General features: G+C 62.1%; 76 protein-coding genes, 2 tRNA genes and 1 pseudogene. 28 read left to right on the top strand and 51 right to left on the bottom strand.

Translation table 11 applies throughout. The annotated features are described in order from the left end of the window. The 9 genes from N7333_RS08305 to N7333_RS08265 all read right to left on the bottom strand — a co-directional run. A partial coding sequence (locus tag N7333_RS08305) for a TraC family protein (RefSeq protein WP_279858677.1) occupies positions 1 to 620 on the bottom strand: 620 nt, incomplete at its 3' end. Beyond that, entirely contained in the window at positions 620 to 1,039 is a 420-nt protein-coding gene (locus N7333_RS08300) for a TIGR03751 family conjugal transfer lipoprotein (protein ID WP_279858676.1), read from the bottom strand. The genes N7333_RS08305 and N7333_RS08300, both read right to left, overlap by 1 nt. Beyond that, positions 1,020 to 2,444, bottom strand: coding sequence for a TIGR03752 family integrating conjugative element protein (locus tag N7333_RS08295; RefSeq protein WP_279858674.1), 1,425 nt, complete (start codon positions 2,442 to 2,444; stop codon positions 1,020 to 1,022). The genes N7333_RS08300 and N7333_RS08295 overlap by 20 nt, the downstream gene beginning before the upstream one ends. Further along, positions 2,434 to 3,294, bottom strand: coding sequence for a TIGR03749 family integrating conjugative element protein (locus N7333_RS08290; protein WP_279858673.1), 861 nt, complete (start codon positions 3,292 to 3,294; stop codon positions 2,434 to 2,436). Before N7333_RS08290 ends, N7333_RS08295 begins: the two co-directional genes overlap by 11 nt. Continuing rightward, a complete protein-coding gene (locus N7333_RS08285) occupies positions 3,291 to 3,965 on the bottom strand; it encodes a PFL_4703 family integrating conjugative element protein (RefSeq protein WP_279858672.1) in 675 nt (224 codons plus the stop codon). Before N7333_RS08285 ends, N7333_RS08290 begins: the two co-directional genes overlap by 4 nt. Further along, positions 3,962 to 4,357: a TIGR03750 family conjugal transfer protein gene (locus tag N7333_RS08280; RefSeq protein WP_279858671.1), complete on the bottom strand. Its 396-nt coding sequence runs from the start codon at positions 4,355 to 4,357 to the stop codon at positions 3,962 to 3,964. Before N7333_RS08280 ends, N7333_RS08285 begins: the two co-directional genes overlap by 4 nt. A 16-nt stretch (positions 4,358 to 4,373) precedes the next feature. Beyond that, positions 4,374 to 4,736 carry a TIGR03745 family integrating conjugative element membrane protein gene (locus N7333_RS08275; RefSeq protein ID WP_279858670.1) on the bottom strand — a complete coding sequence of 121 codons (363 nt, stop codon included), beginning with the start codon at positions 4,734 to 4,736 and terminating at the stop codon, positions 4,374 to 4,376. A gap of 12 nt (positions 4,737 to 4,748) precedes the next feature. After that, positions 4,749 to 4,982 carry a TIGR03758 family integrating conjugative element protein gene (locus N7333_RS08270; RefSeq protein WP_279858669.1) on the bottom strand — a complete coding sequence of 78 codons (234 nt, stop codon included), beginning with the start codon at positions 4,980 to 4,982 and terminating at the stop codon, positions 4,749 to 4,751. After that, positions 4,979 to 5,347, bottom strand: coding sequence for an RAQPRD family integrative conjugative element protein (locus tag N7333_RS08265; protein ID WP_279858668.1), 369 nt, complete (start codon positions 5,345 to 5,347; stop codon positions 4,979 to 4,981). Before N7333_RS08265 ends, N7333_RS08270 begins: the two co-directional genes overlap by 4 nt. Before the next feature lie 32 nt (positions 5,348 to 5,379). Here N7333_RS08265 and N7333_RS08260 point away from each other — a divergent pair, with 32 nt between their 5' ends. Together N7333_RS08260 and N7333_RS08255 are read left to right on the top strand one after the other, a co-directional pair. Then, positions 5,380 to 5,688: a hypothetical protein gene (locus N7333_RS08260; RefSeq protein ID WP_279858667.1), complete on the top strand. Its 309-nt coding sequence runs from the start codon at positions 5,380 to 5,382 to the stop codon at positions 5,686 to 5,688. A 266-nt stretch (positions 5,689 to 5,954) separates the two neighbouring features. Then, complete coding sequence (locus N7333_RS08255) at positions 5,955 to 7,406, top strand: hypothetical protein (protein WP_279858666.1); 1,452 nt, start codon at positions 5,955 to 5,957, stop codon at positions 7,404 to 7,406. A 10-nt stretch (positions 7,407 to 7,416) separates the two neighbouring features. Here the strand turns inward: N7333_RS08255 and N7333_RS08250 are convergent, their stop codons facing one another. From N7333_RS08250 to N7333_RS08220, 7 genes are read right to left on the bottom strand one after another with little or no spacing between them, the layout of a single operon-like run. Next, the gene (locus N7333_RS08250; protein ID WP_279858665.1) at positions 7,417 to 8,166 is read right to left on the bottom strand and encodes a TIGR03747 family integrating conjugative element membrane protein; all 750 of its coding nucleotides are present in this window, start codon (positions 8,164 to 8,166) and stop codon (positions 7,417 to 7,419) included. Beyond that, positions 8,163 to 10,337, bottom strand: a complete 2,175-nt coding sequence (gene traD, locus N7333_RS08245; protein WP_279858664.1) for a type IV conjugative transfer system coupling protein TraD — start codon at positions 10,335 to 10,337, stop codon at positions 8,163 to 8,165. Before traD ends, N7333_RS08250 begins: the two co-directional genes overlap by 4 nt. A gap of 10 nt (positions 10,338 to 10,347) precedes the next feature. Next, a complete protein-coding gene (locus tag N7333_RS08240; protein ID WP_279858663.1) occupies positions 10,348 to 10,875 on the bottom strand; it encodes an integrating conjugative element protein in 528 nt (175 codons plus the stop codon). After that, a complete protein-coding gene (locus N7333_RS08235; RefSeq protein ID WP_279858662.1) occupies positions 10,872 to 11,435 on the bottom strand; it encodes a transglycosylase SLT domain-containing protein in 564 nt (187 codons plus the stop codon). The genes N7333_RS08240 and N7333_RS08235 overlap by 4 nt, the downstream gene beginning before the upstream one ends. After that, complete coding sequence (locus tag N7333_RS08230) at positions 11,435 to 12,160, bottom strand: TIGR03759 family integrating conjugative element protein (RefSeq protein WP_279858661.1); 726 nt, start codon at positions 12,158 to 12,160, stop codon at positions 11,435 to 11,437. Before N7333_RS08230 ends, N7333_RS08235 begins: the two co-directional genes overlap by 1 nt. Before the next feature lie 9 nt (positions 12,161 to 12,169). Next, positions 12,170 to 12,778: a hypothetical protein gene (locus N7333_RS08225; RefSeq protein ID WP_279858660.1), complete on the bottom strand. Its 609-nt coding sequence runs from the start codon at positions 12,776 to 12,778 to the stop codon at positions 12,170 to 12,172. 41 nt (positions 12,779 to 12,819) lie between these two features. Beyond that, complete coding sequence (locus tag N7333_RS08220; protein ID WP_279858659.1) at positions 12,820 to 13,353, bottom strand: PilL N-terminal domain-containing protein; 534 nt, start codon at positions 13,351 to 13,353, stop codon at positions 12,820 to 12,822. Between the two features lie 418 nt (positions 13,354 to 13,771). Between N7333_RS08220 and N7333_RS08215 the strand changes: the two genes are divergently transcribed. Beyond that, positions 13,772 to 16,708: a DEAD/DEAH box helicase family protein gene (locus tag N7333_RS08215; RefSeq protein WP_279858658.1), complete on the top strand. Its 2,937-nt coding sequence runs from the start codon at positions 13,772 to 13,774 to the stop codon at positions 16,706 to 16,708. A 135-nt stretch (positions 16,709 to 16,843) separates the two neighbouring features. Here the strand turns inward: N7333_RS08215 and N7333_RS08210 are convergent, their stop codons facing one another. From N7333_RS08210 to N7333_RS08175, 8 genes are all read right to left on the bottom strand, one after another. After that, positions 16,844 to 19,117, bottom strand: a complete 2,274-nt coding sequence (locus N7333_RS08210) for a helicase-related protein (protein WP_279858657.1) — start codon at positions 19,115 to 19,117, stop codon at positions 16,844 to 16,846. A gap of 86 nt (positions 19,118 to 19,203) precedes the next feature. Beyond that, entirely contained in the window at positions 19,204 to 19,494 is a 291-nt protein-coding gene (locus tag N7333_RS08205; RefSeq protein ID WP_279858656.1) for a hypothetical protein, read from the bottom strand. A gap of 226 nt (positions 19,495 to 19,720) precedes the next feature. Further along, positions 19,721 to 20,854, bottom strand: a complete 1,134-nt coding sequence (locus tag N7333_RS08200) for a DUF6094 domain-containing protein (protein WP_279858678.1) — start codon at positions 20,852 to 20,854, stop codon at positions 19,721 to 19,723. Positions 20,855 to 20,894: 40 nt separating this feature from the next. Continuing rightward, the gene (locus tag N7333_RS08195) at positions 20,895 to 21,551 is read right to left on the bottom strand and encodes a hypothetical protein (RefSeq protein WP_279858655.1); all 657 of its coding nucleotides are present in this window, start codon (positions 21,549 to 21,551) and stop codon (positions 20,895 to 20,897) included. Between the two features lie 142 nt (positions 21,552 to 21,693). Continuing rightward, on the bottom strand, positions 21,694 to 22,038 hold the full coding sequence (locus tag N7333_RS08190; RefSeq protein ID WP_279858654.1) for a hypothetical protein: 345 nt from the start codon (positions 22,036 to 22,038) through the stop codon (positions 21,694 to 21,696). Positions 22,039 to 22,128: 90 nt separating this feature from the next. Then, complete coding sequence (locus tag N7333_RS08185) at positions 22,129 to 22,800, bottom strand: DUF3275 family protein (RefSeq protein WP_279858653.1); 672 nt, start codon at positions 22,798 to 22,800, stop codon at positions 22,129 to 22,131. 92 nt (positions 22,801 to 22,892) lie between these two features. Beyond that, positions 22,893 to 23,720, bottom strand: a complete 828-nt coding sequence (locus N7333_RS08180) for a DUF932 domain-containing protein (RefSeq protein WP_279858651.1) — start codon at positions 23,718 to 23,720, stop codon at positions 22,893 to 22,895. 184 nt (positions 23,721 to 23,904) lie between these two features. After that, on the bottom strand, positions 23,905 to 24,789 hold the full coding sequence (locus N7333_RS08175; RefSeq protein WP_279858649.1) for a DUF3577 domain-containing protein: 885 nt from the start codon (positions 24,787 to 24,789) through the stop codon (positions 23,905 to 23,907). A 782-nt stretch (positions 24,790 to 25,571) separates the two neighbouring features. Between N7333_RS08175 and N7333_RS08170 the strand changes: the two genes are divergently transcribed. From N7333_RS08170 to N7333_RS08140, 6 genes are all read left to right on the top strand, one after another. Beyond that, a complete protein-coding gene (locus N7333_RS08170; RefSeq protein ID WP_279858648.1) occupies positions 25,572 to 26,627 on the top strand; it encodes an MBL fold metallo-hydrolase in 1,056 nt (351 codons plus the stop codon). After that, positions 26,605 to 27,918, top strand: a complete 1,314-nt coding sequence (locus N7333_RS08165) for an ABC-three component system protein (protein ID WP_279858647.1) — start codon at positions 26,605 to 26,607, stop codon at positions 27,916 to 27,918. Before N7333_RS08170 ends, N7333_RS08165 begins: the two co-directional genes overlap by 23 nt. After that, a complete protein-coding gene (locus tag N7333_RS08160; RefSeq protein ID WP_279858646.1) occupies positions 27,902 to 28,450 on the top strand; it encodes an ABC-three component system middle component 1 in 549 nt (182 codons plus the stop codon). Before N7333_RS08165 ends, N7333_RS08160 begins: the two co-directional genes overlap by 17 nt. After that, positions 28,431 to 31,559 carry an SMC family ATPase gene (locus N7333_RS08155; RefSeq protein WP_279858645.1) on the top strand — a complete coding sequence of 1,043 codons (3,129 nt, stop codon included), beginning with the start codon at positions 28,431 to 28,433 and terminating at the stop codon, positions 31,557 to 31,559. Before N7333_RS08160 ends, N7333_RS08155 begins: the two co-directional genes overlap by 20 nt. A 646-nt stretch (positions 31,560 to 32,205) precedes the next feature. Further along, the gene (locus N7333_RS08145; RefSeq protein WP_279858644.1) at positions 32,206 to 32,568 is read left to right on the top strand and encodes a histone-like nucleoid-structuring protein, MvaT/MvaU family; all 363 of its coding nucleotides are present in this window, start codon (positions 32,206 to 32,208) and stop codon (positions 32,566 to 32,568) included. A gap of 78 nt (positions 32,569 to 32,646) precedes the next feature. Further along, the gene (locus N7333_RS08140) at positions 32,647 to 33,765 is read left to right on the top strand and encodes a hypothetical protein (protein ID WP_279858643.1); all 1,119 of its coding nucleotides are present in this window, start codon (positions 32,647 to 32,649) and stop codon (positions 33,763 to 33,765) included. A gap of 131 nt (positions 33,766 to 33,896) precedes the next feature. Here N7333_RS08140 and N7333_RS08135 read toward each other — a convergent pair whose 3' ends face one another. The 13 genes from N7333_RS08135 to N7333_RS08075 all read right to left on the bottom strand — a co-directional run bounded on the left by N7333_RS08135 (position 33,897) and on the right by N7333_RS08075 (position 45,625). Further along, complete coding sequence (locus N7333_RS08135) at positions 33,897 to 34,289, bottom strand: hypothetical protein (RefSeq protein ID WP_279858641.1); 393 nt, start codon at positions 34,287 to 34,289, stop codon at positions 33,897 to 33,899. A gap of 23 nt (positions 34,290 to 34,312) precedes the next feature. Beyond that, positions 34,313 to 34,561, bottom strand: coding sequence for a hypothetical protein (locus tag N7333_RS08130; protein WP_058171503.1), 249 nt, complete (start codon positions 34,559 to 34,561; stop codon positions 34,313 to 34,315). Between the two features lie 806 nt (positions 34,562 to 35,367). Further along, positions 35,368 to 37,386, bottom strand: coding sequence for a DNA topoisomerase III (locus N7333_RS08125; protein ID WP_279858639.1), 2,019 nt, complete (start codon positions 37,384 to 37,386; stop codon positions 35,368 to 35,370). Positions 37,387 to 37,626: 240 nt separating this feature from the next. After that, complete coding sequence (locus N7333_RS08120; protein ID WP_273253215.1) at positions 37,627 to 38,022, bottom strand: single-stranded DNA-binding protein; 396 nt, start codon at positions 38,020 to 38,022, stop codon at positions 37,627 to 37,629. Beyond that, on the bottom strand, positions 38,019 to 38,570 hold the full coding sequence (locus tag N7333_RS08115; protein ID WP_058171506.1) for a DUF3158 family protein: 552 nt from the start codon (positions 38,568 to 38,570) through the stop codon (positions 38,019 to 38,021). Before N7333_RS08115 ends, N7333_RS08120 begins: the two co-directional genes overlap by 4 nt. After that, positions 38,567 to 39,367, bottom strand: a complete 801-nt coding sequence (locus N7333_RS08110; RefSeq protein ID WP_112209949.1) for a PFL_4669 family integrating conjugative element protein — start codon at positions 39,365 to 39,367, stop codon at positions 38,567 to 38,569. Before N7333_RS08110 ends, N7333_RS08115 begins: the two co-directional genes overlap by 4 nt. A 193-nt stretch (positions 39,368 to 39,560) precedes the next feature. Then, entirely contained in the window at positions 39,561 to 40,709 is a 1,149-nt protein-coding gene (locus N7333_RS08105; RefSeq protein WP_112209952.1) for an STY4528 family pathogenicity island replication protein, read from the bottom strand. 4 nt (positions 40,710 to 40,713) lie between these two features. Further along, on the bottom strand, positions 40,714 to 41,274 hold the full coding sequence (locus N7333_RS08100) for a DUF2857 domain-containing protein (RefSeq protein ID WP_112209954.1): 561 nt from the start codon (positions 41,272 to 41,274) through the stop codon (positions 40,714 to 40,716). A gap of 18 nt (positions 41,275 to 41,292) precedes the next feature. After that, positions 41,293 to 42,963 (bottom strand): ParB family protein, encoded by a 1,671-nt coding sequence (locus N7333_RS08095; RefSeq protein ID WP_112209956.1) that lies wholly within the window; start codon positions 42,961 to 42,963, stop codon positions 41,293 to 41,295. 10 nt (positions 42,964 to 42,973) lie between these two features. Further along, on the bottom strand, positions 42,974 to 43,159 hold the full coding sequence (locus N7333_RS08090; RefSeq protein WP_112209958.1) for a type II toxin-antitoxin system HicA family toxin: 186 nt from the start codon (positions 43,157 to 43,159) through the stop codon (positions 42,974 to 42,976). Next, on the bottom strand, positions 43,143 to 44,006 hold the full coding sequence (locus tag N7333_RS08085) for a ParA family protein (RefSeq protein WP_279858636.1): 864 nt from the start codon (positions 44,004 to 44,006) through the stop codon (positions 43,143 to 43,145). Before N7333_RS08085 ends, N7333_RS08090 begins: the two co-directional genes overlap by 17 nt. Before the next feature lie 30 nt (positions 44,007 to 44,036). Next, positions 44,037 to 44,246 carry an AlpA family transcriptional regulator gene (locus tag N7333_RS08080; RefSeq protein WP_273253210.1) on the bottom strand — a complete coding sequence of 70 codons (210 nt, stop codon included), beginning with the start codon at positions 44,244 to 44,246 and terminating at the stop codon, positions 44,037 to 44,039. Between the two features lie 479 nt (positions 44,247 to 44,725). Then, entirely contained in the window at positions 44,726 to 45,625 is a 900-nt protein-coding gene (locus N7333_RS08075; RefSeq protein ID WP_058171530.1) for a LysR family transcriptional regulator, read from the bottom strand. Between the two features lie 488 nt (positions 45,626 to 46,113). Between N7333_RS08075 and N7333_RS08070 the strand changes: the two genes are divergently transcribed. Both N7333_RS08070 and N7333_RS08065 read left to right on the top strand, forming a co-directional pair. Next, positions 46,114 to 46,187 (top strand) — tRNA-Cys (locus N7333_RS08070). 120 nt (positions 46,188 to 46,307) lie between these two features. After that, a tRNA-Leu gene (locus tag N7333_RS08065) sits at positions 46,308 to 46,394 on the top strand. Positions 46,395 to 46,420: 26 nt separating this feature from the next. Here the strand turns inward: N7333_RS08065 and N7333_RS08060 are convergent. After that, a complete protein-coding gene (locus N7333_RS08060; protein WP_129482617.1) occupies positions 46,421 to 47,038 on the bottom strand; it encodes a hypothetical protein in 618 nt (205 codons plus the stop codon). A 50-nt stretch (positions 47,039 to 47,088) separates the two neighbouring features. Between N7333_RS08060 and N7333_RS08055 the strand changes: the two genes are divergently transcribed. Then, on the top strand, positions 47,089 to 47,616 hold the full coding sequence (locus tag N7333_RS08055; RefSeq protein ID WP_347815286.1) for a site-specific integrase: 528 nt from the start codon (positions 47,089 to 47,091) through the stop codon (positions 47,614 to 47,616). A gap of 89 nt (positions 47,617 to 47,705) precedes the next feature. Here the strand turns inward: N7333_RS08055 and N7333_RS08050 are convergent, their stop codons facing one another. Next, the gene (locus tag N7333_RS08050; protein ID WP_129482619.1) at positions 47,706 to 48,566 is read right to left on the bottom strand and encodes a hypothetical protein; all 861 of its coding nucleotides are present in this window, start codon (positions 48,564 to 48,566) and stop codon (positions 47,706 to 47,708) included. 941 nt (positions 48,567 to 49,507) lie between these two features. Between N7333_RS08050 and N7333_RS08045 the strand changes: the two genes are divergently transcribed. From N7333_RS08045 to N7333_RS08020, 6 genes and pseudogenes are all read left to right on the top strand, one after another. Then, positions 49,508 to 51,604, top strand: coding sequence for a hypothetical protein (locus tag N7333_RS08045; protein ID WP_129482620.1), 2,097 nt, complete (start codon positions 49,508 to 49,510; stop codon positions 51,602 to 51,604). Between the two features lie 540 nt (positions 51,605 to 52,144). Further along, a pseudogene (locus tag N7333_RS08040) lies at positions 52,145 to 52,478 on the top strand (Hsp20 family protein); the annotation flags it as partial. Between the two features lie 105 nt (positions 52,479 to 52,583). Beyond that, positions 52,584 to 55,427, top strand: coding sequence for a heat shock survival AAA family ATPase ClpK (gene clpK / locus N7333_RS08035; RefSeq protein ID WP_129482621.1), 2,844 nt, complete (start codon positions 52,584 to 52,586; stop codon positions 55,425 to 55,427). Positions 55,428 to 55,663: 236 nt separating this feature from the next. After that, positions 55,664 to 56,134 carry a phosphate-starvation-inducible PsiE family protein gene (locus N7333_RS08030; protein ID WP_125853478.1) on the top strand — a complete coding sequence of 157 codons (471 nt, stop codon included), beginning with the start codon at positions 55,664 to 55,666 and terminating at the stop codon, positions 56,132 to 56,134. 323 nt (positions 56,135 to 56,457) lie between these two features. Beyond that, the gene (locus N7333_RS08025) at positions 56,458 to 58,239 is read left to right on the top strand and encodes a monovalent cation:proton antiporter-2 (CPA2) family protein (protein WP_129482622.1); all 1,782 of its coding nucleotides are present in this window, start codon (positions 56,458 to 56,460) and stop codon (positions 58,237 to 58,239) included. Positions 58,240 to 58,457: 218 nt separating this feature from the next. Beyond that, positions 58,458 to 59,426 carry an LLM class oxidoreductase gene (locus N7333_RS08020; RefSeq protein WP_129482623.1) on the top strand — a complete coding sequence of 323 codons (969 nt, stop codon included), beginning with the start codon at positions 58,458 to 58,460 and terminating at the stop codon, positions 59,424 to 59,426. A gap of 218 nt (positions 59,427 to 59,644) precedes the next feature. On the opposite strand, the gene N7333_RS08015 is transcribed toward N7333_RS08020, so the two are convergent. The 8 genes from N7333_RS08015 to N7333_RS07980 form a co-directional block, all read right to left on the bottom strand. Continuing rightward, a complete protein-coding gene (locus tag N7333_RS08015; protein WP_003244916.1) occupies positions 59,645 to 60,298 on the bottom strand; it encodes a methionine ABC transporter permease in 654 nt (217 codons plus the stop codon). Beyond that, the gene (locus N7333_RS08010) at positions 60,282 to 61,379 is read right to left on the bottom strand and encodes an ATP-binding cassette domain-containing protein (RefSeq protein WP_129482624.1); all 1,098 of its coding nucleotides are present in this window, start codon (positions 61,377 to 61,379) and stop codon (positions 60,282 to 60,284) included. Before N7333_RS08010 ends, N7333_RS08015 begins: the two co-directional genes overlap by 17 nt. A gap of 1 nt (position 61,380) precedes the next feature. Then, a complete protein-coding gene (locus N7333_RS08005; protein ID WP_129482625.1) occupies positions 61,381 to 62,175 on the bottom strand; it encodes a MetQ/NlpA family ABC transporter substrate-binding protein in 795 nt (264 codons plus the stop codon). Between the two features lie 54 nt (positions 62,176 to 62,229). Next, positions 62,230 to 63,624, bottom strand: a complete 1,395-nt coding sequence (locus tag N7333_RS08000) for an LLM class flavin-dependent oxidoreductase (protein WP_279858634.1) — start codon at positions 63,622 to 63,624, stop codon at positions 62,230 to 62,232. Beyond that, positions 63,624 to 64,823 (bottom strand): SfnB family sulfur acquisition oxidoreductase, encoded by a 1,200-nt coding sequence (locus tag N7333_RS07995; protein WP_129482627.1) that lies wholly within the window; start codon positions 64,821 to 64,823, stop codon positions 63,624 to 63,626. The genes N7333_RS08000 and N7333_RS07995 overlap by 1 nt, the downstream gene beginning before the upstream one ends. A 3-nt stretch (positions 64,824 to 64,826) precedes the next feature. Next, complete coding sequence (locus N7333_RS07990) at positions 64,827 to 66,065, bottom strand: SfnB family sulfur acquisition oxidoreductase (RefSeq protein WP_129482628.1); 1,239 nt, start codon at positions 66,063 to 66,065, stop codon at positions 64,827 to 64,829. Between the two features lie 242 nt (positions 66,066 to 66,307). Beyond that, on the bottom strand, positions 66,308 to 67,291 hold the full coding sequence (locus tag N7333_RS07985; RefSeq protein WP_096826524.1) for an SDR family oxidoreductase: 984 nt from the start codon (positions 67,289 to 67,291) through the stop codon (positions 66,308 to 66,310). Positions 67,292 to 67,437: 146 nt separating this feature from the next. Next, positions 67,438 to 67,614 carry a general stress protein gene (locus N7333_RS07980; protein WP_003244929.1) on the bottom strand — a complete coding sequence of 59 codons (177 nt, stop codon included), beginning with the start codon at positions 67,612 to 67,614 and terminating at the stop codon, positions 67,438 to 67,440. A gap of 293 nt (positions 67,615 to 67,907) precedes the next feature. On the opposite strand from N7333_RS07980, the gene N7333_RS07975 reads away from it, so the two are divergent. Further along, positions 67,908 to 68,237 (top strand): four-helix bundle copper-binding protein, encoded by a 330-nt coding sequence (locus N7333_RS07975; protein WP_129482629.1) that lies wholly within the window; start codon positions 67,908 to 67,910, stop codon positions 68,235 to 68,237. Positions 68,238 to 68,330: 93 nt separating this feature from the next. Here N7333_RS07975 and N7333_RS07970 read toward each other — a convergent pair whose 3' ends face one another. Beyond that, positions 68,331 to 69,308 (bottom strand): SDR family oxidoreductase, encoded by a 978-nt coding sequence (locus N7333_RS07970; protein WP_012018690.1) that lies wholly within the window; start codon positions 69,306 to 69,308, stop codon positions 68,331 to 68,333. 266 nt (positions 69,309 to 69,574) lie between these two features. Between N7333_RS07970 and N7333_RS07965 the strand changes: the two genes are divergently transcribed. Continuing rightward, the gene (locus N7333_RS07965) at positions 69,575 to 70,807 is read left to right on the top strand and encodes a cation:proton antiporter (RefSeq protein ID WP_003244934.1); all 1,233 of its coding nucleotides are present in this window, start codon (positions 69,575 to 69,577) and stop codon (positions 70,805 to 70,807) included. Between the two features lie 2 nt (positions 70,808 to 70,809). On the opposite strand, the gene N7333_RS07960 is transcribed toward N7333_RS07965, so the two are convergent. After that, on the bottom strand, positions 70,810 to 72,606 hold the full coding sequence (locus tag N7333_RS07960) for a thiamine pyrophosphate-requiring protein (RefSeq protein WP_129482630.1): 1,797 nt from the start codon (positions 72,604 to 72,606) through the stop codon (positions 70,810 to 70,812). Between the two features lie 290 nt (positions 72,607 to 72,896). Here N7333_RS07960 and N7333_RS07955 point away from each other — a divergent pair, with 290 nt between their 5' ends. Both N7333_RS07955 and galU read left to right on the top strand, forming a co-directional pair. Further along, the gene (locus N7333_RS07955) at positions 72,897 to 74,258 is read left to right on the top strand and encodes a UDP-glucose/GDP-mannose dehydrogenase family protein (RefSeq protein WP_129482631.1); all 1,362 of its coding nucleotides are present in this window, start codon (positions 72,897 to 72,899) and stop codon (positions 74,256 to 74,258) included. Positions 74,259 to 74,301: 43 nt separating this feature from the next. Next, complete coding sequence (gene galU, locus N7333_RS07950) at positions 74,302 to 75,141, top strand: UTP--glucose-1-phosphate uridylyltransferase GalU (protein ID WP_003244954.1); 840 nt, start codon at positions 74,302 to 74,304, stop codon at positions 75,139 to 75,141. Between the two features lie 84 nt (positions 75,142 to 75,225). Here galU and N7333_RS07945 read toward each other — a convergent pair whose 3' ends face one another. Then, positions 75,226 to 75,648 (bottom strand): VOC family protein, encoded by a 423-nt coding sequence (locus N7333_RS07945; RefSeq protein ID WP_096826518.1) that lies wholly within the window; start codon positions 75,646 to 75,648, stop codon positions 75,226 to 75,228. 73 nt (positions 75,649 to 75,721) lie between these two features. Between N7333_RS07945 and gorA the strand changes: the two genes are divergently transcribed. The 3 genes from gorA to N7333_RS07930 are packed head-to-tail and all read left to right on the top strand — an operon-like array spanning position 75,722 to position 78,091. Next, a complete protein-coding gene (gene gorA, locus N7333_RS07940; RefSeq protein WP_279858631.1) occupies positions 75,722 to 77,080 on the top strand; it encodes a glutathione-disulfide reductase in 1,359 nt (452 codons plus the stop codon). 7 nt (positions 77,081 to 77,087) lie between these two features. Continuing rightward, a complete protein-coding gene (locus N7333_RS07935; protein ID WP_003244959.1) occupies positions 77,088 to 77,711 on the top strand; it encodes a trimeric intracellular cation channel family protein in 624 nt (207 codons plus the stop codon). Positions 77,712 to 77,713: 2 nt separating this feature from the next. Beyond that, complete coding sequence (locus tag N7333_RS07930; RefSeq protein WP_003244961.1) at positions 77,714 to 78,091, top strand: VOC family protein; 378 nt, start codon at positions 77,714 to 77,716, stop codon at positions 78,089 to 78,091. A gap of 18 nt (positions 78,092 to 78,109) precedes the next feature. Here N7333_RS07930 and N7333_RS07925 read toward each other — a convergent pair whose 3' ends face one another. Then, positions 78,110 to 78,997 carry a DUF72 domain-containing protein gene (locus tag N7333_RS07925; protein ID WP_279858630.1) on the bottom strand — a complete coding sequence of 296 codons (888 nt, stop codon included), beginning with the start codon at positions 78,995 to 78,997 and terminating at the stop codon, positions 78,110 to 78,112. Between the two features lie 170 nt (positions 78,998 to 79,167). Here N7333_RS07925 and N7333_RS07920 point away from each other — a divergent pair, with 170 nt between their 5' ends. Genes N7333_RS07920 through N7333_RS07910 form a run of 3 tightly spaced genes read left to right on the top strand, consistent with a single transcriptional unit; the run spans position 79,168 to position 82,864 of the window. Further along, positions 79,168 to 79,677, top strand: a complete 510-nt coding sequence (locus N7333_RS07920; RefSeq protein ID WP_012018683.1) for a (2Fe-2S)-binding protein — start codon at positions 79,168 to 79,170, stop codon at positions 79,675 to 79,677. Next, positions 79,674 to 80,663 carry a xanthine dehydrogenase family protein subunit M gene (locus N7333_RS07915; protein ID WP_279858629.1) on the top strand — a complete coding sequence of 330 codons (990 nt, stop codon included), beginning with the start codon at positions 79,674 to 79,676 and terminating at the stop codon, positions 80,661 to 80,663. The genes N7333_RS07920 and N7333_RS07915 overlap by 4 nt, the downstream gene beginning before the upstream one ends. Beyond that, positions 80,660 to 82,864: a xanthine dehydrogenase family protein molybdopterin-binding subunit gene (locus tag N7333_RS07910; protein ID WP_279858628.1), complete on the top strand. Its 2,205-nt coding sequence runs from the start codon at positions 80,660 to 80,662 to the stop codon at positions 82,862 to 82,864. Before N7333_RS07915 ends, N7333_RS07910 begins: the two co-directional genes overlap by 4 nt. Positions 82,865 to 82,880 lie beyond the last annotated feature (16 nt).

The following is an 82,880-nucleotide window of genomic DNA, read 5'->3' as shown; positions in this document are numbered from 1 at the left end:
ACCCGGCGGTAGACGACCAGCCGCGTGCGCCGGGTTTGCCCGCGCCAGGGCAGGCGGGTGACGGTGTGGTCCTCGAACAGGCCGCCCGGTTTGGCGATGGCCTGCAGGTGATGGCCGAAGAAACGCAGGTAGAACGCGGTGAAGGCGCTGCCTTGGGCGCGGGGCTGGATGTAGGCGCGCAGCGCGTCGAGGTAGCTGTCCCAACTGGGGTCATCCTGGGCGTAGAACTGCACGACCCAGGGGTTGTCCTCCAGCTCGTCGAACGCGTCCTGCAGCACGTTTTCCAGGGTGTCGCGCACCTGCAATAGCCAGGCGGGTTCGCGCCCCTCTGTGCCGACCGGCATCAGTTCGTAGAAGGCGGCGACCGAGATGCCGTCATCCAGCAGCATGCACTGCGACTCGGGCAGGTACTCGGCCCACGGCAGCCGATCGGCGAAGGAGGGCGCCACGCTGTAGAGCGCCTGCTCATCGGCATGCGTGGCTGGCCTATGCGCGCTCTGTGCAGTGCCGGGCTCGGCGAGGCCGTGGGCGTGCAGCTCGGCGACGTGGCGCGCCCAAGCGTCTGCAGGAGGCGCCGGGTCCTCGGTCTGGGCGCGGCGCATAAACCACGGCCAGGCCATCAGTAGTCCTCCAGCCGTTCCCCTGGCAGGGCGTACTGTACCCGCTGGTACAGGGGAAACAGCGTGGTGTAGCCGGGCACCGGCACCGGGTCGCTGCCGGCCAGGTGGGGGAACACGTACATCAGCAGATCAGGATTGGGCAGGCGATGGAACTGCCGGTAGATCTCGTTGGCCGCCGTGCGCGTATAGCGGGCCTGCATCGCCGGCGCAGCTTGCACATCAGCCTCGCTCAGCGGCCGGCGCAGGGCCTGGCGCGCATCGAGCAGCTGCCGGGCGCTGCCGCTGCCGGTCTCCATATTCCAGATATCGAGCATCGTGGTGTCGTCGTGCGGCAGCAGTGCTTCCTTGCTGGTGGCGCAGCCACCGAGCACCAGCGCCATGGCCAGCAGGGCCAGGCTTTCAGTCCAGGTCTTGTGCATGGGGCAGCCCTCCAAGGCGGTGATCGACGCGGCGACCGGCGGGGTCATAGTCGACGGTCAGGGGTTGTTCGAGGTGCACGGCCACCTGGGCGCCGGGCTTGACGTAGACCGCCGCGAACGCCTGGCCGTAGAGCTGGTTGACCCAGGCGGACATGTCCTGAACGCCCCCAGCGAGGATGCGGCCCATGGCCTCGTTGGCGCCGATGCCCAGGGTGCCGACCGAGCCGTCGCTACTCATGTAGGAGACCTGGCCGCTGCCTTCGTCGATCAGCGAGGCGACGCCGGCACCGGCTGCGGTGATCAGGGCCTGCGAGCCCAGGTATTGTTGGGCGTTGCTGCGCCGCTCGCCGGAGACGCAGGGGATGCCATACGGGTCGCTGATCCAGCCCAGGCCGTCTTGGGTGTCAGTGTCGTTGTTGGTCTGGCGGTTGCCGCCGCGCGCGTCGTCGTCGTTGGGCAGAGTACGGATGGTGCCGTCCTCGAAGACGAAGGTGACCGAGCGGATCTGCCCGCGCACGCAGGACAGCGTCCAATCTCCTGAGGCCGTGCCGCTGACCACGGCACCGGCCACATCCGGAATGTCGATACCGTTGGCGGTGAGGTTGTCCCGCCCGATCAGCACTTTGAAGGGGTAGGGGTCGTTAACGGTGCCATCGATGGGCACGCGGCCGACCAGCGCCGTCATGGCGATCGAACCCATCAGCGTCGAGTTGGTCGGCACGGTGTACACCGCAGTGGTCTCCGGCGCCCCCGCGGCGCGGCGGCCGGCGTCGACGGCGGCGCTGGCGGTGCTTTCCAGCGTCTTCTGCGCCGGCCCGAAGCTTGTCGGAAAACTGAAACTACCGGCCGTGTCGCTGCTGCGCGACTGACCATCGTCACGGCGATCCTCCGGCTCGATCCAGCGCAGGGTGTCGCCGGGCAGGCCGTCGCTTGGCTCGAGCCCCAGACCGACCGGTAGATCGGCGTGCTCCTCCTTGCCGATGGCATCGAGCCGCTGCTGCAGTTGCTGCAGCAGGCCCTGGGTCTGCTGACGTTCGTGGCTGAGTTGCTGGCGGTCCTGGTGCAGCTGGTTGCGTTCGCTGTCGAGCGCGCTCTGGATGCGCTGGTCGATGGCCCCTTCGCGTTGGCGCAGGCGCTGGTTCTCGTCGCGCTGGACCTTGTTGTCGCTCAGTGCGGTCTGCAACTCGCTGCGCAGTTGGCGAACCTGGGCGACCAGCGTCGCTACGGTGTCGCGCGGGGTGTCGCCCTCGATGCCGAGCGCCTTGGCTTCCTCGGGCGTCAGGCGGCTGGCCTCGTCTGCGGCACCGGGCGCGTCGCTACCAGTGGAGAACAGCTTGACGGCGCCGAACACCAGCAACAGCAGCAGGGGAATCATCAACCACTTGAGCAGGCCATTACTGTGCATCGTGGCCTCCTATGGGTGCGGGCAGGCTGAGCGCCGCGTCGATAGGCGCAATGGTCGGCAGCAGGGCTTGCGCCAGGCTGTGTCCCCGGGTGACGAGGTAGACGACGGTGGTGTCCTCTGGCGTGCCGCGCGGGCCCAGCGTCGAATGCTGGAACGTCGCGGCGAGGAAATGCCCCTGCAGCGCACGCGGGTCCAGCTCCAGCCAATGCGTGCTGTGGTTGCGCAGGTGCACGGCGCTGACCCACAGGTTGTCTAGGCGCCAGGCGGCCAGCGCGTGCGCCTGGACCGGCAGGGTGGGCAGCAGGGTGTCGAGCGGCAGGTCGCGGCGCAGGGTGACGCGCACAACGCCCGGCACGGGTTCGACGGTGCGCAGCGGGGCGTAGAGGTTCTGCGCCGCAAAGCGGGTCAGGATCACGGGCTGCGGTGTGGCCCGCACGGGAGCCGAGGCGGCACTGCCGTCATCGGCCGCGGAGGCAGCCGCGGTTGATGTAGCCTCAATGATGCGCACCGGCTCCAGGGGCAGCTGGCCGTCCTGGGCCGGCTCGGCGGCGATGTCGAGCAGCATCACCGTGCCGGTGTCGGCGTCCTGCAGTTGCAGCCGGGTTGGTTCGATCGGCTCGCTGGCCAGCAGGTAGATCGCACCGGCGGCGCTCTGCACGCGCAGGCGATTGCCAAGCGAGGCCGGCACGCCGACGCGGACATTGCGCTCGACGAAGACGACGCGTTCCTGATCGACCACCAGTGGCAAGGCCAGGGGCAAGCGCTCCCAGCGCAGGAGCTCGGTGGCCTGGGCGGCGCTGAACGGAGCCAGCGCGAATGCCGCGAGGGCCAGGGGCATAAAGCGGTTCATGGCGTGTTTTCCAGGGCAGGGACAGGCGTGGCCGCCGGATCGACCGGGCTGGCAATGCGCTGCGGCGCGCCTTCGTAGCAGTCGATGACCAGCCCGAACGGGTTGCGCTGCGGGTCGACGTCGCTGCGCAGGACCTTCAGCGGGTAGCGCACCAGAGCGCGTTTGACCTGCTCCGAGGCGTAGTACTCGTCGGCCGTGACATCCAGGTTCACCACCCATTCGCGGGTGGAGACGCTGCGCACGCGCAGCGTGGGGTTGTCGCCGTAACCGCGGCCGGGAATCTCGTAGATGCCACGCACACGCTGGCGCAGCTCGCCGCTGTTGCGGCGGTACTCGTAGTCCTGCTGCAGGAACGCCTGGCAGGCGGGCGTGAGGTAGGGCGACAGCACATGCAGGTTGCGCGGGTAGTCGTCGTCGCCATTGGTCGGCCAGCGCTGCAGCTGCTGCCAGACATAGAAGGTGAAGGCGTATACGCTCTCGGGCGGTACGTCCCACCAGGGGCGCGTACTGCCCGAGCGCAGGTCTGGCGGCACATGGATGGTCAGATCGCGCGGCGCGCTCCACCAGCCGATGCCCATGACCAGTGCCAGCATCACCAGCAGGCTGGCCCCAATGCGCAGGGTCCTGATGTGGGCGTCGAGCCGCAGCACTTCGTTCTTGAACCGGCTCACGGTGCCGTACTCCTGCGTGTGCTCCAGTAACCGGAACGGGTCACCAGCCGCTGGCCGTCGGTGAGGGTGGCGAGCGCCGGTAGACACAGCGCGATCCACCACTGCAACTGCCGGTACAGCCAGGTCTCGGGGCGGCCGCGCTTGAGTCGGCGCAGTGCACCGCCGCCGATGAAGATGCCTGCGCTGACTGCCAGCAGGATGGCCGTGGGGACGATGGCGATTGTGGCCAGCAGGATGGCCAGCGCTATGCCGCTTGCCAGGCCAAGCAGACCCGACAGGCCGGCACAGACCCACAGCTCATTTGCCGTCAGCCCGCGCACCACTACCGGATGACGGTTGAGGCGGTGGGGCAGAAACAGCACCGTCCCGTCCGGGCGGATGTCTTCGGTCATCTCGGCAGGCCTCGGTTCAGAGCACGCCGATGGCTTCGGTCAGCAGCCAGATGCCCACCACCAGCAACATCGCACCGACCGCCACGGTCAGGCCGAACTGGCCCCAGGTCGAGCGACCAATATGAATCTCCGCGTAGCGGGTGTAGGCGTGGTAGCAGACGCCGACGAACATCGAGGCGACCACCAGCAGGGCGATCAGCATCACGATGTCGTAGCCGTAGTTCTGCAGCGTTTGCAGGATGCCCGTGCCGACGCCGCGCGACGGGTTCTCCAGGGTGGGCAAAGCAGCCTGGGCACAGGGCGACAGCACGCCGAACAGCGGCAGCGTCGCCAGGCCAGCGAAGGGGCGGGGGAGGAAGGTGCGGGCGAGCGGCTTCATCAGGACGACCTCTTACGAGAGCAGGAAAAATGCCAGCACCAGGTACAGCACGACGAAGCGCACCACGACGACCAGAAACTGACGATGGGAAAGCTGTTCTTCGGCCCAGCCGACGTAGGCGCTGCGGATCGCCCAGACGCCCCACAGGAGCAGCGCGGCGAACACTGCACCGAGCAGCACGGTTGCCATCTCGGTCGGGGTGAGGCCGCTATTGGCCTGAAACGCGGCGATCTGGGCGGCGCTCATGGCACCTCCTGCGCGTCGAGCGCGGCGGCAGGCTGGCGGTACTCGCCGAGCAGCTCGGCAGGGTCGCGCGGCTGGGCACGCGAGGGCGTCAGGTAGTCACGAATACCACCGCGCACACGCTCCAGGTCGGCGGCGAGGCGGCCGTAGTCGAAGTGGTAGCGGGCACGCTCGTCGGGTGGTTGCGCGGCCTGCTGCGCGACGAGGCGCTCGATGCTGTCGAGTTGGCGCAGCGCGGCGGCGAGGCGGGCGTGTTCGGGCGTGGCATCGTCGGCGCCGGCGTGAGCGGCCAGGCACAAACCGAGCAGCGCCGGGATCGGGCTGATGGTGTGATGCCTGTTAGCTGGAGAGAGCAGTCGCTTGGACATGGGGCAATCCACGATGTGCGAGGAATGGCGAAATGCTCTCTGTATGGCTGGGGAGATGTCTTAAACAAAGGGAACTTGAGGCTATCCCTATTGGGTGGGTGGCGATGGCCAGGACACCGGCTATTCGCTTTCCGGTAGCGGTGCCAAACGGGCGCTGTTGCAAGCTGAAATCGAGCCAGGTAGTGCGCGAGGCGCGCTCGGTGATTGTCGAAGGCGCGGCATTCACGCACCGTAACCGGGCCGGCGAAGACAGGCGGGTGGTGCTGGAACACTACGAGCGCAGGCCCCTTGTCGATGATCTGGAGCGTGTCACGCAATTATCGATATACGGAAAGGATTGAAACCGTTTCGTTGCACCGATCAAAGGTGCTGCTTTCCCATACCCCGTTCTTGGCCTATATACGAATCACAGCGCCTAATCATGCTGTATGGAACCGATAATAAATTTGAGGGAAGCGATATGGGCAGGTTGGGTCTGCTGTGGTGCTTGGGGAGTATCGTTTTTACCGCTGGCTGCCAGACACACCTTGATGTAAAGCCCGATGGGAACGGGGACTACATCAATAAGGGAGGTAAGGCACGGATAGGCGTGGAGTACGGCCTGCCCATGGTCCAGTTCAACCTTTCCGTCACCCGCACGCTGGTGAGGTGTCAGGATGAGAACAATCGGACCGATATCCGATTTGCAACGCAGGTAGCTGCTGAACCCCACTACGTGGTGGGCGAGCGCTTTGTGGTTGATTACGAGTCCTTGTCCAACTGGAGCAAGATCACTGGGCTCGACTTGCAGACCTACGACAACGGTACGCTCAAGAGCATCAATGCGTCGGCGGAAGATCAATCGGCTGCCATCATCGGCGATGTGGTGAAGGTGGGGATAGGCGTGGCCAGTCTGGTATCGGGCGTGCCAGTTAGCCCGATGGGGATGCTACCCACACCGGGTGAATGGCGCTGTTCCGAACAGACCATACGTAAGCTGGATGCAATCACCATCGCCAAGGATGCCTTGGAAGAAACCACTAAAGAGTTGGTTCAGGTAACAGATACCATCACGCGACTTGAGAGCCTGGCAATACTGAATGCGTTGTCGGAGAGCGATAAGACGATGCTGGTGCAGGCTAAGGCGAAGCAAAGCAAGCTGACCAAGCAAGTCTCCGCCGTAGACAAGGCATTGGCCCGCCTGCTGGCGTATGTGTCGGTGAAAGAGGAGCGGGTTTGGCCCGAGAGCGTCGGTAGTGAGCTGCTCAATGCCGACCCACTGCCTGAGAATGCCAAGTTCTTGAGGGATCTCTTCGAGAAGACGCCCTCGAATACCACAAGCCAGGTCGCAGGAGCGGGCACGACAACGACGCAAGCGTCGCCAAACAACAAATCCGGTCAGCCTGAACAGGGTGGAAGTAAGAAGGATGTGTTTCTGGAGAAGTTGATGGCGTCGTTTCAGCTTCGTGGCGAGTTGATACCGTTGCTCAAGCCTAGTGAGCAGAGTCCAGGGTCAACGTCTTACCCTGATCCTAAAAATGACAAGAGAACAGGCCTCTACTATCGAACCCCGATTCCCGCTCAATTGCTGATCTGTCGGGTAGTTTCGAGCCAGGGCTGCATTGTGGATGACGATTCGCCAAAGGCTTTCCGTGTGAACGTGATGGCCCCCCAATTGGCTCCGCTACGTGTGTTGCCGTTGACCAATGGCATGTTCCAGAACAACGCCCTCAGCGCTACGTTCCGCGAGAATGGCAGCCTGGCGACCTTCAAGTATGAGGACAAGGCGGCGCGTGGGAAGGTACTTTCGGAGACGGTAGCGGCCAACATGGACAACCTGCTGGCCTACAGGGATGCGCGGCAGGCCCACAAGTCCAGCGAGAAGGCCGCGAAGCAGCAGGCGGGACTCGACGAATTGGATGCAGACATCGCTCGGCTGGAGAAGCAGAAGAAGATCGCTGCGCTCAACTCGGAGCTTGAAGGATCCGCTCAGGATACCGCTGTCGAGACCGCTCGCTTGAATGCTCGAATCGCCTTGCTGGAGGCTCAGCGGAAATTGCGCGAGCTGGAGGGTGAGTAGTGGCCGGCGATCACAAGTATTTCTTGAAGCTGCCCGCAGTGATGTTCACCGCCAGGCCGAGTAGCGCCGCGCTCGGCAGCAGCACCAGCAACGGATGCACGCTGATGGGCAGGGTGAGGTAGAGGATCCACGGCAGGACGGCCAGCGGCATCAGGCTGGCTTTGGCGCGGTGGTAGATGAAGCCTGACTCGCGGCCGGCGCCGAACTTGCGAATGTCGCGGCGCACCAGGCCATCGACCAGGCCGACGAAGGCGGCCAGCAGAAACAGCGGCAGCGTCAGCCCCAGAACCAGCAGCCGCACCATGAAGGTCAATATCGTGAACGCCGCGGCGATCAGGTAACGCTCGCTCCAGACGTAGACCTGGCTGATGTAGTAGCGGGCGTCTCGCGCATCGCCATGGCTGGGCGCGCGCGAGCGGGCCGATGCCTGGCTCATCCAGTCGAGCAGGCCGGTTTTCACGAAGAGCCACTGGTAGGCGCCCTCGACCAGCTGGTGCGCAGTACGCCCCGGCTCCTGCACCACCGCGCTGCGGGTGAAGTGGGTGGAAAGATGGTTCAGTTCGTAGTCGAGCATGCCCTGGGCATGACGCCAGCCCTGCTCGGGCCAGAACAGGTGCATGCCGGCGCACTCGATGAGGATCGACAGCAGCAACGAGCCGAGCAGCACGCCGAGCATGCGCAGTGGCAGGGTGACGAGGCTGGCGAACACGCCTTGCTGGCGGGCCTGCTCGCGCTGAGTGGTGGCGGCTGGGTCCTTCATGGACGTGCCTCGGTATCTTCGGAAGCGTCCGGATCGGCAAGGTGGCGAAAGCCGTCGAGCAGGTCGTCGGGCAGCGGCTGATCCTGCAGGCCTGGCAGGCCCTGGCTTTCCCACCAGTCGCCGGCCTCGGCATAGTGCTGGCGCATGTAGCCGGCGAGTTGCTGGAGATCCTCGGGCAGGGCTTCATCCGGATCGGGGGCCGGCAGCGGCATGCGGATCTTCCACAGCTGGCCGCCTTGCAGAAGGGCAAAGGCCTGGCCTTTGGGCAGGCCGACCACGTGGGCGGGTTCGATCATCGGCACGCTGGCGGTGCTGATACGGTCCTGTGCGTTGGAGGTGAAGTCGGTCGGCCCGCGCACATCCGAGCTATCGGTGGCGCCGCTGACCAGTGTCGTCGTGTAGACATCCACTTTGGGCAACTGGCGGGTGAGCAGTTCGGCGGTCGCAGTCTCGCGCACCCTCAGCATGAACAGGTTGTTGAAGTTGCCGATCACCTGGCCCGCTTTCGCCCGGTTGCCGACCCGCGCCTCGATGTCGCTGAGCGTCTGGGTGTAGGCGGTGACCTGCAGCCCGGCACCACCTCCTTTGTTGACCAGCGGCACGAACTCATCGCCCATCAGCTCATTGAACTCGTCCGCATGCACGTTGATTGGCACCCGGGTACCCGCCAGGGCCTCGGGCAGCCCATCATCGATACCGAACTTGTAGATATGCCCGGCGACCGAAACCAGATCGGCAAACATCGAGTTGCCGACGGCGGCGGCGACCTCCGCATCCGACAGCGCATCGAGGCCGACATAGACCACCGCGCGTTTGCGCACGATCTGCATCCAGTCGAAGATCGGCCGCGGATCGGCCAGGTCCGCATAGTTCGGCGCGAGCAGTTGCGCGGTCTTGCCCGTGGTGAGCTTTTCCAGCAGCGGCAACAGGCTGGCGACGATCTTGTCGAAATAGGTGCGGTCATAGCGCACGGCACTGCGCAGGCCGTCGAGCACCGGGTCGTAGACGCGGACTTGTGACAGGTACTGCTCCAGCGCGACCACGCGCTTTTCCCGGCCGATCATGTTGCGCGGGGTGTTCTTGTCGTTCAGCCGTCCCTCGAGCTGCACGATGATGTCCCAGGCCTTGGGCTCGTGCCGGGCGAAGTAATGTTGCGCGTACTCGATGAACAGCGCGTCGATATTCACCACGTGGCGCTGGATCAGCAGGTAGTCCGGGCGCTGGCCCAGCTCGACCAGGGCGCGGGCGATGATGTTGACGAAGCGCCAGGCGAACTCCCGGAACGCTGCGCTATTGCCCTCGCCGGAGAGTTGCCCGGCGATGCGCGTGGCCACCTCCGAGATTCTTCCGAAGCGCCCCACGGCGTTGTAGCGCGCGCTGAAATCCGGCCAGCCCAGGTGGAAGACATAGAACTCCCGTTCGCGCCCGGTACGCTTGGCTTCCACGTACATGCGCTTGAGCAGGTCGGCATCCCCTTTGGGGTCGAACACGATCACCACCTCATGCTCGCCGGCAGCGTTACGCCGCCGAATGTCCTGGGTCACGAACAGCTCGGCCAAGCGGGTCTTGCCGACCCGGGTGGCGCCCAGCACCAGCGAATGCCCGACCCGTTCGCCGAGCGGCAGGCTGACATCGACCTCGTTCGGCTCGATGCCGTGCAGCCGGGGTAGGCCGCCGACTGGCGGCAACGGGCGCACAGGATTGAGGGCGATGTCCCAGGCGGTGAGCTTGGCCAGCTGCGACAGCGGAAACGGCGCGAACTCCAGCCGCTCCTCCAGGCGGCGCACCAACTGGTAGGCGGGCGTGGGTTCGACGTAGCGGCGAAACTCCGGCCGAAAGGTCTGCGTCAGGCGATGCGTATGACGTTGTTCCCAGCGAAAGCCGCGTCCGATGAACAAGCGTTGCTGGCTGACCGGCACATCGCGACTGGTCATCACGTAGCGCGGCAGGCGGCGGATATTGCGGCGGTAGCGCAGGATCACCAGCGCATCGCGCAGGCGAATCGCGCCGAAGGCGAGGAAGGCCAGTGCGCTGCCCAGGCCAATCGTTGGATTCAGCGCCAGCGACCAAGGGGCCACCAGGGACAGCAGCGCGGCGGCGGCGCAGACCGCCACGGTATACAGTTCCACCGCTGGCCGTAGCAGCACCTCGATCGCGTGGGACTGGGCCATGGCCGGCGCTTCACTGTTCGAGGCCGGTGGCCGTGATCAGCACCGGGTAATGCCGCAAGCCGAGGCGCTCGGCGAGATCGTCGCCCGCCACCGGCGACAGCCGCAATCCCGGCACCAACGCCCGCAGCGCATCCAAAGACTCGGCTGAGCTGATGTTGACGACCAGGCCCACCGCGCCGAGTTCGCGCAAGCGCGGCGCCCGCTGCCGCAGCCAGGCGCGCGAGCGTTGGTCGTCACCGACGAGAAAAAACGCCGGCAGCCCCGGTGCCTCGATCGTGCGCCGCGCCACCTTGCCGGGCGACAGCCGCACAGAGCGTACCGGAAGCATGCTCGCTTCGTTGACCACCCCAGCGGGCGGACGCGGCATCTCAATCCGTGGCGCGCTCACTTCGGCGCGCGGCAGCAGGTGGAGGGCCTCGTAGTACGGCAAGGCCGAGACGCCGCCACGATCTTCGATGATGATCAGGGCATCGGCCTGGGCGAGCATCGGAAGCCACGGTAGAGAGAGGCAGGCAACGAGGACGGGCAGGGATTTCATGGCAGGTTTCTCCGGGAACTGATGGCCAGTCGGGGTTCGCCCAGCACGCGAGCCAGATGCTGGCTGACGCTGTGGCGGTAGCGTGCGGCCGGCGCGCCACCGGCGGGGCGGTGGTAACGGCCGATGGCGAGCAGCCAGTCCTCACCGGCGACGTGCTGCTCGTGCAGAATCTCGGCAGCGATGGCCAGGTTGCGGTAGGGGTCGAGCAGGTCGCAGGGCTGGGCGTAGCGCTGCGGGTGGTAACCGAGATTGATCTGGCCGAGCCCCGCGTCGATGCGGGTGGCCGGTGTGCGCCTAAGTGCCTCGCGCAGCCCGATGCAGGCCTCGGCACGAGTGGCGTAGCGTTGCGGCGTGCCGGCGACGTTGAGCGTCCACGGCCAGGGCACCAGGCGGCCACCCACGCGGGTGCCGCTCTCCTGCAGTGCCACGGCGTACAAGACGGTCGAGGGAATGCCGGCACGCTGCGCAGCGACCTGATAGGCCGGCGGCGGAATTTCCCCTGCCCGGACGGCGCTGGCCAGCGCACAGGTCAACAGTGCGGACACGGTGCGGCGCGACATTACGGCTGCCGCTGCCATTGGCCACCCACCTGACGCACCACCGCCGGCAGGTCGCCTGACAGCCCCAGCGACACCCAACGGCCCGCGTCGTGATTGAGCGTGACCTGGCCGCTGCGCACCTTGGCCGGCTCAATGCCAATGCGCTGCGCCCAGGCGCGGATGCGCACGTCGTCGGCACCGCTGTCGACGACGTAGATATCGAACGCCCTGCCGGCGGCCTGCAGCTTCAGAGCGGTTTGATCGCAGGCCGGGCAGGCGTCCTCGACGAACAGGGCGAGCCGTCCGCTCGTCGCTGGCACCACCGGCGAGAACGCCGGGCCGGCGTCGGGCAAGATGACGCGCGGCATATCGGCGTGGAGCCGCTGCCAGGCGTCGTCGTAAGCCCGTTGGTAGGCGAGTAGCTTTTCGACGCGCTGCGCTTCGGCCGCGACCTGCAGCTCTGCGTAGCGCTGCCGCTCCTGGTCGGTACGCGCTTCGATGCCCAGTGCCGTGAGCGGGTCGATGTGCGGTGAATAGACCCCCAGCGGCCCCTGCATCAGGTCGTGGTAGCGCGTCCATTCCTCGGCGTTCAGGCCCCAATCGCGGGCCTGCTGCTCGGCGGCGCGCTCGATGGCCAGCGGCCGCTCGCGGCTGGGCCGGTTGTCGCTGCTGAGGGATGGCGCGCCCTGGGCCAGGCTGCTCGTCAACAGGAGCAGCAGGGCGGGGGTGATACGATGAGGCCTCATCTGACCCTCCTACCGCGCCGAAATCGGCAGACGACGGCTGTCGGCGCCGTACCGGAACACGGCGGTATTGGTTTCGATGGCCTCGAGGTGCCAGCCGGCCTCGGTCTCGCCGGGGCGTAGCAGGCGAACCTGCGTAAGCGCGTCCGATGCAGCAGCCAAAATCGAGAGGAACTGCTCGTCGGCGCGCAGCTCCGTGCCGATCACCCGGAATGGCGGCTCGATGGCCTTGGGTTTGGCGGGTGCGGCGGCGCGTGGGCGAGGCGGAGTCGGTAGGGCAGGAGGGGGGGCGCTGAGGCGCATTTCCAGTTGCTCAAGGCGGGCTTGCAGCGGCAGCAGGTTGTCCGCTGCCGGCTGGTTGCCGAACGCCGCCTCGATCGCACTGAGCCGTTGCTCCAGCACTTCACGCTCTGCTTCGTAGCGCGCCTGGGGCAGGGCGTCCGGTTGTTGCTGGACGTACTCGATCTGCTGGATCAGTTCGGCAAGACGATTTTCCAGCGCGGCTACCTGCCGGCTCGGTGCGCTGGTTTCGACCTGGATCGCCAGACCCGACAGCGCGACGTGGTTTATCGCTACAGCGCCGCTGATCAGCAGCAGCCAGGTGATTGTGGCGACGCGCATCAGGGGGCCGTGTGGGCGAGATTCATTGCCTGGCATTGTCGTCATGGCTGTGGCTCCCCGGCGGAACTTTGCAGGGGAGCGCTATCGGCGCTGGCCGTCGCCGATTCGGCAGGCGTTGAGTGAGGCTGGCTGAAGCAGATTCGGCGCGTGCTGTGGTCGACGTGCAGCGTTCGCGCTGGCCCGGCCAGGGTCAGCAGGGCCTCGCGCAGTTGCAGCGGGCCGAGGTGATAGTGCGCCGCCGGCAGCGGGAGGCTGCCCAGCGCATCGGTGTCGCCTCCGCTGCAGAGTTGATAGCCGGAGCGTTGCAACACATGCCGTAGCGCATCCCGGACGCTGGCGCTCAGTGTGCCGGGAATGGACACGTCGACCACCTGCAACAGCAGATCCTGCTGGTCGGCCGTCGGGGTCAGCTCGACCAGGGTGTAGCGGCCGTAGCGAACGACCGGGACGTACTCCGGCCCTGGAGCCGGTACCGCGACCTCTGCGGGAACGGGAGAGGGCGCTGGTGGCGTTGCGCAGCCGGTCGCCAGTGCGGCCAGCAGCAGGCAACTGCGGTAGGAACGGATGGGGTGCATGGCTCAACTCTCGGCAAGGACGAGCCGAGACCATCGCCCGTCTGCGTGGGCGCATCAGTAAACAATGGGAATCGCTGCGTTGCCGTTTTTACAGGGAGGCCCAAAGCGAGCAACTTACCCAGCGGCGATCAAAAAAACAGCAGGTGAACCCGAGGCCCCATGCGTCGGGGGATTGGGATCTTATCGAAAGGGTTATGCACAGATTTTGTGGATAACTCGACGCAGGCCTGTACGGTTGCCGAATAGTGAGATGAGGACAGTCGGGGGCCTCGGCAGGGCTGAACCATGGCATTCGATCATGCTGGGCCAACGCCAGCGATTACTCCAGTCATCACCAGCGATGCCCCCGGAATGTCGAACCACTGATACCATATGGCCACTAACAAGGGTACGTATCCATTCTGAAAGGATTAGCGCAATGGCTGAAGCGGCAGGGAAGTACTCAGACGTCTATCAAAGCTGGCAGCAGCACCTGTTCAATTTCAACTTGGCTGCTCGGGAAACCAATACACCCGGACTGCGCAAACCTCAGCTGGCAGCGTTATACGCCTCGTTAGGTCATCTTGTGATGTCTCCGTACACGACCGCCACAATAGTGATGCCAACGGGTACCGGTAAGACGGACACCATGCTGGGTCTGCTTATCGCAGGCCGGTTGGCTAGGACACTGGTGCTTGTTCCTTCTGATGCCTTGCGTTCGCAACTTGTGAATAAATGTGTTGGGCTGAAAACTCTTCGAGAGATTGGCGCCATTTCCGAAACGGCGCTTGATCCTGTGGTGAGAGCGGTCAGTTCAGGAATGTCGGTCGAGGATGTACAAGAGCTTGCTGAGGCGAATGTGATCGTTGCTACACCGCAAGCTCTTCAGCGCTTCAACACAGATGCTCTTCAGGCCCTGGCTGATCTCTGTAGCCACCTGGTCATTGACGAAGCGCACCACGTGGCTGCCATGACGTGGGGCCGGGTCAAGACCGCGTTCAAACAGAAGCCACGCTTGCAGTTCACTGCGACGCCCTTCCGGGAGGATAACCAGCCCCTGGAAGGCACGATCATCTACAACTACCCGTTGAAGGATGCTCAAAACGACGGCTACTTCAAAGCGATCGAGTTCCACCCGGTCCGCGAGTACAATCTTGAGCTGGCTGATCAAGTGGTGGCGGACAAGGCGGTAGAGTTGCTGCGAAGCGATCGTGAGCAAGGCTTCAACCATCTACTGATGGTGCGTGCGCGATCCCAAAAGCGCGCTGAAGCGTTGTTTGAGCTATACAAAAAACATGATGATCTCAAGCCCGTTCTTATCCATAGCAAGGTGCCGAACCGGGCCAAGCTGATGGGCGAAATTGTCGAGAAAAAACACAAGATCATCGTTTGCGTAGACATGTTGGGCGAAGGTTTCGATCTGCCGGAGCTCAAAATAGCCGCTATTCACGACCAGCATCGAAGTCCAGCCGTTACGCTGCAGTTCATTGGTCGGCTTACCCGCGTTGATCCCACTCTCGGGGATGCCAAATTCGTCTCGAACATCGCGAATCAGAAGACTGATTACCAAATGGCCGCGCTCTACAAGGAGAGCGCGGACTGGAGTGCCGTGATCCGCGACGTGAGCAATGACAAGATCACCCGCGAAATCGAAAAGGAGGCTTTCAGCGGCCAATTCTCGAATGATGCCGACTCCGATGAGATCCTTGGGCTGAATCCAACCCCAAAAATCAGTGCGGTCGCCTACCATGTCGATTGGGATAAGTGGCGGCCTGAGAAAGCCGAGCACTTTTCGCAAAAGAGAGAGCAGCTGCAGTTCCTTTCCATCAACGATGAGCAAGATACCGTCATCATGGTTACGCGTCGCGAGACGCCTGTTGGATGGGCCCAGACCTCCGCGATCGCAGATACCAACTGGATTCTCTATCTTGCTTACTACCATGCGCCGGACAAGACACTTTTCATCCACTCCTCAGGCGATGAAACGCAGGCGGCGCGGTTCTTGGGCTTGATCGCTAAGGACGCCAGGCGCATCAGCGGCGAGCCGGCCTTCCGAACCTTGCACGACATCAAGCTCATGAAGCTGCAGAACGTTGGGTTATCCAGGACGCGCAAAGATCTGAGATTCACCATGCATGTCGGTCGAGACATCAATGCAGTCATCAGTGAAATCCAAAATGGTACAGCGAAGAAGTCCAACATCTTCGCTACGGGTTTTGAGAATGGACAGCGCACCACCGTTGGCTGCTCTCACAAAGGAAAGATCTGGGAGATGAATTCAGAAAGCATCATTTACTGGATTGAATGGTGCAAGCGCGCCTCCCTAAAGCTCAACGATGCCACGATTGACTCTTCTGAGGTTCTCAAGGATGTGATGCGTGCAGATAAAATTGAAGATAGCTGGCCGACGGGGCTTTTCTACGCAGATTGGCCAGAGTCCATTGCGATCGAAAACGAGCAAAAAATCTCGCTGTCTTTCAATGCTGAGATTTTCAGTCTTCTCGACGTAGAGCTCGGCAAGCCGCAACGTACGGATGACTTTACGCTAAACGTACCTGTCACTGCCGCGGTGCCGGATGGTGAACGGCAGCTTCCGGACATCACAATTCGATTGCTGAACGACGGTTACAAAGTCACTTGTCCGGGGGTGAAAATCATCTTCGCAGAGGAGGGGTCGTTTGAGCAGTATCTGGATGCAAACCCGTTGATACTGCTGGCAGTAGACGGTTCGATGGTGGAGGGGAATTACCGGTTCTACACACCCAATACCTTGGATCTGAAACTGCCGATGGCGTTGATTGAACCTTGGGACTGGGGGACAACCCCGATCCACACCGAGTCCATGAAGGCGGCACGAAACCTCGATACTGTGCAAGGGTTTACCTTTAGCCAGATTCAGAACGACTACTCATTCATTTTCAATGATGATGATGCAGGTGAGATTGCGGATTTGGTGGCCATCAGGGAGAGCAAAGACGCCATTTGGGTCGACCTCTACCACTGCAAATATTGCTCGAAAAAGGACGGGGAGGCTCGACCTGGCGCTCGGGTGGAGGATGTTTATGAGGTCTGCGGTCAGGCATCACGGTCGGTCAAGTGGCTGTACACCCATGAAAAATTCTTTGATCGTTTGATGTATCGGTACCAGCAGTCATTACCGAAAGGGTTCGATAGGATCCTGAAGGGTGAACCCAAGGACTTGGAGCTGCTGCGCAACAAGTGTCATGACCATGAGATGATTTTCAGATTTGTGATCGTACAGCCAGCGATTTCTGCAGCGAAAATCTCGGCTGATCAGCTAGCTGTGCTTGGCACCAGCTATTCCTACATCAAAAGCGTGTCCGGGGCGGATGTGAAAGTAGTAACCAGCCCGTAAGCTGCGTGAGAGAAGGTTGGATGTTGCAGCTCCAACCTCGAAAGTGAAGAGGATGCGCTCAGGCTGATCGCGTAGCCCCTGAAGATTGAGGCAAAGAGGCCGGCAGCCCAAGGGCTGCCGGCATGGCCGCATCGCTCAGTTCGCAACAAGCTGCCGTGCCAAGGCCACTTCCATCGAGTCGCCATCCTGATTCAGAACATCGAGTCCGGATTCGGGCACGTCTCCCGAGGTGCTCTGCGACACCATGATCTTTCTGGCCATCAGCGCCAGGCAGGTCATCTGCGAGGTGGCCGCGTAGCCGAGGTAGATCACCTTGACCGCCAGCTTCTGGCCGATACGCCAGGAGCGGCGTGCGGCTTGCTGCAGCGAATATACGTTGTAGCCCGACTGCATGAACACAATTGTGGGGAACTCCAGCAAATCCAACCCGGTTTTCACCAGTTCCGGATTGGTGATGAGCACATCGATGCCACGGTCCAACTGCTCGGCGATCCAGTCCTCGCGGCGTGAGGCATCCACGCTTGCGCGCAGTACCGCTACCTTGAAGCCTTCCTGTTCGAGCAACAGCTTGAGCCGTGATGTCGTATCGCGTGTGCCAGTGTAGACGCTGTAGACCAGGGTCTTGCGGCCATCCGCCTTCTCCTTGCGGCAGATCTCGATCAGCTCGCGCTCCTTGGGCATCTGCTCCAGTTCGTTGAACTGGGAGGCGACGAACGCCAGCAGTTCGCGCGTACGCGGATGCGTGACCGTTTCCGCACGAAAGCACGTATCCGGCCAGGCCAGCAGTACATTGAGCACCACCCCCAACAGCGTCGTATCGCGTTTCGCCAGGGCCTGTTTCAGCTCCTGGCTCAGCCGCGACGACAGGGTGCGGTACGCATTGGCCTGCTCGTCATCCATGGCGACCTCGCGAAACTCCTCGTCGTAGGGCGGCAGCACGTTGCCGCCGATGTCCTTCAACTTGAGGAAGACCGTGAACGGCAGGACGCAGCGCAACACGCCCTTGGGACCGAAGCCCGGCGCCTTGACCGTGCGCACCGAGACCTTGCTGCCTTTGGCCGTCTTGTGCGCCGTGCCCATGCTCTCGGAATAGATGTCCTTGAGCACGCCATGGTCGCGCATGAATGCCATTGCTGCCGACGTCATGCTGCCGCTCTTGGTCGGCCGGTAGCCGTCTTCGATCATCCGCCCAGGCAAGGCGCGGAACAGCAGGTAGAAAATGTCGTCGCCGTAGCCGCCCATCAGCGTGCCGGTGAGCAGCAGTGTCTTGCGTGCCTTGGCTGCCAACACCCCCATGGCCTGGCCCTGTGCGGAGCCGCCGTTCTTATACTCGTGCGCCTCGTCGGCGATGAGCAGATCGAACGTGCCCTGGGGAAGCTGCCGCTTGATGAACTCCGATGGCTGGTAACCACCTTCGCCAAAGCCAAATTCCATCGACGACATCGCTCGCTCCATGCGCTGGGCTTGCCGGTCCGAGAAGACCAGCTCGCCGTTGCCATCCATCAGGTTGATGAACTCGTGGATGTTGTCCCCGAGCATCGAGGCGAGGAAGGCATCGCCGAACGTCTGCATCAGTTTCTGTGCGGTGACCTCGCCAATGGTGGGAATACGCTTCAACGCCTTGAGCACAGCAGAGGACTGGTCGCTGGCGGACAGCCTTCTTGGACGAATCAGCGTCCACAACGGAGCGGCGCACTGACTGCACTTGCGGCGGTATTCCTCGGCTTCAAGTTCGATCGGATTGACCGGCTCGCCGTCGAGATCGGTGATGACCTGGCCGCAGTCAGGGCAGGCGCCTACGTCGCCGTGGCGCGTGCGATGCTGGGTGAAGACCGGCTTCCAGTGAAAACCCATCCTCATCCGCACTCGGCCCAGGACGAAGAACTCCTGTCCCTGCGGCGATACGCCCAGCTGCTCGCGTAGCTTCAGCAGCTTGACCAGCGTGTCCGGGCCGTTGAGCACCCAGACCTTGGCACCGGCCACCGTCTCCTGGATTTCCCGCCGCCACTTGTAAACCAGATGTGGCGGGGAGAGCACCAGGGTGCGGCGGTAGCCTTCGGCGTTGAGCACGGCGGCGGTGGCAATGCCTACCGTCGTCTTGCCGCAACCCATCTCGCCGTTGACGATCGCCGCGCGTTCGCCGCGGTCGATCAACAGCTCGGCGACGGCGTGGACGACATCGGCTTGCGCCGCGAACAACTGCCGCTTGAGGCCGTCGACGACGATTTGCCGATGCGCCCGCGCCTGGCCGGCGTAGACCGGCGGGTTGGCGCGGTTGAGCGATTCGAGCAGCTCGTCGCCGAACTCGGACACGAAGTCCTGCAGGCTAAGCGTAAGAGGGGCGTCCGCGGCTTCGAGCAGGTCGCCCTGCACGTCGGTATCGGGAAGGTTTTCAAGATCAAGGGACATGGTGATGTTCCAATGAAAACGGGGCATGCACCTGCCCCAGAGGGCGATGACATGCCCCGGGGATGAGAGAAACGCTGACGGCCGAGTCAGTGCTCGGATACCAGCGAGATATGGGTTGCGCTGCGGTCTGCCTCGGTGACGATGCAGAGGCTCAGTTCACGGTGAACCACGTAGGCCGATTCGAGCCGTTCAGCCGATTGCAGGGCGGCGTTATTCGCTTGCCACTGCGCATCGCTGACGTCACCCCAATCGCCACGGGTGTGGCGCTGGAAGTACGGCAGGGGATCAAGACGGCCTTCCCGCATGAGGCGGTCGATGCCGGGACTGAAGATCAATGTGCCTATTGCGAACAGCAGGGGAGTCGGTTGGTGTGCCATGGGCATGTACTCCTTGGGTGGAATGCTCAGGACACGGCCCCGTCGGGAGCCATGTCCCGATGGGGTGGATGAAGACCATTGCCTGCCGTCAGATCAGATCAGATCGCTGCTCTGGGCAGGTGAACGAGAGGTGTACCAGCGGCCAGGCCGCTTGCGCAGACGCGAAACGAAGGCGTTGCGCCTTCTGTGAGATGAGTATGGCAGGACGTTAAAGCGCCGGATGGACTCAGTGGATGGTGATGATGCGGCCCAGCGTGGCCGAGTCGGGGGACAGGTCCCAGGCACGGATCACCGGCACGAACTTGTCGGTGAGGATGCGCGTCTCGGCGATGGAACCATCGTCGCGTTCGCGATACTCCGTGCTGGTGGTTTTCTGCTTGTGAGTGTCGCCTTTGACGGCCAGGACGCGGCCATTCTTGGATTGCACCACACCCGAGATCGCGCCGGCCGCAAGGGCCAACGCCAGGTGCCAGTGGGACAAGGCACGCGCCGGGGCACGCAAGGACTGCTGCGCGGCACCGAGATGCGTCTCGAACGACGGCCACAGACCCTGTAGGCGCTGCACTTCCTCGGCGAACTGCGCCGGCTCCATGCTGATGCGATAGAAGTGCTCGGGCTCGCCCGAGGCCGTGGGGACGACGTAGGGGAGCAACGGCCACTCGGCTGGAAGCTCCTGCGCATCGAGTTCGCCTTGTCCGATTTGCAGCAGCCGGGTGCGGATGGATTTCACCTCGTCGCCCACCAGCTCGCGCTGGCGGATACGGCGACCGAACACCACGACCTGCTTGAACTGCGTGTCCACCGCGCGGTGAATGCACAGGTCGGTAAAGTGCCGGGTGAGCCAGCCAACCAGCTCCGGGTCGAGCACGTAGGACGGCAGGGTGAAAACGAGAATGCCGCCGTACTGCAGCAGCGGCAGCGTCTTCTGATAGAACAGCTTCTCCAGCCTGGCGCGGCCTCTGCCGTCGTAGCCGATAGTGCCGTTGGCATCTTTCGACAAGTCGCCATAGGGCGGGTTGAGCCACAGCAGGCCGAAGCTCTGCCGGGCGATCAACGCATCCATCAAATCACCTTGGAGGCAGTGATCGACCAGCCGCCGTGCATGGTTAGCGCGTTCCAGGTCGTACTCCACCGCATAGGCGGTGGTCTGATCACGCCCGAGGGCATGCGCGGCTTCTGCAATGGCGATGCCTTCGCCGGCACAAGGATCGAGAATGCACATCGGCCCATCGCTGGGCATCAGGGCGCTGAGCGCGCGTTCGAGGGTGGCTTCGTCGGTCGGGTAGTAGCCGTTCTTGGCAAAATTCCGTGCGAGCCTGGGGAACATGAGGGCCATGGGAGTCTCCTGATTGGCGGGGATTAAGGAGGGCGAGTACGGGGACGTATTCGTTGGAGGAACCTCAGGCCACGGCCTGTAGCGACAGCTCAGTGCTTGCCGGCTGCCGTGTCGGGTAGGCGGTAAGTACGCCGCGGCGGATCAGTTCGCCCAGCGCGTCAGTCAGCGCTGGAACGTCCAGCTGCAGGCGTAGTCCGCGCAGGGGGCCGAGAGCCACCGGCAGCTCCTGGAGCATGCTGTGATCTCGCAGCAGGGTCAGTACCGGTGCTTGCCAGTGATCCAGCAACGGCAGCGGACAGGTGTCCCTGACCAGTTGCCACAGGCGTGACGTCGGATCGCTTACCGCTCGCGGCAGCAGCGCCAGTGCGCTGGCCGTGCTCTTGTCGGGCCGTACGCAGCGCCGGTCGAACAGCCAGAGGTTGACCATCGAGCCGAACAGCGTGCGGCGATAGGCGCGGGTCAGGCGTTTTTCCAAACGCTCGGCCGTGCCGATGAAGACGGGGACTGCGCCCCCTTGCTCGGTGATGAGGTGGAACTGGTCCAACCCATCCTCGTCATGGCTTAGCGTCAGCCGGGCCAGGAACTGCTGGATCGCGGTATCCCGCGCCCAGACCGAGATGAAGATCAGGTTGCCCTGTTCGTCACGGATGCAGGCGTCGGCCATCAGGTCGGCGCACTCGTCGATGCGATACAGCGTGGTGGGCGATGAAAGCGCAGGCATGGTGATGTCCTCGATGGATAGGGGGCAGCACCGCCTGGAGGCAGGTGCTGCCCCGAGGGGGATGAAGGGAGGCGCAATATTGCGGCTCGAGCTGCTGGGCGTGTGGGCTGCAACGAAGCGCCTCGGCCCAGCCAGCTCTCGATTACGAGCCGCAACCGACCGGGCAATAACCCAGTTCGATTCCGTGCGCGCAATAGCCGTGTTCAGTATTCCAGTTTTGGGTTTCCTGCCTCTCGGCAGGTGTCGCGTAACCCCATTCCTCTGTGGCTATTTGCAGAGCCTGTACGCGCTGGCATGCGGGCAATTGATCAATGTGCGTATCAATCGCTGCACTGAAGCGATCGACGTAGTAGTCGTAAGACAGGCCGCAACCCTTTCTGGCTTGTGTGGCTGCCGTGTTGCAGACCGCCAGCCAGGCTTGCTCATCGAGCGCAGAGTGGGTATCCCCGATGGGGTGTGAGGGGGTATTGCAGGCGGTGGTTGGCATGCTGGAGTCCTCCAGAAAAGCCGGAGCCCCCCCGCGTGGGGTAAGGAACCCCGGCGGGTGGATGAAACGCCGCGGATGCGGCGAGGCAGATCACGCAGCCTGTTGGTCAGGCTGACGATTCCATTGCTGCGACTTGAAGTCGAGTGCGTAACCCAGCACACCCAGGCGAGCGATTTGTAGACGCAGCGTGCGGCGGTCGATGGTCGAATCCAGTTTCACCGACTCGCCCAACGGCCACAGCAGGCCGAACAGAGCGGCATCGTCGCTGTCGGGACTGCCGGAGGCAGCGACCGCAGCGTCGGGCGCATCCACGCCGAAGGGCCTGGTATCGATCAAGGGATCCGTCGATGCCCGCACGGGAGCGGACGCTGGTGCTGGCGTTGCCGCCGGTGTCAGCGGCTGCGCGGCCAGTTCTTCGTCCAGTGGATCGACTTCCTGGGTGGCAAAGGCATGGGCCTCGGCCTTGCTCAGTTTGTCGATGCCCGAAAGCGTCATGCCGCCCAGACTGGCGCGGATCTCGAAGCGCATGCCATCACAGGTGGGATAAGCCTTGGAGTCGATGTAGTGAATGACGAATTCCCCGTCGTACTTGCCTTCGGGGTACTGCTCCAACTCCGCGTCCTTGACGGCAAACTTGCCGATGGGCGTGACCAGGCGGCCGACGTTGAACGGCCCGTTACGGCCGTGAATGGTGCGCAGCGTGAGCTGGCCGGGAACGACGATGGAGGATGCAGGTAGCTGCAGGGCGGCTGAAGCGGCCATGGCGGATCTCCTTGCGATGAGAGTGAGGATGCTAGGCATCCATTGAGTGAGCGGAACAGCGGACCACGCCCAGGGGCGTAGTCCGCTTGGCCTCAGGCCTTCAGCTGTTGCATGCCTTCGGCGAGCATCCACAGTGCGCGGTTGAGCCGCACGTTCTGATCGATGCCTTGGACCGGCCGGGTACTCTGGCGACGGCCACGGGCGTTGCGTCCATTCAAACCGCCTTTGACGAGGTTCTCCTGAATGCGATTGAAGGTGGACCACAGGTCGCTGCCGCGGTCATCGACGCGTCGGGGCATCAGCACCTGCGCCTCGGTGATCGGCACCACCTGGTTGGGCGTGTCGTACTTGAGCGCCAGTGCTGAGCGGGCCAAGACCTCCTGCTCGCCTTCGTCCAGGGTGATCAGACGCATCGCATCGCGCGACGCCTGCACCTGCTCGAAGCCATGCAGGACCTCGTAGGCACCTTCGATCACCTGCTCGGCGACATTGCCTTTGTGATGCACACGGACATCAGCGACGGTGTTACCGCAGACCAAGCCGTTGTGGCAGACGAACCTGAACATGCCGGCGAGCATCTGGTAGCTGCTGGTGCCGTCGTGCGAGTTGAGGAGGATGATTTCATTCGCTTCGTTGCCGTTGATCTGGCTGGCGTGGCGAAGGCGGATCATGTGTTTGGTGAATTCGCGGCGGTCCTCGTGGCGCACGCGGGTCTGGCACACCATGAACGGCTGGAAACCTTCTTCGCGCAGCTCGGCGAGTACCGACGCGGTGGGGATGTAGCTGTAGCGCTCCGACCGGCTCTCATGCGGGGTATCGGCAAAGATCGACGGTGCCACGGCGCGAATCTGCTCATCGGACAGCGGATGATCGGCGCGCAGAATCGGCGAGCGAGGAGCAAAACGAGAGGCGAGTTGCATGGTCGTTCTCCTTGAGAATGGCGGCAATCGCATGCGCGGCCCGAAGGCCGACGCGCTGATTGCATGGGATGAAGAAAGCTCCGAAGGGGGAGGCGATGATGGGAGGTGGTGCGTATGCCGCCGACACCGAGGTGCCGGGGCATGGGGGAGAGGAAGGGGCAGGGCCAGAAGCAGGCCCTGCTAGTCAGAACGAAGCCACCTGCGCGGACTCCTCGACAGGGGCCGGAGTGGCGACGGTGGGTTGTGGAACACCGCTTTCGTCCTCGGCGCGAACCGTCTCGTCGGACGCGGGGGCGTCTTCGGATGCGGTCGCTGCGGACTCCAGCGGGTAGACCTGCACACCATCGACCTTGATCAGGCCGATGCGCATCAGCTTCGACTTCAGGCTGCCGCCCACTTCACCGGCGTGCTCGCCTTTGCTGCGGACGTAGGCCTCGGCCTTCATGTCGTTGAGCGTGAAGGCCAGTAGCACCTTCTTCTTCGCTTCAACGGCCTGGATGCAGCGCTGCACCAGGTGCTGGGCGCTGTCGTCGGCGACGGTGGTCTCGATATAGCGATACTCGGGGTCGTCGACCGGGCCGGCCAGGGCTGCGATGGAGCACGACAGAAATGGATCACCGCCGTTCGGGATCATCCTGGGACTGTTCAAATAGCCGATGCCGCGGGTCAGCAGCTCGTGATACTCGATTTCGTCCAGAGCGCTGCGCTCCAGCAGCTCGGCCTTGAGCAGCCGGGCCTTTATGCTGGCCGCCGGATCCCCCGAGGGACGACGGAATGGATCGATCCACAGGTCGCCGAGACGAAAGTGCACCAGCGGCCGCTGCTGGGGATCATCGATACCGATGTAGGGCTGGACGAGTTGCTTGGCTTCAGCACCGGAAACCCGGACGTCGAAGTAGCGCCGGGTCGGGTTTTGTGCCGGCCCAACGAGCGCCGCTACTGTGCATGCGAGGAATGAGGTGGCTTTGCGGCCACCCTTTACCTGTACTTCGCGCACGCGCTGGATGTAGCCGATACCCGAGGTATGGATGTCGAAGTACGACTTCGGGTTGGAGGTAGTGCTGGTCATGGTGAATCTCCTGACTTGGGAACAAAAGCACGGAGACACACCGACCCAGAGCGGGGAGGTGCGTAACCCCGCGGTGGGTTGAGGAAGATCTGCATCCACTACCGACAAGCCGGTAGTCGTTCGCGCGAGGGATGCGCTGCGAACGGGCTCGGTCACACGGAGGAACCGCGGGCAGCCTGAAGACCGAAGCTGCCTGGCATGTCGCTGACGGCGTCAGCGGAACATGAGGGGGAGGTTGGTGCTACGCGACCCCCTTGGCCATGGGGAATTGGCAACTGCCGGCGACCGTATTAGTCAGCCGTCGCAGTAGGAGAGGGTTGGTGGGGTATGTTGCTTGTGTTCTTTCAGCCAGTTGGCCATCGTTACAAGCTGCCGGTCGTGACAGGCCGAAGTCGAACCACAGCTATCGGTCGCGGTAGGCAACAACCGGCCAGAAGCGGTCAGTCTCCCAATAAATAAATCTGTCCCTTTTCCCCAATGGCTCCCACGTGCCCGCGTGGGAGCAAGCATGTGACGCTCTGCGTCACCGCTCTGGACGCCACTGTTTGCAGGTGGACGCTAGAGCGTCGAGAGCGGCGTTCACACGGGGAGCGTGGGAACGATCAAACGCACAAAGCGCGCTCTCCGAAAAATAAATCTGTCACCTTTTCCTAGGGGGGATTCTATCGGTTACCAGACGCCAAGAAATGGTTTCAACGGTTCCCTTGGAGGTTTTCCGCGTACGACCTATGCTACTGGCATTCTGACTGTCTGGCATGGTCAGGCAGCGACAGGGAGTTCTGATGTCTATCACCGTCCGCGTCCTCAAAGCGAAGCATGGAGACTGCATTCTCGTCAGCCACGATGGGCCTAACGGTGTCTTCAATCTCCTGATAGACGGTGGAACCTCCACAACCTTCAGGTATGGGCCGCGACAGCTCTACGCTGGAGCGCTATGCGCAACCCTCGATGACTTGAAGGCCAAGCGGCAGCAAATCGATCTAGCGATCCTCACACACATTGATGACGATCATATCCATGGCCTGATCAAGGCATTTGAAAAGCCAGGTTATTTAGGCCAAATGGTCAAATCTATCTGGTTTAATTCATCCCGATTGATTACTCGTCACTTTGATGCGCCCGAAATACCCGAGAATAACATTAAACTACTTGATAACTCCCCCCAAACAACGGTAAGTCAAGGAAAAGACTTGGAAGAACTGCTCGATAAGATTGGCTGCGTTCGTGCTCCGCTTATAATGGCAGGACAGATCCATGAGGCCGGGCCTTTCAAGCTCAAGATACTATCTCCTGGGGGGGAGCAGCTTGAAAAGCTTCTGCATGTATGGCCTGCGGAAGTTGACTCAGGTAAAACCTCAGCCCATAGCAATGACTATAAGTTGTCGCTTGAAGATATCTGGCAAGATGATAAGTTTCAGTCAGATGCCTCCATCTACAATGGGAGCTCAATTGCATTCATACTCGAAGCTGATGATAAGCGCATGCTTTTCCTGGGTGATGCTCACGATGATGTGGTGTCTAAAAGCTTGCGGGAATTGGGATGTAGCGAAACCAATAAGCTTAAGTTGGATCTGGTCAAGTTGTCGCATCACGGAAGTCAATACAATACCAGTAGTGAGTTATTGCAGATGCTAGATGCTCCAATTTATATAGTTTCCACTGATGGTTCAAAGCACGGCCTCCCAAACAAAAGGACAATTGCCAGAATAATTAAGTCCACACAGGGCAAGGTGCTTTTCAACTATGATCACGTGATCGCCTCACTGCTATTGGCTAATGAGGTCAAGGAGTATTCCTCCCGTTTAGAAGCACTCAATGATGACATTAAGTACCAATAAGACAGCTTCGGAGATTATGCAGTCATACTGCGTAATGGTAAATGACGGCAGTGGTGTTCTGGTGAGCGCTATGACGCAGGAGTATTCCTATGTACTCACGGCCGGGCACGCCGTTGTCGCAGAAGCAGCCCTCAATACGGTGAAAGACCATAATGGGAATGCGATTGAAGTGTTGGATGTGTTGGTCTTTCCAAAGGTAGGTGAGAAGGAACCCTTAGATTGCGCCATATTGAAAATCACTCATCAGCCAGGGCTGTCGCAAAAAACTTGGATCGCCTCACACTTGCCACATGAGGCCAATCTTACCTTAGTGGGCCTACCAGAAACCGAAAGGACAAGTTCAACGCCCATTAAACATTGGAGTGGCCACTCAGCCAGCGTAGTTGATGAACTCATAACACTGGCATTAACAGGTATTCCAGGTAAGGACGTAATCCAGGGCATGTCTGGTGGCGGGGTGTATCATGTAAATAACGGTTGCCCTTACCTCGTCGGCGTGGAATTCGAAATGGAGGCCAGTCGATTGGATCAACAGTTTGGTCGCGTGGACTGTTACAGTCTCGTAAGGTACAACCAGCTTATCGCCATGCATTCAAGCGCACCAATGATACCGGCGTACATGGAATGCTTCTCAGAAATTCGAGATATGATTTTCGCCTTCAATGTTATTGATCCCAATAACGTCCAGTATTTAAAAGCGGCTTTGAATGATTTCGCAGAATCCCTAATCGCGAGCGGAATGCCGCCTCCTTATGAAATAAGGAATCAGTATGACGCCCAGCTTCTAATGGATGACCGATCCCCCAGTGAGCTGGAGGCACGTGAGTTATGGATTGCCTATTTAGAGTTTATTGTGATTTCTGCGCTCATGGATGGTGCAGGAGTTGCCGACAATGACTATATCACAGGGATTGAAAAGAAGCGTCGTCTCCTGTACACCAGCGATAGCTCGAACTGGATAGGCCGTTTGGATGAGATTCTTAGAATAGCACGCAGACTACTCGACATAAACGGCACCCTTGTGGTCGCCTCGCCTGATGCAGCAGCAAAGCCTCTCCCACCGGATTTTCTGCTTAAGAACGTGATTAACAATATTGCTACTGTCCCGAGCCAAGGCCCGTTCTCCATTGATGAGGTTGAGAGCTCAATCTGTACCAGCTATAGGCTGACTCATCTAGAAGGGCTGCGTAGAAGCTGTGTCATTGATAACGAGTTTGACTACCGAGGCTTGGCTCCAGGCAGGGACCAGTTGCAGATGTTCAGGGATAAGCTGAATGAAATTATTACTTAGAGACTACGATTTTGAGTTCCTCAATAGTGAATTTGAAGACATTGAGTTTCTCATGTATCGGTCAGATGATTCACTATCATATATTTCTTGCATCGCATGCCTATGCAGCCAGGCATCGGACATAGTAGCCAATTGGCGGGTGATCCAAAATCTCGTTTCGGTCCATCACCAGCCTCTAGGAAACCTAGCTTCATGGAACGTGTATATAGCCTTTATGACTAACGACCGAGTGCCGATTTGGGATAAGTATCAAATCGAAAATAATAAATACACTGCTCGCAAAATAATTATTGATGGGCTTCCCAGCTTGCCCATGCACGAGCAAGTCGGTGTATATCTGGAAGAGCATCTTTTAGGCTCTGACTTGACACTGGATTCGCGCGTCAATGAGCCCCGAAAAGCGTTGTTGTCTTTGGAAGAGTTTGTACGAGGCGCTCCATTGGATCAAAAGGCTGAATCCAAAGAAAAGCGCGCATCAATGATAAATAGCATCATGGAATTTCTAAATAAAAATGAAAATCAAGAAGGTTGAGATTGAAGCGTTTCGCGCTTATAAAATTAAATCAGAAGGGACTTTTGATTTCACGAATGCTGCAGATGTCCCTGCTAATTTTGTTGCGATATTCGCACCCAATGGCTTTGGTAAGAGCTCATTTTATGATGCGGTCGAGTGGGCTGTTACGAACCATTTGGAGCGCTTAGGTGGAGACTACAATAGGGCCAATTTTGAAAATGCCGCCCGCGTGACTAAGGATGTTAATAAGGGTCAGGAAATCCTTCGGAACAAATACGTCGACAAAGAAATTAAAACTCGGGTAGTCGTGTCGACTACACGACCTGATCCTTTTGCACGACAATTAGGCAACATCCGCTCAAATGGACGAGATTTGCGCTTTGGAGATAAGGAGCGTGAGAATGAGTATTTTCGACGTGTCATTCTGAGCCAAGATGAGATCGATAGGTTTCTGCGGGAATCGAAGCCGAAAGAACGCTATACGAAGTTCATGGACAGCTTCGGCGGGGAGACTGAAAAGGCCCGCAAGGAGTTGACAGCGCTTATCGTTGACAACAAGGTCGAGCTGCAGGCCCTCGACAGCCAGCGTGAGGCGATGATCTCCGAGCTGAATCAGCCTGTTGATTCATCCATCTTTGAGAGTTTCAATACTCTGGCGTCACAGCTGAACGCTGCTGGTGAGAACATCTTGCTTGCTGATGAGAATTTTTCCGCTCAAACGGAACATGCACTGAATGCAAGCCTTATCTCCAGACAGCATGAGTTAAGCGTTGAGCAGGAGGCTAATATTCGGGCTATTGATACCCTCGTCGATAGGTTGGCAAAAATCCCTGAAATAGAGTTACATAGCAAACTTATATTAGATCAAAAAATTAACTTCGCGCGGCTTTCCCAAGGCGTCAAGGATTCTGAAAATTATCAAGAGCTTCTGAGCAGTCAAGCAAAGAGTGCAAGTGATCTCCAAGAAGCTAGTCAGCGCGTTGCAAGTATTGTTGATGTGAGTAATCACTCCGGGGCATACCTGCAATTTGAATCACGCCTCCAGGAAATCACCCAGAAGCAAAAAGCGCTCGAGGACAGCCGTACGAGTCATAGTGCTCAGCTGTCAGGGCTTGCGAAAGCCTTGGATGACTCAAAACAGGAACTCACAGCTGTTGATGATCGGACTGCATTTTTAAGAAACTCCATTAATAATTCAGGCCCGATTTATGCGGAGTTAGTGAGCCAGCGTGCGCGAGTCGAAGTTATTGCTCAGCAGATTGCTGAGAAAGAGTTAGCGATCCGCCTGGATAAATCGAAATCTGATGAGATTATTGTTAACTTGAATCGGGAGTCTGGATTCAAGGTCACTGTTGACTTTGTCTTGTCTGGAGCTGAAGGTACTAAATATCTAGACCAAGAAAAGATTGAGCGCTTGACTAGATGTTTTAGTGAATTGAAATCCATCGATGCTCACGACAAGGCTGTACATGCCACTCAAACGGCTTTAGCAGACCAGATGGGAGTTCATGAACGTTTAATTTCTGCTGGCCTTGAGTACCTCAGCGCATGGCCGTCTCATGTTTGCCCGCTGTGCAGCGCACCTCACGAAGACGCGAACCAACTCAGGGAGAAGGTTAAAGCCCAGACTTTATTGTCGCGGCTTAGTCAGGAAAACGCCGATCTGCTAACACAGTCTGAAGCACGTCGTAAGCAGCTGCTGGAAGAGGTGCAATCTATCATGCAAGTTGCGGAGGAAGCGCACGTACGGCAATTGGCCGATCTCCGAGTGAAATCAACAGAGTTGAATAACAGACTCGTTCAAGTTACTCGTGAAAAGTCTGATTTGGAGGTGGAAAAACGTGCATTAGAGGATAGAATTAGCGAGCTCGACAAGATTGTGTGGAGTCTTGCGCAGGATGAACTCTTAACCCGCGCTCAGGGGGAGATCGCTCAGCTTTCATTCAAAAGCTCCGGCTTGCTAAGTCGCCAAACTGAATTGACTGAAGAGATCGTTCAACTCAATCGGATAGTTTCACAGGTGGATTCGGATCTGCAAGCACTGAGAACGGAATCTAATGACATAAAGTCTCAAGCGTCGTATTTGCTTGTATCCAATTACCTCATCAATAACGGTATCAGCTCAGTCCATTTAAGTGCGCATTGCCAGCTTGAAAAGAGCAAGCTCGAATCTCAACTTGCTAACGCCAAGACCATAACTGACGAGCTGACGACTCAGTGCAACGCACTCCATCAAAAGATGATTTCCGATGGGACGTGGCTAAGTTTTACCGATCTTAGGTCTCAGAAAGAAGCACTTGATCTAGAGCTTGCTCGTGCTCAGTCTGCTATTAACGCGTTTTATGAAAGTCTCGCTGCTCTTATTGTTCTTCGCATAGACGATGATTTAGAGCAGATCAAAGCACTCATCAGCAGTGAGCTCCAGATCCGTCGCTTACGCACCGATAACCTTGAGAAAACCGCGAACAGTTTCAAGCTACTGCTGGAACTGATGTCGTCCTTCAAGCCCTATATCAAACGCCTTGCTCTCCAGAGTGAGTTAACCGAGCTTGAAGTGAAACTGGATCAACGAATCCAGGTTGATACGCTCTTGGCAGCTGAGCGGTCTGCTGTGGTCGAGCAGCTGAAAACATTGATTAATAATTTCTTCTATGAAGATCTTATAAATGTCATCTACAAGAAGATTGATCCGCATCCATCCTTTAAAAAAGTAGAATTCAAGTCTGACTTTGACTCTGACAACCCCGGACTGAACATTGTCGTTAGTGATGAAGAAGGGGTATTGATTTCCCCAATCCTTTACTTCAGCGCTGCTCAGTCAAACATTCTCAGTCTAAGTGTTTTTTTGGCAAGCGCGCTTCATGCCACAGACGATGAGGGCAAGCCCATTGACGTAATTATGATCGATGACCCTATTCAATCGATGGACTCTATCAACATACTCTCTACCATTGATCTGCTGCGTAGTATCTGCCTTCAGTTCAACAAGCAAGTTATCATATCTACGCATGACGAGAACTTTTTCAGGCTTCTACAACGTAAGATTCCGGCCGAAATTTTTGGGGCAAAATTTTTACAGTTGGAGAAATTTGGCGTGGTTGCGCCAGTAGAGCCACTCCTCAATTAGCACCTTGCCACGGAGGGAAAAATCGGCTCCTCTGTGATCAAAAATTAAATGGACCTAGTATTTCGATTTACTGGCATTATGCGTGGGCTAATATTTAGCCTGTCTGTCCATTAATTTGAAATACATCAAAAAATGTTTGTCAATATAAATTAAGCCGGGTGCGAATGGCAGACCTCAAAAAGATTTAGCTTTGCACCGACATTACGAAGAACCGCTTCTGGCCCATTCTGTTAAAAAAGTAGCTGCGCCCCCATACTGTTGACGGAATTGCTCTGTGAGCGAGCGCGGGGGCAGCATGATGGGACAGTCACCGGGAGGACAGCAGCGCCAGGCGGCCCGGCTTACTTTGCCTACTCCACAAATTACCTGATCGACATTGAACATGGCGTGATTATTTATGTGGAAGCGACTCCAGCACACCGTACTACCAAGGTCGATTCGGCGTAAGCGCTCCATGCAGCCCAAAGGGGAAATATTTATTGGGCTGACTGTCTGCTCCTGGCCGAGAGCGGGCAAACGAAAGCTCCTCGATATTCGACTTAACAACACGCGCCGATATCTAGCTCGTTCTTAAAGTAGTCTTGGCAGGGGGCGAAAATCACAAGTATACTGCTGTGGATGCTTTTTCATTAATAAGGCCTATCTAATGTCCAAACTCGCAGAATTCAAAGCCCTTGAAGCCCAGCTCGCCGCTCAACTCAAGCAGCTCGATGCTCTGAAGAATGATGGCGAGCTGAAGCGCGAAATCGAGTTCGAGCAAAAGCTTCGCGCTTTGATGGAGGATTACGGTGTAAACCTGCGTGGCATCATTGCTGTTCTGGATCCGCAAGCAAATCGTACTTCTACCCCAGCTCCGGCTGTGCGTGGCCAGCGCCGCGAGCGACAGGTCAAGGTCTATAAGAACCCAGATACCGGTGAGGTTGTTGAGACCAAAGGCGGCAACCACAAAGTGCTGAAGGCCTGGAAAGAGCAGTACGGAGCTCAGACAGTAGACGGGTGGCTGCAATAAGGCTGAATCCTTAGAGAAGAAAAGCCAGGCATTGCCTGGCTTTTCTTTGTGAGGTTACCGCACCAATAGGTGAGGAGTATGCGAGAAGCCAAGATCCCCTTCGGTGAGTGCGATGGCGTTCTGTTGCGGGCCTTCGAGGTTGCGAACGGGCTTGCGTGCGACTGCGTCTGTCCGGGGTGCCGGAAGCCGTTGAACGCCGCTAACCGGGGCCAGAAAGTCATCCCCCATTTTCGGCATGCCCAGGCCGAAGACTGCGTTCGCGGGTACAAGGACGGGGTGCGCCGCGCGGCGGTCGCCCTGATTGTCGCCCAGCAGCGTCTGACGCTCCCAGCCTTCTCCCGCCAAATCAGCGCAACGACCACCTCTGGGCACACCCTGCTGCGCGACGTCACCTTTCAGCCGGCGGCCATCACCGCCGACACGGTGGAGCGGTTCGTGGATCTCGGTGAGGTAGTGGCGCACGCGGTTATTACCGCAGGTGGGCGCCAACTGATCGTGCGAATCAAGGTATCGCCACGGGCTGAGCATGAGCGATACCAGCGCCTCGCTCACATCGTCGCTTCCTCGATAGAAATAGACCTCAGTGGTCTCAGCCTTGAGCAGATCAACGACCCGGCAACATTCGAGCGAGCGGTTCTGTCCGATCCAAGCACCAAGTCCTGGATTCGTTCTCTGCGCGGGGAAATGTTGGCACAGCGCGCTGCCAAGGATCTGGCGGCTGATGTCGTCGCATACAACGGCCAGTGGGAGCAAGAACGGGGTCGCCTGCAGGCGATCGAGGACGCGCGCCGAGTAGAACAGGAGGCCAAGGTCACCACACATGCTAACGCGCTCGCGGCGCACAGGGAGGTTCAGTTGGCGGCTGCCGCGGCCCAGCGTGACGCTGACATACCTGCCAAGGATGGCCGGAGCGCTCGCCAGCGGCGCGAGGATCTCATTGTGGACCAGATTCTTCGCGCGGCCCAAGAGTGGGGCGGGCAGGCCGTCGAATGCTCGGCGTGCTGCCTGCTGAGCCCGCCGGGCGCTCAGTTCTGCCTGTACTGTGCCTGCGAGACCAGCACAATGTCCCGTATCCTGGTGCCGGCTGATGTCGCAACCACCATCCACCTACGCATGCGCTGCTCAGCCAAGCCAGAGCGCTCGCTGCGTCTAGCACCAACCCTGTTGGTTCAGCCCGCCCCATTCACGAGGGACTGAACCAGATCACGAGTCAAAGGCCTGATCGGGCTGTTCATGGTGCCGCTCCTGTCGAAAAAGGCGGAGGGACAATGCCCCGAGGGGCGCATGTCCCTCGTGGGCTGGGAAAGGTGAGGCTGAACGCCGAAGGCTCACCAGCCGTCATAGTGGAGTACCAGCTCGGCGATGACCTTGCGGCGTTCCAAATCGAGACCGCCAAGATCGGCAAGCCCCTCGAACTGGCAGCGTTTGAGCATCGCGCCGCCTTCACTGGCGTTGTAAAAGCTGACCATCGCGGCAAGGAACAGCCGTTGGCCGCTGCTCAACACGCCCAGGGCCTCATTGAGTCGCTGCACATTCGGCCGCAGTTCCCATTTGCTCGTGGCCTGCTGCAGCCCGGCACGAGTGCCATCGCCGAACCACTCGGCACCGGCGATTTGGACACCGCGTTTCCATGCCTGCAGAAATGCCGCAGGGGCCTTGTCGAAATGCAGCATTTCCCGCGCGATCTGATCAAGGACGTCTGGGGGTAAAGACTGATTCATGATGGTCTCCCGATGGGTAGGGTTCAGGGATGGAGGCGCTGCTGCCAGTGCCCTGTGCTCAGGGCCCGCTCTGCAGCTTCGTATGAGCGGAAGTACTCGACGGACTCGCGCGAGACCGGGCCGTTGTGGTCGGCAGTGCCGATAAAGTAGCCGGCGGCGCTTTGGCGTACCTGCAAGGGCAGGCGTTGACTCACGTAGGTCAGGGCCAGGTAGCCGATGGGTTCGGCTTGGGCCTGGGTGGGACTGGGCGACGCGGGAGGGTTAAAGGACATGGAAGAACCTCCTGACAGAGATGGAGCGAGGCACCGACGCCTGGCCGGCGTTCGTCCGCAAGGCGGTGCGGAGCGGACGGGTTGGGGCGGCGCGGAAGATTCCGCGGTGCAGCCGAGGCCCCATGCTGCGGGCATGGTGTCGACCGAGGTCGACGACGCATGGGAGCAGCTTCGAGCGGCGAGGGGAGGTGAGTCAGCGGGAAATGGGAAACTGGTGGCCTCCAGGTTTTGCGAGCGGCCGGAGCACTCGCGTTTGTGCTGCAGGGAAAGCCCTCGTTGTCAGTTGAGCTGAGGGGGCGGCCAATTGAGTCGCTGGCTCGGCGACGATGCGTCGGCGCACTGGGCAGGCAGGAGAAAAGGCACCGAAGGCCTGGGCCTTCGGCTATCGAGCAAGACACCACCTGTGCGCTGAGGTAGGGCGTGGCCGTCGTCAAAGCCATCTGCTACGCAGCGATTGCACTCGACCCGTGTCGTGGCTGGGGCCGACATCCTTTGGCACGCATCCGCGCACAAAAGGAACCCGTTGTTTCGCCGGTGGGCGCCGGCACTGAATACCATTCGACCCGAAGGGTCTCCTGGAGCCTCGTCCTGCTATCAGGGCAAGGCACCAGGGGACCCTTCATCGCGACACGCAGCAGATCAAGCTGTTCGTGCATTACGGACGGAGGATGAGTCAGCCTTCCCGTCGACCCAGCGATGCGGGTGACGGGCACGCGTTGCAGAAGGAGAAGGCGTGCTGGGTTCCTCGCGGGGCGCGAGGTGTGCGTATCGACCGTGGTCGATACGATGGGGGCGGGGTCGGCGAGCTATTTCGGCATCTGCCGCGGCTTGCGTGAGAGTCTGCGCTTGGCACCGGCCTGCCGGCCATTCTCGATGGGCAGGGCGCCTTTGCAATCGGGATAGCGGCAGCAGGACCAGAACGGTCCGCTCTTGCCGGTGCGTTGGCGGGTGGCGCTGCCGCACAGCGGGCAGGCGGGGCCCTCAGGGAGTTTGATGGCCAGGGTGGCCGCGCGGTACTGCTGCACCAGTTGGGTGATCCACGTGGATTGCTTGGCGACGAAGGTTTCCAGCGTCATCTCACCGGCTTCGATCATGTCCAGGGCCTGCTCCCAGATGGCGGTCGTACCGGGATCGGTGATGGCCGCGGGCACCGCATCGACCAGCGTGCACGCCGCATCGGAGGCCCACACGGCGCGACCTTTCTTGAGCAGGTAACCGCGCTCGAGCAGGCCTTTGATGATGCTGGCACGGGTGGCCTCGGTGCCGATGCCGGTGGTCTCTTTCAGCTTCTGCTTCAGACGCGGGTCGTTGACCAGCTTGGCGACGCCTTTCATGGCCTTGATCAGATCGCCTTGGGTGTAAGGTTTTGGCGGTTGGGTCTTGAGGGCTTTCAGATCGACGTGGTCGACCTGGCAGTGCAGCCCTTCGTGCAGCGCCGGCAACACCTGGCTGCGCGGGGTCGCTTCGCCGTCCGTGTTGTCCGCCTCCGGAGCGGTTAGCACCTGGTGCCAGCCGGGGACGATCACCTGCTTGCCAACGGCCTGTAGGGTCTGGCCGCCGCAGCGCAACTGCGCCGTGGTGCGATCGAACTCGTGATGCGGCAGAAACTGCGCGAGGTAGTGCGCGCGGATCAGTTTGTAGACCGCCAGCTCCTTGTCGCTCATGGCCGCCAGGTTGGCCGGCTCCAGCGTCGGGATGATGCCGTGGTGGGCCGACACCTTGCTGTCGTTCCAGGCGCGTGAGCGCTGAGTACGGTCGAGCTGCTCCAACAGTGGGCGCAGGCTGGGATCGGTGGCGAGCACGGCGGCGAGTACGGCCGGCACCTCGGCGAACATGCTCTTGGGCAGGTAACCCGAATCCGAACGCGGATAGGTGGTCGCCTTGTGCGTCTCGTACAGCGACTGGGCAATGTCCAGGGTCTCCTGCACGTCCAGGGCAAGTTGCCGCGAGCACACCTCCTGCAGCGTGCCCAGGTCGAAGGGCAGCGGGGGCGCCTCACGCACGCGCTCCGTTGCGACTGAGACCACCTGAGCGCTGCCGGCTGCGCCCAGGTGATCGGCGGCGTGTTGGGCCACCGCCTGCCGCAGGCAGCGCCCTGCATCGTCGCTGCAGTCGTCAGGGGCGACCCAACTGGCAAGGAAGCGTTGCCCGCCTGTCGATAGCCTGACCTCGATACTCCAGAACGGCACCGAGACAAAGCCTGCGATCTCACGGTCGCGCGTGACCACCAGGGCCAGCGTCGGCGTCTGCACCCGGCCGACCGAGAGTACGCCATCGTAGCCGGCCTGACGCCCCAGCAGGGTGAACAGGCGGCTCAGGTTCATGCCGACCAGCCAGTCCGCGCGGGAGCGCGCGAGCGCCGCAGCGTACAGCGGCAGCGTCTCGCTCGACGGCCTCAACGCGCCCAGCGCCTTGCGAATGCTCGCGTCGTTGAGCGCCGACAGCCACAGCCGTTGGATGGGCCCGCGATAGCCGCACAGCTCGATGATCTCGCGGGCGATCATCTCACCTTCGCGGTCGGCGTCGGTGGCGATCACCAGCTCGCTGGCCTGGCTGACCAGCTGTTTGACGATCTTCAATTGCGCAGCGGTTGCCGCTTTCGGCTCGACCCGCCAGCGCTCGGGAATGATCGGCAGCTGCTCAAGCGACCAGCGTTTGTACTGCTCGCCATAGGCTTCCGGTGGCGCCGCTTCGATCAGATGACCAATGCACCAGGTCACCACGATGCCCGCTCCGCTGTAGCAGCCGCTACCGCGCTGGCCAGCCCCCAGTACACGGGCGATGTCCTTGCCCTGGGATGGCTTCTCGCAGAGGAACAGGCGCATACAGGCTCCGTGGGGATGGTCATCGAGTGACCCTCAGCATGGCCATCCGCGATCTCGGCGGCAGCATATAACCCGGCAGCGGCAGCGCCCCAGTTGTGCGGGGGAGGTGTCCTTTCAGGGGATGTGAACAGAGCCGGCGGCGTGCAATCACCTGCAGCTTCGTTCACGGCGGCGGCGGACCTCAGTGGAACTCCATGGAACTATCCCCCGGGGATAGCTCCATGGACGTCTTTTGCGGTATTACTCGGCTGGCTGGGCGGGCTCTCCGGCCGATTTCGGGCTCAGGGTTACGGCATCGATCCGGTAAGGCAGGATGCCGACACGCCGCGCCTCGATCTTGAAGGTCACGCGCTCGTTCTCGTCCGCGTCCGCCCACTCATCGCGTACGGTGCGCCCCTCCACCAGGACGCGCATGCCTTTCTGGTACAGGGTTTTCCAGTGCTCGGCGTCGCGGTGCCACAGCTCCACGGGGGCCCAGTAGCCACCGCGATCGTCATAGCCCTCCTTGGTCGGGACCGGATTGTCGAAATACACGTTCAGGCGCAACAGCCGCCTGGGCTCGTCGTTGCCGCTGGGGAATTCCCTGAACTCCGGCGCAGAACCGATGTTGCCTTCGCCAACAAAGTGCGTGCTCATAGTGACTCCTTGGAACAGGTGGTGCGGATGGATGCAGCGCCTCCGGGGACGCGCTGCAGGTAAAGCGATTCGGCCTGGGCCAGCTTGCTGGCGCACTCGCGAGCCTGCCGGCCCAGCGTGTGCAAGAGGCTGATCTGCATGTTCAGCACGATGCGCTGGACCTCCATGGCGTAGAGGTCATCGAGCAGGGTATCGGGCGTGGTGGCGCTGGCGATCAGTGCCTGCCACAGCGCCACGCCCATGGCCGAGCGATCCGGCTTGCGCCAGCGCAGAAAGGTCGTGCCGGCGCCCGTGGTCTGCTGGGCCAGCTCCACCGGCAGCAGGCGGAAGGGGTAGGCATTCGCCTGTGCCAGGACGCGTCGCTGCGCCAGTTCGATCAGCTCATCGCGCAGCCTGTGGCACTGGCTGGCCCACTGGGTAAGTGCCCCCTTACCTTTAAAAGGCTGTAAAAGGCCTTTTAGAGAGGCGGCCTGTTCCAGTTTGAGGAAGTCAGCCTGTTCTAGGGGGTAAAAGCGGCGGGCTGCCGCAGTGCTCGGCGTCGAGGTCATGCGGAGGCCTCCGCGTTATCGCCGGCGGCGGCCAAGGTGATATCCGCGCTATCAGGCAGGGCATTGTCGTCACTGGCATCCGCGGCATCCGCGACATCCTGCGGTGCCGAGGCGGCCAGCGCCGAGCGCCGGATGATCGGCGGGGCATAGCGCGAGCGCAGCGTGCCTTCGAGCACCTCCTGCGGCAGTTCCCCGAGTTTCTCGATGGCCGCCCTGGCTGCGGCATTCTTGGCCGCGAAGTCATCCCGGGTGCAGCCCGAGTAGCGGTACTGCTGCGCTAGCGAGAACAGGCTGCGCAGGGCGTGCGCTCCTTCGTTGAGCCAGCGCTCAAGCGTGCTGCGATCGATCAGCGCGGTGTGGTGGGCAAGGATCAGCTTGCGCGCCAGGTCGTCGTAGTCGGCCAGCAGGTACACCGCGAGGAAGCCGAGTTGCGCGTTGACGAACAGCGGCAGCTTCACCGGCTGCACGTTCATGTTCTCGCCCAGCGACAAGGCTGGCGGCACGTCGGCCAGGGCCTGATCGACCTGCTCGCGCAAGGCCTGCAGGTTGTCCTTGGTCTGCGTCAGCTTTTCCTCGAGCCTCAGCATCCACCAGTCCGAGTAGGGGTCGTCCTGCTCGGCGCCGCGCTTGATCTTGTTGGCGATGGCGATGAAACCGTTCAAGCCGACGATGCCGGGTTTGCCCTCGCTGGCCGCGCGGCCGTGCCAGATGCGCGAGGCGTGATGGGTGTGCAGCGTCAGCGACATGGCACTGCGCAGTGATCCGAGATTCAGTTGCAAGGAGGTGTCGGTGGCCATGGGGACGACTCGCGTAGGGGGAACGAGTCGCCAGCTTGGCCAGCGCACGGAAGGCGGTCAGTCAACAAAGCGCAGCCGAGGTCTGCCGGCTTTGCTGGCGAAGGGCAGGGCGTGGCTCGCTTCCAGAAGGCCGTGTGTTGCAACTATCCCCAGGGGATAGTTCTAGAGAGAGCCAGGGACGGTTACTTGACCGTCACTTGGGGTGCAACAAGGCATGCAGCTGGGCGAGGTGCGTATGCACCACCTCGGGGTTTGCCGTTCGGGGTGCGGGCAGCGGATCGTCGGCCTGGTGCTTGTCCTGTCCGGCCCAGGCGTTGAACTCCCCGCGAATGGCCGCCTGGATGATGCCGAACAGGTAGCCGGCCGGTTTGCGCACCTCGTTGCTGCGACAGCGCGCGGCCCATTCATCGAGCACGGCTTGTCGCTGTTCAGCCTGCACTTGCTGCAGGGCCACCAACGCGCCGGCCTGCTGCTCCTCGCGTAGCGCCAGAAAGCGCTCAGGCAGACGCAGATGCGAGTGTTCTCGCACACGCGATACCGTACGTACGGATTTATCTATACGAGTACTAGTACGGTCCCGCTTCGGATTCCGAAGAGAGGCGGTTTGGCTGGCTTTCGTGCCTGCTTCGGAATCCGAAGACGGCGGCTCGCCATTCCGAAGAAGGACGTTTTCACCCTCTTCGGATTCGTGGAGGGACTTCGCCTGTGGATAACTTTCCCGAGGACTGACGCCGCCTTGGCCCATACGCTGCACCAGCACCTGCAGCCGCGTCGGCAACACGCGGCCACTGAGCAATGGGTCTTCGCTGATGTCCTGGAGGGTGCGGTAGCCCACCCGCTGCACCGCCTTGCTGGCATGCTCGAGCGCTTGGCTCACCAGTCCCAGATACTCGGGGTCGAGCTGCATGGCTTCGAAAGGGGTGAGGGGCTCGTCGTGCAAGACGTATAGATTGCCCTTGATGCGCCCGGTCTTGGGATCGCGCCGGCGGCGCACGAGGCTCAGCCAGCGTGTCAGGCGCAGCAGGGTCAGCGCCCGCGCCACGGTTTCGTACGACGCCTGCTGCGCGCAGGGCGTCGAGGCCAGGTAGGGACGCAGCTGGTCGTAGGTGGGGAACGCCGTCACGCCATCGACGTTGAGCATGAGCCGGATGATTTGCCAGGCATTGCGCTCCAGTGGCGTCAGCCGCGTGTCGAGAAACAGCGCGCGGGGCACGCTTTCATGGCGATTGCCGCTGTAGAGGAATCCATCGCTGGCGGGCGCGGGCTCCCGGTTGGGCGGCAACTGCCGCAGGGCGTCATCGAGCAGCGTTGAAAGCGCGGCGGGGCCTGCCTGCGTGACCATGGCCCTACACCAGGCCTTGGTCGATCCAGCTTGCGATGGCCGCCCAGATCACCGACATGGGCAAGGCGTGGGTTTCGGCCAGATCCATCGTCAGCTCCAGCATCGTGCTGTCGTCATCCAGCGCGATGCCGCGCTCGGTGATGCCGGCCTTCCACTGTTTCCACAGGGCCATCTCCTGTTCTTCACTCAGCACCGGATGCCGCCCCCGGCGCTTGGGCAGGCAAATGATGTCGCGGCGCAGGGCGACCTCCTGATGGGTCAGCCCATAGAACTTGCTGACCATCTCGGTGCTGGCCCCCAGGCGCAGCATGCGATCGATCGTGGCGATCTCCTGCTCGATGTCGTGCATCTGGCTGACCAGGCGCCAGAGGACGGCCGTATTGACCGTCACGGAGCACCAGGGCACCTGGGCATTGGCCAGCAGGCTCACCAGCGCTGGTTGCTTGAGTACGTCCAGTTCCCGCTCGCTGAAACCCATCGACTGGCAGCGGCGCAGTTGGCCGTTGCGCAGGTCGTGCAGCGCCTGTGCAACCACGGCTTGATTAAGCGGATGAGGTGCCGACATGGTTCCCTCCGGCCTGTTTCAGTGGGTGGCCTCATCTGGATTGGCCTCCAGATCCAATAGCCGGCGTGCCAGCCGGACCAGACGGAACAACTTGACCAAGCCGTTATCGCTGAGACGGGGAAGGGCGACTGCGTCGCTGCCACCGCCTCCCAACAACAGTGCCCCCAGGTGGCCCTCTAGGTGCCGATCGTCCTGATCGGGGGCCATGGTGTGGGGCTGACTCAAGGTGCGTAACAACGCCAACACGACCTGACCGAAGGCCGGTGGCAACATGTCCGCCTGGGATGCACTGCAGGTGAAGCCTATGCCGGTCTCGATCGCCTCGATGCAGTCGAGCAGCTCAGCTTGCGCGGCGATTTCCTGGGCGAGTTGAGCGATGTGGATGCGCAGGCGATCGGGCGCATCCAGTCCCGGCTCGATGTACCAGACGTCGCTGATCGGGAACAGCCCGCCGGCTTGCACCGGAATGGCCTGCAGCACCCTGTCCGCGAACTCCGGCAGCGGCTCGCCGGTGTGCTCGGCGAGCAGGTGTTGGATGCCTTGCAGACGCTGGGTGTTGTCGACGGGGGAGACAATATGGCCCTGCAGGCGCGCGTCGGGATCATGGTCACTGGGAGAAGCGCCTGGTACAGGTTTCTGTACTGACGGTGTTGGTGAATCGGTGTTTTTGTTCGGTGCAACTCCAGAAATACCTGCGGCAGCATCCCTGCTCTGAGATACATCCGGCGATGGAGTGGTTGCACGTCCAGGGTGAACGACGGTTGCGGTTTCAACCGGCAGCTGGGGAGGACTGGTTACCGCACGCTGACGATGCTCGGTACTGTCGACATCCAGCTCCAGCACGTTGTAGTCGATATCGAGCAGCTCTGACATCTGGCCGATCAGTTCGTCTTGGACGCGGCCAACGGCAAAGCTGTCGGGCTGAACATCGAAGGGGGCGAGGACGTCGTGGAACAGCGTCTCGAAATCGACGGACAACGCCTTGCCGCACGCATATTTTTCCCAGGTGAGCTCGCAGGCTTTGCGCAACACTGCCAAGCGTTCGACTTGATGCCGGCCCAAGCCGTTGTACAGCACGTTGGGAATGCTGGGCAGCAGGTAGCGTACGGTGTCTTGCATGCGGCTGATGTGCGACTGCTGGATGGGATAGCCGTCTGTGCTGAGGCGTCTGGCCAGCTCCGACTGCGACAGCGCCTTGCCGCTTTCCAGCTCGTAGAGCCCGCGGGCTTTCTCAACGCCGAGCGCCCGCTCGATGAACGTCAGGCTGCCGTGCAGCTCGTTCTCCGCCAAGTGCCCGGTTAGGGCGACGATCTCGCCGCGCTCCGGCCACGGCCGGAACAGGCAGGGAATGCGGAAGAAGCGTTCATCCTTGGTCTCCGACCACAGCTCGCGCAGGATCGCCAGACGGGTGTTGCCGCCGTTACGAATGATGAAGTGCTCGGCACCCGGGCGTCGGGTAATCGGTGGCGGGGCATCCAAGCCCCGCTCACGGATGGAGGTTTTGATTTCGTCGTAGAGCGGATTGCGCGTCAAGCGTGGATCAAGCTCATAGGGGCGCAGGTCATCGAGCGTGACTACCATCGGCGTGTCGGTCAGCGGGTCGCTCAACACCTGTGCGGCAGGGCCGGAGCGGGAAAACCCCTCGGCCAGCAATTTGCCAGCCATTTCCTCAGGCGTGACAGTCGCCATGACGGCCTCCCTACGTGCTCTGGCTTGCCTGGTCGTCGCTCACCGGTGAGCGCGTGAAGATCGGCGGCAGGCCTGGCTTCACGAGCTTTAGCTGTCCTACAGGCGTCCGGCGGACGTGCCAGCCTTCACGCAAGGCGAATTCGATCAGCGCCAGGAACCGCGGATCTTCACGGCTGCGCTCAGAGGTGCTCGACATGTGACGGCCTCCTGCCGACGCGACTGGTCACGCTGGCAAACGACTCTTGCCACTGGGGCAGCAGCTCACTGGCCAGAGCGCGCATGATCTCCAGCGCCGCCGCTGCCTGGCGCCCGCTCGGGCGTCGGTACTCGACCCGGTGCACGGGTTGGCCCGCGGTTGCCGCACGCGGGAAGGCTTCGATCGCGGGCAGTTCGGTGCCCAGTATCCGGACCTCGCTGTGCTCACGAAAGATCAGCCGCAGCGTCTGCTGCACCAACTTGGCGTTCGACGAGACGGCAGGCACGCGATTGAGCAGCAAATGCAGGGGCGGCGGCTGGATGCCCAGATAGCGGTAGGGGGCGATGGCATCGATAAGCTGCAGTGTGCCGCGCTGCAGTTCCCGCGCCGCCAGAATTTCCGGGGTGATCGGCGAGACGGCCAGGTCGGCGGCGAGCAGGGCCATCTCCAGCATGACGCTGCGGGCGCCCTGCGTATCGATCAGCACCAGGTCGTAAAGCGGCCGGAACAGCGGCAGCAGGTTGCGCAGCCGCAAGCGCCCATCGGCGGCATGCAGCAACAGGGTGCCCAGCTGTTGATGCTCGTCGTTGGACAGCACCACGTCCAGGTTGTGCACGGAGGTCTGGGAGACCAACTGCGGCAGCGACTGCTCATTGAATGCCAGCAGTTCGTAGATACCGCCGGCGGCGCGCAGGGTGAGTGCGTAGTAGGACGACAGCGTCGGCTGGACGTCGAGGTCGATCAGCAGGACCCGCCGACCGGCGTCGGCGATAAAGCCGCCCAGGTTGGCGGCAACGGTCGTTTTGCCGACCCCGCCTTTGGTCGAAATTATGGCGATTACGTGCATGACCCGCTCCCTGTCCGTGGTGGAGCCGTGTCAAACGCGCTCTTTGAGGCGTTCGGTGATCCAGCTGTCGATTTCGACGGAGTCCCAACCGACGGCGCGAATCCCCAGGCGCAAGGCCCTGGGGAACTTGCCTTCCTTCATCAGGTTGTAGATGTGGGCACGCTTGAAGCCGGTCTTGGCTTCAACTTCAGAGCGGCGCAGGATGCGATGCTCGGTAATCGCGGTTTGCTCAGTGGACATAGTGGTCACTCCTTTATGCTTGGTAGCACTCGTAAGGGGTGACATGCAGTAGAAAGGCGTCACTCCGTTGGCGCATCAAACAATCGGATCGTGCTGACCACCTGATTTACAAGAACGGCCTTTGGCCGTTCTAACTTCGCACTGCTTTTTGGCATCCGCCGTCCAGCCGACCCGCAAGGCGGGCACTATTGATAGGGCGTCGAGGGTAATCAAGATCGAAAAGGCACAGCGTTCTACTGCGCACAGGATGAGGCGGTGAGTCCGCACTTCTGGGTCACTAAGGTGACCAAAAAAGTTGGTGGACGATGCCCGTGACTGTCATCTGTTTCTGGGGCTGATTCGGCGGACATCCGCTGCGCTGCACCGCGTGAAATGGCACGGGTTCCATGATGGGGCGACCTTAAAGGTCCGACTAGCGACGGAAAAAAGATCTTGACGCGTCAGCTCTGGGCCGGATCGGAGTCTGTGAGACCCCCACATCAGCCAATGGTCACCTCACCAATTTGCCGGGCGCGGTCGATGAATCGGCTGAGGGCCTCAGGGCGTGGCTGATCGAGTAGCGTGATGAACGTCGCTGTGCTCGGTACATCGTCTGTGACAGGGCGGATGATCACATCTGGGTGATTGTACAGCGTGATCTGCGAGGCCAGGCCAATGCCGATGCCGTAGCCGGCTGCGACCAACATCACCATGGGTTCGTGCCCGGAGACATACTCGGCATTCGATGGAAACGGCAGGGTCGCTTCGTAGAACCAGCGGTGAATCACGTCGTATCCCCCTGAGCACAGCTCCGGATGGCACAGAATCAGCGTGTGCCGAGCCACCTCCTGGAGAGGGATTTTCTCCAAGGAGAGAAGAGGGTGGTTTCGCGGGATGGCAATGATGGGGCGATCGGTCCAGACGACTTCCTTGACGAACCCTGCACTAAGCTCGGTATGGACAGTGAAGCCCGCATCGATCTGGTCGTGCACCAATGCCTTGACCATCTCGCTGACGGTCATTTCAACGATTTTTACCTCGGTGAGGGGCTCTTCCTCTCGGCAGCGCGCCAACAGTTTGGTCAGGTAGGGCTGAGCAAGACTGTCTGACAGGCCGATGCGCAGCCGGCCGCGGTAGCCTTTCTCCGCCGCACGGACACGACTCTGCGCGTCTTCCACCAGGCTGAGTATGCGTCGTGCTTCATCCCGGAAGACTTCACCAGCCCAGGTCAGGTGCATGCCTGCCTTCGTGCGTTGGAATAAGCTGACCCCCAACCCCGACTCCAACTCTTTGATGGCCCGCGACAGGGGGGAGGGCTCGATATGAACTCTGGCTGCAGCCCGCGAGAAGCTCAGTTCTTCGGCGACGACCAGAAAATAGCGCAGGTGACGTATCCGCATACAATAGCCTCCGTGCTTGCTCTGCTCCTCTTGGGCGGGCCGCAGGCATCCCTCAGTGGGGCGCATGCGATTCCGTCTTCGAAGAGTCCTCTTTGACGCTCCTTGGTGGGCTTTAGTCCCGCCTGGTGATCCCGGATCGCTGGTGCTGCCAGACGGCCGGAACGCTCTACCGCCGCGAGAGGTTGGGCGGTTGATGGCACAATACCCCCACTTGATAATGGGATGCACCACCAATGAAAGAATATGTTCCCAGCCCCCATCGAGCCGGGGAAGGGTACGCAGCAAGGCGAGTCACCGGCCTCCAGCCGGCTCAAAAGAAAAATTGCGGGCAGGGGTTGCCTGGCTCATCAAACAAGTCCATAATTGCGTCCGCTGCCAAGGCAGTGATTGCGGAAAAGCCTTTTAAATCAAAAGGTTGGAGACTTGGTTCTAGTCTCGTTTCCCGCTCCAGTTTTACACGAGTCGCCAAGGCGGCTCGTTTGATTTAAGGCTGAGTTGCAGAGTGGTTATGCACCGGATTGCAAATCCGTGAACGCCGGTTCGATTCCGACCTCAGCCTCCAATTCGAAAAGCCTCGTAGATCACTGATTTACGAGGCTTTTTTCATTCTCCAAGGCAGGTGTTGCGTGCCTTGCGGGTAAGCGAAGGGCTGTATATAGTCCAGCCCTTCCACAGCGCTGCCGCCCGAATGGCGAAATCGGTAGACGCAGGAGACTTAAAATCTCTCGCTCGCAAGGGCGTGCCGGTTCGAGTCCGGCTTCGGGCACCATTGACATGATTTCAGATGATCCCGTATCAGTCTGAAACCCAATAAAACCGGCGCATGTGGCCGGTTTTTTTGTGCCCGTATATTTTCAAATGAGCCTGTACAGTCTCATTTTTAGGGATACGTTTAGGGATACGGATGGTTCGACGGAAATGCTCCAGCAGGCGCCCACAATCGACCGGACGCAAGCGCGCATCTTTCGGCTTGATCTTGGTCTTGATGAAGTCGGTAAAGGTCATGTCGGCCATTGGGTTCTTGCCGATCAGGCCGAGGCTCGCGGCCTGCTTGAATGCAACCTTGAGCACGCCGAACACCAAACGCACATGCGCCACGCTGCATTGCGATTGCAGCGGCCACATCAGCTTGGTGTCTAGCGTGGCATGGTTCAGTTCGACCAAACGCAGCGCGCCGAGGCAGGGCAGTAGCTGGCATTTCACCGCCGAGCGTGCCGTGGCTTTTCGGTTCTTGCTCAGGTTGCCGTCGTGCGCGACGCGATGCGTATACCACTCCAGCACCTCGCTGACGGTTGACCAACCGGACGTAGACAGCGCGCCCGATTGTGGCTCGATTGCAAGGCGTTGCATGACGCTAGGCAGCACCGACAGCACCGCCTTCGGGTCTGTAAGCGGCGTTACAGTGCGAGCCATAGGGATCGTTTTGGGCCGCCCGTTACCGTCACGAAACCACGGCGGTCGCTCTGGCGGTGCTGATGCTGGCCCACGGCACGCGGATCGGTGAAACCCGCCAAGCCAAGTGGCGGCACTTCGACCTGATCGGCAAGACCTGGCATATCCCAGCCGTCGACACCAAGACCAAGAAAGCCCACACCCTGCCACTCACCGCCCAGGTGTGCGCCTTCCTGGCCCGCTATCGTGCTAGCCAGGTGGCCCGAGGTTATGACGGCGCCTACCTGTTCCCCGGCGTGCAGGGCCGCCCCTTCAGCGAAATGCAGGCGCAGTTGGCGTTTACCGCGTTGTCGGGCGAGCAATGGACCAGCCACGACCTCAGAAAAACCGCGCGCACCGCCTGGACTGACCTGGGCGTCGATTACCTGATCGGCGAGCTGCTGCTGAACCATGCGCTGAAGGCCCTGGACGTGACCTATATCCACACCACGGCCGAGGCACAGAAACGTCAGGCTCTGGAGCGCTGGCATGCCTGGCTCGATGAGCGCGGCTTTGCCGCCCTGCACAGTGCGGCGGGGGTGACTGACGCCAGGACATAAGCGAGACAGGCCAACCCCAGCCCCTACCGCCCAGGCCAGCGGCGGCGGGGCTGGGCAGGAGGGTCAGAAATTGATTACAGGGGAGTAGGTTATAAAGTGGATCGGACACCTACTGTCGAGAACGGATATGGCCTGTTTGCAAGCGCATCTTGGCCTCGCTCGGCATCGGGTTGACCTATACCGCTTCGAAATTTCTCCAAGGCAAAATTGCGCCACTCATCAGGCATAGTGCGCCACCAAGAGGGCCGCATGTACGTATTCTCAAGGTGCTCAAATGCCAGCTGGATTACAGCTGTGGCCTTCTCCACATTCGGTATACGCTTAAACGACTCAACAAACGAAGCTACTTGGCTGTCGCTCCCTCCCAACCATCCAAAGGCGGCAACAGATACACCGTTCAAGGTGGTCAGATTGAATGCGACATGGTCGAAATCGGCACTACCTCTGCCGAGAATCTGCAGCTGAGAGCCGTCAAAATCGACTTCTGGATGAAATGCACCGCAGGCAACTACAGGCAGAACGTCATCGAATTCAATCGCGTAGACTGAAAAGTCAGAGAGATCACCCTGGCGAAGTGCTATGTCATAGCGATCTTTCCATCTCTCCAAGTCTGCTAGACCTCTTTTCATACCTTCAAAAGAGTAGTGGAGACGGGTCTGGATCGCGGCTTGGATGAAGAAGGGGGTTCCAGAATCTAGCTCGCGTTGGATGGGCACGCCTTTAAGCGCCGCCCGCTTGGTGAACAGCTCAAATGCAATGGCGCGAAATGTCAAAAGAAATACGCTTTCGCGAGATAGCGTGACTGCACCATTCTCAACAGGGCGAAAAAGCTCTGTGTCGTGCCTGCTACAGAAGCCGTTAAACGTGGAAGCACTTCGCACACCTATCTCAGCAGGCTCAAGACTTCCGCCATTTTCGAAGATATCTTCGATGCCAGCTTTTGACGACATTACATGGCCTTGCTCCGCTATATCTGCAAGGCCGCCTCGGCGTTGAATTGTGTGTGCTCGAACTATTCCTTGACTGCACGTATCCGGCTCGGCGTCTGGATGGGAGCAATAACCCTCGACATACTGACGCCTCAAATCTGCAAGTAGTTTTCCAATGTTGGGGCGCTTGCGCTTATCTCGCCCTTTATGACACCACTTCCACTTAGTGCCTGACCCACACCAGCAAGGCTGATAGGGGTCCATGTGCTCACGCGGGTGAATAGGTTCAGGTTCTGAGAAGGCCGCTGTTAACGATGGATGGGGCGGTAGCATGATTGTCTATCCGGGGCAAAGGTTCAGGCCCCCCGAGAGTAGCGCTAAGAGGAACATAAGCAAAATACGGTCGTCAGGCCCGCCCGGTTCGCGGATTTTCCGGCGCGGTGAAATCGGTGCCCTTTGTCCACCTTTTTTGACCATAAAACAGGTCAGCCGAGCACCTAAGGCGTTGTTTTTCCTGGTGTCCACCGCCTAAAGAAAAGGTGGCAAGGTGGACATATCCATGCACCTCAATACTCGGCTAGTTACACCACAACCCGCGTAGCTACTGGCCTCCCTAAGCCCATGGAGGGGGTATCCAGATCCCTAGCATCTCATCGCCCCGACACCGAACGCCTAGACGTTTTCACTGGGCCGCGAAATAAGAGATTTAGCGCTGTCTGTCGGGTGGTCGTGCCCCCCCTGTTCAATTGTGTCCATCTACTCAGTCAGCTGCCTTCGTACTGATCGACGATGCGCCTGGCTTGAAAAATTGGATCAATACACGCCACCATGACTGTTCTGGCATTGGCGCCGCAGTAGGCGAGCATCTCTCGTGATTTTGGCTGACTCTACGGGTTTAAAGTTAAAAGTTTGATCTAGAGATTTTTGTTCTCGTGCTAAATTTAAATTGCTTGAGGGAAAAGATGGATCTTCAAAAATTACGAGAAATCGTAGATTTTTCTCTGCCTGAAATTAATTCTTGTGGTGGAGACCTTCGGCAACTCTATGAGTATGTAGGGCTTGATGCTAGTTCCTCGCTTACGATGAGCGAGGTTTCCAATGCGCTTTATGAGAAAATCCGAGGGGCATTCGCGTCTGGTCATGCTGAAGTATGGAGAGTCTGTAGATCATTGCGCACCGATCTCATTCGGGAACATGTACTTCAAGGTGCGAATTTAGAGCCGTATATAGATGTTCTCGATCACCTCGCTGATGCAATACGTGTTGATGGTGATCTTAGGTCGCCAATCGAGGGGGATTGGGCTAATGCAATTCGGGCTGCCTACGATCACACACATATCCGCAGTTGGGGTGACAAAAATCGAGAGAGAACTTATTCGCGTGAGTTTAAGGTTGCCAGGGCGGCGCGTGTATTAAGAGATGCTGGATTCCCTGTAATTTTGGAATCAGGGAAGTTGACGCTTGATGAGGCGGCTGAGAGAGGATTAGTTTCCACAATTGAGGATATAGTATCCACTATGGGTGGAATAAATGTTGCTCGGAGAATTTTCAAGGAGATTTCACCGCTTTACGATTCGGACCAGCAGCGTTATCACGTAGTTCGGCGCGTATCAATGACCGATGAGATCGCCCCCCAAATGCCTTGGGGTTATCTACTCCAACTGGCAGTAAAGCATGCGCAGGGCCGCAAACCATATAGTAATACCGATAGCCAGTGGGTCAGGCTCTGCGGTTTAGTGCAGGCATTTGCTGCGATCATTGATGTGCAGCCGTATTCACCAACTTTTTATAGCTCGTTCGACGCAATCGAACTTTTGCCGTTCCTCCAAGAGATGGCCGTCTATGATGTTCTTTTTTGTATTCCGCAAATACGACCAAGGGATGTAATTAAGCTGGCGAGGGGTATGCTCGGTTGGTTGGCTCTGGATGAGCCAACAAGTGCAGGGTGGTCGATTGAGCAGGCATTGGTGGTCATCGATTACTTGATCAATGTATCTTGCAGTGTAAGGGGGCCGGTTTTTGTAGATGAAATTGACATTCGTCGTGCTTGCTCAGTAGTGCCGCGTGAGACTGTAGAGAAAATTTTGAATGAAGTCCTGAGTCATCCCATTTTCGGCGCTAATCGAAATTTTTCTCATCCCACAGACGCCCCAACCCCTGATACCCCTAAGTCGGGTCATGATTTCTTCTTGCGTCCACTACTGCGTTCGTCAGGTCGAGGCTATATCATTCTTGATTGCTCGGTTTGTGCTCCTGCTTATCTGGAGGCACTACTATCAGCATTAAGGTTAGAGATGAAAGGCCTTGACGACAAAGTTGGATTGGCAGTCGAGAGATTTCTCAAGGCGGAGATGGCATCACATGGCGTCGCTGTTGCGGGCGGGGATTATAATTCTGCTGGTGAGCATGGAGAATGCGATCTAGTGATCGAAACAGCAGAGGCAGTTATATTTGCCGAGGTTAAGAAAAAACCGCTCACACGAAAAGCAAAAGCCGGCTCTGATGCTGCCCTGCTGCTTGATCTTGCAGGAAGTCTCCTCGCCGCCCAGGCACAAGCTGGATGGCATGAGGTACGGCTGCGCCGTGATGGCTACCTTGAACTTGATTACGAGGGGGATACTAAGCGCATAGCGCTTTCTGGCCGGGAAATAGAGCGGGTGGCGATATCTTTATTGGACTTTGGCGGGTTCCAAGATAGAGTTCTACTGAAGCAATTTCTTGAAGGAACGATGAATGCGGAGTTCATAGTTGACGACGTAAAACTTAGCAAGAAATTCCAAGAAATTAATGGGGCGTTAGCTGAAATCCGCGATCAGCTGGCAATGCTTCACCCTGGCGAAGCAACAATCAATCAGCCTTTCTTTCACTGCTGGTTTATTAGCGTGCCTCAGTTTCTGGTCCTCTTGGATGGCGTTACGGATAGCGCTGGCTTCAAGAGCGCGCTTTGGAGCAGTCGGCATATCGTGACTGGAAGTTCTGATCTCTATTTCGATTTGTCGTACATGAGAAGGTTGAAGCGGCAGGCGCATACAGAGACTGCTTCGCTTACTGTGGTCTGAACACTCTCAATCTTGCCCGTTCGCTGCCGGCTACCTTGTGGGGCGCATGGGCAAACCGGGGTCAAGTCGTGGTTGGCACTGGTGCAATTTACTCGCGCGATACAGTTGCGTGCTGGGTGAGGGTACATTTTTGTTTAGGAATACGTTTAGGGATACGTGTTCTGTGGGGTGGCCGCAGAGGCCAGATGCAGCCTGGCCTCTGGTTATGTGTTCGAGTCCGGCTTCGGCACCATTTAAATCAAGCGCTTACGGTTTTTCGCGGCTGTATAGCTTGGTCCGCAATTTACGCCGTGGTCCGCAATCGATCAGATCAGCAAGCAGCTGATCGGCGTTACTGCCAGCAATCATGTCATGAAACGTTCCTGCCACGGATGATCACCCGTCAAGCCGGCCCCGGTCGCTGCTTGCACCGTGGTGCTCAAGCTAGCCTCGCAAACCCCATTCTCGCATCCGCCTTTTAAGCCAGATACTTTCCTTGACTTCTAGCCTGCGAGGCGCAGACTTTGTCAAGTAACAGCAGCAAACCCCTTGGGCTTGGCTGGATTTGGTTTTCCGACGCTTGTCATGCCGCGCTTGCCGTTCGATTGGCTAGGCATGCTGAAGCTGGCGCTGGATATTCAGGAAACCGGTAAGCAGCACAGGATTTCCCTCGACGGTCCCGGTGTCGAGGAAAAGGACATCCAGATCACGCCCGACAACGACGTGCCGATGGTGCGAGGTGAAAGCGCCAGGAGCCAGAGAAGAGCGAAGTGGCTTTTCTCGTGTCGAACTTCCCTACGGCAGTTTCCAGTGTGCACTGAACCTGCCCGACGATGCCAACCAGGATTCGAAGCGCGAAGCAAGTGCACCGAAGCACGGCCGTTCGATTCCGATTGAAGCTGAGTCGGATATTTCCATTGCGGTCGCCACGAAGTCCCACCAGGAAACGAGGCGCCGCGGCCTGCGGCCCTCGTCATCTCAATGACCAAGGAGCGTCCGCATGGCCAGGAAGCAATGTCAAATCTGCGGCCAACCCGCCACGGCGCGGGTGGAAGCCAATCTCAATGGTCGCCTCACCACCATGCTGTTGTGTGACGATCACTATCGCCAACTGGTGCGCCAGCAAAAACGCGCCATTTCCCCGCTGGAAGCCCTTTTCGGCTCGCGCAGCGGTCTGTTCGAAGATTTTCTTGGCAGCGATTTCTTCCGCATCGGAGAAGAGTCGGCACCGGCTGCAGCCGATGCCGATGAAGTGGTCGATGCGTCGTTTGGCGAACCAGCCTCCACAGCGTCGGGCGCGCCGCGCCGTCGCGGCAGCGGGTTGGCCAGCCGCATCAGCGAGCACTCCGAGGCTCTGTTGCAGGAAGCCTCCAAGCATGCCGCGGACTTCGGTCGCTCCGAAGTCGATACGGAACACCTGTTGCTGGCGCTGGCCGACAGCGACGTGATCAAGACCATCCTGAGCCAGTTCAAGATCAAGGTCGATGACCTCAAGCGCCAGATCGAAGCCGAGGCCAAGCGCGGCGACAAGCCGTTCGAAGGCGAGATCGGCGTGTCGCCGCGGGTGAAGGATGCGCTCAGCCGCGCCTTCGTCGCCTCCAATGAATTAGGACACTCCTACGTCGGGCCCGAGCACTTCCTGACCGGTCTGGCCGAAGAGGGCGAGGGGCTGGCCGCCAACTTGCTGCGCCGCTATGGCCTCACGCCGCAGGCCCTGCGCCAGCAGGTAAACAAGGTGGTCGGCAAAGGGGCGGAGGATGGCCGCGCCGAGACGCCGACCAATACGCCGGAGCTCGACAAGTATTCGCGCGATCTCACCAAGATGGCCCATGCGGGCAAGCTGGATCCGGTCATCGGCCGCGCGCAGGAAATCGAAACCACCATCGAGGTGCTGGCGCGGCGCAAGAAGAACAACCCCGTATTGATCGGCGAGCCTGGCGTGGGCAAGACCGCCATCGTCGAGGGGTTGGCGCAGCGCATGGTGGCTGGCGAGGTGCCCGAGACGCTGCGCGACAAGCGCCTGGTGGAGCTGAACATCAATTCCATGGTGGCCGGCGCGAAGTACCGTGGCGAGTTCGAGGAACGCGTGCAGAAGGTGCTGAAGGAGATCGCCGAGCACCAGGGCGAGATGATCCTCTTCATCGACGAGGTGCACACCATCGTGGGTGCCGGCCAGGGCGGTGGCGAAGGCGGGTTGGACGTGGCCAACGTCTTCAAGCCGATGATGGCGCGCGGTGAGCTGAACCTGATCGGCGCGACGACGCTCAACGAGTACCAGAAGTACATCGAGAAGGACGCCGCGCTGGAGCGGCGCTTCCAGCCGGTCATGGTGCCCGAGCCAACGGTGGCGCAGACCATCATGATCCTGCGCGGCCTGCGCGATACCTTCGAAGTGCACCACAAGGTCAGCATCACCGAGGACGCGATCATCGCGGCCGCCGAGCTGTCCGATCGCTACGTCACCGCGCGCTTTTTGCCGGACAAGGCCATCGATCTGCTTGATCAGGCTGCCGCCCGCGTGAAGCTGTCGGCGACGGCCCGCCCCGTTGCGGTGCAGGAGTTGGAGGCCGAACTGCACCAGTTGCGCCGAGAGCAGGACTACCTGGCCTCCCGCAAGCAATACGACAACGCGGCGGAGGTCGGCAAACGCATCGAAGCCAAGGAGGCCGAACTCAAGACGCAGGTCGAGGACTGGGAACGCGAGCGCGGCTCGGGCAGCGCCGAAGTCAAGGCGGAACACGTGGCGCAGATCGTCTCGCGCCTGACCGGAATTCCGGTCAATGAGCTGACGGTGGAGGAGCGCGAGAAGCTGCTGCACCTGGAGCAGCGGCTGCATGAGCGCCTGGTGGGGCAGGACGAGGCGGTACGCGCTGTGGCGGATGCGGTGCGGCTGTCGCGCGCGGGACTGCGCGAAGGCAGCAAGCCCGTGGCCACGTTCCTGTTCCTGGGTCCCACCGGCGTCGGCAAGACCGAGCTCGCCAAGGCGCTGGCCGAATCCGTCTACGGCAACGAGGGCGCCCTGTTGCGCATCGACATGTCGGAGTACGGCGAGCGTCATACCGTGGCGCGGCTGGTGGGCGCTCCACCGGGCTACGTCGGCTATGACGAAGGCGGCCAGCTCACGGAGAAGGTCCGTCGCAAGCCCTACAGCGTGCTGCTGCTCGACGAGATCGAGAAGGCCCACCCCGATGTCTACAACATCCTGCTGCAGGTGTTCGACGACGGGCGGCTCACCGACGGCAAGGGGCGCGTGGTGGACTTCACCAACACCATCATCATCGCCACCTCCAACCTGGGCTCCGACATCATTCAGCGCCGGCTGAAGGCGCGCGGAGCGGCCGGCGAGGAGTACGAGAAGACCAAGGCAGAGGTGATGGACGTGCTGCGCGGGCACTTCCGCCCCGAGTTCCTCAACCGCATCGACGAGCTCATCGTCTTCCATGCGCTGGGCAGGGAGGAGATCCGCCACATCGTCGGCCTGCAACTCGAGCGCGTGGCCCGCAATGCCGCGAGCCAGGGGGTGACGCTGACTTTCGATGGGACGCTGGTCGATCACTTCGCGGAAGAAGGCTACAAGCCCGAATTCGGCGCTCGCGAGCTCAAGCGACTGATTCGCAGCGAGCTGGAAACGGCACTGGCGCGCGAGATGCTCGGCGGTGGCATCGGCAAGGGCGATCACGCCCATGTACGTTGGGACGACAAGTCGGAGCGGGTCGCGTTCGACCGCGAGCAACCTGCTCCGACCAGCGCCGAAGCACCCTCTGAATCTGCGCAACCGCCGGGCCCGCCCAGGGAGTCGAGCAAGGGGACGCGCAAGAAGAAGTCCGAAAGTGGCAAGGCATGAGGCACGGGGCTGCCCTAATCCTGAAAATGGGAGACGGGCAGCCCGTCCAACCAGATGCGGCGTCCCTGCGCGCGCGTGGTGGAGTACGCGCGACATCCTGCCGTGACGAACTGGTGCGCTGCCGACATCGCCCGCGAAATGACCACGTGCTTCGGCATGGACGAAGGCCTGGGCTGGCACAAGAGGCGCAGCGACCGCGATTTTTTGGGAGTGGCCTGTTTCTGAAGGAGTGGTGCATGAACAACAGCAATCAGACCGGGACGACACTCGAACGACTGCGCCGCGACTGGGCGGTGATGACGTTTTACGAACGCTTCGAGCAGGCCGTCGCCATCATCCTTTCAGCGGTGATCGCGGTGATTATCCTGGTGTCCCTGGCGCAGCTGATTCAGATTGTCTTCAGCCTGCTGATCATCGATGCATTCAATCCGCTCGACCACAAGATCTTCCAGACTGTGTTCGGCATGATCATGACGCTTCTGATCGCGATGGAATTCAAGCACTCCATCGTGCGCGTGGCCCTGCGCCGTGACAGCATCATTCAGGTCAAGACCGTCATCCTGATCGGGTTGATTGCCCTGTCCCGCAAGTTCGTGATTCTCGATCCCGATGTCGGCCCGGCCAAAGTCGCCGCATTGGCCGGCGCCACTCTGGCCCTGGGGCTGACCTATTGGCTGTTGCGTGAGCGCGATGACCGCATTGTCTAGGACGTCACGCCTGCCAGCGGGTGGCCCAGGCCACAAACGTCGAGTCTGGCTACGGCATCGCTTGAGCGACCGCCGACAGGCAGTGCTGCCGGTTTGCACTTTGATCGGTATCACTCGCCGGCGGCCTTTTACTCGGCGAAAGGGGGCTGTGGATCGCCCCGGGAGCAAGCCTACTTGCCTTGTTATTCGAACCGGCGGCAGCTGCAGCGCCGACGCTGAAGTTGTATGGCGCACGTGCCATCCGGTCGGGTGAAGCACCCGAAATCGAGGGTGTACGAACGTTTACCTGTAACCGCTCCTGATACGGACTGAGGATCAAGGCTATGGCCGCTGAAGGCAACGCAGGGCAATTATTGGGTGTCGTTACGTTGCTTGCCGCCGCCGTGGTGGCAGTGCCGCTGCTCAAACGCATCGGGTTCGGCTCGGTGCTGGGTTACCTGGCGGCGGGGATGATGATTGGTCCCTTCGGACTGCAACTGATCCATGACCCCCACACCATCATTCGGGTGGGCGAGCTGGGTGTGGTGATGTTTCTCTTTGTGATCGGACTGGAGCTGAAACCCTCGCATCTATGGGAGCTGCGCGGGCAGATCTTTGGCCTGGGCAGCCTGCAGGTGGTGGTCTGTGCTGTTCTGCTCACCTTCGTCGGTATGGCCTTTGGTTTCCCCTGGCAGGTGTCGTTTGTGTGCGCGGCCGGTTTTGTACTCACATCCACGGCCTTGGTTATGCAGGTCCTCTCGGAGCGCGGTGACATAACCGAGCCGAGGGGGCAGCGCATCGTGTCCATTTTGCTGTTTGAAGACCTGTTGATCGTGCCGTTACTGGCGGTGGTGGCTTTTCTCGCGCCCACTGAAGTGGTGCATGAACCCACCTCACCGCTTTGGCAGCGCATAGGTATCGCCGCCTTGTCCTTGGGCGCACTGGTGGCCATCGGATTGTGGCTGCTCAATCCGCTGTTTCGGGTATTGGCTCAAGCCCGGGCGCGCGAGGTGATGACCGCCGCTGCGTTGCTGGTGGTGCTGGGTGCGGCGCTGCTGATGGAAATCGGCGGGTTTTCAATGGCGATGGGGGCGTTCGTTGCCGGCGTGCTGCTGTCGGAATCCACATTTCGCCACCAGCTGGAGGCCGACATAGAGCCGTTTCGCGGTCTGCTGCTGGGGCTGTTTTTTCTTGGCGTCGGCATGGCGTTGGATCTGCAAGTGGTGGCCACGAACTGGATGCTCATCACCTCTGGTCTGCTGGCGCTGATGCTGGTCAAGGCGCTGTGTATTTATGCGGTCGCGCGCCTCGCGAAGAGCTCCCATGGCGACGCGCTGGATCGCGCCGTGCTTATGGCGCAGGGGGGCGAATTTGCTTTTGTGCTGTTTGCCGAGGCGCTCAAGCTCAGGGTCATCAGTCCCGAGGTCAACGCCAATATGACGGCTATCGTGGTGCTCTCCATGGGCGTTACGCCGGTGGCCTTACTGCTGTACAGGCGGTTTGCGCGCGCACAAAGCGTTTCCATGGACGGCGTGGAGCCCGCACAGAATCTGCAAGGCAATGTACTCATCATCGGCTTTGGCCGCGTGGGGCAGATTGCCTGCCAGGCACCGCTCGCTCAGGGAGCGAAACTTTCCATCATCGAGATAGATCCGGAGGTGATCCGCGCCGTGGAACCCTATGGTTTCAAGGCCTATTACGGTGATGGTGCCCGCCATGAAATATTGCACGCTGCCGGTGCTCATCACGCCCGCGCCATCATCGTTTGTGTGAACGACAAGAAAGCCGCGACACGCATAGTCGAAAGTACGCGGCATTACTGCCCGCAAGTGAAATTGCTGGTGCGTGCCTTTGACCGCGAACATGCGCTGGAGCTGGTCAAGCACGACGCGGACTACATAGTGCGGGAAACCTTTGAGTCGGCCCTGCTGCTCGGCCGTCAGGCCGTGCTGACGCTGGGGGCGTCTGAGCACGAAGCCGACGCGGTGACCGAGGAAGTGCGCATGCGCGATGCCGAGCGTTTTGCCCTGGAAACAACGGGTGGTCTGTTTGCCGGGCGAGCGTTGGTACTGGGAAATATCGAGCGTATCGAACCGCCGAACCAAGAAGCGCGGGACGCCCAGTGAGTATTCATTCGGGATCGTATGGGACTGTCGCCGTCGACCGTCTCGCTCTGTATCGCTGCCTTGCAGCAGGGGTAACTGGTGACCTCGCAACGCATCGCCCCCGGACTATCACAAACGCCCTGCGCGGAGCTCCAGGTGGCCTTGATAACGCTGATTTGATATCCGCTCGCAAGGATTTCTCAGCTCCTCAACATCTTTTGAAATAGGTAGGAGGGCGCATGTTCACTCCGAATTCCATTCCCTATCAGCAACAACCTGGCTTTCAGCGCACTTACCGCCAAGGCCGCCTGACCCTGGGTCTTTTCTTCCCTCTCGAAGCCTTTGCCGGTGATACGCCGAGCATGCTCGACCAGGCGAGCCTGGCCCAACGTGCCGACAAGCTGGGTTTCTCTGCTCTCTGGTTTCGCGACGTGCCGTTACGTGACCCCAGTTTTGGCGATTCGGGTCAGGTCTTCGATCTTTGGGTCTACCTGGGTTTTATGGCGGCACATACACACTCGATTGCCCTGGGTACCGCCTCGATCATTCTGCCAATCCGCAATCCCCTGCATACCGCCAAGGCCGCAACCAGTGTCGATCAGCTCAGCGGTGGCCGCCTGTTACTCGGTGTGGCTTCCGGTGACCGGCCGGTGGAGTTTCCCGCATTCGGTGTCGACCCGGAGCAACGCGACAGCCTGTTCCGCGAATACCTCGCAGTATTTCGCGAGGTTCAGCGCAGCAGTTTCGTGCCTTTGACCTGGTCCGGCGGGACGCTTGAGGGCGCGGATCTGATTCCCAAGCCGACCACGGCGGAAATTCCGTTCTTTGTCACCGGCCATAGCCGCCAGACCCTGGAATGGATCGCCCGCTACAGTCATGGCTGGATCAGTTATCCGCGCGCCCCGAAGACGCAGGCGCTGATTGTCGAGGACTGGCGCGCTGCGGTTCGTGCCGAATGCGGTGAGCTGTTCAAACCCTTCACCCAGTCGCTATACATCGACCTGACGGATAGCCCGCAGACACCACCTCGCCCGATCCACCTGGGCTATCAACTAGGGCGATATCACCTGATCTCGTTGCTGGAAAGCTTGCAGGAAATCGGGGTTAACCACGTGATCGTCAATCTGAAATACGGCCAGCGCCCCGCGGGCGAGGTTATCGAGGAGCTCGGTCAGTTCGTGCTAGCCAACTTCGTCCTGTCGACATGAGGCAGCAGGGTGCTGGACAGCTACGACCCACGCTCACTGCTTCGTACGTGAGACGGGCCACCTAGCCGCCACGCCGGCGCTGGGCTTGAACGAGCCGAGCAGCGCAAGCTCGACGACCACCCAAGGCAGCCCCGGCTCTCATCGCGCTGCTGCGCGTGCCGCAGAAGGAAGTTTGCAGGCCCATCGTCTCTCCGATGCATGCATTGCGTGGGTCGAGATCAGGTGCGGTGATTGAGGCGCTTGGCCAGGCGATCGCCGCTGAACTGGATCAGGCTGACCAGAACCACCAGGGCGACGATCACCGTGAGCATCACCTGGCTGTCGAAGCGCTGGTAACCGTAGCGGTAGGCCAGGTCGCCAAGACCGCCGGCACCGATGGCGCCGGCCATGGCCGAGGAATTGATCATGGTCACCAGGGTGATGGTGAAGCCGCCGACGATGCCCGGCAGGGCCTCGGGCAGCAGCACGTGCCAGACGATGTGCCAGCGCCGGCAGCCCATGGCCTGCGCCGCTTCGATCAGGCCATGATCGACTTCGCGCAGGCTGACCTCGGCGATACGGGCGAAGAACGGCGTGGCGGCGATGGTCAGCGGCACCACGGCCGCCCAGACGCCGTAGGTGGTGCCGACGATCAAACGGGTGAAGGGAATCAGCGCCACCATCAGGATCAGAAAGGGAATCGAGCGGAACAGGTTGACGATGGCGCCCAGCACCTGGTTCAGCCGCGGCGCCTCGAAGATGCCGCCCTTGCTGCTGGTGACCAGGAACACCGCCAGCGGAATGCCGGCCAGCAGCGCCAGCAGCGACGACACGCCGACCATCAGCAGGGTATCGAGCAGGCCTTGCCAGAGGCGATCAAGCAGTAGTGACATAACCCAGTACCTCCAGGTGATCGGCCAGTGGCCGTAGGTTGTCGAGCAGGGTGGGGTGGTCGAACGGCGACTGGCCGACGGCGAGGATCAGATGCCCCACTGCGTGGCCCTGGATCTGTTCCAGGCTGGCGTCGAGCAGCGTGACGCGGCCGCCCAGTGCCGCACCGATGGCCGGCAGGTCAGGCTCCAGGCCGCTGCCGATGAAGTGCAGGCGCAGGATCAGATCGTCCTCAGGACTTTCGCGCTCGCTGTGCAGACGCTCTTGCAGACGCGCCGGCAGGGCATGCTGCAGCGGCGCGAGGAGAGTGCGCGTCACCTCGTGGCGGGGGGAACCGAATACCCGCCACACCGGCCCCTGCTCGACCACTTCGCCATGCTCCAGCACCACCACGCGGTCGCAGATCTCGCGGATCACCGCCATCTCGTGGGTGATCAGCACCACGGTAAGGTTCAGGCGCTGGTTGATCTCGCGCAGCAGGCCGAGGATCGACTGGGTGGTCTCCGGGTCCAGCGCGCTGGTGGCCTCGTCGCACAGCAATATCTGCGGATCGTGCACCAGGGCGCGGGCGATGCCCACGCGCTGTTTCTGCCCGCCGGAAAGCTGCGCCGGATAGGCCGCGTGCTTGTTTTCCAGACCCACCAGTTCGAGCAGTTCGCGCACCTTGCGCTGGCGCGCCTCGCGCGGCACGCCGGCCACCTTCAGCGGCAACTCGACGTTCTGCCACACGCTCTTGGCCGACATCAGGTTGAAGTGCTGGAAGATCATGCCGATGCGCCGGCGCAGGGCGACCAACTGCTCCTCGTCGTACAGGGCGATGTCGATGCCGTCGATCAGCACCCGGCCGCTGCTGGGCTGCTCCAGGCGATTGATGGTACGCAGCAGCGAGGACTTGCCTGCGCCGCTGCGGCCGATGATGCCGAACACTTCGCCACGGGCGATTGCCAGGTCGATGTCGCGCAGCGCCTGCACCGGACCGTGGGCGCCCTCGTAGGTCTTGCCCAGGGTGTCGAAGCGCAGGTGCGCGTCGAGGTGCTGGCTGGCCTGTGCAGCCTGCTGCAGATGAGGATCGAAGCCGCTCATCTCAGCTCTCCCAACCCGGCTGGTAGAGCTTGCCGTGAGCCTTGTCCAGGGCGGCGCGCACGGCCGGCGAGTGCTGGTAGATGTCGATGAACTTGAGCAGGCGGGCGTCCTTGGCCTTGGCCGGCTGAGTGACGAACTGGATGATGTACTCGGGGTTGTCCAGTCCGTCGAACAACAGCGCGGAGGCCGGATCGAAGGTGTTGGCCAGGCGGATGTAGGCTGGATAGCCCTGGACCACATCGACTTCCTCATAGGCGCGTACCAGTTGCACGGCCTCCAGTTCGATGATGCGGATGTTCTTCGGGTTGGCGGTGATGTCCTCGAGGGTGGCCTTGTAACCGACGTCCGGTTTCAGCTCGATCAGCCCGGCCTTGCGCAGCAGTTGCAGGCCGCGTCCGCCATTGATCGGGTCGTTGGCGATGGCCACCTTGGCGCCCTCGGGCAGGCTGGCGAAGTCTTTGTACTGCTTCGAGTACAGGCCGACGTTGTTGAGCACGCCGCGCGCCACCGGCACCAGGTCATAGCCGCCTTCCTTCCTGGCGTTATCAAGGAAGGGGATGTGCTGGAAGTAATTCACATCGATATCGCCGTTGGCCAGGCTGACGTTGGGCGCGATCCAGTCGGTGAACTCGACCAGCTCCACCTCCAGGCCCTGTTTCTTCGCCTCGGCCACGGCCACTTCCAGCGGCGGGGCGAAGGCGGCGGTGGTGCCGAGTTTCAGGGCCGGTTCGGCCAGCGCCAGGCTGCTGGCGGCAAGCAGAGTGCCGAGGGTCAGGGTTTTCAGGGTCTTGAGCATGATGGCGTCCTTGTGGTGTCGGTGTAGGTGCCGGCTTGCCGGCGATCCCAGGTTTCAGCGGTGTGATTGATCGCCAGCAAGCTGGCTCCTACGGGGGCTGTGAAAGGTTTCGATGTGTTGGCGAAACGCCGCACCGGGGTGATCGGCCGGCAGGCGCGGGCCCTGGCCGAACAGCTTGTGGCGCAGGGCGCCGTCTGCGTAGGCGGTCTTGTAGCGGCCGCGGCGTTGCAGCTCGGGCACGACCAGGTCGATGAAATCGGTGTAGCTTTCCGGGGTGACGATGCGCGTCAGGTTGAAGCCGTCCAGGCCGGTGGCGTCGATCCAGGCGATCAGTTGTTCGGCCACTTGCTCGGGTGAGCCGACCACCAGCGGGTAGCGACCGCCAAGGGCGTGCTGCTCGAGCAGACGCCGCTTGGTCCAGCCGCTGAAAGTCTTGACCACCGACTCGATGGCGTTGGTCTTGCGCGGCTGGATCGGCTCGTCCAGGCCGAAGGCGTCCAGGTCGATGCCGGTGGAGCTGGAGAAATGCGCGATACCGGCTTCCGGGCTGGCATGGCGCAGATACTCGGCGTGCTTGTCGCGGGCCTCGGCCTCGCTCGGCGCGACGATCACGGCGATGCCCATGAACACCTTGATCGCCTCGGCCGTGCGGCCGGCCGCCACGGCGCTGGCGCGTACCTTGTCGACCTGAGTGCGCACCGCCGCGTGGTCGTTGCCACCGATGAACACGCACTCGGCATGCTCGCCGGCAAAACGCAGGCCGCGTGGCGACGAGCCGGCCTGGAACAACAGCGGCGTGCGCTGCGGCGACGGCTGGCTGAGGTGATAGCCCTCGACCTGATAGAACTCGCCCTGGTGACGCACCTTGTGCACCTTGCCCGGCTGGGCGTAGACGCGCTGCTCGCGGTCGGCCAGCACGGCATCGTCCTGCCAGCTGCCTTCGAGCAGTTTGTAGAGCACCTGCAGGTACTCGTCGGCCTGGTCATAGCGGCGGTCATGCTCGACCTGCTGCGGGCGGCCCATGGCCTTGGCCGCGCTGTCCAGATAGCCGGTGACGATATTCCAGCCCACGCGCCCTTGAGTGAGGTGATCAAGGGTCGAAAGGCGCCGGGCGAAGGTGTAGGGCGCCTCGTAGCTGAGGTTGGCGGTCACGCCGAAACCCAGATGGCGGGTCACGCCGGCCATGGCCGAAACCAGCAGCAACGGGTCGTTGACCGGCAACTGGATGGCCTCCTGCAGCGGCAGGTCGATGCCGTTCTGGTAGACGCCGAGGATATCGGCGATGAACAGCCCGTCGAACAGCCCGCGCTCGAGCAACTGCGCCAGTTCCGTCCAGTAGCTCAACTGGTTGAAATCCGTCGAGCGGTCGCGCGGGTGCGTCCACAGCCCGTGATGGATATGTCCGATGCAGTTCATGTTGAAGGCGTTGAGGAGGATTTCCCTGGCCATCAGATGGTCCCCCGGCGTGGCGGCAGGCGCTCGTTGAGCGCGTAGTCGCCGATGGCGTGGTACTTCCAGCGCACCGGGTCGTGCAGCGTGTGGGTGCGTGCGTTGCGCCAGTGCCGGTCGAGGCCGTATTCGGCCAGGGTGGCGCGGCTGCCGGACAGCTCCAGCAGCTTGCTGGCAATCAGCAGCGAGACCTCGGTGCTGATGGCGCGGGCTTCGGCCACGGCGATCGAGGCGGCGGCCACGCTCTGTTCGTCCGGCGCGGCCTGGGCACGGTCGACGAACTCGCCAGCGCGCTCCAACAGGGCTTCGGCTGCATGCAGGCGGATCACCAGACGGCCGATTTCCTGCTGGGTCAGCGGGTCATCGCTGGCCTTGTCGATGCCGGCGTCGATCCAGGGGCGCGACTTGTGGCGGACGAACTGCAACAGATCTTCGTAGGCGGCGCGGGCGATGCCGGTGTCGATGGTCGCATGCAGCAGCTGGGCGAAGGGGCCGACGGTGGTCGGGCGGTCGAAGGCGCTCTGGAACGGCACCACGTCCTCGGCGGCCACCGGCACGTTGTCCAGCAGCACCGAGCCGCTGCCGGTGGTGCGCTGGCCGAAGCCGCTCCAGTCGTCGATCACCTGCAGGCCGGGCGCCTGGCGCGGGATGAAGGCCAGTTGGCCATTGCCGTGCTCGTCCACCGCCAGGGTGGGAATGCGCTGCGCATACAGCGCGCCGGTGGCGTAGAACTTGCGCCCGTTGACGCGGTAGTGCTCGCCATCGCGGCTCAGCCGGGTGTTGCGATCCAGCGCGGTTTTGGTGCCGAGTTCGGCCAGGGCGTTGCCGAAGCGCTTACCGGCCAGAACTTCGCCGTAGAGGCGACGTTGCTGCGCTTCGCTGCCGTTGATGCGCAGCACTTCCAGGGCATAGAAGTGGTTCTGCGGAATCTGCCCGAGCGAGGCATCGGCCTGGGCAATGCGGGCGATGACCTTGGCCAGGGTGACGCTGGAAACGCCCGCGCCGCCAAAGGCCTTGGGCACGCTGATGGCCCAGAGGCCGGAGTGGCTGAACAGTTCCAGTTCAGCGTGCGGCACGCGCCGTTCGCGGTCGCGTTCGGCACTGCCGGGGGCCAGCACCTCGGCCAGGGACTGGGCTACATCGAGGGCTTCGGCGTCGCTGCGAATCAGCGCCACCGTGGAAGTCAAAGGTGCGTTCATGGCTCAGATCCAGGAATGGCGGGCGGGGTGACGTTGGTTGAGGTGCCAGGCGCCGACGGCGTGGTACTTCCAGCGCACCGGGTCGTGCAGGGTGTGGGTGCGCGCGTTGCGCCAGTGGCGGTCGAGGCCGAACTCGGCCAGGGTGGCGCGGCTGCCGGCCAGTTCCAGCAGCTTCTCGCTGGCGGTCAGGGAGATTTCGGTGGTCAGCGCCTTGGCTTCGGCCACCGCGATGGAGGCGCGGGCGGCAGCATCGGCATCGATGGCGCTTGCTGCGACCTCATCGAGCACGCGAGCGGCCTTGTGTAGCAGCGCTTCGGCAGCGTGCAGTTCGATCTGCAGGCGGCCGACATCGGCGATCACGTAGGGATCATCGCCGGCACGCTCGACCTTGGCATCGATCCAGGGGCGAGCCTTGTGCCGCACGAAATTCAGGGTGTCGCGCAGTGCGCCGTCGGCGATGCCCAGATCGATGGCGGCCTGGATCAACTGGGAGAAGGCGCCCTGGATGCTCGGCTTGTCGGCCAGCGGCCAGAGCGGGATCAGGTTGTTCTCGTCCACCTCCACGTCATTCAGCAACACGGTGCCGCTGGCGGTGGTGCGCTGGCCGAAGCCGGACCAGTCGTTGACGATACGCAGCCCGGCACGCCCGCGCTGGATAAAGGCCAGCCACGGTCGGCCCTGATCGTCCAGCGCCTTGCTGGCGATCCAGTGGGCGAAGAGGGCACCGGTGGAATAGAACTTCTCGCCGCTGAACAGCCAGCGGCCGCCGCGCTGCACCAGGCGTGCCTGGATGTCCAGGGTGTGCTTGCTGCCCCGTTCGGGGCCGCCGTTGCCGATGCGCCAGCCGGCCAGCACGCTGGCGAACAGGCGCTGCTGTTGTTCCTGGCTGGCGGCCGCCTGCAGGACGCCGAGCAGGCCGAACTGGTTCTGCGGTATCTGCCCCAGGGCCGGGTCGACCGCGGAGATGATGCGAAACACCTCGGCGATGGTCACATGGGACAGCTGCGGGCCACCGAAGGCGCGCGGCACGGCGATGCTGCCGAGGCCGCTGGCGGTGAAGCGTTCCACCAGTTCCCAGGGCAGGCGGCGCTCGCGGTCGCGCTGGATGACTTCCAGCTGCGCCGCTTCTGCCAGGGCATGTGCAGCCTGCAGGGCTTCGGCGTCAGTGCTGAGAATGGCGGCGGGGAACAGCGAAGGGGCGACGTCCTGGTCGCTGTCCTCAAGGGTAATCGGACTGGTCATGCAAACCTCATCTTGTGGATGTGCCGCAGCGGCACCGAGATGAGGGCGCAACGGAGCGGCGGGAAAATCGAGGCTCCGGTGGTCCGGTTTTTATACCCTAGAAGATTTAAAAATATCTGTTAAATATGCTTTAGGAATATGCATGTGCCTGGAAGTTGGATCGACCCTTTCCAGGCACGCTGCAAGCCGGTCCGTCCCGGTCTTATCGCTGCTTGCAATCCGGCCTGCGCCTGTTGCGACGATTACCGCGACTCGTTGCGCAAGTGCAGCAGGCCCCAGCCGAGCAACAGGACCACCGCCGTTGCGGTCATCAGCCTGGGCATCTGACTGTCGCCGGCCGGTTCGCGCCAGCCGCCGTCGATGCGTCTTTCCCCAGACGGCGGATGGAAGAGGTTGCCGCTGGAAGGTCGGGCGCGCTGTCCCCGCTTCAGGGCTCGTCCGACGATCAGGCCGGAAAGCTGGGTGAAGCCAGGCACCAGGAAATGGGCGAGCCGCAGCAGGGTGGCCGTGCTGCCCACCGTTTTGCTGGCTCTGGGCTTGAGCACGACTTCGATCATGGCTTCGGCGACCAGGCGCGGATCGTAGCGCGGCGGTGGCGGGGTCAGTGCCCGGCCGGTGAAGTTGCCGCCATCGCGAAAGCCGGGGGTATCCATCACGGCTGGGTAGAGATCGCAGACGTGAATGTTCGGCCAGGGCGTGAGTTCGCCACGCAGCGCTTCCGTCAATCCGCGCAGGCCGTACTTGGCCGCGGAATAGGCCGCGGCGTAGGGTTGGGCGACCCAGCTGCCGAGCGACAGGGTGTTGATCAATACGCCCGATTTCTGCGCTTTGAAATACGGCAGCACGACGTAGGCGCCGCGCAGGTAACCGAGCAGGTCGGTCTGCACGACCTGTTCGTGAGCAGCCAGCGGCGTGTCCTCGAAGCGGCCAACGGCGCCGACGCCGGCGTTGTTCACCCAGACATCGATACGCCCGGCGCCGAAGTCTGCCGCCTGCTTGGCCAGGTGCTCCATGGCCTGGTTGCGAGTGACGTCCGTGGGCACTGCCAGCGCCTGCGCGCCAAGCTGCTCGCACTCCCTGACCACGGCGGCAAGCGCTTGGGCATCGCGAGCGGCGAGCACCAGGCGTGCCCCGTGGCGGGCGAATTCATGGGCGGCGCAACGGCCAATGCCGCTCGATGCACCGGTGATCACCACGAGCGAGTCGTTCAGTTGAGCTGTAGCCATCGGGCCCTCCGCAATCGTTGGTAAAGCGCTGCCTGCCGCCATGGCTTGCGCTCTATCGGCACGGCTCGCGTTGCGTAGCCCGGCGGCTGATATTCAGGTATGACGAAAATAAAAAGGAGGCCCTGAGCGGGCCTCCCTGAGGCTGCCTATTGACGGCCGCCACCGTGGCTGTTTTGGCCACCCTTGCGTCCCGCCTCGGAGGCTTTTTCCCGGTCATTGGCGAAGTTGCCGCCGCTGGCCTTGCCGCCTTTCTTGCCGGCCTCGGAGGCCTTCTCACGATCATTTGCAAAGTTGCCTGGGTTGTTGCTGTTGCTATTGGTCATCTGGAATCTCCCGATGCGCAGAGGCGAGATTGCCCCTGTTACTCAATGGAGAAACAAGCCGCGCTGGGCGTTCACACTATTTCTCTGCCGCCGATTGCTGCGGCTGACGAACGGCTGGGCGGACCCTTGGCAAGCGTATCGGAGCCCGGGCTCACCGCGCCGGCTGGCTTCGCGCACGCCTGGAAAAGCGCCTGAACCCGAGCCGATCACGCCGAGTCCACTGCAGACATCGCCTCGCGTCAGCGCTCGTGCTACGCGAGAGCTACCGGTCAATTCTTCACTGGAGAACGATCATGCATAACGCTCGTTTCGAATCCTGCATCAAGGCCTGCCTGGACTGTGCGGTGGCCTGCGACCATTGTTTCGGCGCCTGCCTGGGCGAATCAGAGGTGCAGATGATGGCGCGCTGCATACGCCTGGACCGCGAATGCTCGGAAATCTGCCGGCTCGCCGCGTCGCTGATGTCCAGCGGCAGTGACTCGGCAGGCGCGCTCTGCAAGGTCTGCGCGTACATCTGCAGGCAGTGTGGGGAGGAGTGTGGCAAGCACGAGGCCGAGCATTGCCAGCAGTGTGCCAAGGCTTGCATGCACTGCGCCGAACAGTGCAGCCAGATGGCCGCCTGACGCCTCGCACATGAGCGCTGCGGCCGTCGGTCGCCGCGCTCCGTGGCAATCGCCGGGATCGCTGGTCAGCGACTCGTCAGGCGAGGGTGCCGCTCAGATCAGCAGCAAGGCCAGCAGGACCGCGCAGATGCCCAGCACCGCGACCACCCGGCTGGCGCTCAATGTCCAGGCGTGCTTTCGCGCGTTGCGGGTAAAGCGCCCACGTACCTCGTGCAGACCGTTCACGGGTTCGAACAGGTTTCCGGCTTCGGGCTCTGCCTGGGTATCGTCCACCATCTGCCCGGACCACGCGGCACGTGCCATGAGCCGATCGAGCAGGCCCGGAAACAGCAGGGTGCCGATGATCGCCTTGAAGGTGGGCGTGCCGACCCAGAGCTCTCTCGGCGGCGCGCTGGCGACGCTGAGAATCGCCCGTGCGGCGACCTCAGGGTCATGTATCGGAGGCACGGGCTGCACCCGCTTGCCCAGCTTGTTGCGGGCCCAGTCGAATTGCGGCGTGTTGATCGCTGGTAGCTGAACCATGCAGAGCTTGATGCTGCTGCCCTGGTGGATCAGTTCGCAGCGCAGCGAGTCGGTAAAGCCCCGTATCGCAAACTTCGCCCCGCAGTAGGCTGATTGCAGGGGAATCGCGCGGTAGGCGAGCGCCGAGCCGACCTGGATGATCACGCCGCGATTGCGTGGCCGCATCAGCGCGAGCGCCGCCAGCGTGCCATGCACCGTGCCCAGATAGGTCACCTCCGTGACTCGCCTGATTTCGTCCGGCATCAGCTGCTCCACCGCAGCGAACACCGTCACCATCGCCGAATTGATCCAGACATCGACGGGGCCGAGTTCGGCTTCGAAACGTTGCCCGGCCAGGGTGAGCGCCTGCGCATCGGCCACATCCACACTGACCGCCAGGGTGGGCACGCCATAGGCCTGCAGCTCCTCTTCGGTCAGCGCCAGGCCCTCGTCGCTACGGGCGAGCAGACCGATGGCATAACCGGCGGCGGCGAAAGCATGGGCAGTGGCGCGCCCCACGCCTGCGCTGGCGCCGCAGATCACCACGACGCGATGGTCGACTTTGTTCATTCGCTTAGCCTCGCAAATACTCGAGAAGTAGAGGCGTTCGGCGAGCCGGGGTTCAACCCCAAGTACCCGGGCAGTGGACCCGATGTCCAGGCGCGGCCACTGCGTGAGCCGAACGACGATGCAACTCATCGCTCCAGGCGGGCCTCCAAGGCTGAGACAGGGCACTCGGCCAGCCGGCCAGGTACGCCCGGGCTTTGCTGCGAAACATCCGCGGAGCAGGGCGGCGCCACGCTGCCGTGCCGCGTGCGCCGAAAAGGGAGGCATCCATGCAACAGCTCTACCTGGGGCTCATGGCCGCGACGGCCATCGTTCTGCTGCTGGGGCTGCTGTCGCGCCCGCTGAAGCGCTATGGCCTGGCAGCTCCCTTTCTTGCCCTGCTGGGTGGGGTACTGCTTGGTCCGCAAATGCTCGGCCTGTTGCAACCGGATGGTTGGGGCCGCACGCAGCTGCTGCTGGAGAAGGCGGCCCAATTGAGTTTGGCGATAGGTCTGATGAGCGTGGCGCTGCGCCTGCCGGCCGGCTACATACCGCAGCACTGGCGCTCGCTGGCGGTGCTGGTGGGCCTGGCTCTGCCGTTGATGTGCCTAAGCGCAGCGCTGCCGCTGTACTGGCTGTTCGATCTTTCGCCGCTGCTGGCACTGCTGATCGGCGCCGTGGTCTGTCCCACCGACCCCATCGTGGCCACCTCGGTGGTGACGGGCGAGATCGCCGAGCGCGATCTGGATGAACCTCTTCGTCATCTGATCTCTGCCGAGTCGGGGCTGAACGACGGGCTGGCCTTGCCGCTGGTGATGCTGCCGCTGCTGTTGCTTGGCCTTTCGCCGCTCGAGGCTGGCCGGCAGTGGCTGGTGACGGTGGTGCTGTGGGAGATCGGCGGTGCCGTACTGTTCGGCCTGCTGCTCGGTTTGCTCGCCGGCCGGCTGCTGCGCCTGGCCGAACGCATGCGCTTCATCGAACAGCCCTCGTTCATGAGCTACACGGTGGCGTTGTCGCTGCTGGCACTGGCCGGAGCTGAGTTGCTGCATACCGACGGGGTTCTCGCGGTGTTCGTCGCCGGACTGGCCTTCGACCAGATGGTCGGCGGCAAGGAGCGCGCGGAGGAGGAGCGGGTGCAGGCGGCGATGGACCAGTTCTTCACCCTGCCGATCTTCATGCTGCTCGGCGTCGTGCTGCCCTGGGCCGAATGGCTGGCCCTGGGCTGGCCGGCCGTGGCGCTGGTGCTGGCCGTATTGCTGCTGCGCCGGCTGCCGGCCCTGTTGGTGCTGCGGCCGCTGCTACCGGCGCTGCAGCGGCGGCGCGACCTGCTGTTCGCCGGCTGGTTCGGCCCCATCGGCATCGCCGCGCTGCTGTACGCCTCGCTGGCCAGCGAACGCAGCGGCGAGCCGCTGGTCTGGCAACTCGGCAGCCTGCTGATCTGCGCCTCGGTGGTGGCTCACGGCCTGACCGCGACGCCCTTTACCCGCCTGTATGGATACTGCCGACGCGCCAGCCGCGAGTAGGGTCAGTTGTCCTTGCGCTTGCCTGGCAGCAGCGCGCCGAACAGCTGCTTGGCGGTCTGCGCGAGGATGCCGCGCTGGTCGGGGTCGCCCTGCAGCAGGGTGGAGGCGAACTGCTTGGCCTGCTCCAGGCTGATGTGCGGCGGCAACGGCGGCACGTCCGGGTCGGTGCGAAATTCCAGCAGCACCGGACGCTCGGCGGCCAGCGCCTGCTCCCAGGCGGGACCGACATCCTCCTCGCGCTCGATCAATACGCCGGTCAGGCCGATGGAGTTGGCGAAGGCGTGGTAGGGCACATCGGGAATGTCCTGAGAGGCCTCGAACTTCGGGTCGCCCTCCATTACCCGTTGCTCCCAGGTGACCTGGTTGAGGTCCTGATTGTTGAACACCGCCAGCACCCACTGCGGGTTTGCCCATTCGCGCCAGTACTTGGCCACGGTGATCAGCTCGGCCAGATTGCTCATCTGCATGGCGCCGTCACCCACCAGGCCGACCACCGGGCGATCCGGATGGGCGAACTTGGCGGCGATGGCATAGGGCACCGCCGCGCCCATCGAGGCCAGGCCGCCGGAAAGCGAGCAGCTCATGCCGCGACGGATCTTCAGATCGCGGGCATACCAGTTGGCGCAGGAGCCGGAGTCGCAGGTGACGATGGCGCGCTCCGGCAGGCGCGGTGACAGCTCGTAGACCACCCGCTGCGGATTGATCGGCTTGGCCGAGACCATGGCGCGCTTTTCCAGGGTTCGGTCCCAGTCGCTGCGCCAGTCCTCGATGGTGGCGCGCCAGCTGCGCTCCTGCTTGTCCTCCAGCAGCGGCAGCAGGGCGCGCAGGGTTTCGGCGGCATCGCCGACCAGGTTGACCTCCATCGGATAGCGCAGGCTGAGCATGTCCGGCTGGATGTCGATCTGCACGCCGCGGGCCTTGCCCTCCTGAGGTAAAAACTCGGAGTAGGGGAAACCCGAGCCGATCATCAGCAGGGTGTCGCATTCCTCCATCATCTTGTAGCTCGGCACCGTGCCCAGCAGGCCGATGGAGCCGGTGACCCAGGGCAGGTCGTCGGGCAGCACGGCCTTGCCCAGCAGCGCCTTGGCCACCCCGGCGCCAAGCTTCTGCGCCACCTCGAACACCTCATCGCCGGCATTCAGCGCCCCGGCGCCGACCAGCATGGCGACCTTCTTGCCGCTATTGAGCACCTCGGCGGCGCGTTGCAGATCCGCTTCATAGGGCACCACCCTTGGCCGGCTGTAGCCGATGCCGCTATGCACGGTGCCGTGCTTGTGCGGCGGCTCCGTGTATTCGGCTTCCTGCAGGTCGTTGGGCAGGATGATCGCGGTCACCCGTCGCTCGCCGATGGCGGTGCGGATCGCCCGGTCGACCAGGTGGCGTACCTGCGCCGGCGCGCTGGCCTGCTGGACGAAGGCGCCGGCGACGTCCTTGAACACCGACACCAGATCCAGCTCCTGCTGGTAATGCCCACCGAGCGCGGTGCGCGCCTGCTGGCCGGTGATGGCGAGCACCGGCATATGGTCCATGCGCGCGTCGTACAGGCCGGTCAGCAGGTGGGTGGCTCCCGGCCCGGAGGTGGCGATGCAGACTCCCAGCTGGCCGGAGAACTTGGCATCGGCCGCGGCCATGAAGGCGGCCATTTCCTCGTGGCGCGCCTGGATGAACCTGATCTTGCCGTCCGCCCGGTTGAGCGCGCCGAACACGCCGTTGATGCCATCTCCGGGATAGCCGTAGATGCGCCGTACGCCCCACTGATAGAGCCGCTCGACGATGAAATCTCCGACTGTCATGGCCATGGGAACCCTCCGTTACGATCAGACTGGGGGCCAGACAGGGCGGACGCCTGAGCGTCGGAGGCGACGATTTACGCCGCCCGCCCTGCATGACCGCTGGAATAGGGTGGACGTGAGGAGGCGCTGGGAAGTTTCTACTGATTGACCTGTGGTCATGCAGCGAAGGCGCAGGCGGCGAGCGATGCGGCGCCAGGCTGGTCGCGACGCCGGCTGTCATCATTCCTTCGCAACTCCTTCACATGACTGCCACCGCGCTTCGTTGCAATCGCTGCAACCGCCAGGAGGATGCAGCGATGCAGATATGCGTGATCGGGGCTGGATACGTGGGTTTGGTGACGGCGACCTGCTTTGCCGAAATGGGCAATCAGGTGGTTTGCGTCGAGCGCGACCCGCAGCGCGTCGCGCGTCTTGCCCAGGGCGAGGTGCCGATCTACGAGCCGGGGCTGGAAAGCATGCTGCGGGCGCAGCTGGCCAGCGGGCAGCTCAGCTTCAGCGCCCAGCTCAAGAGCGGCATTCGCCGCGCCGAGATCATCTTCATCGCCGTGGGTACGCCCAGCGGCGAGGATGGTTCGGCCGATCTGTCCCATGTGCTGGCGGTCGCCGACGAGCTGGGCGAGCGGCTGGAGCGCAGCTGCCTGGTGGTGGACAAATCCACCGTCCCGGTCGGCACCGCCGAGCGCGTGGCGCAGCGCATCAATGCCGGCCTGGCGCGACGAGACGTACGCGGGCGGGTCACCGTGGCGAGCAACCCGGAGTTTCTCAAGGAAGGTTCGGCCGTGGAGGACTTCATGCGCCCCGATCGGGTGATCGTCGGTTGCGACGACGAGCGTGGGCGCGAGCTGCTGCGGAGGCTTTACGCGCCTTTTCTACGCAACCACGACCGCCTGCTGTGCATGGGCGTGCGTGCTGCCGAGTTCAGCAAGTACGCGGCCAACGCCTTCCTCGCCACCAAGATCTCCTTCATCAACGAGATGGCGGGTATCTGTGCGCGGCTGGGTGTGGATATCGAGGAAGTCCGCCGTGGCATCGGCAGCGACCGACGCATCGGCACGCACTTCATCTACGCCGGCTGTGGCTATGGTGGCTCGTGCTTTCCCAAGGACGTAAAGGCCCTGATTCGCACCGCCGAGCACGAGGGCATCGAGCCGGGCATCCTGCGCGCGGTCGAGGCGCGCAATGCGCTGCAGAAGACGCTGCTGTTCCAGGCCCTGCGCGAGCATTTCAACGGCCACCTGCATGGCCGCGTGGTCGCGCTCTGGGGGCTGGCCTTCAAGCCCGGCACCGACGATCTGCGCGAAGCGCCCAGCCTGGTGTTGCTCGAGGCCCTGCTCAATGCCGGCGCCAAGGTGCAGGCCTGCGATCCGGCGGCCAATGCCGGAGTCGCCGCGCGCTATGGCCAGGCGATCGAGAGCGGGCAGCTGGTACTCAGCGAATCGCCGTATGCGGTCTGCCAGGGCGCCGATGCGTTGGTGCTGGTCACCGAGTGGAAGCAGTTCCGCCAGCCCGACTTCGCGCGCATCCGTGGGGCGATGCGCATGCCCGTGGTGTTCGACGGGCGCAATATCTATGACGCCGATCAGCTGGTCGAGCTGGGTTTTCTCTATCGTGGCATCGGCCGGCCCGCTGTGGGCAGTTGTAAGGCCAGCGCGGCTTGATAGACTGAGCGCGTTTTTTCCACTACCCCCATCAGGGAACCCCATGATCAAGAAATGCCTGTTTCCCGCTGCCGGTTACGGCACCCGCTTCCTGCCGGCTACCAAGGCCATGCCCAAGGAAATGTTGCCGGTGGTGAACAAGCCGCTGATCCAGTACGGCGTCGAGGAAGCCCTGGAAGCGGGGCTGAACGAGATCGCCATCGTCACCGGCCGCGGCAAGCGTGCCCTGGAAGACCATTTCGACGTGAGCTACGAGCTCGAACACCAGATCAAGGGCACCGACAAGGAGAAGTACCTGGTCGGCATCCGTCGTCTGATCGACGAGTGCTCCTTCGCCTACACCCGTCAGGTGGAGATGAAGGGCCTGGGCCATGCCATTCTCTGCGGCCAGCCGCTGATCGGCGACGAGCCTTTCGCCGTGGTGCTGGCGGACGACCTGTGCCTGAACCTGCAAGGCGATAGCGTGCTGGCGCAGATGGTCAAGCTGTACAACCAGTTCCGCTGCTCCATCGTGGCGATCCAGGAAGTGCCGCGCGAGGAAACCTCCAAGTACGGCGTGATCGCCGGCGAGATGATCCGCGACGACATCTACCGCGTCAGCCATATGGTGGAGAAGCCCAAGCCGGAGGATGCTCCCTCGAACCTGGCGATCATCGGCCGCTACATCCTCACCCCGGACATCTTCGACCTGATCCGCGATACCCCGCCGGGCAAGGGCGGCGAGATCCAGATCACCGACGCGCTGATGCGCCAGGCCCAGCAGGGCTGCGTGATGGCGTACAAGTTCAAGGGGCAGCGTTTCGACTGCGGCAGCGCCGAGGGCTACATCGACGCCACCAACTTCTGCTTCGAGAACCTGTACAAGACCGGCAAGGCCTATTGAGCCTTCGCCACCCGCTGCGCACGGCTGTCTGAGCGGTGCGCAGCGAGCCCTGCAAGACGCCACCTGCCGGTGGCGTTTTGCATTTCAGGGAATCGGCATCTGTTCCGAACCCGGCCCCAGCGGCTGGCCGAAGCTGAACTCCACGTAGTTGCCGGCAGGATCGCGCAGACCGCAGTAGTAGCCGACCGGGTAGGGTTCGTCGCGCGGTGGCCAGATCAGGCAACCGTCTTGCGCGGCCATGGCCGCGACGCGATCGACTTCCTCGCGACTGGCCAGGGCGAAGCCGAAGTGGCTGTAGTCGTCGCTCGCCAGGTGCCGGTCCTGGCCGCCGGGCATGATGACGAAGATGAACTGGTGCTCCTTGCCGGGCTCGGCCATCCAGACGATGCGCGTGCCCTTGCCGGGGCGCTGGTGGATCACCTGCATGCCGCAGTAGCGCTGGTAGAAGGCGATGCAGGCATCCAGATCGGGTACGTGCAGCGCCAGGTGAGTCAGGGTCGGGCGCATGAGGCTATCCTCCTGGTGTCAGCTTAGCCGCTGGCTTTCGGGTATGCTGGCGGCCTGTTCAAGGAGGCCGCAGATGAGTTACGACTTCGACCTGTTCGTTATCGGCGCCGGTTCCGGCGGTGTGCGTGCGGCGCGTTTCGCCGCCGGTTATGGCGCGCGCGTGGCGGTTGCCGAAAGCCGCTACCTGGGCGGTACCTGCGTCAACGTTGGCTGCGTGCCGAAAAAGCTGCTGGTGTACGGCGCGCATTTCTCCGAAGACTTCGAGCAGGCCGCCGGCTTTGGCTGGTCGCTGGGCGAGGCCAGCTTCGACTGGCCGACGCTGATCGCCAACAAGAACCGCGAAATCCAGCGCCTCAACGGCATCTACCGCAATCTGTTGACCAACAGCGGCGTGACTCTGTTCGAAGGGCATGCTCGGATTGTCGATGCCCACACGGTGGAAGTGAACGGTCAGCGTCACAGCGCCGAACGCATCCTGATCGCCACCGGTGGCTGGCCGCAGATTCCCGACATTCCCGGTCGTGAGCATGCCATCAGCTCCAACGAGGCGTTCTTCCTCGAGCAACTGCCCAAGCGCGTGCTGGTGGTGGGCGGCGGCTATATCGCGGTGGAGTTCGCCTCGATCTTCCACGGCCTGGGTGCACAGACCTCGCTCTTGTATCGCGGCGAGCTGTTCCTGCGTGGTTTCGATGGCGCGGTGCGCGAGCACCTGCGCGACGAGCTGAGCAAGAAGGGCCTGGGCCTGCAGTTCAACGCCGATATCGCCAGCATCGAAAAACGCGCCGATGGCAGCCTGGCTGCCACGCTCAAGGACGGCCGCGTGCTCGAAGCCGACTGCGTGTTCTACGCCACCGGCAGGCGGCCGATGCTGGACAACCTCGGCCTGGAGAACGTCGAGGTCAAGCTGGATAAGCGCGGCTACATCGAGGTGGACGAGCTGTTCCAGACCTCCACGCCATCGATTCTCGCCCTCGGCGATGTGATCGGCCGCGTGCAGTTGACCCCGGTGGCCCTCGCCGAAGGCATGGCCGTGGCGCGCCGCCTGTTCAAGCCGGAGGAGTACCGGCCGCTGGATTACCGGATGATCCCCACCGCCGTGTTCAGCCTGCCGAATATCGGCACCGTGGGCCTGAGCGAAGAACAGGCCATCGAAGACGGGCACAAGGTGAAGATCTTCGAGAGTCGCTTCCGCCCGATGAAGCAGACTCTCACCGAATGCCAGGAGCGCACCCTGATGAAGCTGGTGGTCGATGCCGACAGCGATCGCGTGCTGGGCTGCCACATGGTCGGCCCGGAGGCGGGCGAGATCATCCAGGGCCTGGCCATCGCGCTCAAGGCCGGTGCCACCAAGCAGGTGTTCGACGAAACCATCGGCGTGCACCCGAGCGCGGCCGAAGAGTTCGTCACCCTGCGTACGCCGGTCAGCCGCTGAGAGACGCATGGAAAAGCTGTTCTATGTCGCCGATCTGTTCGGCGTGGCGGTGTTCGCCATCACTGGCGCGCTGATGGCCGGGCGCAAATCCATGGACCTGTTCGGCGTGCTGGTGATGGCCATCGTCACCGCCCTCGGTGGCGGTACCCTGCGCGACCTGATCCTGGACAACCACCCGGTCAGCTGGATTCGCGACGACACCTACATCCTGGTGGCTTCGCTGGCAGCGCTGGGCACGGTGGTCTGGGTACGCATGACCCGGCCGATCCACGAGAAGGGGCTGCTGATCGCCGACGCCTTCGGCCTGGCCGTGTTCACCGTCTACGGCACCGAACTGGCGCTGCAGCACGACACGCCGATCAGCACTGCGGTGATCATGGGCGTGATGACCGGCGTGGTCGGCGGGGTGATTCGCGACGTGCTGTGCAACGAGATCCCGCTGATCTTCCAGAAGGAAATCTATGCCACCGCCTGCATTGCCGGGGCGCTGACCTTCATCGGTCTGCGCGCGCTGGATACGCCGCACTGGCTGGATACCGGCGCGGCCATGCTGGTGGTGCTGGGCGCGCGCCTGGCGGCGATCCACTGGCATCTGGGATTGCCGCGCTTTCACCTGCTGGACAGACATTGAAGATGATCGAGCGACTGGACCATCTGGTGCTGACCGTGGCCGATATCGAGGCCACCGTGGCCTTCTACGAACGGGTGCTGGGCATGCGCCACGAGCGTTTCGGTGCCGGGCGCAGCGCCTTGGTGTTCGGCCGGCAGAAGTTCAACCTGCACCAGGCCGGCCGCGAGTTCGAGCCCAAGGCCGCCAGACCGACGCCGGGCGCCATCGACCTGTGCCTGATCACCGACTGGCCGATGTCCCGGGTGCTTGCGCATCTGGCCGAGCAGGGCGTGGAGGTGGAGGAGGGGCCGGTGGCGCGCACCGGCGCCATCGGGCCGATCGAGTCGGTGTACTTCCGCGACCCGGACGGCAACCTGATCGAGGTCAGCCGCTACCCGTAGCGCGCGCCACGGCCTTCCTCACGTCTTGCCAGCGCGGCCCTGTTCCAGGTTTTGCCGCAATTGCCGTGCATCGTAGGGCGCGCGGACCTTCACGTCGTTGTCGAAGTAGCAGTACAGGTCGCGCGGCTTGCGCGGCGGGCGATGGCGGCTGTCGATCAGCTGGGCGTCGTCTGGCTGGTCTCCGGCCGTCCAGGCCTCGATGCGCGCCTGCCAGCGCCGCAGCGCCTCGTCCGAATAGCCGCTGACGTAGAGCTGGGCGTCGCCGTGCAGGCGCAGGTAGAGGAAATCGGCAGTGACGTCTTCGAGGTAGGGCCACTTGCCGGCGGTATCGGCGACCACCAGCGCCACGTTGTATCGGCGCAGCAGCTCGACGAAGGCCTGGCTGCGGAAGCTGTCGTTGCGAATCTCTACCGCGTGGCGCAGCGCTCGGTCCGGCAGGGCATCCAGATAACCGGTGACATGCAGACGGGCGTCGGCATGGCGGGCGAGCTGTCGCCCTTGATCGGTATCGCCGGGCAGCTGCGCGAGGAAGTCGCCGAACTGCTTTTCGTCGAAGCGAAAACTGGGCGGGAACTGCCAGAGTATCGGCCCGAGTTTCTCCTTCAGCGACAGCGGGCCGGAGGCGAAGAAGTTGGCCAGCGGCTGCTCGATGTCGGCGAGCCGGCGCACATGGGTGATGAAGCGCGGCGCCTTGACGCTGAAGACGAAATCCTCCGGCGTCTCGGCGTACCAGCCGGCGTAGCGCTGCGGGCTCTGCAGGCCATAGAACGAGCCGTTGATCTCGATGCTGTTGACCTCGCGCGAGGCGAATTCCAGCTCGCGACGCTGGACCAGGCCCTTGGGATAGAAGTCGCCGCGCCAGGGCGCGTAGCGCCACCCGGAAATGCCGATGCGCACATCGCTCATGCAAACCCTCCTGCTTGCGTCGCACAGGTGTCGACTCTATTTCCTACCCTGGCGCCGGCAGGAAGTTCAGGCTTTCTGGCGCGTTGCGCCGAGCACGCGAGCTGAACGATTCGCCGATAGCGGTCTCAGAAAATCATGGATGCCCCCAGACAGCCGACCGAGGTAGCCCCATGAGCACCCCCTGTACCGAAGGTTTCGCGCGCCAGGCGATATCCCTGACGCTGAACGGCAGCCCCTGCCAGGTCGAGGTCCAGCCCTGGATCACCACGCTCGATCTGCTGCGCGAGCGGCTCGATCTGATCGGCACCAAGAAGGGCTGCGACCACGGTCAATGCGGGGCCTGCACCGTGCTGCTCGACGGTCGCCGGGTCAATGCCTGCCTGCTGCTGGCGGTGATGCTCGACGGCCATGAACTGACCACCATCGAAGGCCTGGCTGCAGGCGGTGAACTGCACCCGATGCAGCGCGCCTTCATCCGGCACGATGCCTTCCAATGCGGCTACTGCACGCCGGGGCAGATCTGCTCGGCGGTGGGCCTGGCCGGCGAGGGCAGGCTGGAGGGCGCCGCCGACCTGCGGGAACGCATGAGCGGCAACCTGTGCCGCTGCGGGGCCTACAGCAATATCCTGGCGGCCATCGAAGAGGCCTTGCCCGCCTGTGAGTCGGAGGTGCGCTCATGACGCCCTTCGCTTACAGCAAGCCCCGGCAGATCGAGGAGGCGCTGCGCCTGGCCGGCCCGGACAGCCTGTTCATCGCCGGCGGCACCAACCTGGTCGACCTGATGAAGGAAAATCTGCTGCGCCCGGCGCGGCTGATCGATATCAACGCATTGCCCCTGCGCGAGGTGCAGACCACGGCGGACGGCGGGCTGCGCATCGGCGCGCTGGTCAGCAATGCCGACCTGGCCTGGCACCCCGAGGTGGAAAGGCGCTATCCGCTGTTGAGCCAGGCCCTGTTGTCGGGCGCTTCGCCGCAGCTGCGCAACATGGCCAGCGCCGGCGGCAACCTGCTGCAGCGCACCCGCTGCCACTACTTCTATGACAGCCAGACGCCCTGCAACAAACGCGAGCCCGGCAGCGGCTGCCCGGCGCGCGATGGTCTCAATCGCAACCACGCGCTGTTCGGTGCCAGCGAGCACTGCGTCGCGGTGCACCCGTCCGACTTCTGCGTGGCCCTGGCGGCCCTGGAAGCGCGGGTGATAGTCGCCGGCCGCCAGGGCGAGCGGAGCCTGGCATTCGCCGACTTTCACCGGCTGCCCGGCGATACCCCGCAGCGCGACACCGTACTGGAGGCTGGCGAGCTGATCCTGGCCATCGAACTGCCTGCCGAGAGCTTCGCTGCGCACAGCGCCTATCTCAAGGTGCGTGACCGGGCCTCGTTCGCCTTCGCCCTGGTGTCGGTGGCGGCCGCGTTGCAGCTCGATGCCGCTGGTCGTATCCAGGCCGCGCGCCTGGCGCTGGGCGGCGTGGCGCACAAGCCCTGGCGACGCGCCGAGGTCGAAGCGCTGCTGGTGGGCCAGGCGCCGGTCGAGGCGAGCTTCCGGACTGCCGCCGAACGCCTGCTGGAAGGCGCCCAGCCGCTGCAACACAACGCTTTCAAGGTGGAGCTGCTGCGCCGCGCAGTGGTTCGTGCACTGCGCCAGGCCGCCGAAGGAGTACGCGCATGAATTCGTCCAGCATCGGCCAGCCGCTCGACCGCGTCGACGGCGTGGCCAAAGTCACCGGCCAGGCGCGCTATGCGGCCGAGTATCCCGCCGACGGCCTGTTGCACGGCAGCGTGGTGTGCAGCGCGATTGCCCGGGGCCGCGTTCGTGCGATCGATGCTTCGGCGGCTCTGGCGCTGCCGGGCGTGGTCTGGGTGCTGACCCACGAGAACCGCCCGGCCATGGCCGGCGACGACGAGAGCTACGAGGATGAGGACGCGGCGGACGGTTCGCCGTTTCGCCCGCTGTTCGATGCGCGGGTGCGCTACAGCGGCCAGCCGCTGGCCCTGGTGCTGGCCGACAGCCTGGAACTGGCGCGCCACGCCGCCTCGCTGGTGCGCGTGGACTATCAGCCCGACGAGCACGAAACCGATTTGCGCGCGGCGCTGCCGCGCGCCCATGACGCCCCGGCCGAACTGCCTGAACCGCGTGGCGACGCCGACGCAGCCATCGCCGGCGCCGAGGTGCAACTGGCGCTGGAATACGAGCTGGCCAACGAGTACCACAACCCCATGGAGCCGCACGCCTCGACGGTGATCTACCAGCCAGGCGGCGACCTGCTGGTGCATGACAAGACCCAGGGGCCGCAGAACAGCCAGCAGTACCTGTGCAACGTCCTCAACCTCGAGCCTTCGCGCGTACGGGTTCTCTCGGCCTTCGTCGGCGGCGCCTTCGGCTCCGGCCTGCGCCCGCAGTATCAGCTGCCGCTGGCGGCCATGGCGGCGCTGACGCTGCGCCGTTCGGTACGGGTGGCGCTGACCCGCCAGCAGATGTTCACCTTCGGCTACCGGCCGCGCACGGTGCAGCGTCTGCGCCTGGGCGCCTCCGCTGAGGGCAAGCTGCAGGGGCTGATCCATGAGGCCATCGGGCAGACCTCGCGCTTCGAGGACTTCACCGAACAGGTGGTGCCCTGGTCCGGCATGCTCTACCACTGCGACCACCTGCGCCTGGACTACCGCCTGACGCCGCTGGACGTCTATACGCCGCTGGACATGCGCGCCCCTGGCGCCGCCACCGGTCTGTTCGCCCTGGAGTCGGCGATGGACGAGCTGGCCTGGGCCACCGGGACGGACCCGGTGCAGCTGCGCCTGCTCAATTACAGCGAGACCGATCAGAACCAGGGCAAGCCTTACTCGAGCAAGGAATTGCGCGCCTGCTACCGGCAGGGCGCCGAAGCCTTCGGCTGGAGCCGGCGCAGCGCGCAGCCGCGCAGCATGCGCGAGGGTGAGCAGTTGATCGGCTGGGGCATGGCGACGGGCGTCTGGGAGGCCATGCAGAAGCCTGCCAGCGCGCGCGCGAGCCTCAGCGCCGACGGCCGTCTGATCGTCGCCAGCGCCACCTGCGACATCGGCCCGGGCACCGCCACCGCCATGACCCAGATCGCCGCGGACACCCTCGGCATCGACCCGGCGCGGGTGCACTTCAAACTCGGCGATTCCACCTTGCCGACGGCGCCGTTGCAGGGCGGCTCGTTCACCGTGTCGTCGGTCGGCAGCGCCGTGCGCGAGGCCTGTCTGGCCCTGGCCCGGCGCCTGTGCGAAGCCGCCCGGCAACTGCCCGATGCCCCCTTCAGCGATGCCAGCCAGTTGCGCTGCATCGACGGCCGGGTGCAGCAGGGTGACGACAGCCAGCGCGCCATCGATCTGCTGGAGCTGCTGGCGCGCCACGGCAGCCTGGAAGCCGAGGTCGATGCCAAACCGGGCAAGCAGCGCGAGCAGGTCGCCAGCGCCACCCATTCGGCGGTGTTCGTCGAGGTACGGGTGGACGAAGCGCTGGGCACTGTCCGCGTCAGCCGGGTGGTCAGCGCCATCGCCGCGGGGCGGGTGGTCAACCCGAAAACCGCGCGCAGCCAGATACTCGGCGGCGTGGTCTGGGGCATCGGCATGGCCCTGCAGGAAGAGGCGCTGATCGACCACCGCCTCGGTCGCTGCATGAACCACAACCTTGCGGACTATCACCTGCCGGTGCATGCCGATATCGGCGACATCGAGGTGATCTTCGTCGAGGAGGAAGACGCGCTGGTCAACGCCCTGGGCTCCAAGGGCGTCGGCGAAATCGGCATCGTCGGTGTTGCCGCTGCGGTGGCCAATGCCGTGTATCACGCCACCGGCAAGCGCATCCGGCAGTTGCCGATCACCCTCGACCGGCTGCTGCAGGGCGAGTAGGGCGGGGGGGGGGGGG

Source organism: Pseudomonas sp. GD04158, from assembly GCF_029834875.1.
Classification (GTDB): Bacteria; Pseudomonadota; Gammaproteobacteria; order Pseudomonadales; family Pseudomonadaceae; genus Aquipseudomonas; species Aquipseudomonas hydrolytica.
This window is presented reverse-complemented; position numbering and strand designations above follow the sequence as displayed.

Excerpts from the sequence above, each read along its gene's own strand:
- N7333_RS08300 (WP_279858676.1), bottom strand. The coding sequence starts at position 1,039 with ATGCACAAGACCTGGACTGAAAGCCTGGCCCTGCTGGCCATGGCGCTG.
- N7333_RS08295 (WP_279858674.1), bottom strand. The coding sequence starts at position 2,444 with ATGCACAGTAATGGCCTGCTCAAGTGGTTGATGATTCCCCTGCTGCTG.
- N7333_RS08290 (WP_279858673.1), bottom strand. The coding sequence starts at position 3,294 with ATGAACCGCTTTATGCCCCTGGCCCTCGCGGCATTCGCGCTGGCTCCG.
- N7333_RS08280 (WP_279858671.1), bottom strand. The coding sequence starts at position 4,357 with ATGACCGAAGACATCCGCCCGGACGGGACGGTGCTGTTTCTGCCCCAC.
- N7333_RS08275 (WP_279858670.1), bottom strand. The coding sequence starts at position 4,736 with ATGAAGCCGCTCGCCCGCACCTTCCTCCCCCGCCCCTTCGCTGGCCTG.
- N7333_RS08270 (WP_279858669.1), bottom strand. The coding sequence starts at position 4,982 with ATGAGCGCCGCCCAGATCGCCGCGTTTCAGGCCAATAGCGGCCTCACC.
- N7333_RS08265 (WP_279858668.1), bottom strand. The coding sequence starts at position 5,347 with ATGTCCAAGCGACTGCTCTCTCCAGCTAACAGGCATCACACCATCAGC.
- N7333_RS08260 (WP_279858667.1), top strand. The coding sequence starts at position 5,380 with ATGCTCTCTGTATGGCTGGGGAGATGTCTTAAACAAAGGGAACTTGAG.
- N7333_RS08255 (WP_279858666.1), top strand. The coding sequence starts at position 5,955 with ATGGTCCAGTTCAACCTTTCCGTCACCCGCACGCTGGTGAGGTGTCAG.
- N7333_RS08250 (WP_279858665.1), bottom strand. The coding sequence starts at position 8,166 with ATGAAGGACCCAGCCGCCACCACTCAGCGCGAGCAGGCCCGCCAGCAA.
- traD (WP_279858664.1), bottom strand. The coding sequence starts at position 10,337 with ATGGCCCAGTCCCACGCGATCGAGGTGCTGCTACGGCCAGCGGTGGAA.
- N7333_RS08240 (WP_279858663.1), bottom strand. The coding sequence starts at position 10,875 with ATGAAATCCCTGCCCGTCCTCGTTGCCTGCCTCTCTCTACCGTGGCTT.
- N7333_RS08235 (WP_279858662.1), bottom strand. The coding sequence starts at position 11,435 with ATGTCGCGCCGCACCGTGTCCGCACTGTTGACCTGTGCGCTGGCCAGC.
- N7333_RS08230 (WP_279858661.1), bottom strand. The coding sequence starts at position 12,160 with ATGAGGCCTCATCGTATCACCCCCGCCCTGCTGCTCCTGTTGACGAGC.
- N7333_RS08225 (WP_279858660.1), bottom strand. The coding sequence starts at position 12,778 with ATGCGCGTCGCCACAATCACCTGGCTGCTGCTGATCAGCGGCGCTGTA.
- N7333_RS08220 (WP_279858659.1), bottom strand. The coding sequence starts at position 13,353 with ATGCACCCCATCCGTTCCTACCGCAGTTGCCTGCTGCTGGCCGCACTG.
- N7333_RS08215 (WP_279858658.1), top strand. The coding sequence starts at position 13,772 with ATGGCTGAAGCGGCAGGGAAGTACTCAGACGTCTATCAAAGCTGGCAG.
- N7333_RS08210 (WP_279858657.1), bottom strand. The coding sequence starts at position 19,117 with ATGTCCCTTGATCTTGAAAACCTTCCCGATACCGACGTGCAGGGCGAC.
- N7333_RS08205 (WP_279858656.1), bottom strand. The coding sequence starts at position 19,494 with ATGGCACACCAACCGACTCCCCTGCTGTTCGCAATAGGCACATTGATC.
- N7333_RS08195 (WP_279858655.1), bottom strand. The coding sequence starts at position 21,551 with ATGCCTGCGCTTTCATCGCCCACCACGCTGTATCGCATCGACGAGTGC.
- N7333_RS08190 (WP_279858654.1), bottom strand. The coding sequence starts at position 22,038 with ATGCCAACCACCGCCTGCAATACCCCCTCACACCCCATCGGGGATACC.
- N7333_RS08185 (WP_279858653.1), bottom strand. The coding sequence starts at position 22,800 with ATGGCCGCTTCAGCCGCCCTGCAGCTACCTGCATCCTCCATCGTCGTT.
- N7333_RS08180 (WP_279858651.1), bottom strand. The coding sequence starts at position 23,720 with ATGCAACTCGCCTCTCGTTTTGCTCCTCGCTCGCCGATTCTGCGCGCC.
- N7333_RS08175 (WP_279858649.1), bottom strand. The coding sequence starts at position 24,789 with ATGACCAGCACTACCTCCAACCCGAAGTCGTACTTCGACATCCATACC.
- N7333_RS08170 (WP_279858648.1), top strand. The coding sequence starts at position 25,572 with ATGTCTATCACCGTCCGCGTCCTCAAAGCGAAGCATGGAGACTGCATT.
- N7333_RS08165 (WP_279858647.1), top strand. The coding sequence starts at position 26,605 with ATGATGACATTAAGTACCAATAAGACAGCTTCGGAGATTATGCAGTCA.
- N7333_RS08160 (WP_279858646.1), top strand. The coding sequence starts at position 27,902 with ATGAAATTATTACTTAGAGACTACGATTTTGAGTTCCTCAATAGTGAA.
- N7333_RS08155 (WP_279858645.1), top strand. The coding sequence starts at position 28,431 with ATGAAAATCAAGAAGGTTGAGATTGAAGCGTTTCGCGCTTATAAAATT.
- N7333_RS08145 (WP_279858644.1), top strand. The coding sequence starts at position 32,206 with ATGTCCAAACTCGCAGAATTCAAAGCCCTTGAAGCCCAGCTCGCCGCT.
- N7333_RS08140 (WP_279858643.1), top strand. The coding sequence starts at position 32,647 with ATGCGAGAAGCCAAGATCCCCTTCGGTGAGTGCGATGGCGTTCTGTTG.
- N7333_RS08135 (WP_279858641.1), bottom strand. The coding sequence starts at position 34,289 with ATGAATCAGTCTTTACCCCCAGACGTCCTTGATCAGATCGCGCGGGAA.
- N7333_RS08130 (WP_058171503.1), bottom strand. The coding sequence starts at position 34,561 with ATGTCCTTTAACCCTCCCGCGTCGCCCAGTCCCACCCAGGCCCAAGCC.
- N7333_RS08125 (WP_279858639.1), bottom strand. The coding sequence starts at position 37,386 with ATGCGCCTGTTCCTCTGCGAGAAGCCATCCCAGGGCAAGGACATCGCC.
- N7333_RS08120 (WP_273253215.1), bottom strand. The coding sequence starts at position 38,022 with ATGAGCACGCACTTTGTTGGCGAAGGCAACATCGGTTCTGCGCCGGAG.
- N7333_RS08115 (WP_058171506.1), bottom strand. The coding sequence starts at position 38,570 with ATGACCTCGACGCCGAGCACTGCGGCAGCCCGCCGCTTTTACCCCCTA.
- N7333_RS08110 (WP_112209949.1), bottom strand. The coding sequence starts at position 39,367 with ATGGCCACCGACACCTCCTTGCAACTGAATCTCGGATCACTGCGCAGT.
- N7333_RS08105 (WP_112209952.1), bottom strand. The coding sequence starts at position 40,709 with ATGGTCACGCAGGCAGGCCCCGCCGCGCTTTCAACGCTGCTCGATGAC.
- N7333_RS08100 (WP_112209954.1), bottom strand. The coding sequence starts at position 41,274 with ATGTCGGCACCTCATCCGCTTAATCAAGCCGTGGTTGCACAGGCGCTG.
- N7333_RS08095 (WP_112209956.1), bottom strand. The coding sequence starts at position 42,963 with ATGGCGACTGTCACGCCTGAGGAAATGGCTGGCAAATTGCTGGCCGAG.
- N7333_RS08090 (WP_112209958.1), bottom strand. The coding sequence starts at position 43,159 with ATGTCGAGCACCTCTGAGCGCAGCCGTGAAGATCCGCGGTTCCTGGCG.
- N7333_RS08085 (WP_279858636.1), bottom strand. The coding sequence starts at position 44,006 with ATGCACGTAATCGCCATAATTTCGACCAAAGGCGGGGTCGGCAAAACG.
- N7333_RS08080 (WP_273253210.1), bottom strand. The coding sequence starts at position 44,246 with ATGTCCACTGAGCAAACCGCGATTACCGAGCATCGCATCCTGCGCCGC.
- N7333_RS08075 (WP_058171530.1), bottom strand. The coding sequence starts at position 45,625 with ATGCGGATACGTCACCTGCGCTATTTTCTGGTCGTCGCCGAAGAACTG.
- N7333_RS08060 (WP_129482617.1), bottom strand. The coding sequence starts at position 47,038 with ATGGCTCGCACTGTAACGCCGCTTACAGACCCGAAGGCGGTGCTGTCG.
- N7333_RS08050 (WP_129482619.1), bottom strand. The coding sequence starts at position 48,566 with ATGTCGTCAAAAGCTGGCATCGAAGATATCTTCGAAAATGGCGGAAGT.
- N7333_RS08045 (WP_129482620.1), top strand. The coding sequence starts at position 49,508 with ATGGATCTTCAAAAATTACGAGAAATCGTAGATTTTTCTCTGCCTGAA.
- clpK (WP_129482621.1), top strand. The coding sequence starts at position 52,584 with ATGGCCAGGAAGCAATGTCAAATCTGCGGCCAACCCGCCACGGCGCGG.
- N7333_RS08030 (WP_125853478.1), top strand. The coding sequence starts at position 55,664 with ATGAACAACAGCAATCAGACCGGGACGACACTCGAACGACTGCGCCGC.
- N7333_RS08025 (WP_129482622.1), top strand. The coding sequence starts at position 56,458 with ATGGCCGCTGAAGGCAACGCAGGGCAATTATTGGGTGTCGTTACGTTG.
- N7333_RS08020 (WP_129482623.1), top strand. The coding sequence starts at position 58,458 with ATGTTCACTCCGAATTCCATTCCCTATCAGCAACAACCTGGCTTTCAG.
- N7333_RS08015 (WP_003244916.1), bottom strand. The coding sequence starts at position 60,298 with ATGTCACTACTGCTTGATCGCCTCTGGCAAGGCCTGCTCGATACCCTG.
- N7333_RS08010 (WP_129482624.1), bottom strand. The coding sequence starts at position 61,379 with ATGAGCGGCTTCGATCCTCATCTGCAGCAGGCTGCACAGGCCAGCCAG.
- N7333_RS08005 (WP_129482625.1), bottom strand. The coding sequence starts at position 62,175 with ATGCTCAAGACCCTGAAAACCCTGACCCTCGGCACTCTGCTTGCCGCC.
- N7333_RS08000 (WP_279858634.1), bottom strand. The coding sequence starts at position 63,624 with ATGGCCAGGGAAATCCTCCTCAACGCCTTCAACATGAACTGCATCGGA.
- N7333_RS07995 (WP_129482627.1), bottom strand. The coding sequence starts at position 64,823 with ATGAACGCACCTTTGACTTCCACGGTGGCGCTGATTCGCAGCGACGCC.
- N7333_RS07990 (WP_129482628.1), bottom strand. The coding sequence starts at position 66,065 with ATGACCAGTCCGATTACCCTTGAGGACAGCGACCAGGACGTCGCCCCT.
- N7333_RS07985 (WP_096826524.1), bottom strand. The coding sequence starts at position 67,291 with ATGGCTACAGCTCAACTGAACGACTCGCTCGTGGTGATCACCGGTGCA.
- N7333_RS07980 (WP_003244929.1), bottom strand. The coding sequence starts at position 67,614 with ATGACCAATAGCAACAGCAACAACCCAGGCAACTTTGCAAATGATCGT.
- N7333_RS07975 (WP_129482629.1), top strand. The coding sequence starts at position 67,908 with ATGCATAACGCTCGTTTCGAATCCTGCATCAAGGCCTGCCTGGACTGT.
- N7333_RS07970 (WP_012018690.1), bottom strand. The coding sequence starts at position 69,308 with ATGAACAAAGTCGACCATCGCGTCGTGGTGATCTGCGGCGCCAGCGCA.
- N7333_RS07965 (WP_003244934.1), top strand. The coding sequence starts at position 69,575 with ATGCAACAGCTCTACCTGGGGCTCATGGCCGCGACGGCCATCGTTCTG.
- N7333_RS07960 (WP_129482630.1), bottom strand. The coding sequence starts at position 72,606 with ATGGCCATGACAGTCGGAGATTTCATCGTCGAGCGGCTCTATCAGTGG.
- N7333_RS07955 (WP_129482631.1), top strand. The coding sequence starts at position 72,897 with ATGCAGATATGCGTGATCGGGGCTGGATACGTGGGTTTGGTGACGGCG.
- galU (WP_003244954.1), top strand. The coding sequence starts at position 74,302 with ATGATCAAGAAATGCCTGTTTCCCGCTGCCGGTTACGGCACCCGCTTC.
- N7333_RS07945 (WP_096826518.1), bottom strand. The coding sequence starts at position 75,648 with ATGCGCCCGACCCTGACTCACCTGGCGCTGCACGTACCCGATCTGGAT.
- gorA (WP_279858631.1), top strand. The coding sequence starts at position 75,722 with ATGAGTTACGACTTCGACCTGTTCGTTATCGGCGCCGGTTCCGGCGGT.
- N7333_RS07935 (WP_003244959.1), top strand. The coding sequence starts at position 77,088 with ATGGAAAAGCTGTTCTATGTCGCCGATCTGTTCGGCGTGGCGGTGTTC.
- N7333_RS07930 (WP_003244961.1), top strand. The coding sequence starts at position 77,714 with ATGATCGAGCGACTGGACCATCTGGTGCTGACCGTGGCCGATATCGAG.
- N7333_RS07925 (WP_279858630.1), bottom strand. The coding sequence starts at position 78,997 with ATGAGCGATGTGCGCATCGGCATTTCCGGGTGGCGCTACGCGCCCTGG.
- N7333_RS07920 (WP_012018683.1), top strand. The coding sequence starts at position 79,168 with ATGAGCACCCCCTGTACCGAAGGTTTCGCGCGCCAGGCGATATCCCTG.
- N7333_RS07915 (WP_279858629.1), top strand. The coding sequence starts at position 79,674 with ATGACGCCCTTCGCTTACAGCAAGCCCCGGCAGATCGAGGAGGCGCTG.
- N7333_RS07910 (WP_279858628.1), top strand. The coding sequence starts at position 80,660 with ATGAATTCGTCCAGCATCGGCCAGCCGCTCGACCGCGTCGACGGCGTG.